Below are 111,101 nucleotides of genomic sequence, written 5' to 3' on the forward strand. Positions count from 1 at the left end.
GCCAGCTCGCGCTGCCAGCCGTCCAGGTTGCGGGCCAGCGCCTCGATGCGGTCCAGACCGGGAAAGGTCATGGCGGTCCCTCTCAGGTCAGGATGGAGTCGAAGACATTCTGCACGCCCTTGGTGTACGGGCCCATATCCTCGCGGTACGTGCCGTCCACCAGGTAGTTGCGGTCCTTGGTGCCGTCGGAGATGTCGTGCAGCCCGACTCCGGTGTCCATGAGGGCTCCGCCGAAGCCAGGGATGTTCACCGGGGACGCCTGGTTGATCAGGAACTTGCCCGGGAAGAGAGTCTTGAATTTCTCGAGCTGGAACGCCCTGGCCTCGGCCGACCACCCGGACTTGTTCCACATCCGGTACGCCTTCTTGGCCTTGCGGATCTCCAGCACCGCCCGGCGGTACTTCATCAGCAGCTCGGCGACCTTCTGCATCTTGGTGGCCAGCTTCGTCAGGATCTCGGCGAACCGCGCGACGATCTTGACCATCCGGCCGACCGTGGTGGCGAGCCGGGCCAGCACCCGGACGACCGTCGCCGCGAGCGAGATGCCGGCGCTGAGCGCTGCCGCCACCGCCGCGATGATCACCTCGGTGAGGAACCAGAGCAGGAACTCGAGGATCAGCTCGACCAGCAGGTTGAACGCGTCGACCGCCGCGTTGGCCGCGTCGACCAGCACCTCCTTGGTGCCGTCCAACCCGCGGGCCAACTCCTCGATCGCCTCCTCCACCGAGTCCATCGAGGCGTGGAAGCTCTCGGCGGCATCACCCGACCAGGCACCCCGCAGCCGGGCCCGGTCCTGAATCTGCTCGCCAGCGATCGCGCGGACCGCCTCGCCGGTGGTCAGGCAGAGCTGGGCGGCGTTCATCAGTTCGTCCGGCTCGCCGGCGACCAGTTCGAGCAGCTGCTCGAAGGGCCAGAGCACCGCGTTGGACAGCGGCTTGAACGGGTCGGGGGTGCCCGACACGATCTGCTCGAAGTAGGTCTTGTTGCGCTGCAACGCCTCCGTACTCACGCCTGCACCTGTCCACTCGGGCCACCGGCGCCGGGCGACCAGGGGCCGGGCGCGATGACGTCGGGAGCGGCCGGGCGGCCGGGCACGAACAGATCGGTGCTGGCCACGTCGGTGCCGGTGTATGCCTCGGCGGTGTCGCTCAGCCCTTCGGCGATGTCCGCCATCACCTCGGCGCCGTCGGCGAGCCCCTGCAGGCACGCTTCAAACTGCTCGGCGTACGTCGCAGCGAGGCTGAAGGACGCCGGCATCACCCCGAAAGCGTGCCGCGACACGTGCCCGTCGCCGAACGAGCGATGCAGCTCGCGAAAGCGGGCCGCCCGGTCGTTTGACGCCGCGGCGAATGCCGTCAAGGCCTCCGGCTGGACCTCCAGCTGATTGCTCGGGCTCGACACGGACCCTCCCCTGTGTCCTGTGCGACGAGTCAGCCGCCGCAGCCCCCACCATAGGCACTCTGTGCTGCTACCGACATCCCGGGCGGAGGCGTCCAGGTCTTGTGGGATTGACTTTGTGGTTTAAAGTAGTTTGCGTGAACCTCGACGACGACGATCCACCACCCGCCGACGCCGCGGCAGCGCTCCACCTCATCCGGGAGCAACGGGTGGCGACGGCACGCCGGCTCGAGCCGGACGCCCGAATGCTCTACTGGCCATGGGGTGTCGCCTGGTTGGTCGGTTTCGGGCTGTTCTTCCTGCGCTTCGCACCCGACGGTCGGGTGCTGGTCCGGCTACCGGACTGGCTGCCGGTGACCGCCCTCTTCGGCCTGCTGGTGGCCGCCGCGGCGGTCCAGGCGGTCGCCAGCGCGCGGGCGTACGGCCAGCTCAGCGGCGACTCCGCCCGGCGCGGGCGCTGGTACGGCTGCGCCTGGGCCCTGGGTTCCGTGAGCGTGTTCGCGGTGCTCGGCCGGGTCGTCGACCACCTGCCACACGACCAGGCGGCACTGCTCTGGTCGGCGACCGCCGTCGGGCTGACCGGTGCGCTGCACATGGCCGGCGGAGCCATCTGGCTGGACCGGGACCTGTTCCGGCTCGGCGTCTGGATCAGCGCGATCAACGTGGCCGGTACGTTCGCCGGGCCGGGCTGGCACGCGCTGGTGCTGGCGGTTGCCGGCGGTGGCGGGATCCTGGTCGTCGGCGCGATCAGCTCGCTGCGACAGCGGCGCCGGTCGTGACCGAGCTGGACCCGGTGATCCACGCGCAGGCCCGGCTGCGGGTGGTCGCCACCCTCTCCGCGCTCGGCGACGGGGACCGGATCGCCTTCCCCCGATTGCAGGAGCTGCTCACGATGACCGCCGGCAACCTCTCCGTGCACCTGCGCAAGCTCGAGGACGCCGGCTACGTCGAGGTCAGCAAGACCCACCGTGGACGTACCCCGGCCACCCTGATCCGACTCAGCAGGCGGGGCCGGCTGGCATTCGAGGAGTACACCGAGGCCGTCCGCGCCCTGCTCGACCCCACCTCGCTCGACCCCACCCCGTCGAAGGAGCAGTCATGACCCTCGCCCGCGCCGACCAGGCCAGCCGCCGGTACGGCGACGTCCTGGCCCTCGACCGCGTCGACCTGGAAGTCCGGGCCGGTGAGCTGGTCGGCCTGCTCGGCCCGAACGGCGCCGGCAAGAGCACCCTGATGAACCTGCTGGTCGGTCTACGTCGACCCAGCTCGGGTCGGGTCGAGCTGTTCGGCGGTGACCCCCGCGACCCGGCGTCCCGGCGACAGATCGGGGTCACCCCGCAGGAGACCGGCCTGCCGGGCACGCTGCGCGTCGGCGAGGTCGTCGACTTCGTCTCCGCGCACTACCCGGATCCGGTGCCCCGGGGTGAACTGCTCGACCGCTTCGGTCTGGGCGACCTCGCCCGGCGGCAGACCGGCGGCCTCTCCGGCGGGCAGCGCCGCCGGCTGGCGGTGGCGCTGGCGTTCGTGGGCCGGCCCCGGCTGGTGCTGCTCGACGAGCCGACCACCGGCCTGGACGTGGCCGCCCGGCACACCCTGTGGGACGCGATCCGGGCGTTCCACGATGACGGCGGGACGGTCCTGCTGAGCAGCCACTATCTGGAAGAGGTGGAGGCCCTGGCCCGCCGGGTGGTGGTGATCGGGCAGGGCCGGGTGCTCGCCGACGACACGGTGGACGCGGTGCGCGGCATCGTCGGCGTGCGCCGGGTCAGCCTGGTCGCCGACGAGCTGCCCGAGCTGCCCGGGGTGGTCCGCACCGAACGGATCGACGGTCGGCTGCACCTGCTCACCACCGACGCCGACCAGCTGGTCCGGGCGCTGGTCACCGCCGGGACCGCCTTCGCCGACCTGGAGGTCCGGCCCACCTCGCTGGAGGAGGCGTTCCTCGCCATCACCGCCGGGGAGCAGGTCCCCACCGGAGAGCAGCCCGCCATCGGGAAGCAGTCCGCTGCCGGGGAACCGCCCGCCACCACCGCCACCGCTGGCGGCCGACCCACCACCGCCTGAGGAGGCGTCCACCGTGCAGCTCGCCCTGGTCCACGCCCGCTACCAGCTCCTGGAGATCATCCGGATTCCGGTGGCCGTCTTCGGCAGCGCCTTCTTCCCGGCCGCCGCCATGATCTTCTTCGTGGTGCCGTTCGCCGGCGAAGACTCGGTCGGCGCCACCTTCGCCACCGCGTCGATGGTCACCTTCTCGGTGATGAGCGCCAACATCTTTCAGTACGGCGTCGGCGTCGCCGAGGACCGCGACCAGCCGTGGAATCCGTACACCCGGACCCTGCCGGCCGGGCCGGCGCCCCGGTTCGCCGGCCGGGTGCTGGCCGGCCTGGCGCTGACGTACCTGTCGCTGATCCCGGTCGTGGTGATCGGCGCGACGCTGACCGCGGCCCAGATCACCCCGGCGGCATTCCTGCTGACCGCCGGCATCGTGGCCGTCATCTCGGTGCCGTTCACGCTGATGGGGCTCGCCATCGGCTACTCGCTGCCGAGCAAGGCGGCGATCGTGGTGGCGCAGGTGGTGTTCCTGCCGCTCGCGTTCGGCGGCGGCCTGCTCTCCGCACCGGGCGAGGCACCCGGGTTCATCGAGACGATCGCGCCCTTCCTGCCCACCCGGGGCGCCGCCGAATTGATGTGGTCGGCGGTCGGCGACTATTCGGTCCAGCCGCTGGCGCTGATCATGCTCGGCGTCTGGGTGGTGCTGCTCGCCACGCTCGCCGGATGGGCGTACCGGCGGGACGAGGGTCGCCGGTTTAGCTGACGATTCGTCCGTTTCCGCCCCGGGCCGCAGCGGGACGGTGCCAGGATTCCGGCAGGGGGCCGTCGTGGCCGCCCGGGCCGAGAGGGGTCTTCACCGTGAGCACCGTCCCGCCGGGCACGCCCTGCTGGGCCGACCTGGCCACCCCGGACCTGACCGACGCCCGGCGCTTCTACCCGGAGCTGTTCGGCTGGACCGGCCGGGTGACACCGGAGCCCGAGGCGGGTGGCTACACCGTCTTCCTGCTCGACGGACAGCCGGTGGCCGGCGCCGGGCCGCCGGCGATCCCGGACCAGGTGCCGATCTGGTCGACGTACCTCGCCACCGACGACGCGGAGCTGGTCGCCGGGCGGGTCGAACGGGCCGGCGGGCAGGTCGTCGTGCCGCCGTTCGAGGTCTTCGACCGGGGCCGGATGGCGGTCTTCGCCGACCCGGCGGGCGCCACCTTCAGCGTCTGGCAACCGCAGGCCATGCCCGGTGCCGAGGTGTTCAACGTGCCCGGCGCGATGAGCTGGAACGAGCTGGTCACCCCGGACCCGGAGGGCGCGAAGGTCTTCTACGAGCTGGTGTTCGGCTGGCAGCCCGACGACCAGCCGGTCGGCGGGATGACGTACACCGGATGGCGGCTCGGGGCGCGGATCGTCGCCGGGATGATGCCGCCGTTCGCCGACGATTTCCCGGCCGACCTGCCGGCGTACTGGACGGTGTACTTCGCGGTGGCCGACGCGGACGCCGCCGCAGCCCGCGCCGCCGAGCTGGGCGGGACGATCCTGGTCCCGCCCCGCGACAATCCGGCCGGTCGGTTCGCGGCCCTGCGCGACCCCCAGGGCGCCCTCTTCTCCGTCATCGACCTTGGCCCCTGACCTGGCCACCTCCCCGGGGATTGGAGCGAGGGGGTCAGGGCATGCGGGGGCGGACGGGGACTACCAGAGGGCCGTGGGTGCCGGGGACGACGCGGACGCTGGCCCGGTAGTGGGTGGCGAGGAGGTGCTCGGTCAGTACCTCGCGGGGGGTTCCGGCGGCCACCACCCGGCCGTCGGCGAGCATCACCATCCGGTCGGCGTACTCGCCGGCCAGGGAGAGGTCATGCATCGTGGCGAGCACGGTCAGGCCGTGCTCGCGGCGCAACTGGTCGACCAGCTCCAGCACGTCCTGCTGGTGACCGATGTCCAGCGCGCTGGTCGGCTCGTCGAGCAGCAGCAGCGTCGCGCCCTGGGCCAGTGCCCGGGCGAGGAAGACCCGCTGGCGTTCGCCCCCGGAGAGGGTGGCCAACTCCCGGCGGTGGAAGCCGGTGAGGTCCAGCCGGTCGAGCACCTCGTGCACGGCGTCCACGTCGGCGGCCGATTCCCGGCCCAGCGGCGGGATGTACGGGGTGCGCCCGAGCAGCACGTAGTCCAGCACCGACATGCCAGGCGGCACCACCGGGGACTGCGTCACCGTGGCCACCACCCGGGCGCGGTCCCGGCGGCGCAGTGCGGCGCTCGCCGTACCGAACAGGGTGATCGCCCCCGGCGCGGGCAGCAGCCCGCCGACGGCGCGCAGCAGGGTCGACTTGCCGGCGCCGTTCGGGCCGATCACGGTGACCCACTCGCCGGCCGCGACCGTGAGGTCGACGCCGGTGAGGATCGGCGTGCCGTCCAGGCTGACGTGCAGCCCCCGGACCTCGACAGCCGGCACGCCGGCAGCGCCGGCCGAACCAGCAGCGGCCGGGCCAGCCTGGCCGGTGGTGGCCGCGCCGGCAGGGCCAGCAGCGGCCGAGCCGGCGGTGCGCTCGGGGCTCACGTGAGCACCCGCCGGGCGGTACGTAGCACGAGCACGAAGAACGGGCCGCCGAGCAGGGCGGTGACCACCCCGATCGGGATCTCGGCCGGGGCGGCGGCGGTGCGGGCCACCACGTCGGTCAGCGCCAGGAACGCGGCGCCGAACAGCAGCGACAGCGGCAGGATCACCCGGTAGCTCGCCCCGGCGAGCAGTCGGACGGTGTGCGGCACGATGATGCCGACGAAGCCGATCAGGCCGGTCGCGGAGACCGCCGCGGCGGTGCCCAGCGAGGCGGCGGCGATCAGCAGGTAGCGGGAGCGCTGCGGGTGCAGGCCGAGGCTTTTCGCCTCGTCGTCACCGACGGCGAGGACGTCCAGCTCGCGGCGGTGCAGCAGCACCACCACGGTGGTCAGCACGGCGTACGGCAGCACCAGCAACACGTCGTGCCAGCCCGCGGTGGCCAGCCGACCGAGCAGCCAGGAGTAGACCTGCTGGATGCTGTCGGAGTGCCGTTGCAGCAGGTACGTCTGCCCGGCGGACAGGAACGCGGAAACCGCCACCCCGGCCAGGATCAGCATCGCGGGTGAGCGGCTCCGCCCGCCGGCACCACCGAGCAGGTAGGTCATCGTCACGGCGACCAGCGAGCCGGCGAAGGCCGCCAGTGGGATGGTCACCGGCAGCCCGGTGATCGAGCCCTGCCGACCGGCGCCGCCGAGGGCGATCACCGCGGTGACCGCCAGCCCGGCGCCGGCGGCAACGCCGAGCAGGTACGGGTCGGCCAGCGGGTTGCGGAAAACCCCCTGATAGCAGCCGCCCGCCAGGGCCAGGAGGCCGCCGACGAGCAGACCCAGCACCACCCGGGGCAGCCGCAGCTCGGTGACGATGGCGATTTCCCGCTCGGTCAGCCCGCTGTTCAGGTGCACCCCGGGGATCAGGTTGAGCAGCTCGGCGGCGACGCTGCCCGGCGGCAGGCTGACCGGGCCGATGGACACCCCGGCGATCAGCGCGACGAGCACCGCGAACACGCCGGCGACCAGCCAACGCTTGCGCAGCCCGGCGGGCCGGGTTCCAGACGGCAGCCCAGCGGGTCGGGCTCCGAACGGCAGCCCGGCGGGCGGGGACGGAGGCTGCGTCCCGGCCGGCTGGGTGGATGCTGCCGGTGCACCCGCCGGTGACGGCCCGGTCATCGACGGACGACGGTCACGCGGGCACCTTGGCGACCGCGTCGACGATGACCCGCAGCAGGTCCACGATCCGCGGGCCCCAGCGGGAGGCGATGTCGTCGTCCAGTGCCACCACCTGGTTGTTCTTCACCGCGGTCAGCCCGGCCCAGCCGCTGCGCGCCTTGACCGAGTCGGCGTTCTGCTGGCAGCACTTCGAGTCGGCCAGGAAGACGAAGTCCGGGTTGGCCTTGACGATGAACTCCTGGGAGAGCTGCGGGTAGCCGGCGCTCTTGCCGTCGGCGTCGGCCGGGTCGGCGATGTTGGTCAGCCCGACCTGGCTGTAGAGCGAGCCGATGAAGGTCTTGCTGGTCGCGCTGTACAACTCCGGGCCCAGCTCGTGGAAGTAGGTGAGCTTCTCGGCGCGCTGCGGCACGTCCTTGAGCAGCTTGGCGATGTCGTCCTTCATCCGGCCGGTGACGTCGGCGGCCTGGTCGACGTGCCCGGTCAGGCTGCCCAGCTCGGTGATCTGCCGGTAGGAGTCGTCCAGCGTGGTCGCCGTCGGAGTCAGGTAGACCGGAATCTTCAGCTTGCCGAGCTGCTCGACGATCTTGTTGCGGTCATCGGAGAGCACCACCAGGTCGGGGCTCTTGCCGGCGATCGCCTCGGCGTTGGGCTGGAAGCCGGACAGGTCGCTCTTGGGCGCGTCGGCCGGGTAGCTGGACTGGTCGTCGACCGCGCTCACCTGCGGGCCGGCACCGATGGCGAAGAGCATCTCGGTGGCGGTGGGCGACAACGAGACGATCTTCTCGGGGCGTTTGTCGAGGGTGAGCGAGCCGACCGTCACCGGGTAGGCGGCGGACGCCGAACTGGCGCCGGCGGCCGGCTGGTCGGCGGCCTTCTCGGCGCAGGCGCCGAGGGCGAGTGCGGCGACCGCGAGGGTCGCGGCGAAGAGCCGGGGGGTACGTCTGGACATGGGTCCTCCTGTCGGTCGAGGAGTGTGGTGCTTCGCCGACAGGACTTTCGTGCGCCCGCCCACGAGGCGCCCTTCCTCGAGAGCGCGTGTCGCGACCGATCCGCAGGCGACCTGGCTCGTCCCCGCCGTCAGGACGGGGCATCACAGTTGCGGGACAGCGCCGGGCTCACACCGGCTTCGCTGCGGACTGGTCGCTAAGACGGTAGCGCACCGCCAGGACGTGCCGGATCGATCAAGGACCGATCACCGCCGGTCGATCACCTGGGCCGCCTGATGGCGGGCTGGGGTGGTCGACCGGCGGCGATATGTCCCGGATCCGCGGGGTCGGAGCGGGTGGTGGGGCCCCGCCGGGGGCGGGACGGGGCCCCACCCGATCAGGAGGCGGTGATGGTGACGTTGTCCACAGCCGCCTCCACCAGGCTGGCGCCGGAGGCGTCCGCCGCCTCGACGAGGATGCGCACCGACTGGCCCGCGTACGGGCTGAGGTTGAGGTTGGCCACCGCCCAGCTCCCGTTGCGGTTGGCTGCCGCGCCGGCCTGGGTGAGCAGCGCCGTGGTGCCGCCGTTGTGCACCACGCTCACCCGCAGGTAGTCCGCCGAGGAGGCGTTCGAGCCGTGCGCCAGGTACCAGGCCAACGACAGGGTCAGCGTGCCGGACGACGGCAGGGTCACCGCCGGGGACCGGGCGCTGGTCACGCCGCCGTCGACGTCGTGGTCACCGGCGGCCGATCCCGCGAGCCGGCCGGTGACCAGGTCGTTGGCGCCGGCGTACGGGGTGAGCTGCTTTGCCCCGCTGGAGGTGGTCGCCTGGGCGGCGCCCCGCTCGAACATCCCGGCCGTGGCGGTGTCGGTGCCGGCCGGGTTGATCGTCCAGCCGGTGGCCGTCTCGAAGGTGTCCGACCAGACGGTGGTGCCGCCACCGCCGCCGCAGTACTGCGCCTGCTTGCCGATGGCCCGGTACGGACAGTCGGCGTACTCGCTGAGCATCAGCACGGCCTCCCGGTTGCGGGTGGTCTGCGCGGGGATCACCTCGTCCGGCGGGTAGAAGCCGCCGCCACTCGCCGAGCCCGGGTACATCTCGAAGGTGTACGCCCAGATGTTGTGGGTGGCCCACATCCAGTCGATGCTGGTGCCGTCGGCGATGTAGAGGTCGCTGGACTGCTCCGGGGTGTAGCTGTTGGTGGCCGCCATCTGCTGGCCGATGGTGGCGAAGGTGTTGTACTGGTCCGCGCTCATCCCCGCCGGATTGTTGGCGGTGGTGTAGCCGAAGGGCCAGAGCACCAGCTGCGAGTAGGTGTGGAAGTCGATGTTCGCCTTGATCTGCTGGACGCCGCCGACGACCCGGCTGTTGACGAAGTTGCGCAGCGCCTGCGTCTCCGGGGCGGAGAACGCCGAGGGGCCGCGGTAGGTCTCCGACGAGGTGCTGCCGGACGAGCCGCCGCAGCAGCCCCACTGGTGGGACCAGTTGCGGTTCAGGTCGGTGCCGACCGCGGACGAGCCGCTGTTCGGCTGCCGGTTCTTGCGCCACGACCGGTACGACCCGGTGGCGATGTCGTACTCGCTGCCGTCCGGGTTGACCGTCGGCACGATCCAGATCTCCCGGCTGTTGACGATGTTCGTGATCCGGGAGTCGGCGCCGTAGCTGTCGGTGAAGAGGTTGAGCAGGTAGATCGCCATCTCGACAGTCAGGTGCTCGCGGGCGTGCTGCTGGGCGTTGAACAGGATCTCCGGCTCACCCTCGTCGGTGCCGACGTTGTCGGAGATCTTCACCGCCATCAGGTCGCGGCCCTCGTACGACGTACCAATGCTGATCTTGCGGGCGATGGCCGGGTGGTCGGCGACGGCCTGGTTCACCACGGCGGTCAGTTCCGCGTAGTCGTGGAAGTTGGAGTCGGCGGGCGGGAACGCCAACGTGCCCACCTCGCTGGCACCTCGCTCGACGTTCGGCGGTGGGGCGAGCGGTTCCAGCCGGAAGCCGAGACGGCTGATCGCGGCGGCCTCGGTGGCGGTGGCGGAGATGTGCAGTACGCCGTGTTCGGAGTAGTCGATGGCGGCCCCGGTGCGGGCCACCGCGGTGCGATCGGCGACGGTCCGAGGGCCGAGGACCCGGTAGCCGGTGGCGGCCTGTTCGGCGGTCCGGTCCGGTGCCGGTCGGGCGGCGACCGGGGCGGCGCCGACGGTGGCGATTGCCAGCCCGGTGACGACGGCGAGCACCAGGACGCGGCGGAGAGGGGTGGGCGTGCGGAGGGCCATGGACTACCTCCTCGAAGGGCGGGAGATCCCGCTCGGTGGAGGACACTTCACCATCAGTCACATGGTCATATCAATATTGATCGCTGCCTAATGCATCCCAGGCGAATCATCGCGGCGGCAATGATTTTCCACCATCGAACATCTGGCGAAACTTCCCTCCAAGCGGAACACTGACCAGCGACGATGTCCCTCTCGACACCGCGGAGCACCCATGGCCAGATCCCGCCTGCGCACGGCCGCCCTCGCCGGCGTCACCGCGCTCACCCTGCTCGCCACCGCCGCACCCGCGGTGGCGGCCCAACCGCTCACCGGCGGCCGTCCGCACCCCATCACCCACGACGAGCAGATCACGTTCCAGGACTGGTCCGGGCCGGCGGACTGGCACCGGGGCGACCGGGCCGGCACCCGCGTGGTGCCCGGCGCCCGATCGGGCCTCACCCTGGCTCGCCCTGCCGGCACCACCGAGTACGCCGACCCGCACAGCGGCACCACCCGTAGCTGGGAGTACGGCACCTGGACCTCGCCGGTGACCCGGATCGGGTTCGACGCCACCGAGCTGATCGCCTCCTGGAACGCGGAGACCCCGGCCGGCACCTGGATCCAGGTGGAGATGCAGGGCAGCTACACCAGCGGTGACCAGACCCCGTGGTACGTCATGGGCCGCTGGGCGTCCGGCGACAACGACATCAAGCGGACCACCGTCAACCGGCAGGGCGACCCCTGGTCGACGATCTGGACCGACACCTTCAGCATCGACGACGCCACCGCCGGGGTGCTGCTGCGGTCGTACCAGTTGCGGCTGACCCTCTACCGCGCGCCCGGTCAGGCCGCCGCGCCGGTGGTCCGGATGCTCGGCGCGATGAGCTCGACCGTGCCGGACCGGTTCACCGTCACGCCGAGCGCCGGGCACATCGCCTGGGGCGTCGAGCTGCCGGTGCCGCGCTACTCGCAGAACGTGCACTCCGGGCACTACCCCGAGTACGACGGCGGTGGCGAGGCATGGTGCTCCCCGACCTCCACGGAGATGGTGGTCGAGTACTGGGGTCGGCGGCCGTCCGCGGCCGACACCTCCTGGGTGGACCCGACCTACCCCGACCCGACCGTCAACCACGCTGCGCGGATGACCTACGACTACGCGTACGACGGTGCCGGCAACTGGCCCTTCAACACCGCGTACGCGGCCAGCTTCCCCGGCCTGGAGGGTCGGGTGACCCGGATGCACTCGCTGGACGAACTGGAACGCTTCATCGCCGCCGGCATCCCGGTGGTGACCAGCCAGTCCTTCCTCGCCAGCGAGCTGGACGGGGCGAACTACGGCACCTCCGGGCACCTGTTCGTGGTGGTCGGCTTCACCGCTGACGGCGACGTGATCGTCAACGATCCCGCATCGTCCAGCAACGACGTGGTGCGCAACGTCTACAAGCGTGCCCAGTTCGAGCAGATCTGGCTGCGTACCAAGCGGACCAACGCCAGCGGCGGCGTCTCCGGCGGCTCGGGCGGCGTCGCGTACCTGATCAAGCCCACCTGGAAGGCCTGGCCGAAGGTCCCCGGCTCCACCAACTGGTGACCCACCCGGCCGAGCGCGTCTGATCAAGAGGTTTGCGTCACCGGGAGCCGTCCTGGTGACGCAAACCTCTTGATCAGCGCGAGGGCCGGTCGGTGGGAGGCTCGGGGTCGGTGGAGGGCTGGTCGTCGCCGGCCAGGGCAGAGCGGAGACGCTCCTTCTCGCTGCGGCGGCGCTCCGCCGCGTCGGCCATCTCCTCGCCCATCTCGTCCCGCCAGCCACGCAGCAGGAAGAAGGAGAGCGCGGCGGAGAAGGCAAGCGCCAGCATCAGCTTCAGGAACACGTTCATGTCGATCAGCCAGAGGCCCGCCAGCACGGCGACGAACAGCCCGATCCGGCCCAGCGTGTACTTGACCGCCGCGCTCACCTGCACCACTCCGTTCTCCGTCACCCGCCGGTGCCGGCGGAAGAATCGACCCGCCCGGCGGGCGGTCGGGATCAGCCGGTCCGGCGGGCCAGCCAGCGGACGCCCGGGAACCAGACCGCCGCGTACGCCACGGTGAACGCCGCCGCCGCCAACGCTCCGGAGAGCAGCGGCGGCAACCCGGCGCCCAGACCGGCGATCAGCAACCCGGCGAACACCCCGACTGCGGCGGCGACCAACGCCGCCACCACCCGGGCCGCGCCGAACTCCCAGGCCCGGAAGTCGTCCCAGAACAGCCAGGCCGGCAGGATCACCGCCAACCAGCCGTTGGTGTGCCCGAAGTCGCCGGCGCCCATCGAGGCGAACGCCCAGTCGAACAGCACGAGCGCCAGCGCGCCGATGACCAGGCCGGCCAGACACACCCCGAGCAGATCGCCCAGGGTACGGACGCGCCCCTCGGCGTCCCGTCGGGGGAAGCCGCCCTGCTGCTCGGACTTACGCTGCTCGGTCATCGACTGCGAGGGTACGTGGTGACTCAGGCCCAGACCTGCTGCGGCTCGGCACGGCGCTCGGCCAGCGACGGCGCCTTGTCGTACTCCCGGACCACGTTGTAGCGGGTGTCCCGCTCGACCGGCTGGAATCCGGCGTCCCAGATCAGGTGCAGCAGGTCATCGCGGTGCATGGTGTTCGGGGTGCCGTACGAGTCGGCGTCGTGGGTGATCTTGTATTCGACAACCGAGCCGTCCAGGTCGTCCACGCCGAAGTTCAGCGAGAGCTGGGCTACCGAGAGCCCGTGCATCACCCAGAAGTTCTTCACGTGCGGCACGTTGTCGAAGAGCAGCCGGGAGACGGCGAACGTCTTCAGCGACTCGGCCGGCGAGGCCATCGTGGTGCGCGCCTGGATCTTGTTACGGATCTTGCCGTCCGCCGAGTCCACGAAGTCGTGCTGGTAGCGCAGCGGGATGAAGACCGCGAAGCCGCCGGTCTCGTCCTGCAGCTCGCGCAGCCGCAGCACGTGGTCGACCCGGTGTCGGGGCTCCTCGATGTGGCCGTACAGCATCGTCGCCGGGGTCTTCATGCCCTTGCTGTGCGCCAGGGCGTGGATCCGCGACCAGTCCTCCCAGTGGCAGGCGTGGTCGACGATGTGCTGCCGGACCTCCCAGTCGAAGATCTCCGCACCGCCGCCGGTCAGCGACTCCAGACCGGCGTCCATCAGCTCGTCGAGGATCTCGTCGGCACTCAGACCGCTGATCTTCTCGAACCACTGCACCTCGGTCGCGGTGAAGCACTTGAGCTTGACGTTCGGCAGGGCCGCCTTCAGCTCGCGCAGCACCTTGGGGTAGTAACGCCAGGGCAGCGTCGGGTGCAGGCCGTTGACGATGTGCAGCTCGGTGAGCTGCTCATCCTCCATCTCCTTGGCCTTGCGGACGGCCTCGTCGATGCGCATCGTGTACGCGTCCTTCTCGCCCGGCTTGCGCTGGAACGAGCAGTACGCACAGGACGCCGAGCAGACGTTGGTCAGGTTGAGATGCCGGTTGACGTTGAACATCACCCGGTCGCCGTTGAGCTCGGTGCGCTTGTGATGAGCCAGCCGCCCCAGCCAGGTCAGGTCATCGCTGTCGTATAGGGCGACCCCGTCCTCACGGGTCAGCCGCTCACCGGCGTACACCTTCGCTTCGAGCTCACGCTTGAGTCCGGCGTCCATGGCACGTCCCTTCCACCTGCGGTCCCGGTCGAGCGTACGTCGGGACGCCGACGGCCCCGGCGGCACGGTCGCCGGCAGCGACCCACTTCACCAGACTCTCAGCCTCCCGTAACCCGGCGATGCATCGACATCACTGCCCCGTTGCGGTAAGACAGGGTGGGGCGGAACACACTGGTACCGTCCCGACGGCTGCGCCCTTGGGGCGCGGCGACGGGCTGCGGGACGGGGAGCGGAATGGTCGACAGCGAGCGCGGGCGACGGCAGCGACGACGGAGCCCGGTGATCTCGCCGGTGCTGCGCCCGAGGCTCTGGGCCGCCCTGCTCGGGGCGATCGCCGCCGCGGTGCTGGCCACCCCCGCGTACGCCGAACCCGGGCTGCCGACCACAGTGCCCGACACCGGCGCGCGCCCTGCGGTGGCCGGCGCGCTCCAACTGCCCGGCGGCGCGCCCGTCGCCGGCATCCCGGTCCCGCCGGTCGTCAACGTCGGCACAGGCCCGCTGGCCGCCCAGATCTCCGCCGGTGAAATCCAGGTCGGCACGCTCGGCGAGGCGCTGCTGCTGAGCCGGCAGAAACGCACCGACGCGCAGGCGCAGCTCCAAGCGGCCGGCAAGATGCTGGAGACCGCGCAGGACACCCTGCTCCGGGCTCAGCAGGCCGCCGACGTGGCCGCCTCGGACGCGATCAAGGCAGCCGCCGCGCTGCCGCCCGGCGACCTCGCCGACGACATCCAGGGGCTGAGCCGGCTCCAGCAGATCACCCGCGGCGAGAAGGTCGCGGGCGGCACCACCGGGGTGGCCGGGGAGCTGTCCCGGGCCCGCAACGGCGAGCAGCTCGCCTACCAGGCGCACACCGCGGCCAAGGCCCGGGTCGACGCCGCCGAGGCGGAGTTCACCGCTGGCGATCAGGCACTGCGCACGGCCGAGGCCAGCCTGCTCAAACTGCGCCGGGACAACGCCGCGCAGCTGATCCAGATCGAACGCCAGCAGGAGGCCGTCGAGCAGCAGCTCGGTGCCGGCTACGTGGCGGGTCAGAGCGTCAGTGGGATGGCCGCGCACCCGCGGGCGCTGGCTGCGGTCGCGTACGCCCTGGCCCAGCTCGGCGACCCGTACAAGTGGTCGGAGGAGGGGCCGGACCGGTTCGACTGCTCCGGTCTCATGTGGGCGGCGTACCGGTCCCCGGGCGCCGACTACTTCGACCTGCCCCGCGTCTCCCGGGACCAGTACGCGGCCACCCGGTCGCGGACCGTGCCGCAGGCCGCGCTGCTCCCCGGCGACCTGCTCTTCTTCGCCTCGGGCAGCAGCTACACCACGATCCACCACGTCGGCATGTACATCGGCAACGGCAAGATGGTGCAGGCGCCCACCACCGGCGACGTCGTCAAGATCTCAGTCGTCTCCTGGTCCCGGCTGTACGCCGCCACCCGGGTGATCGGCGCGGTGCCGGCCCCGATCGTGCCGACCCCGCCGCCCAGCACGACCCCGAAGCCGACGCCCACCACCAAGCCGACGCCGACGCCGACCGGCTCGGCCACCCCGAGGCCCACGGGCAGCGCGACGCCGACGCCGACGCCGACCGGCAGCACCTCGCCGAGCCCGTCGCCCAGCCCGACCCAGACCCCGACGACCCCGCCGCCGACGACCCCGCCGCCGCCGACCAGCGCACCGGCCACCTCGTCCCCGGCCAGCTCGTCCCCGGCCAGCGAGCCGTCGGCCAGCGAGAGCGGGGCGGCCAGCGACAGCCCGGCCGCGAGCACGGAGGGCAGCCCGAGCACCGAAAGCTGACCCGCCACGTTTGGCTCCGGCTGTCCGCTCGGGGCGATCTGTGGCACCGTGACATCCATGCACACCCGGCCCGACGTCACGGGTGCGGGTGCGGGTGCGGCACGGAGGGCGGAGATGGCCGAGCAGAGTGATCCGGCGGAGACTGTCGACCCTGTCGCCATCGACCGGGTCGATCCACCGGAGCCCGCAGACCCGGCACCCACCAGCGACGCCGAGTCGGCCGCCAGCGAGGCCTCCGCCACCGCCGACACCCCCGACAACACCGGCGCCGCCGGGGACGCTCCGGACTCGGACGCCGGGCAGCCGGCATCCGAGGAAGCTCGCCCTGACCCGGCTGCCGTCCCGGTACGAGCCCGGGCGAGTGTCGCGACCGCCGCCGCGCTGACCGGTGACCTTCCGGCCAGCGCTCCGGCCAGCGCGACCACCTACCGGGCGACCGGTTCCGCCACGCCGGCCGGTGCGCTGCCCGGGCAGCGGGATGGTTCGACGGCCCCGGCCCGGGCCAGCGCCACGGTGCCCGGCAGCAGTCGAGTCACGGCCGGAACGGCGGGCACCCCGGACCCTCGGGCAAGCGCGCCCGCCGTCTACCGGTCCGGTCCGGTGAACCCGGAGCCACCGGAGCCGGTGCAGCCACCGGAGCCCGCCCAGCCGCCCACGCCGCCGACCCCGGAGCCGGAGCCGATCCCCGCGCCACCCGGGCCAGGGCCGACTCCACCGTCGCGGCCCGAGCCGGAGCCCGGGCCGACCCCGCCGTCGCGGCCCGAGCCGGGGCCTGCGCCGACCCCGGGGCCGTACCCGCCCGGCCCGGCGCCGACGCCAGGGCCTCGGCCCACGCCACCGCCCGGCCCGGTGCCGCCCGTCCCGGGCCCGCCCACACCGCCGCCCTCGCCGTTGCCGCCCATCCCGGGCCCGCCGGCTCCGCCAGTGCCCGGTCCGCCGGTGCCGCCGCCCGGCCCGCCGGTGCCCGCGCCACCACCGCCGCCCGGGCCGATGCCGGCACCGCCGTTCCCGCCGCCACCGGCGATGCCCGGCACTCTGCCGGGCGTCCGTGCCACCGCGTCGGTCTCCGCACCACCGGCCGGTTGGCCGTCCGCGGCCGTCGCGGCGCAGCCGACCTCGGCCGGCGGCAGGGCCAAGGCACCCGTCTCCGCACCACCGGTGGTGCCCGCGCCCGCGCTGCCCAGCTGGCCGCCAACCACCACCGGCGCTCCCCAGTCGTACGCAAGCGGCGTCGGCGTGTCCCGGCCGACCGTTTCGCCGGCCCACCCGATGGCCGGGCGGCCGGCGGGGCAGGGCGCGCCCGGCGGACGGTACGACGGCGGCCCGGACCTGGCTGGCACCGTCTACGCCGGCGGGGACGGACCGGGCTTCGCCACGATCGCGCTGCCGGCCAACGCGGTGGAGAACTCCGGCTCGCTGACCGGGCACATCCTGGCCCAGGGCTGGGCGGACACGCCGGCTGAGCGCTCCAGGACCACCCGCGTGGTGATCGTCCTGGCCGCCGCGCTGGGGCTGCTGGTGGCGATCAGCGTGCTGATCGTCCTGCTCGCCAACAACGCCCTGGACGGTCTGATGGGCAGCGTGCTCAGCGGCTGAGCCGGCGACCGGAAGCGATGGTGAGTCCGCCCACTACCGTCGGTCAACCGGCTGGCGACTCCGCCAGACCGCCGTACACTGGGCGAGATCACTGACCCGGCGCGCGTGATGCGCGCCCATGGGCGATCTTGCGGGCGATCCGGCGGTACAGCCGCGGCGGGCCATCGCGAAGATGCGCCCCGCTCGAAAGGCATTTGTTGACCACCTCTGCTGACCCCAGCATCGTTTCGTCCGTTTTCAACCCCGCCCCGGTGACGGCCGACGCCTCCCCGGAGACGACCGACGCCACCTCGACGGAGGCCGGCACCGCGCCGGCGCCGACCGCCGCCGAGCAGATCGACTTCACCGCGCTCGGCCTGCCCGAGCCCCTGGTCCGCGCGCTGGCGCGCCAGGGCATCACCACCCCGTTCGAGATCCAGCGGGCCACCGTTCCGGACGCGCTCGCCGGCCGGGACGTGCTGGGCCGCGGGCAGACCGGTTCGGGCAAGACGCTCGCCTTCGGCCTGCCGCTGCTGGCCCGGGTAGCCGCCGCCAAGCCGGCCCGGCCGCTGCGGCCGCGCGCCCTGGTCCTGGTCCCGACCCGGGAGTTGGCCATGCAGGTCAACGACGCCCTGCTGCCGCTGGGCAAGGCACTCAACGTGTTCCTGAAGACCGCCGTCGGTGGGGTTCCGTACGACCGCCAGATCGACGCGCTGCGGCGCGGCGTGGAGATCATCGTGGCGACCCCGGGCCGGCTCGGCGACCTGATCGAGCGGGGCATCTGCCAGCTCGACGACGTCGAGGTCACGGTGCTGGACGAGGCCGACCAGATGGCCGACATGGGCTTCCTGCCCGAGGTGACCGACCTGCTGGCGAAGACGCCCGCGAACGGTCAGCGGCTGCTCTTCTCGGCCACCCTGGACGGTGACGTCGACGCGTTGGTCAGGCGGTTCATGACCGACCCGGTGACCCACTCCACGGCGCCGTCCACCGCCTCGGTGTCCACCATGGACCACCACATGCTGTTGATCCCGCCGCACGACAAGTTCCCGGTGGCTGCCTCGATCGCCGCCCGGGATGGCCGCACCATGGTCTTCGCCCGCACCCAGCTGGGCGTGGACCGGCTGGTCGAGCAGCTCGCCGCGGTCGGCGTACGGGCCGGTGGGCTGCACGGCGGCAAGACCCAGCGGATGCGCACCAAGACCCTGGCCGAGTTCCGTGAGGGCCGGATGAACGTCCTGGTCGCCACCGACGTGGCGGCCCGGGGCATCCACGTGGACGGGGTCACCCTGGTGCTGCACGTGGACCCGCCGAAGGACCCCAAGGACTACCTGCACCGCGCCGGGCGTACCGCCCGGGCCGGCGAGTCGGGCGCGGTCGCCACGCTGGTGCTGCCCAAGCAGCGCCGCACCACCCTGGCCATGCTGGAGAAGGCCGGCGTCGCGCCGGCCGAGACCCGGGTCAAGGCCGGCGACCCGGTGCTGGCCGAGCTGATCGGCGCCCGTGCGCCGAGCGGCGTCCCGGTTCGAATGGAGGCGGAGCCCCGTGGCTTCGGCGACCGCTCCGGCGGCTCGCGCCGCTTCGACGACCGGTCCGGGGGCCCGCGCCGCTTCGGCGACCGCCCGAGTGGTGACCGCCGGTTCGGCGACCGCTCGCAGGGTGAGCGGCGCTACGGCGACCGCCCGACCGGCGAGCGGCGCTTCGGCGACCGTCCGCAGGGTGAGCGGCGCTTCGGCGACCGACCGCAGGGCGACCGGCAGTACGGCGACCGCCCGACCGGCGAGCGCCGCTACAGCGACCGTCCGCAGGGCGACCGGGGTTACGGCGACCGACCGCAGGGTGAGCGGCGCTTCGGCGACCGGCCGCAGGGCGACCGACAGTACGGCGACCGCCCGACCGGCGAGCGCCGCTACGGCGACCGTCCGCAGGGCGACCGCCCGACCGGCGACCGGGGCTACGGGGACCGTCCGACCGGTGAGCGTCGTTACGCCGATCGGGACACTCGGGGTTACGGCGATCGGCCGCAGGGCGAGCGCCGGTTCGGGGACCGACCGCAGTTCGGCGACCGGGACGGCAGGGGCGACCGCCCGACCGGCGAGCGGCGCTACGGCGACCGTCCGCAGGGCGACCGGCAGCAGGGCGACCGGCCCGCCGGGGAGCGGCGCTTCGCGGACCGGGACTCCCGGGGCGGCTTCCGCTCCGAGGGCCGTGGTCGGGACGACCGGCCGCGCGATGACCGGCCGCGTGACGACCGGCGCGGCTTCGGTGGGCGACCGCCGGCCCGTACCCACTGATGATCTGACGCACTGATCGACCGGACGCCGTCGCGGAGCCCACGCTCCGCGGCGGCGTTCGCGCATGCCCTGCCGATGACGGCCCGGTCGCGTAACGTCCGGCTCATGGCGACCATGCCGAAGTCGATCTTCTGGTCCCGGACGGACACCGCCGGCAGCGAGCAGGTCCTGCTCGACGACGGCCACGGGTTGGCGGCCCGGGGCACCCTGCTCGCCGTGGACCCGATCCCCTGGACCGCCCGCTACCAGCTGACCACCACGCCGGACTGGATCACCACCCGGGTGGAGGTCGAGGTCGAAGGGCTGGGCTGGCTGCGCAGAGTGACGCTGGAGCGGGCCGTGGACCGGTGGCGGGTGACCACCGCCGAGCAGGGCGACCTGGACGCGGCGCTGACCGCGGCCGGTCACCCCCGGACGGGCCTGCCGGGCACCGACGACCCGGACCGGCTGGCCGACGCGCTCGACGTGGACCTGAGCGGGTCACCGCTGTTCAACGCCCTCCCGGTCCACCGGCTCGGGCTGGCCGCCGGGCCGGCCGACCGGCCGCACCGGATCACCGTGGCGTGGGTTCTGCTGCCTGGCCTGGAGGTGGTGCCGGCCGAGCAGATCTACACCGGGCTCGGGCCGGGCCGGGTGCGGTTCGCCAGCGGCACCTTCACCGCCGACATCGACCTGGATGCCGACGGCTACGTGGTGCGCTACCCCGGGCTGGCCGAACGGATCGACCCGCGCTGAACGGGCGACGCGACCCGCGAGGGGCGCCCGCGACCGGCGAACCCCGTCGGCACGGCTCAGGCGGGCCAAGCGCCGCTGGTCAGGAACCGTTCGACGATGGCCAGGTGCGGCGCGAGGTCGAGGCCCTGAGCGCTCACCCAGTCGTCGTCGTAGTACGTGTCGGCGTACCGATCGCCAGCGTCGCAGATCAGGGTGACGACCGAGCCGGCCCGGCCCTCGGCGAGCATCCCGGCGATCAGGCCGAACGCGCCCCACAGGTTGGTGCCGGTGGAGCCACCCACCCGGCGGCCGAGCACCGCCGAGCCGGCCCGCATGGCGGCCAGCGACGCGGCATCCTGCACCTGGACCATCCGGTCCACCACCGACGGCAGGAAGGACGCCTCCACGGTGGGACGGCCGATCCCCTCGATCCGGGATCCCTTCCCGGTGCGCACCGACCAGTCGGCAGCCAGCCAGGCCGGGTAGAACGCGGAGTTCTCCGGGTCCACGACGCAGAGTTTGGTGGCCAGCCGGCGATAGCGGGCGTACCGGCCGATGGTGGCGCTGGTGCCCCCGGTGCCGGCGCCCACCACGACCCAGGTGGGGATCGGATGCCGTTCCAGCTCCAACTGCGCGTAGATCGACTCGGCGATGTTGTTGTTGCCCCGCCAGTCGGTGGCCCGCTCGGCGTAGGTGAACTGGTCCATGAAGTGGCCGCCGGAGTCCTCGGCCAGCCAGCGGGCCTCGACCACCACGGTCGCGGGGTCGTCCACGAGGTGGCACCGGCCGCCCTGGAACTCGATCTGCGCGATCTTCTCCGGTGAGGTGGAGGCGGGCATCACCGCGATGAACGGCAGCCCGAGCATCCGGGCGAAGTACGCCTCGGAGACCGCCGTGGAGCCGGAGGACGCCTCGACGATCGTGGTACGCGGCCCGATCCAGCCGTTGCAGAGCCCGTACAGGAACAGCGACCGGGCCAGCCGGTGCTTCAGCGAGCCGGTCGGGTGCACCGACTCGTCTTTGAGGTAGAGGTCGATCCCCCATGCCCGAGGCAGCGGGAACGGCAGCAGGTGGGTGTCGGCCGAGCGGTTCGCGTCCGCCTCGACGGCGGCGATCGCTTCGGTCACCCAGGTCCGGCTGGCCTCGTCGCACCGGTCGAGATGAGTCACGCCGGAAACCTAGCAAGCAGCCGCCAGCTGGTCAGCTCCGGTCCGGCGGGGTGGCCCGGCGCGACTGGCGGCGCTGTCCGGCCCGGCCGACGGCCTGGACGAGTGGGGTCAGCGCCACGGCCAGCCGGGGCAGGGTGTCCAGCAGCCGGACCTGCGCTCCCCGCCAGCGCGGCAGGCTGACCACCGGGCGTGGTCGCCGGGCCAGTCGGACCGCCCGGGCGGCCACCCGCTCCGGGGTCAGCAGCGACCCGGTGAACGACGCCAGCGCCCCGGGGTCGTCCAGCCGGTCGTGCAGCATCGGGGTCCAGATGCCGTCCGGGCAGAGGCAGGAGACGTGCACCCGCCGGTAACCGGCCATCCGCAGGTCGGACAGGATGCCGAGGCTGAACGCCAACAGCGCGTGTTTGCTGGCCGCGTACACCGTCTCGCCGGGCGCGGCGACCAGCCCGGCCAGCGAGACGACGTTCAGCACGTGGCCGTGCCCCTGACCGCGCATCACCGCGAGCGCCGCGAGGGTGCCGTTCATGGCGCCGAGCGCGTTCACGTCGAGCACCCGGCGGCGGGTCGGGCCGTCGTGCTCCCAGGCGGGGCCGGTGACCAGGATGCCAGCGTTGTTGACCCAGAGGCCGAGGCCGCCACGGCTCGCCGCGGTCGCCGCGATCTCGGCGCAGGCGTCCTCGTCCCGGACGTCCAGCGCGGCGGACCAACCGCCGAGCGGCGCGGCGGCGGCCGCCACGGCGTCCGGGTCGAGGTCGGTGAGCAGCACCGACCAGCCGTCGGCGTGCAGCGCGGCGGCGACGGCGCGACCCAGGCCGCCGGCAGCCCCGGTCACAACGGCCGCTCCACGTCCCGGCAAGGTCATCGGCGCACGCTACCGCCGGCCGGGCAGGCGGCACCAGGGCCGACCGGCCACGCTGCCGGACCACCGATGCCGGATCCGGGGGTACGCCGACGGCCGGGTGGGCGGTACGCGGGGGTCAGGCCGGCGGCGAGCCGACGGGCTGGGGGCGGTTCTCCCACTTCGTGGAGAGCGCGATGGCGGTCCGGGTGGAGGCGACCCCGGGCGTCCGGTTCAGCCGCACGATCAGCTGCTCCAACTCGGCGATGGTGCCGACCCGCGCCTTGAGCAGGAACGACTCCACACCCGCCATGAAGTAGCAGGACTCGATCTCGGGCAGCACCCGGAGCGACTCGAGCATGTCGTCGCTGTCCGCGCCCGAGTCCTCGACGATGCCGATGAGCGCGGTGACACCCAGCCCGATCGCCTCCGGCGCCACGTCCGCGCGGTAGCCCCGGATCACGCCGCTGCTCTCCAGCTTGCCGACCCGTTCGTGCACGGCCGGGGCGGAGAGGCCCACCTGCCGGGCCAACTCGGCGTACGAGAGGCGGGCGTTGCCGCGCAGCAGGTCGACGAGGCTCAGGTCGATGGCGTCCACGGAGAGTGACCTTAACCGGTTGGGCGTAACGCGACGCCTTCGGCATCCGTTGCACACAGCAGTGAGTAACTGTTCACAAACAGACAGTGAAGGTAGGGGTTACGCCAGTACCATTTACTAACTTCCCACTCAGTGCGTTTTTCGCGTTTGGCGGACAGGCCAGGTCCCTGGTGCTGTAATTGCCATACGTCCCTCATGACGGCTCTGGGCTCGCACCAGCCGGGGGCAGTGTGTTCAGCCAGGGGCTTCGTCGACGCGAGGAGGGGGCTGTGGACACTGGAGATCGCCTGCTGACACCGGGTGAGGTCGCCGCGCTGTTTCGGGTGGACCCGAAGACTGTGACGAGATGGGCGGCGGCCGGCCGGATAGGAAGCATCCGGACTCCAGGCGGGCATCGCCGGTTTCGGGAATCCGAGGTGCGAGCCCTGCTTGAGGGGGAGGGCATGCTGGACGAGGTGGACGAGGTCGGAAAGTCACGCAATGTGGGACCGGCCGCCTCCACCGGGCCGGGTCCGGCCAACGCCGGCATGTACTGAACTGGTGCGGACAACGCCACGCGGACCGGGCATCAGTCCGGTCCGCGTCCCACTACGACCAGTCGTCCGGCCGCAGGACCGGTCGGGCTGAGCGGACGGCTCAGCTCCGGGCCGCGCCGAGCTGGCCGGACCACCGTCGGAACAGGGTGTGCGGGACGGCGAGCGCGTCCAGCACCTTGCCGGCCACGAAGTCGACCAACTGCTGGGCGCTGGCCGACGCGCCCGCGCCGTAGAAGCCCGGGCTGGCCGGCAGCACCACCGCGCCGGCGTCGTGCAGTGCGATCAGGTGCTCCAGGTGGCTACGGGTCACCGGCGTCTCCCGGGGGACCACCACCACCGGCCGGCGTTCCTTGAGGTTGACCTCGGCAGCACGCTGCAACAGGTCCTTGGAGAGCCCGATCGCGATGCCGGCGCAGGCAGCCGTACTGGCCGGAACCACGGCCATTCCGCGTACCCGGTAGGAGCCGCTACTCGGCCCGGCGGCCAGGTCGCCCGCCGGCCAGTGCCGCAGGTCCGCGCCGGTCAGGTCCCGGCCGAGCCAGGCGGCGAGGTCCTCGGCCCAGTGCGCGTCGCGGAACGGCCGCCCGGTCTCGTCGAGCAGGGTCAGCCGCGCCGCCCGGGACACGATCAGGTCCACCGCCTCGCCCGCGTCGAGCAGCCCGCCGATGACGGCCGCCGCGTACGGCGTGCCGGAGGCCCCGGAGACTCCGACCACCCATGGTTCCCGCATGCCTTCCAGCCTGCCTGGTCGGGCTCGTGCGTCGGCGGGCACCCCCGCGATCGCTGGTCGCCCGAGTTGTCCGGGGGGTACCTGTGCATCCCGTCGACCTGAGATGCTGCCGGTGGCGATTCGCACCGGCAGCAGATCGCACAGGAGGCATCGGTGACGACCGGCAAGGTCCTCTGGACGCTACGCGCCGAGTGCCCGATCCCGGCCCGGCTCTCGCCGCACGCCGACCGGGTGCAGGAGTGGCTGCTCGGCCTGCTGCCCGAGCTGGGCCTGCCGCTGGACGACGCCGCGCTGCACCGGCTGACCCGGGGTGCCTTCGCCCGGTACGCCGGCCGGCTCTACCCGGACGCGAGCGAGGCCGACCTGCGTGTGCTGACCGCCCTGTTCACCTGGTTCTTCCTGGTCGACGACGCCTGCGACGGGCCGGGCCGGCTCGACCCGGGCCAGATCCGGGCGCTGCGCAACGGCACGCTGGCGTTGCTGCACGACGGCCCCCGGCCACGGCACGCCGGGCTGACCGGTCCGCTCCGACGGCTACTGGTGCTGGCCTGGCGGGAGCCGCGCCGCCGGATGCCGGCCCGGTGGCGACTGCGCTTCGCCGACGCGGTGGCCCGGCATCTCGACGGCACCTGGCGGGAGGCGGTCAACAAGGAGGCCGGCCATCGGCCCGGCGTCACCGAGTACGTCGAGTTGCGTCGGGCCACCTCGGCGGCGGACGTGTCCTACCCGCTGGTGGAGTTCGTCAGCGGCCGACCGCTGCCCGACCCGGTCTACCACCACCCGCTGCTGCGCCAGCTCGCCCACACTGGCAACGACCTGCTCTCCTGGTACAACGACCTGGCCTCGCTGGACCGGGACCGGGCCACCGCGGGCGGGCACAACCTGGTCCTGGCCATGCAGGACGAGTGGGGCCTGTCGCCCGCGACGGCGGTCGACCGGGTGGCGGAGCGCTGGCGGGAGTCGATGCGCCACTTCGTCGCGCTGCGGGCCACAGTGCCGTCGTTCGGCCCGGCGCTGGACGAGGCGGTCACCGAACACCTCGACGGGGTGGCCGACGCGGTACGCGGCACCATCGAGTGGACGCTGGAGAGCGGGCGCTACCCCACAGAGCATCCCGAGCCCGCCGGCACGTCCCAGCCCTGACCGCGCCGGCCCGGGCCGCGGCGGGTCGGGGCGGAGGTCGGGCGATGCGGACCGATCAGGGCCGCAGGTCGAGCCGGATCACCAGGTCGAGCAGGGCGAAGACGAACAGCGCGATGCCGACGAAGCCGTTGGCGGTGAAGAACGCCCGGTTGACCTTGCTCAGGTCGGTCGGGGTGACCACCACGTGCTGGTAGCCGAAGGCGACCGCGGTCAGCGCCAGGCCGACCCACCAGAGCCAGCCGAACCCGATCAGCGCGCCGAACCAGACGAAGAGCCCGAAGGTCACCACGTGCGCCACGGTGGAGGCGTGCAGCGCGAAGCGCCGCCCGTACCGGGCGGGCACGCTGTGCACACCGATCTCCCGGTCCACCTCGGTGTCCTGGCAGGCGTAGATCAGGTCGAAGCCGCCGATCCACAGCCCGACCGCCGCGCCCAGCAGCCAGGCCGGCCAGGAGCCGTCCAGGGTGCCGGTGACCGCCAGCCAGGCGCCGACCGGGCCGACCGCCTGAGCCACCGCGAGGATGGCGTGCGGCCAGTTGGTGAACCGCTTGCCGTACGGGTAGACCACCAGCGGCACCACAGCGAGCGGCGCCAGCACCAGGCAGAGCGGGTTGAGCAGGGCGGCGGCGGCGAGGAAGACCACCAGTGCGACGGCCGCGCCGGTCCAGGCCGTCCGCACGCTCACCGCACCGGTGACCAGCTCACGGCCGGCGGTACGCGGGTTCCGCGCGTCGATCCGCCGGTCGAGGATCCGGTTGGCGGCCATCGCGAACGTCCGCGCCCCGACCATCGCCACGGTGATCAGCAGCAGGTCCATCCAGCGCACCCGGCCGCCGTTGACCTGCATCGCGGTCAGCGCCGACAGGTACGCGAACGGCAGTGCGAAGACCGAGTGCTCGATCGCGACGAGCTTGAGGAAGGACTTGATCCGGCCCGGACGTTCGGCCGGCGCGTCGAGGACCGCCATCAGATGCCGTACTCCTTCCAGCGCTTGTCGACCAGGGAGGTGACCTCCGGCGACATGCGCATCTCCTCCGGCCAGCCGCGGGTGTATCCCTCGGTGGGCAGCTTGCGGGTCGCGTCGACGCCCGCCTTGCCGCCCCAGAACTGCTGATACGACGCGTGGTCGAGGTGGTCGACGGGCCCCTCGGTGAGCAGCAGGTCGCGCGCGTAGTCGACGTTGCCGAAGGCGCGGAAGGCCACCTCGTTGTAGTCGTGCACGTCGCAGTCCTCGTCGACGATCACGATCAGCTTGGTCAGCGACATCATGTGCGCGCCCCAGATCGCGTTCATCACCTTCTGGGCGTGCTTCGGGTACCGCTTGCGGATCGACACGATCGCGCAGTTGTGGAAGACCCCGGCGGCAGGCAGGTCGTAGTCGACGATGTCCGGAATCAGGAAGCGCAGCAGCGGCGCGAAGATCCGCTCGGTGGCCTTGCCGAGACCGTGGTCCTCCTGGGGCGGCTGGGACGTGACGATCGAGTGGTAGACCGGGTCGCGCTGCATGGTCATCGCCTCGATGTGCATCACCGGGAACGGCTCCACCGGCGTGTAGAAGCCGGTGTGGTCGCCGAACGGGCCCTCCGGCAGCCGCTCGCCCGGCTCGATGTAGCCCTCGAGGACGATCTGCGCGTGCGCCGGCACCTGCAGCGGCACGGTCAGGCAGTCGACCATCTCGACCCGCTCGCCGCTCAGGAAACCGGCGAAGAGGTATTCGTCGATGTCGGCCGGCAGTGGCGCGCTGGCCGAGTAGGCGACCGCAGGGTCGGCACCGATGGCGATCGCCACCGGCAGCCGCTGCCCGAGCCGCTCAGCGACCGCGTGGTGCGCCGTGGAGTTCTTGTGGATCTGCCAGTGCATGCCGACGGTGTTGCGCGAGTGCTGCTGGAGCCGGTAGAGCCCGAGGTTGCGCTTGCCGGTCTCCGGGTGCTTGGTGTGGGTCAGCCCGAAGTTGTGGAAGATCCCGCCGTCACCCGGCCAGACCTGCAGCCCCGGCAACCGGTTGAGGTCGACGTCGTCGCCGCGGTAGACCACCTGCTGGCAGGGGGCCGTCTTGACCTTCTTCGGCGGCATCGACTTGAGCTGCATGACCTTGCCGAGCCCGCCCATCATGCCCGAGAAGCCCTGCGGCAGCTCCGGCTTGAGCAGCTCGCCGATCCGCGCGCCGATCTCGTCGAGGTTCTCCACCCCGAGCGCCATCGCCATCCGCTTCTCGGTGCCGAACAGGTTGACGGCGACCGGCATCTCGCCCCGGGTGGGCCGCTCGAAGAGCAGTGCCGGGCCGCCGGCGCGGACCGTCCGGGTGACCACCTCGCTGATCTCCAGCGTGGGGTCGACCGGGACGTCGACACGTCGCAGCTCCCCCGCGCGCTCCAGTGCCGCGAGGAAGTCCTTGAGATCGGTGTACGGGAAGCCACGCGCCATACCCGCCAGTCTCCCCCACTGGCGCCCCAACCCTCCCGGCCGGGTCCGGGGATGGCGGGCGTCACCCGGCCGGAGGCATCCTGACCGCCCGCCGGTGGCGGATCGCCCGTTGTGTGCCGACGGCCCCGTGGGGTTCGCCACAGCAGCCGCCGGTCCGGGCCGGATCTGTCGGCGCCGACCGGCACCATGCGTGGGCCGTCGCAACAGACCAGGGGGACACCATGCCGCACCGCACGCCGGTGACGTTGAACTTCGTCGAGCACGGTACGGGGACCCCGGTGCTGGCCCTGCACGGTTGGACACCTGACCACCGGCTGATGCTCGGTTGCCTCGAGCCGGTCTTCGCCGGGCGGACCGGCTACCGACGGCTCTACCCGGACCTGCCCGGCATGGGCGAGTCGCCGTGCCCGCCCGAGATCGCCAGCTCGGACGATGTGCTCGCCGCCGTGCAGGACTTCGTGGACGACGTCCTCGGCGACGCACCGTTCCTGCTCGTCGGCGAGTCGTACGGCGGCTATCTCGCCCGCGCCATCGCCCGGTCCCGCCCCGACCAGGTGCGCGGCCTGGCGCTGGTCTGCCCCACCGGCACTGCGGTGGAGAACGCGGATCGCACCGTGCCGCAGCGGCAGGTGCTGCGCCCCGACCCCGACCTGCTCGCCTCGACCGACGCCCGGACCGCCGCCGAGTTCACGGACATCTCCGTCGTGCAGACCCCGGAGACGCTGCGCCGGTTCCGCGAGGAGATCCTGACCGGCCTCGACGTCGCGGACACCACGGCGATGGCGCGCATCCGGCAGCGGTGGACCCTCAGCGAGGATCCCGAGGACGGCGCGCCGTTCACCCGGCCGACCCTGATCCTCACCGGGCGCCAGGACCACGTCACCGGCTACCTCGACCAGTTCGTGCTGCTGCCGCACTACCCGCGGGCGACGTTCGCGGTGCTCGACGTCGCCGGCCACAACCTCCAGATCGAGCAGCCCGGGCTGTTCGACGCGCTGCTGGGCGAGTGGCTCGACCGGGTGGCGGCCGATGGTTGACCGGCTCCGCCGCCGGCCGACCACCGGCGGCGGCCGTCAGGCGGCCGGCTCCCAGGCGTGGGCGGCCAGCGGCGGGTCGAGCGGCGCGCGGGTGAGCCGGTTGGCGAAGGTGGAGATGGTGTACGTGCCAACGCCGAGCACCACGTCCAGCGCGTGCCGGGGCTGATAGCCGGCGGTCAGGAAGTCGTCCAGCACGTCGTCGGGCACCGCACCTCGATGGTCGAGTACGGCCAGGGTGAACTGGCGCAGCGCCTCCAGCCGTGGCTCCGGCAGCGCCGTGCCGGCACGCAGCGCGGTGATCAGCTCGGTGGTCGCGCCGAGCCGGGTGAGCGTGCCGGTGTGCAGGGCGACGCAGACGTGGCACTCGTTCGTGGTGGCGACGGCGAGGACGACCACCTCCCGTTCCAGCGGTTCGAGGGCGGTCTGTTCGAAGCCCGCGTTGGCGGTGAGGAAGCCGGCGAGCAACTGCGGCGAGTCGGCCATCAGCGCCACCGGGGCGGGCAACCAGCCGAACCGGCGGCTTACCGCCTCGACGGTCGGACGGGCGGCGACGGGGGCGGTCTCGGCGGTGTGCGCGGTGAAGACGGACACGGTTACCTGCTTTCGGCAGCGGAGTCGGGAGTGCCACGTCGCCCGGAGCCCGGTAAGATAGTCAACGTGGTTGACGAAATAGTAAACGTGGTTGTCGAACATGGCAACCACTGAACCCGCCCGGCCCGGCTTCCAGCTGCCGCTGCTGCTCCTGGCCGGTTTCCGGACGCTGATCGACGACCTGCACGCCGAGCTGGCCCGGCAGGGCCATCCGGAGCTGCGACCGCTGCACGGCTTCGTGCTCCAGGCGGTCGGGGCGGACGGCACCACCGCCACCGAACTGGGCCAGCGGTTGGGCATCTCCAAGCAGGCAGCCGGCAAGACGGTCGACCGGCTGGTCGCCGTCGGCTACCTCGCCCGGGTCGACGACCCCCAGGACGCCCGCCGCCGGCTGGTCATGATGACCCCGCGCGGTGCCGACGGGTTGCGCCGCTCGGCGGAGATCTTCGACCGGTTGCGCGAGCAGTGGGCCGACACCCTCGGCCCGGAGCGGGTCGACGCCCTGGAGGACGACCTGCGGACGATGGCCGCCGCCAACTGGTTCCGGCTCGACGTGCCAGGGTGGTTCGGCGGGTGACCGCACCCGGGTTGATCGACACCATGTTGCCGACGTGGCGGTGATGGCGGCGCGAAACACCGCGACATCGCCGACCTGGAGTGGGTCAAGCCGCGCGGACAAATCTCACCGGCACTGGCGTGCCTCGCCCGCCGGCGCGCAGCCTGGAAGGCATGTCGGATGCCTACGTCGTCGGCGACCCGGACGGGTTGTCGCCCCTGCTGGTCGAGGTGCGCGACGCCGTCGCCCGGGAACTGCACGCCCAACTGGCGCTGCGCGCCGAACGGATCGAACTGGCCGACCTGCCGGAGGTGGCCTACCAGGTCACCGTGCAGGTGGACCGGACACTGCGCGGCTGGCGACCCCGGTCGCCGGGATCCGACGGGTAGGACGTCGGGCTACCCGAGGATCAGTCCAGGCCACCGTACGAGTGCAGGCCGGTGAAGAAGATGTTCACGCCGAACAGGTTCATCAGGACGGTGAGGAAGCCGAGCACGGCGATCCAGGTGGCCACGTTGCGCTTCACGCTGGGCGTGGCCCGGGCGTGCAGGTAGCCGGCGTACACGACCCAGGAGATGAAGGCCCAGGTCTCCTTCGGGTCCCAGCCCCACGGCCGCCCCCAGGCCGCCTCGGCCCAGATCGCACCGGCGATCACCGCGAAGGTGAAGATCGGGAAGGCGAAGGCGTGCAGCGTGAAGGTCAGCCGCTCCAGACCAGCGGCCGCCGGCAACCGCTTGGCGAGGGTGTACGGGAATCTCCGCTTGCCCTGCTCGTACCCGGAGCGCATCAGGTAGCCGACCGCCGGCACGGCGCCCAACAGCAGAATGCCGGACGCGAAGACGATGGTCGAGACGTGGATGACGAACCAGTACGAGTTCAGCGCCGGCACCAGCGGCACGATCGGCACGTACAGCACCAACTCGGCGGTGGCCACCAGCAACACCATCACCAGGGTGAGGAACAGCCCGAGCTTGCGCAGCGAGGGCCGCTTCCAGAGCACCACGAGCCAGGCCGCGACCCCGATGAACGTCACCGTGAGCACGAACTCGTACATGTTGCCCCAGGGCATCCGGTCGGCCGCGATGCCGCGAGTGACCAGCGCCGCGAGGTGCAGCACGGCGGCGAGCGCGGTGGCGCCCACCGCGGCCAGGCTGGCGATCCGGGCGCGCCGCGCCGAGCGGTCGGCTGCGGCCGACACCGGGACCGGCGCGGACGACGTCGGGACGACACCGCCGCCTCCGCCGACGCCAGCGCCGACCAGCTCAGGAGCCGGAGCCGCAGCGGCGACCGAGGTACGCGCGTTGCCCAGCGCGTACTCCACGGCGTGGCAGATCATCGCGACCAGGTACACCAGGATCGCGAAGGTCACCAGATTGTCGGAGAGCGCGGACATCACTCGGTCCCTTCTCGCACACCGGCCCGGCCGCTGGAGTCAGCATCCGTTGCCGCCCGCTCGGCCGCCCGTTCGTCACCGCTGACTGCGGCGACGAGCTGGGCGAACTCGTCGGCGAACCCTGGATAGTCGGTGCGCGGCAAGCCACCGGCCTCCATCAAGCTACTACCGCCCGTCGGAGATCCGTCCGCCGGGTCGGCCGGCATCACCCGGAAGAACACCCGGCGGCGCCGCCCGAACAGCGAGCCCATCAACCCGACCAGCAGGAACCCGCAGCTGATCAGCAGGATCGTCGAGCCGGGATCGTGCCGGACGGAGAGGGTGACGTACCGCTCGGTGCCGAGGAACTCGACCTTGCTGCCGTCGTCCAGCGTCCAGGTCTCGCCCTTCTTGAGCAGCTTGGTGCCGACCTCCTTGACCTTGCCGGTCCGCACCTGCCGCTGGTCGAGCTGGTAGATCGAGCCCGGGATGCCGGCGTCCAAACCGAGGTTGCCCCGGTAGGCGACCAGGTTCAGCGCCGGGTTGCGCTCGGTCGGGTACTGCGAGCTGACGAACGGTGCCTGCTGCGGCGCCGTGGGCAGGTAGATGCCGGTGAACGCCATCTGCTCATCCGGTGCGCGCTGCCCGGTGCGCGGGTCGACGTTCGCGTCCGGGAAGGCCGCCAGCCCCTCGCTGGTCAGGCCCATGTCGCCGGTGGTCAGGAACGGCTCGTCGCTGACCTGGGTGCGGCCGAACCGGTCGGTGTAGCGGATGACCGGGGCGTACCCGTGGCCGAGCAGGTAGACGTTCGCGTCGCCCAGCCGCAGTGGCGAGTTCACCGAGAAGTTGGCGCTGCGGGTCGGCTCGTCGGGGCCGTCGACAGTGACCGTGGCGTCGAAGAACTCCGGCTGGCCGGAGGCCAGGAACCGGGCCTGGAAGTCGTCCAGCCGCAGACAGAAACGGGGCAGGTCCTCGCTGTCCACCTGGGGGCCGAGCTTCGCCTCGGCGTACTGCTGCCGGGTGTTGCAGAACGCGTTGTCGGCACCCGCCACCAGCAGCCGATTGCCGCTCCAGCCGTACCACGAGCCGAGCGCGACGCCGATCAGCACGGCGATCAGCGAGGTGTGGAAGAGCAGGTTGCCGGTCTCCTTGAGGTACCCCTTCTCGGCGGAGACCTCGTCACCGCGGACCTCCACCCGCCAGCGCCGGCCGCGCAGCACCTCGGCGACCGCCGCCGCGCCGCCGGCCGGGGCGGGCAGCACCGCGTGCTGCGGCAGCCGCTGCAGCCGCTTCGGCGCGGCCGGCGGCCGGGACCGGAGCGCCCGGACGTGGTCGCGCAGCCGGGGCGTGATGCAGCCGATCAGGGAGGTGAACAGCAGCAGGTAGATCGCGGAGAACCAGACCGAGCCGAAGACCTCGAACGCGCCGATCCGGTCCAGCCGAGGGGCCAGGTCCGGGTGCTCGGTGAAGTACTCGTTGACCCTCTCCGGGCTGATCCCGCGCTGCGGCAGCACCGAGCCGGGGATGGCGGCGACGGCGAGCAGGAAGAGCAGGATCAGCGCCGTACGCATGCTGGTCAGCTGCCGCCACGAGTTGCGCAGCAGGGCCAGCAGCCGGTTGGGCCGGCGCCGGGGCGCCGGGGCCGCGGTCTCCGGCCGGTCGTCCAGGGCGGTCATCAGATGCTCACCTCGCCCACCCCGACGGTGGTCTGCAACCAGATCACGAAGCTCTGCCATCCGCCGGTGACCAGCGCGAGGCCGATCAGGATGAGTAGGGCGCCGCCGACCCGGGTGACCCAGCGGCTGTTGCGCCGGACGGCGCGGAAGACCCCGAGCAGGCGCTGGAAGCCCAGCCCGAAGACGATGAACGGTATCCCCAGCCCGAGGCAGTACGCCACGGCGAGCACGACCGCACGGTCGCTCTGGCCGCTCGCGGTGGCCATGCCCATCACCGCGCCGAGCGTGGGGCCGGTGCAGGGCACCCAGCTGAGCGCGAAGACCGCGCCGAAGACCGGGGCGCCGAGCAGCCCGGCGGAGGGCAGACGGGAGATCCGGAACTCTCGTTGCAGGGCCGGGATCAGCCCGAGATAGCCCAGCCCGAGCACGATGATCAGCGCGCCGATGGCGATCTCCAGCTGCCGCTCGTACTCGAAGAAGACCCGGCCGATGCTGGCGAACAGGATCGCGGTGGCGACGAAGACGACGGTGAAGCCGGCGATGAAGAGCAGCGTCCCGGCGAGCACCCGACCCTTGACGGCCGCGGCCGTGGCGGTCCGCTCCCGGACGGCGACACCGCCAGTGGCCTCGGCCGGCGCGGGGTCGGCCGGCGCGGGGTCGGCCGGCGCGGGGTCGGCCGCCGGACGGCGGCCCTCCAGGTCGGCGCCGGCGAGGCCGGTGACGTACGAGAGGTAGCCGGGGACCAGCGGGAGCACGCACGGGGAGAGGAAGCTGACCAGGCCGGCGAGCGCCGCCGCGCCGATGGCGAGCAGCAGCGGCCCGCTCGTGGCCAACTCCTTGAAGGTCTCGCCCATCAGCGAGACGCCGCCTGCTCGGCGGCGATCCGCTCGACGATCGGTTGCAGGCCCTCCTGCTTGACCGCTGCCCGGATCACCGTGGCGATCCGGCCCTCCCGGTCGAGCACCACGGTCGCCGGAATGCTGTTCGGTGGGATGTCCAGGGCGAGCGCCAGTTTGCTCGGCGGGTCGAACAGGCTCGGATAGGTGACCCGGCCCTCCTCGAACGCCTTGGCCTTGTCCCGCTGGTCCTGGACGTTGATGCCGAGGAAGGTCACCCCGGAGGCCTTGGTGGCCTGGTAGGTGCCCTCCAGGTCGTCCGCCTCGGCGCGACAGGGCGCGCACCAGGAACCCCAGAAGTTGAGCACCACCACCTGGCCACGGGCCTGGCTGACGTCGTAGTTGCCGCCGGTGAGCAGCTCACCGCTGATCGCGGGCGGTGCCGAGCGCTGGTCCGGTGCGCACTCGATGACACCGTCGGAGGTGGTCGTGCAGGTCTTCTCCCGGCCCTGCGAGGTGCAGCCGACCAGCGCCACCGCGGCGACGGTGGCGAGCAGACCCGCGGTCCACCTCCGGGCGTTCATCAGGCCCCCTTGGCCGTCCGGGCGGTCGCGGAGAGGGCGATCAGGTGCGCGGCCGGCTCGTTGTAGCCGATGCCGACCACCTTGGCGCCGTCGAAGTGGAACGAGGTGAGGCTGGCCAGCCCGCACTGCCGCTTGCGCGGGTCGTGCCAGAGCCGCTTGCGCTCGACGTACCGGCGCAGCGTCCAGATCGGCAACTGGTGCGAGACCAGCACCGCCTCGCGCCCCTCGGCGGCGACCCGGGCGGCGTGCACGGCGGCGAACATCCGCTCGGCGATGACCCGGTACGCCTCGCCCCAGGACGGCGTCACCGGGTCGCGCAGCACCCACCAGTTGCGCGGGTCGCGGAACGACCCGTCGCCCGGGGACACCTTCTTGCCCTCGAACCAGTTGGCGCTCTCGATCAGCCGCTCGTCCACCCCGACCGACAGCCCGAACTGGGCGGCGATCGGCTCGGCGGTCTGCTGGGCGCGCTCCAGCGGGCTGGCCACCACGTGCACGACCTCCCGCTCCGCCAGCCCCTGTGCGGCGGCCTTGGCCATCTGCACACCCAGCTCGGAGAGGCGGAAACCGGGCAGCCGGCCGTAGAGGATCTGGTCGGGGTTGTACACCTCGCCGTGCCGGAGCACGTGGACCACCGTCTTGCTCACCGCTCGTTACCCCCCGTGACCCGCCGCTGCCGCCGCGTTCGCCGCCGTCGGCAGCGCGGCGGCGATCTGCTCCAGAGCGGCGTCGTCGATCGCCGCCGACACGAACCACGACTCGAACGCGCTCGGCGGCAGGTACACGCCGGCGGCGAGCATCGCGTGGAAGAACGCCTTGAACGCCGGCACGTGCTGGGTGCGGGCGCTGTCGTAGTCGACCACGTCGGCGTCGGTGAAGAAAATCGAGAACATGCTGCCCGCGTACGACAGCCGGTGCGGGACCCCGGCGGCGGCCAACGCGTCGGCGGCGAGCTTGCCCACGACGGTGGCCGTCTCGTCGAGGCGGCGGTACAACTCGTCGTCGGCCAGCCGCAGAGTGGCCAGGCCGGCGGCGCAGGCGAGCGGGTTACCGGAGAGCGTGCCGGCCTGGTAGACCGGGCCGGCCGGGGCGAGCCGGGCCATGATCTCGGCGCGCCCGCCGAACGCGGCGGCGGGCAGCCCACCACCCATGACCTTGCCGTACGTCCACAGGTCGGCGTCGGAGGGGTCGAGGCCGTGCCAGCCGGCGCGGGAGACCCGGAAGCCGGTCATCACCTCGTCGACCACGAGCAGCGCGCCGTGCGCGTGCGCGATCCGGGCTAGCTGCTGGTTGAAGCCGTCGCGGGGGGCGACCACGCCCATGTTGCCGGCGGCGGCCTCGGTGATCACCGCGGCGATGTGCTGGCCTTCGGCGGCGAAGGCCTCCTCGACCGCCCTGACGTCGTTGTACGGCAGCACGATGGTCTCGCTGGCCGCCGCGCCGGTGACGCCGGGCGAGTCGGGCAGGCCCAGGGTGGCCACCCCGGACCCGGCGGAGGCGAGCAGGGCGTCGACGTGCCCGTGGTAGCAGCCGGCGAACTTGACGATCTTGGAGCGACCGGTGAAGCCACGGGCCAGTCGGATCGCCGACATGGTCGCCTCGGTGCCGGAGTTGACCAGCCGAACCTGCTCCACCGGGGTCCGGTCGACGATCTCGGTGGCCAACTCCACCTCACCGGGGGTGGGGGTGCCAAAGCTGGTGCCCCGGGCGGCGGCGGCCTGTACGGCGTCCACCACCTCCGGGTGGGCGTGCCCGAGGACCAGCGGACCCCAGGAGCAGACCAGGTCGACGTAGCGGCGGCCGTCGGCGTCGTGCAGCCACGGACCCTCGCCGCGAACCATGAAGCGCGGGGTGCCGCCGACCGCCTGGAAGGCGCGCACGGGGGAGTTCACCCCGCCCGGCACGATGGCGCGGGCGCGGGCGAACAGGGCCTCGGAGGCCGGCGCGTCGGCCGGGTAGCGGCCGGATCCGGCAGAGAATGTCTCGGTCACGATGCCGCCATTGTGTCAGCGCCGAACGGTCAGGCCGCAGCCACCCCGGACCGGGGTTACCCGGCTCACCCGCCTCCGGCGCCCGTCAACGGGGCCGACACGGCGGCCGGAGCGCCTCGCGGCCTCGACAGGCCGGGTCGTCCGGATCGCGCTAGGCTGACCGGGTGGATCGTGCCGAACTGTCCATCACGCTACACCGGACGGGCGACGAAGCAGTGCTGCGCCTGGCCGGTGAGATCGACATGCTCACGGCCGCGCAGCTCTCCACCGTGGTCAACGAGGTGCTGGCCGACCCGCCGCCGAAGATCGTGCTCGACCTCGGCGGCGTCACCTTCTGCGACTCACAGGGCCTGGGCACCCTGGTCGTGCTCAGCCGCAAGGCCAGCCACGCGCAGAGCCTGCTGATGCTCACTCACGTGGGTGATTTCCTGATCCGCGTCCTGGACATCACCGGCCTCCGCAGCGCCCTGATGATCCGCAACGACCAACCCACCGGCTAGGCCCAGTCGCTGGCAGGCCCGCCGGGCGGCCACCCTGCTCCGCCCGGCGAGGGCTGAGCGCCCGCCCCTCCGTCAGGAGGTGTTGCCCCAGCGGGCCTGTTCGAGCAGCTCCACCGCCCGGTCCCGAGCCTCCGGCTCGTCGGAGCGGAGCAGGGTGACCGCCTCGTCGACCGCGTCGGTGAGCCGCCGCCACTGCGTGTCGCGCTCCCGCACCAGGTCCGACTGGGCAGCCAACTGCCGGGTCTTCACCCACAGCTCGACGAAGACCGACACCTTGGCCCGCAGCACCCACGGGTCGAACGGCTTGGTCAGGTAGTCCACCGCGCCCACCTGGTACCCGCGCAGGGCGAGCTGGGCGTCCCGGTCGGCGGCGGTGAGGAAGATGATCGGCACGTGCCGGGTCCGCTCCCGGCGCTTGATGTGGCTGGCCGTCTCGAAGCCGTCCATGTCCGGCATCTGTGCGTCCAGCAGGATCACCGCGAAGTCGTCCACCAGCAGCTGCTTGAGCGCCGCCTCGCCGCTCTCCACCGCCACGGACTGGACCGGCAGGCCCTGGAGGATCGCCTCCAGTGCCATCAAATTCTCCCGCCGGTCGTCGACGAGCAGCGCCTTGGCCATCTGGGTCACGAAGTCTCCTCGGTCCGGCTGCCGCTGATCCAGGACGACATCAGTTCGATCAGGTCGTCCAGGTCGACCGGCTTGGTGATGTAGTCGCTGCCCCCGGCCGCGAGTGCGGACTCGCGGTCGCCCGGCATCGCCTTCGCGGTCAGGAAGACGACCGGTAGGTCGGCGAACCGGTGGTTGCGGCGGATCTGGCGGGTGGTCTCGTACCCGTCCTGGTCGGGCATCATGGCGTCCATCAGCACGATGTCCACCTCCGGGTGCTCGGCCAACAGGCGGACACCGTCCACGCCGTTGTCCGAGTACAGCACGGTCATCCCGTGCAACTCCAAGGCGCTGGTCAGGGCGAAGACGTTACGCACGTCATCGTCCACGATCAGCACCGTGGACCCGTCCAGCTGGCGGGTGGCCGGCGCCTCCGGCCGCTCGGGAAACAGCTCCAGCGGCGGCATCAGCAGCGACGACGGCAGACCGGCGCGCTGCGGGGACGGCGCCTGGGGCGCGACCACGGCGTCCGGGGCCAGCACCTGCGGCACGAACAGGGTGAAGGTCGACCCCTGCCCGGGCGCCGACGACACGGTGATCGTGCCCCCGATCAACCGAGCCAGGTCACGGCTGATCGACAGGCCCAGGCCGGTGCCGCCGTAGCGGCGGCTGGTGGTCCCGTCCGCCTGCTGGAACGCCTCGAAGATGATCGACAGCTTGTCGTCGGAGACGCCGATCCCGGTGTCGATCACGGTGAACGCGATCACCTGCTGGGCGTTGGTCAGCGCCGGCACGTCGAAGACCGCGTTCTCCGCCGCTGGGGCGATTCGCAGCGTCACCGCACCGTTGTCGGTGAACTTCACCGCGTTGGAGAGCAGGTTGCGCAGAATCTGCTGCAACCGCTGCGCGTCCGTGACCAGCGCCGGTGGCAGGTCCTTGCTCACCCGTACCTGGAAGTCCAGGTTCTTCTCCTCGGCCTGCGGCGCGAACGCCTGCTCGACGTAGCCGCGGATCTCCGCGAACCGGATCTCGGTCGGCTCGACGTCCATCCGACCCGCCTCGATCTTGGACAGGTCCAGGATGTCGTCGATCAGCGAGAGCAGGTCCGAGCCGGCGCTGTGGATGGTCCGGGCGAACTCGATCTGCTTCGGGTTGAGGTTCTGCTCCGAGTTCTCCGCCAGCAGCCGGGCCAGCAGCAGCAGCGAGTTCAGCGGCGTCCGCAGCTCATGGCTCATGTTGGCCAGGAACTCCGACTTGTACGCCGAGGCCCGAGTGAGCTGCTGCGCCTTCTCCTCCAGGCCGAGCCGGGCCAGCTCGATCTCCCGGTTCTTCGTCTCGATGTTGCCCTTCTGCTCAGAGAGCAGGGTGGCCTTCTCCTCCAGCTCGGCGTTGGTGCGCTGCAACTCCGCCGACTGCTCCTGGAGCTCGTGCGCCAGCCGCTGCGACTGGGCCAGCAACTCCTCGGTACGACGGTTGGCCTGGATGGTGTTGACCGCGATGCCGATGGTGAGCACCAGCCGCTCCAGGAACGCCAGGTGCAGCTCGGAGAAGGCCGCCACGCTGGCGAACTCGATCACCCCGAGCAGCTCCCCCTCGAACAGCACGGGGAGTACCACCAGGTCGGACGGGGGCGTCTCGGCCAGGCCGGAGCGCAGGGTGAGCCGGCTGTTCGGGGATGCGCTGACCCGGATCGTCCGGCGGGAGAGGGCGGTCTGCCCGACCAGCCCCTCACCCGGCCCGAAGGTGACGTCGTGCCCCCGCGCCACGTACCCGTAGGAGGAGGTCAGCTTCAGTCGCATGCTGCCGTCGGCGTCGTCGGCCAGGAAGAAGGCGCCGAGCTGGGCGTCGACCAGCGGGGTCACCTCCGTCATGATCATTCGGCAGACCTCGCCCAGATCCCGCTGGCCCTGCAACAGGCCGCCGATCCGGGCCAGGTTGGAGTCAAGCCAGCCCTGCTCGGCGTTCTTCTTGGTCGTCTCCCGGAGGGTGACGATCATCTGGTTGATGTTGTCCTTCAGCTCGGCGACCTCGCCCTGCGCCTTGACCGCGATCCGCTGGGTCAGGTCACCCCGGGTCACCGACGTGGACACCTGCGCGATGGCCCGCAGCTGGGTGGTCAGGGTCGAGGCGAGCTGGTTGACGTTTTCCGTGAGGTCACGCCAGGTGCCGGAGACGCCCTTGACCTGCGCCTGACCGCCCAACTTGCCCTCGATGCCGACCTCGCGGGCCACCCGGGTCACCTCGTCGGCGAACGACGACAACTGGTCGACCATCGTGTTCACCGTGGACTTCAGCTCCAGGATCTCGCCCTGCGCGTCCACGGTGATCTTCTGGCTCAGGTCACCCTTCGCCACGGCGGTCGTCACCGAGGCGATGTTGCGGACCTGGCCGGTCAGGTTCGACGCCATCGAGTTCACGTTGTCGGTCAGGTCCCGCCAGGTGCCCGAGACGCCCTTGACCTGCGCCTGACCACCGAGCTTGCCCTCGGTGCCCACCTCACGGGCCACCCGGGTCACCTCGTCGGCGAACGACGACAACTGGTCGACCATCGTGTTGACGGTGGACTTCAGCTCCAGGATCTCGCCCCGAGCGTCCACCGTGATCTTCTGCGACAGGTCACCCTTCGCCACCGCCGTGGAAACCTGGGCGATGTTCCGCACCTGGGCGGTGAGGTTCGACGCCATCGAGTTCACGTTGTCGGTCAGGTCCCGCCAGGTGCCGGCCACGCCGCGTACCTGGGCCTGGCCGCCGAGCTTGCCCTCGGTGCCCACCTCACGGGCCACCCGGGTCACCTCGTCGGCGAACGACGACAACTGGTCCACCATCGTGTTCACCGTCGACTTCAGCTCCAGGATCTCGCCACGAGCATCCACCGTGATCTTCTGCGACAGGTCACCCTTCGCCACCGCCGTGGTCACCGAGGCGATGTTGCGAACCTGGCTCGTCAGGTTCGACGCCATCGAGTTCACGTTGTCGGTCAGGTCCCGCCAGGTGCCCGAGACGCCGCGCACCTGCGCCTGACCACCCAGGTTGCCCTCGGTGCCCACCTCACGGGCCACCCGCGTCACCTCGTCGGCGAACGACGACAGCTGATCCACCATCGTGTTCACCGTCGACTTCAGCTCCAGGATCTCGCCCTGGGCGTCCACCGTGATCTTCTGCGACAGGTCACCCTTCGCCACCGCCGTGGAGACCTGGGAGATGTTGCGGACCTGGCTGGTCAGGTTGCCGGCCAACTGGTTGACGTTCTCGGTGAGGTCACGCCAGGTGCCGGAGACCCCACGCACCTGGGCCTGGCCGCCGAGCTTGCCCTCGATGCCCACCTCACGGGCCACCCGGGTCACCTCGTCGGCGAACGACGACAGCTGGTCCACCATCGTGTTGACGGTGTCCTTCAGCTCCAGGATCTCGCCCTGCGCCGCCACCGTGATTTTCTGCGACAGGTCACCGCGAGCCACCGCCGTGGAGACCTGGGCGATGTTGCGCACCTGGGCGGTCAGGTTCGACGCCATCGAGTTGACGCTGTCGGTCAGGTCCTTCCAGGTGCCGGCCACGTTCGGCACCTCGGCCTGGCCGCCCAGCTTGCCCTCGGTACCCACCTCGCGGGCCACCCGGGTCACCTGCTCGGCGAAGAGCCGCAGCGTGTCAGTGAGGTAGTTGATGGTGTGCGCCAGCTCGGCGACCTCACCCTTGGCCGACACGGTGATCTTCTGGGACAGGTCACCCTTGGCCACCGCCGTGGACACCTGGGAGATCGACCGCACCTGGTAGGTGAGGTTCGACGCCATGGTGTTCACCGAGTCGGTGAGGTCCTTCCAGGTGCCGGCGACGCCCCGGACGTCGGCCTGGCCACCCAGCTTGCCCTCGGTGCCCACCTCGCGCGCGACCCGGGTCACCTCGTTCGAGAACGACGAGAGCTGGTCGACCATGGTGTTCACCGTGCGCCCAATGCGCAGGTACTCACCGCGCAGCGGTCGGCCGTCGATCTCCAGCGCCATGTGCTGGGACAGATCGCCGTCCGCGACCGCCACGATGACCCGGGCGATCTCCGTGGTCGGCCGACCCAGATCGTCGATCAGCGAGTTGATCGCCCGCTGCCCCTCCGCCCAGGAGCCGTCCAGCCCCTCGTCGTCGAGTCGCTCGGTGAGCCGGCCGTCCCGACCGACGATCCGGCTGATCCGCCGCAGGTCCAGGTACTGCCGCTCCTGGAGCGAGACCACCTCGTTGAAGGCGTCCGCCACCTCGCCGCCCTTGCCCGCGCGGCGGGGTAGCCGAACCTTCAGGTCGCCGCGACGGACCCGTCGCAGCGCCTCGGTCAACTCACCGAGGAGCGCCTCGTGGTCGGGTGCGGACGGATCCGCCACCGACTGCTTCGCCGTGGTCATCATTCCTCGCTCAACTCGGGGGCGCCGGCCCGTGCGCACACGCCGGCATTCCATATTGTGCCCGGGTCCGCCGCAGTGCCAGGGTGCGCGACCCGCCGATTGGCCCCGCTGGACCACCCGATCCGCTCTATGTGGGCCGAGCGGGCGCGTCCGGTCGGACACCTCGCCCGGGTGCCGGGACCCCGGCCACGGCGGGCGGATGGTCGCAGCCGGGCGGAGAGCGGAACGGGACCGGCTGGCGACCTGGCCCACGCGATGGTCGATCGGCTTGGCACCCGGCGGGGGGACGGTGGAGGATACGGGGGTGTCAGCCGAGGCGGGGCCCGCGACGGCCGGGGCCCGGAACGGGGCGGTCCGGCGTGTCCGCCTGCCCGCTGACCGTCGTACGCCGGCCGCCGCCCGCGCGGTGGTCCGCTCGGTGCTGACCGAGGCGGCCCTGGACGAGCTGGCCAACGAGGCGCTGCTGCTCACCACGGAGCTGACCACCAACGCCGTCGAGCACGCCGGCACCGAACTGGACATCGAGGTCGTCGCGGACGAGATCGGGCTGTCCGTGACCGTCTCCGACTTCGCGCCCGGTACGGGCGACGAGCTGACCGTCGGCACCCGCAACGACGCCACCGAGATCAACGAGGTCTCCGAGCGGGGTCGGGGCCTGCTGCTGGTCGACCACTTCGCCAGCCGCTGGGGCACCACGTACCTGCCCACCGGGAAGGGCGTCTGGTTCCGGCTGAACCGCCCCGGCGCCGACCCGCCGGCCGGGGCCAGCGCGGGCGGCGAGTCGATGCCGGCCAGTTCCGGCCCGGGGGCCGCCACCGACGGCTCCGCGCCGAGCGCCGGCGCGATGAGCGAACTCATGCAGACCGCCCCCGACATCTACGCGGACGACCCGCTGCCCGACTTCGCCAACAGCCTGCTCAGCCGGGTCGCCGAGATGGTGGGCGCGGCCGGCGGCATGATCCGTCTGGACCGGGGCGACGGGCAGGGTCGCCAGGTGCTGGCCCGCTTCGGCCGACAACCCCGCGACGACAGTGAACTGCTCCGGGTGCCGCTGACGGTGCACCGCCCGTACGCCGGGGAGCTGGAGCTGGACGCCGCACCGTCGGCGTACGCCCGGCCGCTGGCGGTGCTCACCGCCGAGCGGCTGTCGCTGCACCTGGAGAACGACCGGCTACGTCGGGCCGACGTCCGCCGGCAGGCGTGGCTGACCTTCCTGGCCGAGGCGAGCGAACTGCTGGCCCAGTCGCTGGACGTCGAGCTGACCATGGCACTGATCCCGCACCTGGTAGTGCCCCGTCTCGGCCAGTGGTGCGCGGTGCACACCACCGACGAGTGGGGCCGGCTCCGGTTGGCGGCGGCCAGCCACGCCGACGAGTCGGTGCTGCCGCAGTTGCACAAGGTGCTGGCCGAGACCGGCCCGGACTCGATCCAGGCCCGGCTGCGTGAGGCGTCCCGCAGCGCGGCGCAGATTCCGCTCGGCGGGCCGATGGAGGGCTTCGCGGTCCCGTTGATCGCACGCGGGCAGCGGCTCGGCACCCTGGCCGTGGGGCGGCACCAGCGACACCGGCACGACCCGGACGAGGTGGCCGTGCTGGAGGACGTGGCCCGGCGGGCCGCTCTGGCCATCGAGAACGCCCGCATCCACGCCGAGCGTCGCCGGGTGGCACAGACGCTCCAGCAGTCCCTGCTGCCGCCGGTGCTGCCACTGGTGGACGGGATCGGCTTCGCCGCCGAGTACGTCCCCACCGGCGACGACGCCGAGGTGGGCGGCGACTTCTACGACGTGCTGCCGCTGCCCGACGGGCGCTGGCTGGTGGTGATCGGGGACGTCTCGGGCAAGGGCGTCCAGGCGGCCGCGGTCACCGGGCTGGTCCGGGACGTCATCCGGGTGCTGGTCGGTGACGGCAAGCCGCTGCCGGAGGCGCTGGCCCGGCTCAACGAGACGCTGGTCGAGCGGGGCGGCGGCCGGTACTGCACCCTGGCACTGGCGGCGGTCGCCCAGGGCGACGGCGACCAGCTGGACGTTTCGCTGCACCTTGCCGGGCATGACCGGCCGGTGCTACTGGCCGCTGCGGGTGGCGCCGGGTTCGTCGGCACCGGAGGCACCGCGCTGGGCCTGCTCGACACGATCACCTCGCCGACGGCGGAGATCACGCTCGCCCCGGGTGACTCCCTGATCTTCTACACCGACGGGGTCACCGAGCGGCGACGCGGCCGGGAGCTGTTCGGCACCGACCGGCTACGTGACGCGGCCGCGCCACTGGGCGGGTACTCGGCCGACGTGGTGGCGGCCCGGCTGCGCGCCGCCGCGATCAACTTCTCGGTCGAGCCGCCCCGGGACGACATCGCCATCCTGGTCCTCCGCAACGACGCGCGCTGACCGCCGCTCGTCGCACCGGGTCCCGGTCGGCTCGGTAGATTGACGGTCATGTCCAGTGTCGCGCAGGCCACGCCGTACTCCCGGCCAGCGGTCCGGGCGCTGATCGCCGGGCAGTTGGCGACCGTCGGAGCGTTCCTCACGGTGCTGCTGCTCTACCTGGGCCGGATGGCAGCCGCCGACGTCGGCCCGGCCGAGATGCTGACCGGCGCGTACGACCCCAAGGAGCTGATCCCGTTCGGGATGCACGGTGCGAACCCGTTCCTCTGGCTCTACGCCGTGGTGGGGATGCTCTACCTGGTGGGCGCATCGCTCGGGCTGCCGCTGGCAATCGTCGCGGTGGCCGTGGCCGCGCGGGAACGGGACGCCCTGCCCCGGATGACCCGGACGCTGCTGCTGGCCGGTGCGGCTGTCACGTTGCTGGTGCTCGCGGCCCGGTTCACCCCGCCGCTGCTGGACATGCACCGGTGGTGGCTGGACTGACCGAGCACCGGTAGCGGTGGCGGTGGCGGAGCCCCGTCACAGGCCGCCGGGGAGGCGGCCGGGGGCGAGTCGATGCTCCGGGTCGAGGTGCTCCTTGGCGGACCGCAGCCGGGCCAGGCCGGCCAGCTCACCCCAGAGGTCAACGGCCTGCCGCACCGGCGCGGGGGCGGAGACCACCACGCAGCGGCCCTGCCGGGCCAGCAGGACCCCCCGGACGGCGGCCAGGATGGATGCCACCCGGTCGGGGGGCAGTGCGCCGGGCAGCGCCGCGTGCACCACGCCCAGCCCGGCGGAACCCCGCACCGGCACCGGGGTGCCGGCCGCGTCGCGCAGCGCGTAGACAGCGGCGTGCAGGTCGCTGATCGGCACCTCCAGGCGCAGCGCCGTGTCGCCGGGTGCGAACGGGTAGCGGCGCCACCACGGCGGCGCGGAGTGCGTGACGGTGGCCTCCCCGTGCAGCATGCCGACCAGGCGCTCGGCCCGCTCCGTGACGTCGGCCGGACCGCCCTCCAGCAGCACCACCAGGCTGCCCGCCCGGGACGGGGCGCTGGCCCGCCCGGACATCGAGGGGTGGCGCTCCCGGGCGGTGGCGGCCGGGTGGCCGGACGGGTACGGCGAGCGGGGCCGGGGCGCTCCGGCCGGCAGATCGAGCTCGATGGCCGCCGGCTCCAGCCGGGCGGCGAGGATCGCCCGGACCAGGTCGTGCACCTCCAGCGGCGTCCACACCGGCCGGGACACCCAGAGCCGACTGGCCGGCACCGACTGCACCCGCATGCTCGCCGAGACCAGCACACCGAGCGCGCCCTGCGAGCCGCAGAGCAGCCGCGCCAGGTCGAGCCCGGGCGCGCCGCCGCCGGCGCTGACCAGCTCGCCGTCGGCGCCCAGGTAGCGGACGCCGAGGAGCTGGTCGCACGGGCTGCCGTGGCGGTGCCGCAGAGGGCCCGCCTCACCGGCGGCGAGCACCCCGCCCAGGGTCGCGCCCGGCGACGGGGCGTCCATGGCCAGCCGCTGCCCGGTGCGCTCCAGCGTGGCCTGCACCGCTCGCAGCGGGGTGCCGGCGCCCACCTCGGCCACCGGCGCGCCGACCGGCTCGTGACCGATGCCGGCCAGCCGACCGGTGTCGAGCATGATGTCGACCTGCACGGGGGTGGCACCCCAGTCGATCTTCGTGCCGGCACCGCGCGGGACCACCGCCAGGTCGTGCGCGGCGGCCAGCCGCAGCACCTCGGCCGCGGCGTGCGGACCACCCGGCACCGCCACCCAGCGGGCCGGCCGCCCGGCCACCTCGTCGGCCGGCCCGGCGAGCCGGGCGAACGGCGGACCGCAGATCGCCGTCAACCGCCGGGTGATCTCGAGGGCTCCGGACCGGCCGAGGGAACTCGCTGCTGCCGCCATGCCGGTCATCGTACATGTGTTCGAATGGCGTGGTGGCGACTATCGGGATGCCGCTGGTCCGGCGCGCGGAGCGGGCCGGCCGGTAACGTGGCCGCCGTGACCACCGAGACTGCCCCGCCCGCGGCGAAGCGGGTGCCCACCGAGCGCACCCACCACGGCGACACCGTCGTCGACGAGTACGCCTGGCTCGCCGCCAAGGACGACCCGGAGACGATCGCCTACCTGACCGCGGAGAACGCGTACACCGAGGAGCGCACGGCGCACCTGGCCGAGTTGCGCGCGGACCTGTTCGAGGAGACCCGCCGGCGCACCCGGGAGACCGACCTGTCCGTGCCGACCCGCAAGGGCGGGCACTGGTACTACACCCGGACGGTGGAGGGGCAGCAGTACGGGGTGCACTGCCGGCGCGCGGTCCGCGACTCCGAGACCGACCCGCCGCTCAGCGCGGACGGCGCCCCGCTGGACGGCGAGGAGGTGCTGCTCGACGGCAACCTGCTGGCCGAGGGGCACGACTTCTTCTCACTGGGCGCCTTCGACGTCAGCCCCGACGGGCGTTGGCTGGCCTACTCCACCGACTTCTCCGGCGACGAGCGGTTCACCCTGCGGGTGAAGGACCTGACCACCGGCGAGTTGCTGCCGGACGAGGTGCCGGACACCTTCTACGGCACGGCCTGGTCGGCCGACGCCTCGGTGCTGTTCTACGTGACGGTCGACGACGCCTGGCGGCCGAACCGGGTCTGGCGGCACACCGTCGGCTCGGCCGCGGCCGATGACGTGGTGGTCCACCAGGAGGACGACGAGCGGTTCTGGGTGGGCGTGGAGCTGACCCGGTCGGAAAAGTTCATCCTGATCGACATCCACAGCAAGGTCACCAGCGAGGTGCTGGTGATCACGGCCGGCAACCCGACCGGCGCGCCGGCCGTGATCGCGCCTCGCCGGCAGGGCGTCGAGTACACGGTGGAGCACCACGGCCACCGCTTCCTGATCCTGCACAACGACGGCGCGGAGGACTTCGCGCTGGCGTTCACCTCGGCCGACACGCCGGGCGACTGGGTGCCGCTGATCGAGCACCGCCCCGGCACCCGCCTGGAGGCGGTGGACGCCTTCGCGAACCACCTGGTGGTGTCGCTGCGCACCGACGGGCTCACCGGGCTGCGGGTGCTGCCGATCGGCGGCGGCGACGAGTACGACATCGACTTCCCCGAGCCGCTGTACAGCGTCGGGCTGGACGCCAACCCGGAGTACCGCACCGGGCAGGTCCGGCTGCGCTACTCCTCGCTGGTCACCCCCGACTCGGTGTACGACTACGACCTGGTCACCCGGCAGATGGTGCTGCGCAAGCAGAAGCCGGTGCTGCCCGGGCCGGACGGGCGGCCGTACGACCCGGCCGAGTACGAGCAGCACCGCGACTGGGCACTCGCCGATGACGGCACCCGGGTGCCGATCTCGCTGGTCTGCCGGGTCGGCACTCCCCGGGACGGCTCGGCCCCCTGCGAGCTGTACGGCTACGGCTCGTACGAGGCCAGCATGGACCCGTGGTTCTCGGTGGCCCGGCTGTCCCTGCTGGACCGGGGCGTGGTCTTCGCGGTGGCGCACATCCGGGGTGGCGGTGAGCTGGGCCGGCGCTGGTACGACCAGGGCAAGATGCTGGCCAAGAAGAACACCTTCACCGACTTCGTCTCCTGCGCCCGGCACCTGGTCAAGGCCGGTTGGACGGCCAGCGACCGACTGGTCGCCCGGGGCGCCTCGGCCGGTGGCCTGCTGATGGGCGCGGTGGCCAACCTCGCCCCGGACGCGTTCAGCGGGATCGTTGCGCAGGTGCCGTTCGTGGACGCGCTCACCTCGATCCTCGACCCGTCGCTGCCGCTGACCGTCACCGAGTGGGAGGAGTGGGGCAACCCGCTGGAGGACCCCGAGGTGTACGCGTACATGAAGTCCTACACGCCGTACGAGAACGTGGCGTCGGTGGACTACCCGGCGATCCTCGCCGTGACCAGCCTCAACGACACCCGGGTGCTCTACTCGGAGCCGGCGAAGTGGATCGCCCGGCTGCGGGCGGTCGCCCCGACCGGCGACTACCTGCTCAAGACGGAGATGGGCGCCGGTCACGGCGGTCCGAGCGGTCGCTACGACGCCTGGCGCGAGGAGGCGTTCATCAACGCCTGGATCCTGGACCGCTTCAACCGCGCCTGACGGTCGAGCCTCCCGGTGCCCACCGGGATGATCGCCTACAACCTGGAGCTTGTCTCATCCTGTTTGGGCTGGTGGGGTGGTGTTGACAGGACGAGTCGTGGGGTCGCGGCGCTGGTCAGGGTGTGGTGATCTTCGCTGATGATCGACTGCCCTCGGGAAGGTTCGATCTGTTCCGGTGTTGCGCGTGGCTCATAGCAGGGCCCTCGGTGAGGGTTGCAGGTCGTGACACACGACAACACGCCCACCGAGGGCCATGCTCTGGTCTACCAGGTCCATCTGCCCTTGTCGACGAAGTCGCTGACCATGATCACTCAAGCGATCCGCCGGTATCGCCGTGGTGTGCGCTCGCGGTGGCGCAAGCTGCCCGATGAGCAGGTCGCCCTCATCGTGCTGGCCGTGCTCCGCCATGATCAGCGTCCCGCCGACCTCGCCGCCGCCTACGGGGTGTCGCATCACAGCGTGCGCCGCTGGGTTCGGCAAACCATCACCACTCTCGCCGCGATGGCGCCCCGCCTGGACCGAGTCCTCACCCACACCGCCCGCACCAGCAGTGAGGACCCGCTGCTGTTCGACGGCACCTGCCTGCCCGTGCACCGCCCGAGCGGCCGCGCCGAACGACGCCTGTGGTGCGGCAAACACAAGGCTCACCACCTACGCGTACTCACCCTCACCGACCACCACGGCCGGCTGCTCTGGATCTCCGCCGCCGCCGGCGCCCGCACCCACGAAGCCACCCAAGCCAAACGCCTACGCCTACCCACCCGGCTACGCCGTCATGACCTCGCCGTCATCTGCGACCGCATCCACACCCGCCTCGACGACCAACCCGAGAACCCCACCGTCATCACCGGACGACGCGGCAACCGCCACCACCCCCTCACCCCCGCCCAACACAGCGTGAACACCCTGCTCAGCCGCGAACGCGCGGCCAATGAACACGCCCACGCTCACCTCAAGAACTGGCGCATCCTCACCCGACTACGCCACGGCTGGCGCCCACACGCCACCACCCTGCTACGCGCCCTACTCGTGCTGACCAACACCGAAATCAACCGCTAGACAGATGATCAACACCGAAGATCCACACCCGCACACCAGCACCCCAACCACACCACCACGACCTGTCAACCATCCCTGAGCAGCCCAAACAGGATGAGACAAGCTCCTGGAAGTAGTGGCCTTGGCTTCCCGTCGAGGCCACTACTTCCAGGACATTGCCCGGTCGCCGGGCAGCTCCGCGCAGCGAATGACGGTCGGCCGGGCGGCGGTGCCGCCTAGACTTCCGGAGTGATCGGGGGGCGGCGTTGACCGGCGACGACGAGGACGGCTTGACGCCCGAAGCGGCACCGACCGCGGCCCGGCGCGCATCCGCCTGGATGATCCTCGCGGTGGTGGCCGCCGCCCTGCTCGTGTGCTGCTGCTCCGCCGCCGTCGGCCTGCTGATCTCCTGGTCCGCCGGCCTCTTCCACCCCCTGACCTGACCGATCGCCGTGGGTCCCCGACCCGCCGGTCCCGCCTGAGCGGCCCAGTCAGCCGGTGCCGCCTGAGCGGCCCCAGTCAGCCGCGGCCGGCGCCGACCAGGGCGGCGGCCTCGCCGGTACGCACCATCCGCTGCCAGCGCAGCCGCTTGCCGATCAGCGCGGTGACCACCGACTGCACCACCACCAGGTACATCAGCTGCCGGTAGACCAGCTGCTGGAACGGCAGCGCCCACAGTGGCCCGTACCGCTCCCCGTCGAGGTGCAGCGCGTAGCCGGCGGTGGCCGCCTGGAGTAGCAGCAGCCCGGCCCAGGCGATGGCGAGGGTCGACCAGGGCAGGAAGAGCAGACCGTAGACGGCGAACACGTCGACCGCCGGCGCGGCCAGCGGCAGCACGATCTGGAACACCGTGAGGTACGGCAGCCCACGCCGGCCGAGCTTCCCGCCTGCACCTGACTCGCGCAGCGCGTGCCGGTGCTTCCACATCGCCTGCATGGTGCCGTAGCACCAGCGGTAGCGCTGCCGCCAGAGCTGACGCAGCGACGAGGGGGCCTCGGTCCAGGCGATGGCCGACTCCTCGTAGACCACCCGCCACCCGGCCCTGAGCACCTTCATGGTCAGGTCGGTGTCCTCGGCCAGCGTGTCCGCCGGCACCCCGCCCACCCGCAGAAGCACCTCGCGGCGGAACGCGCCGATCGCGCCGGGGATGGTTGGCATGCACTCCAGTACGTCATACATCCGCCGGTCGAGGTTGAAGCCGATCACGTACTCCAGGTGCTGCCACCGGCCGAGCAGTCGGCGTCGGTTGGCGACCTTGGTATTACCGCTGATCGCGCCGACTGACGGGTCGGCGAAGCCCTGCACCAACCGGTGCACGGTGTCCGGCTGGAACACGGTGTCCCCGTCCACCAGCACCAGCAGGTTCGCCCGAGCGGCCCGGATGCCGGTGTTCAGCGCCGCCGGCTTACCTGCGTTGGCCTGCCAGATCACGCGTACCCCGCGTAGCCGCATCCGCTCCACGATGTCGGCGGTGCCGTCGTCCGACCCGTCGTCCACCACGATCACTTCCAGCGCCGGATATGCGCTGGCCACCAGGGAACGGACCGTGGCCGCGATGTTCGCCGCCTCGTTGTACGCCGGCACGATCACCGACACCGGGGCGCGTACCTCGGGCCCGTCCCGCCGGGGCCGGCGGACCCGGCGCACGTGCCGGTGGGCACAGAACACCTGCACCGCCAGACGCACCACGCCGAGCACGAGGGCGACGGCGAGCAGCAGGTTCATCGCCCCGGCCGACCAGCGTGCGCCGGTCTGGGTCCAGCGCAGCGCGGCGCCGCTCAACCGGGTGCCAACGCCCGCCGGGACCATCGACGGCGAGGCGTCGATGCCGCTGGAGACGGTGGTGAACCGGTAGCCCTGATCGGTCAGGGCGGGCAGCAGCCGGTCCAGCGCGGCCACCGTCTGCGCCCGGTCACCGCCGCCGTCGTGCATCAGCACCACGGCGCCCCGCCCTTGCGTCGGGGTGGCCGCCTGCACGATCTTGTCGACGCCGGGGCGCTGCCAGTCCCTGGTGTCCCGGTCGGCGAGCACCGCGACGTGCCCGGCCTCGGCGGCGGCGCGCAGCGCGGCGTACTCGGGTCCGGTCAGCGCCGTCGGCACCGAGGAGAACGGTGGCCGGAGCAGGGTGACCTCTTGGCCGGTGGCCGCGGCGATCGCCTTGCGGGTCAGCGAGAGTTCGAGGTCACGCCGCCACGGCGGTACGGCGGCGAGGTCGGCGTGGGTGAAGGTGTGCGACCCGATCTCGTGGCCCTCGGCGAGGATCCGCCGGACCAGCTCCGGGTGTTCGTTGACCCGGGCCCCGACCACGAAGAAGGTGGCGTGCGCGCCATGCCGGCGCAGCACGTCGAGCACCTGCGGGGTCCAGCGCGGATCCGGTCCGTCGTCGAAGGTCAGCGCGATGGCCCGGTCCGGCAGGGCCCGGCTGACCGGCTCGGCCCGATCCAGCCGCAGCACCGGGCCGCCCGAGCCGACCTGGGCCGGTACGCCAGCGTCGGGACTGTCGGCCGCGGGGATGCCGGAGCCGCCGGCCATGCCGGTCACCAGGCCGTTGACGGTGAGCGCCGCGAGCAGCAGGAGCAGCCCGAGGAGGAGCAGGAGCCAGTGCGCCCGCGGATCGCGCCGGGCCACGTGTCGCGCCGTCATCACTGCGGCTTACCGGGTGACCTGCTCGGCTTCGCGGTGTTGCGGTGCTGGTCGCCCCGGCCCGGCTGCTCCGTGGCGGACGGCGCCACGGTGGCCGTGGTAGGCGGGCCGGAGCGCCGGGCGCCGGTGGTCGGGGCTGGGCTAGGCAGTGGCACAGACGTGCTGGTCGCCGGGGAGGACGAGGGCGACGGCGTGTCGGCCAACCGTGACTGGTTGATCCCGTCCACGCCGGCCTCCACCGGGGGCACCCGAGGGTCGTCGGACCAGCCGGGCAGCGGCACCGAGGTGTCCAGGAAGAGCCCGGCGGCGATCAGCCCGAGGCTGGTGAGCAGGCCGAGACCCATCGCGGTTCCGGCGATGACGGTCAGCCGACGACGGCGCCCCGTCGCGTCGACGAACACCGGCGGAGCACCGCCCGTTTGGTTGTGCATCTAGCGAGCTCCCGCCATCACCGCGCCGGGAACCATCCGGTCCGGCGCCGGGGACCCGATGGTCCGGGTCTCCGGTGCAGATAGCGGCACCGCCATCAACGGCGTTACACCGACTCAGGCCGTGCGCAGCTCCTCCACCGCCGTACTGACCTGCAGGAAGAGCAGGCCGACACCGACCGTCACCAGCACCGCCGCCAACGCGCCGGCACCGAGCCAGGCCAACTGCTCCAGCGGTCTGCTGATCGCCTGGTCCGCCGGCCTGTTCCACGCACCGAACTGACCGTCGGTCGTCGTTTTCCTGTCCGGTTTCATTGCGCGAGCAGCACGGATTCCAGAGAGCGGTGAATCCTCAATTGCAACCAGCATTCACTGCTGATTGCAGGACGCGGGCATTATTGCCAATGCGCATGGGCGTCGGACAGGTAGCGTCCGACGCCCGGCATCCGAGGATCGGACTATCGCGTCTGCCACGTCGCATTGAAAGCGACGTGCCCGTTGTCGCACTTGGCGAAAGACGACCAGGTCCCCACGCCCATCCAGGCGCCGTAACGGTCGTAGTCCGGGGCCCACGGCTTGTCACACCGCGTCTTTGCCCGGAACTCTCCGGTGCCGCCGCTGCAGTATGCGCCGGAGCCGTAACCGACGGCGGTCGCCGAACAACCGGTCGGTGCGGCCTGGGCGGCCCCTGACACGCCTACGAGAACCGATGCCGTGGCGACAGCCGCAAGCAAGAAAGCGCGCTTCTTCATCGCACCTTACCCCCCGTAATTGAGACCTCTATCCCGAGCGATCATGGGAATCTATCCCATCGACAGTTGTCAGTCAAGGCTGCTAATCGCGGACCAATGTCGACAAACGCGTCGAGATGCGCTCTGGCCCGGTCCCCGGGAACACCATGCCGGCCATCACACCCTGCTGGCCGCCAGAGAATGGGTCACGGGGTGGAAGGCCAGGTGGAGTTGCGGCCGGTGTGGGCCAGGAGGTGGTGCAGGTCCTGGGGGTCCTGGCTGGCCGGGGTCGGGGCCGGGTCGGCGAAGACGCCCATCTTGCGGGCGGTCGGCGCCAACTGTTCGACCAGCCCGTGCAGCTCGGCCACGGCTTCCGGAGCCGGCTGGTACGGCTGGTCGGTGGCGACGGCGAGATCCCAGCCGTGCACGGTCAGATCCAGCAGCGCCATGCCGCCGATGACGGTCTGCGGCATGCCCATGCCCGGCGACACACCCTCCAGGGTGGATGGGTCCGCCCAGGCGGCGATCAGCCGGCCGGTCTCCGTCTCGAACCGGTCCCGCCAGCCGTCGGCCAGGTGGTCGGGCTTGTCGGACCACTCCACGTCCCGTTTCTCGGCCAGGTCCTGGAAGTTGACCACCACCTCGAAGAGGTGGTTGAGCAGGTCGCGGACCGTGTAGTCGCGGCACGGTGTGGGCAGGTCGAGCTGGTCGTCGGCGATGCCGCGCACCACGTCGACGGTTCGCGGCGCGGCTGCCGCCAGCAGATCGCTAGTCTGTGTGGTCATAGGGCCAGCGTATGAGGGTGGTCTTGAAAAAATGCGACAGCGACCGCGTGGCGACAGCCGGGGAATTCTCGACCCGGGCCGGTTGCTGCGCGAGGTCCACTTCCGCCGGCACCTGCCGGCGGAGTCGCTGCGCGCCTGGGTCGAGCACTACTGGCTGATCGACTGGGCGTTGAGCGCACCGTTCGAGCAGCGGGTCGTGCCGCACCCGGCGGTGAACGTGGTCTTCCGACGCGACGGCAACGGTGCCGGGCCGGAGACCGGCGAGGTGGCCGGGGTGGGCCGCCACCTCTTCCGGACCACGCTGGTCGGCACCGGCCGGGTCTGCGGGATCCAGTTCCGCCCGGGCGGCTTCCACCCGTTCTGGCGTCGACCGGTCGCCGAGTTGACCGGCCGCCGGCTGCCGTTGCCCACCGGCCGGTTGGCGCTGCCCGACGGTCGGGTGTGCGCGGGCACCGACGACGAGCGCCGCCGCGCGCTGGACGCCCTGCTCACCACGTGGGCGCCCGAGCCGGACCCGGCGGCCGAGGAGGCCGTCCGGCTGGCCGAGGCGATCCGGACGGACCGGGCGGTCCTGCGGGTCGACGACTTCGCCGCGCGGCACGACGTCCCGGTCCGCCGGTTACAGCGGCTCTTCACGGAGTACGTGGGGGTCGGCCCGAAGTGGGTGATCCGCCGCTACCGGCTCCAGGAGGCCGTCGAGCAGGCCGCCGGCGGGCCGCTGAACTGGGCGGGCCTCGCCGCCGACCTCGGCTACAGCGACCAGGCTCACCTGGTCCGCGACTTCACCGCCGTCGCGGGCGTGTCGCCCGCCGCGTACGCCCGATCGGTCCACTGAGGCCGGGACTGGCAGGCCCGCACCGCCGCGAGCAGCTTCGGCGCCGGCTCAGCGGCGACGCAGCACGACCACGGCGACGTCGTCCTGGATCTCCGGTGGGGCCAGCTCCACCAGCAGTCGGGCGCAGAACTGGTCCAGGTCCTCGTCCACGGTGCCGGACAGCGCGGCGAGCGCGGCCAGCCCCTCGTCGATGGTGGCGTCCCGGCGCTCGATCAGCCCGTCGGTGTAGAACACCAGCGTGGCGCCGGCCGGCAGCACGAACTCCAGGTCAGCCGGGCGGGGCGCGCGGACACCGAGCAGCGGTGCCAGATGCTGCACGAACTCCACCTTGCCGTCCAGGCTGAGCACCGGCGGCAGGTGACCGGCGCTGGCCATCCGGACCCGCCCGGTCGGCGGGTGCAGCAGCAGCACGCAGAGCGTGGCGATCTCGGCCGGCAGCAAGGTTCGCATCAGCTCGTTGACCCGGTGCAGGATCTCGCCGGGCTGGTGCCCCTCGACCGCGTACGCCCGCACCGCGTGCCGCAGCTCGGCCATCACCGTCGCCGCGTGCAGCGAGTGGCCGGCGACGTCGCCGATCGCCAGCAGCAGGTGCCCGTCGAGCATGACCAGCTCGTAGAAGTCGCCGCCCACCTCGGTCTGTGCGCTGGCCGGCTCGTAGCGCACCGCGAGGTCCAGCCCGGCCACGTCGGGCAGCCGGCGCGGAAGCAGGCTGCGCTGAAGGGTGACCGCGATCCGGTGCTCCTCGTCGAACGAGCGCTGCGCCTCCACCGCCGCCGCCACCGCCTGGGCGAGCTGCACCAGCACCGGTGTCCGGGCGGTCTGGGTGGCGGTCGGAACCACCACGTACAACGGGGCTCGGTCCTCCCGCAGCCGGGCTGCGGCCACCGTCACCGAGCCCGCCGGCCACTCGATCAGCCCCCAGTTCGCCGGGTCCTCCACCCGGACCGTCGCGCCGGTCGGCACCCCGCTGTCGTCGACGACCCACGGCACCAGCGTGGCCCTGGTGCCGGGGCCAGCGGCGATCCCGGCCAGGCAGTCGCCGTCGAACGTCTCGGCGACCACCGCCACCGGGCTCTTGAAGATCTGCGCGGCGCCCTCGGCGGCGGCCTCCAGCAGCCGGGCGAAGGTCGGCGCGGCGTACACCGCCACCGTCGTGTCGGCCAGCACGAGCAGCCGCTCGGCGAGCAGCTCGGCGCGTTGCCGGGCCTGGTAGTAGCGCAGCACCGCCCGGGTGGTGGCGATCAGCTCTTCCGGCTCGATCGGCTCGGTCAGGTAGGCGTCCGCGCCCCGGGTCAGCCCCTGGGCGCGGTCGGCCACGTCCACGGCGTGGGCCGACACGTGGATCACCGGCATCGCCGGGTGCGCAGCCTTGACCCGTTCGCAGACCTCGTACCCGCTCAGGTCGGGCAGCCGGACGTCGAGCACCACCAGGTCGATCCGGTCCACCTCGACCCGGGCCAGCGCCTCTGCGCCGTTCTCCGCCTCGAGCACGGTGAACCCGGCCCGGGTCAGCCAGCTGACCAGCAGGTAGCGCTTGGTACGGCTGTCATCGACCACCAGGATGGTCGCCGGCCCGCCGTCCACCGTCACGCTCCGCCCACGGGCAGGGAGACCGTGAACGTGCTGCCACGGCCCGGCTCGCTGGTCAGCTCCAGCGTTCCACCGAGCAGCGTCACCAGCCGCCGGGCGTACGGCAGGCCGAGGCCGGTGCCGCCGACCCGGGTCGCCCCGGGCACCTGGTAGAACTCCTCGAAGATCCGTTCGTGCAGCTCGGGGGCGATGCCTGGGCCGGTGTCGCTGACCGAGATGATCCACCGGTCATCGCGTTGCACGGCCCGCAGCCGCACCTCGCCGCTCTCGGTGAACTTCAGCCCGTTGTGCAGCAGGTTGCGCAGCACCTGGCCGAGCAGCACCTCGTCGGTCCGCAACACGGCGCGCGCGGGCGGCTCCTCCACCACCAGCTCCACCTCGGGGCGGGTGGCCAGCGCGCGCAGCGTGCCGCGAAGTTGACCGAAGATCGGGCGCAGGTCCACCTCCGCCCAGTCCGGCTCGATCCGGCCGGACTCCGCCTTGGCCAGGTCCAGCAGTTCGTTGACCAGCCCGAGCAGGTCGGCCGCCGAGGACCGGATCAGATCGACCTGGCGGGCCTGCTCGGCGGTGAGCGGGTCGGAGGCGGAGTCGGAGAGCAGCCGCCCCAACCCGATGATCGCGGTGACCGGGGCGCGCAGCTCATGGCTCACGTTGGCCAGGAACCGGCTCTTGGACTCGCTTGCCGCCCGCAGTTGGGCCGACTTCTCGTCCAGCTCGGCGTAGAGGGCGACCACACCCCGGTTGGTCTCCTCCAGCTCCTCGGTGAGCTGGTTGTAGAGCGCCAGCACGCCGCGGTTGGTCTCGGCCAGCTCGTCGTTCAGCACGGCCAGGTCGTCGCGTTGGCTGCGTACCTCGTCGAGCGCCGCGATGAGCTGCCCGTTCTGGACGGTCAGCTCGTCCAGGGCGCTGGCCGGCGCGGTACGGCCGAGTTCGGCACGGAACTCGGCGAGCCGCTCCGGGGTGGGCGTCGGCGCGTTGGCCGGGACTCGTCGGGACATCCTCACGACCGTAACCCCCGCGACGGTCGAAACGCTCAGTGTGTCGACCAGTCGGGACACCGCGCCGGACTGCGGCTCGTACCGGCCGTCCGGCAGCGGGGCCATCGGGGCCAGGTCGGCGCGGAGGTGGAACCGGCCGTCGGCGCCCGCGTCGATGTGGAAGGAGACCTCCGCGCCCCCCACCGTCCGCAGCAGGTCCCGGGCCACCTCGCTGAGCGCGGTGGCGATCCGGATCTGGTCCTGGTGTTCCAGGCCGACCACTGCGGCCACCTCGCGGCCCCGCTGGCGGATCACGAAGATGTCCTGTTCGACTCGCAGCGCCATCTGCAGCAGCGGCAGCGCGGCCGGCTCCCCGGTCATGCCCAGGACCTCGCGACCAGCACGCAGGCGTCGTCGCGCCGTACTCCGGCGTCGCGCAGCAGGGTCGCCGCCATCACCAGCGGGGACCGTTCCGCGAGGCCCGGGTAGTCGGTCAACCGCCAGCGGTCGACCACTCCGTCGCTGTGCATGACGAGCCGGGCGCCCGGACCGAACGGGTAGTCGTATCCCCGGACCGTCGGCCGCTTGTGCCCGGCGATGCCGGGCAGCGACACCAGCCCTCGGCGCTTGCCGTCGCCCTCGACGACCACGCCGGCGATGTTGCCCAGCCCGGCGTAGTGCAGCACGCCGTCCTCCGGCACCAGCTCGGCGACCGCCAGCGCCGCGCCGCGGGTGTGCGACATGGTCCGGTGCAGGTGACTGACCACCGTTGCCGGTGGGCCGGCCGGGGCGTCACGGAACGCGGCCAGCGCAGCCTGGGTGGCCGCGGCGGCCAGCGGGCCGTGCCCCAGGCCGTCGCTGACCAGCACCTGGTGCCGCCCGTCCGCGATCCGGACGGCGTATCCGTCGCCGCTGACCGTCTCACCGGTCAACGGCCGGGTGAGGGCGCCGGCCCAGGACGGTCGGGCCGGCTCGGCCTGCCAGACCTGCACGGCGAGGACGGTGCCCCGGCCGGGCAGCGAGTACGCGTCGAACCAGTTGGCCTGCCGGACGATGGCGCCCAGACCGATGCCGAGCGTGCCGGTGGTGGAGTGCCCGTCCTGGGACGAGGCTGTCAGGTCGGCCATGCCGGGCCCGGAGTCGATGGCCACCAGTTCCACGCCTGCTTCCCCGGCGCGGCGTACCGGCCGCAGGAGCAGAGCGCCTTCGTCGGCGTGCTTGACCAGGTTGCTGGTCAGCTCGGCGGCGACGATGGCCAGGTCGGCGATGCGTGGCTGCCCCAGCTCCACCTGTTCACCGAGGCGCTCGGCGGCACGCCGGACGGCGCTGGCCGCGCTGCTGGCCTCCACCCGGAACCAGATGCCGCTGTCGGTGACCGGGTCCCCGTTCACCGGGACCACTTGGTGACCGCGATGCGGGTGCCGGTCTCCGCGGACGTCTCGATCTGGAATTCGTCGACAAGTCGCCGGGCGCCGCTGAGCCCGAGCCCGAGCCCGCCGCCCGTGGTGTAGCCGTCCGTGAAGGCCATGTCGAGATCGGCGATGCCGGGCCCGGAGTCGGTGAAGACGATCTGGACGCCCTGGCGCCGCCCGTTGTCCACGGTGGTCACCTCCACCGTGCCGCCGCCGCCGTACACCAGGGTGTTGCGGGCCAGCTCGCTCGCCGCGGTGACCACCTTGGTCTGGTCGACCAGGGAAAGCTTGACGGCCACCGCCACGGCACGGACCAGCTGCCGGACGCGCACCACGTCCTCGTCACTCCGGATCGACTGCGCCTGCGGGTGGCCCAGGTCGATACCCATGGTCACAGCGTGGCCGTCTCGGCGTCCGGATCGTCGGCGATCTGGTCATCGAGCTCGTCTGGACGCGCCGCCGCGATCAACTCCATGCCGCGCTCGACGTTCAGAGCGGTACGGATGCCGTTCAGCGACAGGCCCAGTTCGACCAGGGTGATGGCGACGGCGGGGCGCATCCCGACCACCACCGTCTCCGCGTCGAGCACCTTGGAGATCGACGCGATGGTGGAGAGCATCCGCCCGACGAAGGAGTCGACGATGTCCAGCGCGGTGATGTCGATGATGACGCCGTGGCAGCCGGTGGCCACGATCCGCTCGGCGAGGTCCTCCTGGAGCGCGACCGCGGTCTGGTCGGACATGTCGAGCTGGATGGAAACGAGCAGGATGTCACCGATCTTGAGGATCGGCACCCGTTCCATCAGGCGTCCCGGCGTGACTGTCGGCGGGAGTTCTCCACACCGGTCAGCCGCAGCACGTGGCGCAATGCGTCGGCGAGGCTCGCCTTGGTGGCGATGTCACCGAACTCGATGCCGAGCGCGACGATGGTCTGCGCGATCTGCGGGCGGATGCCGGAGATGATGCAGTCGGCGCCCATCAGCCGGGCGGCCACCACGGTCTTCAGGATGTGCTGGGCGACCTGGGTGTCCACCGCCGGGACGCCGGTGATGTCGATGATCGCGTACGGGGAGCTGGTGTCGACCAGGGTCTGCAGCAGCCGCTCCATCACCACCTGGGCCCGGGCCGAGTCCAGGGTGCCGACCAGCGGGACGGCGACCACGCCCTCCCAGAGCTTGACCACCGGCGTGGAGAGCTCGAGCAGCTGCTCGGCCTGGTCGGCGATCAGGCTCTCCCGGGTGCGTACGAAGCTCTCGAAGGTGAACAGGCCCAGCTCGTCGACCAGCCTGGAGAAGGCGACGTAGTCGTGCAGAGCCTTGTCGCCGCCGGCCTCCTGCACCAGGTCGGCCAGCACGTCCTTGAGCGCGAAGATGCTGATCGCGGTCTCGGTGGCGGAGAAGCCCTGCCGTGCCCGGCCACGGGACAGCTCGGAGAGCGTGGCGCGCAGTTCGGCGGCGTTCTCGGCGGACAGGTCGATGACGCCCTGCTCGCCGGTGCTGACGATGGCGTGGTGCAGGTCCTGAACCTGTCGGCGCAGCTCCGCCTGGCTCAGCCGCCCGCGCAACGAACCGGCGACGATCTCGGTCCACCGTTGCGTGACCCGTTCGGCCTGCCCACCCAGCAACGCGGCGAGTCGACCACTTTCCTCGGCGCTCAACGCCATTGCGAAACCCCCCTCGACCTGGAACGGGCCGGACTCTATCACCGGAAACCGATCAACTACTTGCCACGTAGCAACGGAATGATGACGACCACCGGATCGCGGCTCCCGATCTGTGTCCGACCCCGTCCGTGGGATACCGTTCCCCCGATAACAGGAGGTCTGCAAATGTCCTTGACGGTGCACACGGAACAGCGCGACGACGTGGTCGTCGTGTCGGTCGCGGGCGAGCTGGACATGGCGACCGCACCGCAGTTGCAGGACCAGATCACCGATCTGCTCGACAAGGGCCGCAACCGGCTGGTGTTCGACCTGGCGGATGTCTCGTTCTGCGACTCGACCGGTCTGTCGGTCTTCGTCCGCGCCAAGAACAGCTGCGACGAGGCTGGCGGCGTGGTGCGGCTGGCCGCCCCGCAGCGCGGGGTGCTGCGCATCCTCGAGGTGAGCGGCCTGGTCGAGGTGCTGCACACCTATCCGACGGTGGATCAGGCCGTCGCCGGCGACCCGACGCCGACCTCCTCCTGACCGCTGCCGCTCGTCACTCGTCCTCGACGTAGCGGGGACGGGCGATCGCCAGGCCCGCCGCCGTCTGCACGGCGAGCGCGGCCAGCAGGAACCCGATCGGCGCGGTCCAGCCGCCGGTGACCTCGTAGAGGATGCCGACCATCAGTGGGCCGAGGGCGGCGATCACGTACCCGGTGCTCTGTGCGAACGCGGAGAGCGCGACGGTCCCCTCGGCGGTGCGGGCGCGTAGACCGATGGTGGTCAGGATCATCGGGAACGCGCCCTGGCCGACGGCCAGCAGGGCCACCCAGAGCAGCGCAGCGCCCTGCGGAGCGAGTGCCAACCCCAGGTAGGCCAACGTCGACGCGGCGGTCAGCCCGAGCACCAGCGGGCGCAGGGTGGCCAGCCGGCCGGCCAGGGTGGGCATCACCAGCGCGATCGGCACGCCGAGCGCGGTCACCCCGGCGAGCAGCAGCCCGGCCGACTCCGGCTGGTAGCCGGCGTCCCGGAACAGCTGGGCCAGCCAGCCCATGATCGCGTACCCGCTGAGCGACTGGGCGCCGAAGTAGATGGCCATCGCCCAGCCCAGCCGGGTCCGCGCCGGCCGGACCCGCGTCGGTGTGACGACGGCCGCCGTCGGGGTCGCCCGCCGCGCGGCCGCCCTGGCCCGCAGCGCCAGCGGCACCCACGGGAGTACGGCCACCGCGGCCAGCCCGGCCCAGACGCCGAGCCCGGCCCGCCAGGACCCGAAGGCGTGCGCGATCGGCACCGCCGAGGCCGCGGCCACCGTCGTGCCCACGGTCAGCGCCATCGTGTACGCCCCGGTGACCAGGCCGGTGCGGTGCGGGAAGTGCTGCTTGACCAGCATCGGAAGCAGAATGTTCGCCACCGCGATGCCGGCCAGTGCCAGCGCGCTGGTGAGCAGGAAGACCCAGGTCGAGTCGGTGGTGACCCGGAGCACCTGACCGACGGCGAGGGCGAGCATGGCGATCACCAGCACCCGGGCCGGCGCCACCCGGCGGACCAGCCACGGGGTGAGCGCGCCGAGGCCGGCGAACGCGATGGTCGGCAGGGTGGTGACCAGGCCGGCGGTGGTCCCGGAGAGCCCCAACCCGTCGCGGATCTCGTCGAGCAGGGCGCCGAGGCTGGTGACCGCGGCGCGCAGGTTGAGCGCGACCAGCAGCATCCCGACCAGCACGAGCGCACCGCCGGTCGCCGGGTGGGTCCGACGGCCCGCACCGGGGTCGTGCGCCGGGCCGGGAGCGACGGGGGCGGGAGGCGCCGGAGCGGCGGTCGGTGGCGGGGTCATGACCTCTAACCTACAATCATGGGATGAATTTGGGACCGGTGATGTAACCAGTGCCACCGTTGGTCGATTCCCCCTCCGCGCCGCCGGTGCCGCCCCGCGGCCACCGCGTCCGGCAGACCATCGAGCAGCTCCGTGCCCGGATCCTGGGCGGCGAGTGGCCGGTCGGCGGGCGCATCCCCACCGAGCCACAACTGGTTTCCGCGCTGGGCGTCGGGCGCAACACGGTCCGTGAGGCGGTCCGCGCCCTGGTGCACGCCGGTGTGCTGGAGTGCCGGCAGGGCTCCGGCACGTATGTGGTGTCCACCGACGAGCTGGCGCCGGTGGTGGCCCGCCAACTCGGCGACGACCGGATGACCGAGGTCATCGAGGTGCGGCGCGCCTTCGAGGTGGAGGCCGCCCGGCTCGCCGCGCTGCGGCGTACCCCGATCGACCTGGCAGCGCTCGACGGCGCGCTCGCCGAGCGCGAGGCGGCCTGGCGCGGCGGCCGGGTGGACGCGTTCGTCGAGGCGGATGCGGCGCTGCACACCGCGGTGGTCGCCGCCGCGCACAACCCCATGCTCGCCGAGCTGTACGCCTCGGTCGGTGCCGCCCTGCGCAGCACCGTCGCGCAGGCGATGGGGGACGTGCTCACACCCGAGCGCTACGTCGACCACACCCGGCTGGTCGAGGCGATCCGGGCCGGCGACCCGGCGCTGGCGGCGATCGAAGCCGGCGCTTTTCTGGAGCCCACTCCCGGGGCATAGGTTGTCCCCGACGGAAAACCGGACACGTCGGGAGTACGGATGTTCAAGGGCTTCAAAGACTTCATCATGCGCGGCAACGTCGTCGATCTGGCGGTCGGTGTCGTCATCGGCGCCGCGTTCACAGCGGTGGTCACGTCGCTGACCAACGCGTTCCTCAAGCCGCTGATCACGCTCCTCGTGCTGCTGATCACCGGCAAGGACAATGGTCTCGCAGGAGCCGCCTGGACGATCCGTGGTGTCGAATTCGACTGGATCAGCTTCCTCAACGCGTTGATCACCTTCCTGCTCACCGCGGCCGCGCTCTACTTCCTCGTGGTGTTCCCGATGAACAAGCTGGCCGAGCGGCGCAGGCGGGGCGAGGAGCCGCCGCCGGCGGCGCCGAGCGAGGAGGTCAAGCTGCTGACCGAGATCCGGGACGCGCTGGTCTCCGCCGGCCACGCCACTCCGGGCCAGCAACGCGGAGCGTTGGACGACGTGCTGGGCCGCCGCACCGAGCCGCCGGCGCCGCGCTGACCGACGGATGCACATCGGCCCCTGCGGGATTCCCGCAGGGGCCGCACCTTCTCGTACGTGTGTTCGATAGAGTCCGCCCATGGAGCAGCGAAAGCACTGGTGGAACGGGAAATGGGGGCGGTTGGCCCGGCGGGACGTGTTCCTCCGGGTGGACGCCGACCGGTGGCACGTCGAGCAGCGGGCCGGCGGCGCCGAGGGCATCTCCCGGTTCTACGAGTACGGCAGTGCGGACGAGGCCGAGGAGACGGTCCGGGCCCTGCTCGACGGCCCGGACGCCTGGCGCGAGCTCTCCCCACGCCCGCCCGGCGGCTGGACCCTCCCGAACAGCTGAGTGGGCGGACGGTCTGGGCGGGCCGCCGGGTGTGTGCCGCTGGCGTCGCGGTCCGTCGCCCGCCACCGTTACTCCGGGCACTGAAGGCGGTATCGCTTTCGACGGTGATGCGCTGCCGCTGCAGCGCTGGCTGAGCGTGGGGCGGGTTGGCGACGGCGTTTAGCGGCGCACCGCCCCGGGAACCGCGGTGGGATGGACCAGCAGGACAAGCAGCAGGCGACCATCTCGCGGATCACCACCGGCATGCCGGTGATCGACGCCGCCGGCACCGAGGTCGGGACCGTGGACCTCGTCCAGCGAGGTGACCCGAACGCGGTGACCGTGCAGGCGCCGACCGCCGACCCAGGCAGCAGCCTGGACGAGCTGATCGAGGCGACCGCGGTCGAGGAGCCGGGTGTTCCGGCCGATCTGGCGGCGCGGCTGCTGCACAGCGGCTACCTGAAGGTCTCCACCGAGCTGACCCGCACCGGGGCGGTCTACGTACCGGCCGACCGGATCGGGTCGGTGGCCGACGGCCGGGTCCTCCTCGCCGTGGGCGTGGCCGACCTGCCACCCGAGGAGTGATCCACGGCCGTCCTGGCCCGAGTGGATCTCTCTGCGGCGGGTGGACGACGGCGGAAGAGCAGCAGCATCAGGCAGCCGGCGACCAGCCCCCAGAACGCGCCGCCCACACCGATCAGCGTCACCCCCGAGGCGGTCACCACGAAGGTGACCACGGCGGCCTCCCGAGCGCCTGGATCGGCCACCGCCGAGGCGAGCGCGGTGGCGAGCGCCCCCAGTAGCGCCAGCCCGGCGACCGCCTCGATGAGGATCGGCGGGGCGACCGCGACCAGCGCGGTGGCCACACCGGCGCCCAGCCCGAGCAGGGCCAGGCCGACGCCGGCGGTGACCGAGGCGACCCACCGGCGCTCCGGGTCCGGGTGGGCGTCGGGGCCGGCGGCCAGCGCGGCGGTGATCGCCGCGAGGTTCACGGCGTGCCCGCCAGCCGGTGCGGCCAGCAGGCTGGCCAGGCCGGTGGCCCGCAGCGCGGCACCGAACGGCGGGCGGTAACCGTAGCCGACCAGCACCGCCATCCCGGGTACGTTCTGCGCGGCCATGGTGACCAGGAACAGCGGAAGGGCGAGCCCGACCAGCGCGGACGCGTTCCAGGCCGGCGCGGTCAGGGTGACCGACGGGGTCAGCGCGGCACCGGTCAGACCGGCCGGCGGTGCGGTCAGCGCGATCGCCGCCACCGCCACCAGCAGCGCTCCGGGCACCGCCCAGCGGCGGGCGAACCGGTGCAGCAGCAGCCAGCCGACCACCACCGGGCCGGCCACCGTGGGCAGCTCGACCAGCGCGCGGACCGGCGCGGTGCACAGCGGTAGCAGCACCCCGGCGAGCATCGCGCCGGCCACCGGCTTCGGGATGGCGGCCACCGCCCGGCCGAGCGGCGGGAACAACCCGGCCGCCACGATCAGCAGCCCGGAGACAACAAACGCGCCCACCGCGACCGGCCACCCGCCCGGCGGCGGGCCCGTCGCCACCAGCAGCGCCGCGCCCGGCGTGGACCAGGCAACGCTCATCGGCACCCGGTGCCGCCAGCCCAGCCAGGCGGCGGCCAGGCCGCACGCCACGCAGAGCGCCAACAGCCCGGAGGCGGCCTGCGCGTCGGACGCGCCGGCCGCCCGGAGCCCGGCCAGCACGACGGTGAACGAGCTGGCGAAGCCGACCAGCGCGGTCACCGCGCCGGCCAGCACCGGTTGCACCCGTCCGGCCATCCGATCCCCCCGACTGTTCCGTTTACGGAACGACAGCGTGTAGCACGATAGCCGGATGCCGCACCCACCACCAACCCGCCGTCCCGGCCTCGACGTGGATCCCGCCGTCGTGGGCCGCCGGGTCCGCGCCCTGCGCGAGGAGCGGGGGATATCGCTGTCCACACTGGCCCGGCTCGCCGGCATCGGTAAGGCCACGCTCTCCGGCTTGGAGCACGGCACCCGCAACCCGACCCTGGAGACGCTCTGGGCGGTCACCGCGCAGCTCGGCGTACCGCTGACCGCCGTACTGGCCGAGCCGACCGCCGCGCCCACCATGCACGGCAGCGCCGTCAGCGCCACCCTGCTGGAGGTGTTCACCGAGGCCGACGCGACCTACGAGCTGTACCGGATGAGAGTCGCGCCCGGGCCGGGGCAGCTCTCCCCCGCCCACCACCCCGGGGTCACCGAGCACGTCACCGTCTTCGCCGGAGTGCTGCGCGCCGGCCCGGCCGACGCGCCGCTGACCGCCCCGGCCGGCGGTCACCTTCGTTGGGTCTCCGACGTGCCGCACAGCTACGCGGCGGTGGGCGACGAGGAGGTCGCCGCCAGCCTGCTACTGCGCTACCCACGCCGCTGACCCGCGTCCCCCAGGGGCCGCCATGGCCCCGCCGAGGGTGACTCAGCGGTCCACCGGGGCCGGCCCCGGCAGCCGGTGCCGGACCGCCCAGAGCGCCACCTCGGTCCGCGACGCCGAGCCGGTCTTGCGCAGCAGGTTGGACACGTGCACGGTCACCGTCCGCACCGAGATGCCGAGCGCCTTCGCGATCTGCTTGTTGGACATCCCGGCGACCAGGCAGCCGAGCACATCGACCTCCCGACCGGTCAGCTCCGGGTCGACCGGTGGGACGACCTCCGACACCGGAGCGGCCGGTGCCGCCGGTGAACGTGGTCCGGGCAACCGCCGGAACAACACTTCCGGGCCTTCCCCGCCGTGCGCGGCCAACAACTCAGTCAGGGCGTACGGGTTGCCGCCGGTACACCGCCAGACCAAGGCGACCAGCCGACCGGACGGGTTGCTGCCGGCGTACACCTGGGTCAGCACCTCGGCGACCTCGGCCGGGCGCAGCGGGCCGAGGTGCTGGCGGACGGCACCGCGGACCCCGCAGAGCCGGGCCAGCGCGCGGCTCGTGAGCTCCGGTGCCACCGCGTCGGCCGGCGGCCTACTGGCCACCACCAGCAGGGCTGGCAGGTCGGCAACGGTGGCCAGCTCGCCGATCAGGTTGACGCTGGCCGGGTCGAGCGCGTGCAGGTCCTCCACCACCAGCACGGCCGGGCCGGCACCGATCAGCAACTGGACGGTCCGCACGGCGAGGCGGAGCAGGGTGCCCGGCGCGTACCGCTCGCGGGGCGCGGTGGGCTGCTGGGCCAACCAGGCCAGCGCGTCCGGCGGCAGGGCGAGCCGGCTGGTGTCCCGACCGGTCAGCACAGCGGCCAGCCAGTCGTACGGGGCGGGACCGTGCACCCGGGCGGCGCCGGAGAGAACCACCGCGGGACGCGGCGTGAAGGCGTCCACAGCGGCAGTGACCAGCAGACTCTTACCCACCCCCGCTGCGCCGGTGATCACCGCGACGGCCGCCGACGGCCGGCCGACGGTCGCCACGGCGGACCAGGCCCGGTCGAGCTCGGCGAGCTCGCCGGCGCGTCCGACCATGGACACCGGCATCATTTCTCAACCCTACGTAGTAGTGCGTAGAGACGGCGGTGGGGTGTTCTTGGCAAACTTGACCCCATGACGCTCATCCTCCGCTCGGTCATCCTCAACGACATCGGACTGATCCGGACCAACAACGAGGACTCCGCCCTCGCCGGTGACCGCCTGATCGCCGTCGCGGACGGCATGGGCGGGCTGCCCGCGGGTGAGGTGGCGAGCGAGATCGTGATCCGGATCCTGGACGAGTTGGCCCCGCCGACCGAACCCGACGCAGCCGCCGACGCCCTACGCGCCGTGGTCAGCACCGCCAACCAGCGCATCCATGCCGCCATCGCCGTCGACCCGGCCCGCGAGGGGATGGGCACCACGCTCACCGCGGCGCTGCTGGCCGCGGAGACGCTGGTGCTGGCCCAGGTCGGCGACTCCCGCTGCTACCTGCTGCGCGACGGGGAGCTCACCCAGCTCACCAGGGATGACACGTTCGTCCAGGCGCTCGTCGACCAGGGCACGCTCTCTCCCGAGCAGGCCCGGCACCACCCGCAGCGGTCCCTGGTGACCCGGGCCGTGCAGGGCGCCGACACCCCACCGGCGGTCGGCGTGCTCACCGTCGTGCCCGGCGACCGGCTGCTGCTGTGCAGCGACGGCCTTTCCGACTACGTCGAGGACGAGGCCATCGCGGCGACGCTGGGCATGTACGCCGACCGCCAGCAGTGCGGCGAGCAGTTGGTGAAGCTCGCCCACCACGCTGGCGCGCCGGACAACGTCACCGTCGTCGTCTCCGACGTCATGGCCCGCTGACGGGTTCGCGCAATCCGGTTGCGGCCGGTGGTGGCGCCGGTTGGGATGGGCTGATGACCATGCGCCGGGTGACCGCCGATGAACGCCTGACCACCAGCTTCCCGCTGGCCGCGTACGCCTTCGAGTCATCGCCGCTCGGCGCGGCCCGCACCGAGGAGTTCCGCGACTACCTGCCCTATCAGTCGGGCAACCGGACGCTGATCGTCGAGGAGGGCGGCAGCACGCTGGCCGCCGCCTCGGCCATCCCGATGCGGCAGAACCTGCGCGGGGTGGTGCTGCCGATGGCCGGCGTGGCCGGGGTGGCCACCCATCCGCTGGCCCGCCGGCAGGGACACGTCCGGACGCTGCTGCACCAACTCCTGGACGAGATGCGCGACGAGGGGCACCCGCTCAGCGCGCTCTACCCGTTCCGGCCCAGCTTCTACGCCCGGTTCGGCTACGTCGGGCTGCCCAAGCCGCGCACGGTCACCTTCAATCCCGCCGACCTGGGGCCACTGGTCCGCGCCGAACTGCCCGGCGAGGTGACCTGGGAGCGGATCCGCGCCGGTTACCCCGCGTGGCACGCGTTCACCGAGCTCTGCCTCCACCAACGCCACGGCTTCTCGGTCTTCCCCGACTACCGGGCCGTCGGGTTGCGCGACCGGGACGAGTACTGGCTGCTCACCGCCCGGGTGGACGGCGAGGTCACCGGCGCGGTCACGTACCGGATCGACGACCACGGCGGCGCGCTGATCGGCAACGAGCTGCTGTACGCCGACCCGCTCGCCCGTGCCCTGCTGCTGCAGTTCTTCGCTCGGCACGTCGACCAGGTCGAGCGGATCTCCGTCCAGGTCCCGCCGGACGAGCTGCCGGAGCTGTGGCTCACCGACCTGGCCGTGCACGTCGAGGCGCGGGCGGCCCGACCGGGCTCGTCCGCCCCGATGGCCCGGCTACTGTCGCTGGACGCGCTGAGCGGGCTGCCCGCCGGGCCGGGCCGGGTCCGCATCGAGCTGACCGGTGACCGGTGGCTGGCCGGCAGCCACCTGCTGGACGGCACGACCGGGTCGCTGGAGCTGGTCGGTGGCGCGGGCGGCTCGGCGCCGACCGCCACGCTGACCGCCGCCGGCCTCTCCGCCCTGGCGTACGGGGTGCTGGATCCCGCCGAGCTGCCGTTGCGCGGGCTGGGCGAGGTGCCGGTGGACGCCGCCGCGGAGCTGCGCGGCATCTTCCCCCGCCGGGTGCCGTACCTCTTCGCCGACTTTTAGCAGCTGGTTAAGCCGGCATGGCGAATTCGCCGGACGCCGTCCCGGCTCCTAGCATCACGGGGTGCGCATGACGTCGCTTGCCGCCCTGCTCGTCCTCGGTGTCGCCACCGCGACCCTGCCCGCCTGCGCACCCAACGACCCGGCACCAGTCTCGCCGCCCGACTCGTCGGCCCAGCCGGCGGCGCTGTCGACCGGTGAGCAGGGCGTCGCGCCGGCGGGCCGGGACGGCCTCGGCGGCCCCGGGGCCAGCGCGAGCCCCAAGCCGGCCACCAAGGCGCTCGCGGCCGGCAACCCGAACGGCAACGCCACCGTGCCGGCCGAGGGGCGGGCGGTCGACACCTCGAAGCCGACCCGGACCATCGGCACCGGCACCCCGGCGAGCTGCACCTCCGCGGCGGTGGTGAAGGCCGTCGCCGCCGGCGGCGTCATCACCTTCGACTGTGGACCGGCCCCGGTGACGATCAAGATGGCTGCCACCGCGAAGGTCCGCAACGCCAACGGGCCGAAGGTGGTGCTGGACGGCGGCGGCAAGGTCACGCTCAGCGGGCAGGGGAAGCGCCGCATCCTCTACATGAACACCTGCGACAGCGCCCAGGGCTGGACCACCTCGCACTGCCAGAACCAGGACCACCCGCAGCTCACCGTGCAGAACCTGACCTTCGCCGACGGCAACTCCACCGGGGACAAGGTCGAGGGCGGCGGCGGTGGGGCGATCTTCGTACGCGGCGGGCGGTTCAAGGTGGTCAACTCGCGCTTCGTCCGCAACCGCTGCGACCGTACCGGCCCGGACCTGGGTGGCGCGGCCATCCGGGTGCTCAGCCAATATGAGAACAAGCCGGTGTACGTGGTGAGCAGCACCTTCGGCGGTGCCGCCGGCCAGGGCGGCTCCTGCTCCAACGGCGGCGCGCTGAGCAGCATCGGTGTCTCCTGGGTGGTGCTGAACAGCGTGCTCAGCCACAACGAGGCGATCGGCAGCGGCGCCAACCCCGCCAAGTCCGGTACGCCCGGCGGCGGCAGCGGCGGCGCGATCTACTGCGACGGCAACGGGTTCACCGTGCGGATCGCCGGCACCATCATCGAGAACAACAAGGCCAACGAGGGTGGCGGCGCGATCTTCTTCGTCAGCAACAACCGCACCGGCACCATGGCGATCGAGAAGTCCACCCTGCGCCGCAACCCGAGCGGCAAGTTCGAGACCCGCGGCTTCCCCGGCATCTTCTTCCTCGGCGCCCGCAACCCCACCGTCAGCGGCTCCAAACTGAGCTGACCCCGGCGTACCTCAGTAGGGGTTGCCCTGGCCGGCCGGCCGGGCGCGGAGCAGACCGGCCGGGCGACCGGGAAGGTCCGACGCACCGGACATCGGCGGGCTGCCGGTGTGGCCACCGTCGGCCATCCCGGCGAACAGTTCCTTGAGCGCGGTCAGCGCGTCAATCTTGGGCTGCCAGCCCAGCTCGGCCTCCGCCCGCTCGCTGGACATCAGCGGCGCGTTCAGGCCCAGCTCCACCCAGCCCGCGTCGACCGGCTGCAGCCGCGCCCGCCAGGTCAGCGCCGCCGCCGCACGCAGCACCGGCGCGGCGACCGGCACCGTCCAGCCGTGGAAGTGCCGAGCCACCAGCTCCGGAGTCAGCACCGGGTCCGCGGCGACGTTGAAGGCACCGCGTGCGTCACCCAACACCGCCCGGGTGTACGCATCAGCCACGTCGTCGGCGTGCACCGCCTGCATCCGCAGCCGGCGGTTGGTGGGCACCAGCGGGATCCGGCCGAAGCGCAGCAGCCGCACCGGTGCCAGCGGGCCGAGGAAGTAGCGGGTGATCTCCACGCCGGCGTCCCGCTGGAAGATCAGCCCGGGTCGTAGCCGCACCACCCGGAGCGTCGGATGGTCCTGCTCGATCCCGTCCAGCAACGCCTCCACCTCCGCCTTGTGCTCGCTGTACGACGAGCCGGGCACCCCGGTGGCCGGCCAACGCTCGCTGACCGGGTGGTCCTTCGGGCCGGGCGCGTAGGCGCCGACCGATGATGCGTACACCAGCGCCGGCACGCCGGCCCGGACCAGCGCGTCGAACACCGCCCGGCTGCCGTCGACGTTGGTCCGGCGCAGCACCCGCGGGTCGTGGCTGGGCTGGATCTGCCAGGCCAGGTGCACCACCGCGTCCGCACCGGCGAACACCTCGGCGAGTTTTCCGGCTGCGCTCGGCGCGCCGATGTCGCAGGAGTGCCACTCCACTTGGTCGTACGGCTCGCCGGCCCCCGGCACGGGCAGCCGCCGGGCCACCCCGACCAACTCCACGCCCTGCTCCTTGCCCAACCGGCGCAGCAGCGCAGTACCGACGTTGCCGCTCGCCCCCACCACCACGATCCGCATGTCCGACCCCGTACCCACCCAGCCGCCCGCCAACCACCCACCCCGGCGCGGCCCGGCGCGGCTTGATCCACTCCACATCCCCGACAAAGGGCCATCCAGCGCGTCGGACACCGCCGGGTCGCCGATCTGGTGATGATCAGGTGCGGCAAGCATCGGCCAGCCGTAGGCATCGACGGCCGGCCGGAAGCCAAGAGTCGTTGGCGCTCACCGTCGGGTAACCTGAGCGCGCGGGCCGCTAGCTCAATGGCAGAGCTGTGGACTTTTAATCCATAGGTTCAGGGTTCGAGTCCCTGGCGGCCCACCAATGACCCCTTCTGAGCTGCAAGAACGCTGACCGGAGATCATCCGGCACAACAGGGGCACAACTCAGGTCGGATCTTGGTCGGTGGAAGCCTTCCGCCGCTTGCCGCCTGCCTTCCGCAGGAGGTCGCCGACCAGGCCGCGCGGGCGATCCTTCTTCGGCAACCAGTGGACGTAGGTCTCCAACGTGATCCGCAGGTTGGCGTGCCTCAGCGCCTTCTGCACCTCTTGAGGCTCGACGCCGTTACTCATCAACGTCGTCGCGAAGAAGTGGCGCAGGGAGTGGAAGGTGCCTTCCTTCGGCCATCCGGCCGCCTCGCGCCAGTCCGCCCACAATTCCGACCAGTAGGTGTCTGTCAGCAGCTTGCCCCGGGACGAGGTGAACAGGACCGCCACCGAACGAGTCCGCCGCTCCCCCGCTGTGATGTCGGGAAGCGCGAACTCGACAGATCCGACCTCACTGACGTGAGCCGCCAGTTCCTCAGCGACCACGGCATCCAGGTCCACCGTCCCAGTGGAACCGCTCTTGGGCGTCGATAGGTAGAAGCCGCCGAAGTGCTCCGGCGAGTGCCGCAACTGCTGGACAACATGCAGCTCTCCCGAGTCGTAATCCACGCAGCGCGACCCATCCTCCAGGCCCAGGACCTCTCCGAGACGAAGCCCTTCCCCTGCTCCCAGCCAGATAGCCGCCCGGAAACGACGCGGCACCACCTCGACGAGCTTGAGCACCTGGTCGCCGGTCGGGACCCACTTCGGTGCCCGCGAAAGACCGCGCAGAATCTGAGCGAGCTTGACTCCGTCGCAGGGGTTGTCCGGAATCGCCTTGTCGATAACGGCCGCGTTCATGATGGTCTTGAACAACCCGAAATACAGGCTTACCGACGACTTCGGGGTGCCGTTGTCGAGTAACCGGCTCAGCCACGCCAGCACGTCAGTCAGATTGATCGAGCGGATGGGCCGGTCACCAAAGACAGGTAGGAGGTGCTTCCGCAGATTCTGCGGGATACGCCGCCGCGTTTCCGTGGCCCAGCCCGACTCGCGCGATTCCCTCCACCGCTGCGCGTAGTCAGCGAAGGTCAGCCGCACCTCTTCCCGCCCTACATGCACCTCTGGCGCTGCCCCTGATCGGCACTGTAAGTCGAAGACGTCCGCGTCGCGCTTGAGGTGGAACAGCTTCTCGCGGTCTTGGTTGTCTGCGTCGCTGTAGCGCACCCTCCAACGCCGCCCCCGACCGTGCCGCTTCGACGGGATCGGTTTCTTCGTCTCCGAGTCGCGTTCCTTGAGGAACCACAGGTCATCGATAGGCATGTCAGGCCGCCCGGTCTTGCAGCCAGGCACGGACGTCCGCCGGGTCATAGCGCAGGTGGCGGCCGACTTTGAAGGCACGTGGTCCTATGCGGCGGTGTCGCCACTGGTAGAGCGTGCCGACGGGTACGCGGAGGAATGCAGCCGTCTCAATCACCGACCACAGCTCCGGCGATGCGATCAAGACAGGTTGAGTCACGGAATCCCCCTCCTGATGGCTGTCGTCGGATTGCAGCTGTCGCCGGTCGGTACCGGATCGCGGGTTGCGCATCGGGTTGGCCTCCTGGATCTATGCGGCGGGCGTAAGTGAGGACTGGGCAGCGAGTTCGTGGGCGATTTCTTCGCGGCCGGTGGCGTGTCGGGCGCGTGCCATCGCGGCGGCGGTGTTGGCGAGGAGGGCGTCTCCGGTGGTGTGCCAGCCAACGCCGGCGAAGGTGAGGGTGCCGACGATGAGCGGGGTGGTGTCGTCGAGGTGGTCGACGGCCCGGAGGGTGTTGGGTTGCTCGTCGGCCTGGTACTCGTGCTCGTGGCGTCGGAAGCTCATGCGGGTGTTGCGCAGGAGTTGGAAGGTGACGGAGTAGCGGCGGGCTTTGGTGAGGAAGTGGCCGCCGTAGCCGAGCATGTGTGCCCATCGGCGCAGCCGGGCGTATGAATTGGTCGTCGCCGGTTTCGCGGGTTTGGCGTCAAGGCTGGCTTGACGGTCAGCGACGCAGGTGGGGCAGGCGGCGTAGCGGGTGGGGGTGCCGCAGTCAGCGCAGGTCCAGCGGTCGACGAAGCCAGGTGTAGGCCGTGGGTCGCGGGGCCGCTCGGACAGCGGGACGGGTGTGCTGGTAGGTCGGCCGATGCGCCAGCAGGCGTCGATGAGGCGGGCGGTGTGGTCGCCGTCGGGGTCGGCGTAGTCGCCGATGGACTCGGCGTCGAGCCTGACGGAGCGGTGCCCGGTTACCTCGGTGCTTTTGGTGGCGTACTTGGCAAGGTAGCCGGCGACGAGGCTGTCGGTGACCTCTCCCGCGCCGCTGGTGGTGATGGGCTCCAGGTCGAGCTGCGCGCCCCAGGTGATCGACCAGCCGCCGGCCCGGTCCGGGTGCGGCGGGGTGGTGAAGGCGATCTGCGTGGCGGCGTGCCGCAGCGCGTCGGCCAGGTCGTCGACGGTGAAGCAGGACGGCGGCGGGACGATCGCGTCCGGGTCGGCGGGGTTGACGCCGTCGAGGCGGGCGATGGCGTGGAAGTGGACCGCCGCGCGGGCTTGAAGCTCGGCGACCTTCCCGGGTGAGAGCCGGACCGGGGCGACTTTTCGGGTGTTACCGGAGGCGGTAACCACTTCAACGGAGGGGATGCCGCGCTGCCGGGCGAGGTGGGCCAGGTGGCGTTCCGCGGCTTGCTTGGTGCGATGCCACAGCTTGCCGGAGAACAGGTTCCACACGACCTGGTGGTCGTGGTCGTAGCAGTCCAGGCACAACGGCCGCCCGATCACCATGTCGCCGGACTCGTGACGTGCCCAGCAGACGGCGGGCCGGCCGTGGACGCAGATGCCAGCGGTGGGGCCGGTGGTGCGGCGAGCGTGACACGGTTCGGCGCGGCAGTCGCAGCGTTTGCGGTTGACGCAGGTGTGCCGCTTGACCACGCGGACGTGCACAGCGCCGAAGGACGGGGCGGTGAAGGTGGCGAACACCGCCGGATGTGCGGCGACCGTCTCTGGGATGCCTTTGCCACCGACGAGGCCGGCGCGCAGGAGCTGGTAGGCGTCGCGTTGGTAGGTCTGGGCGCAGGCAGGACAGACAGCCGCCCGTCGGTTGCCGCACGCCTTGTAGATCGCGGCGTCGGGCATGTGGTCGGTGTGTCGGGAGTCGAGGAGTCGGCCGGTGGCGGGTTCGACGGTGAGGAGCTGCCCGGCCAGCCGGATTGGGCGGGTGCAGCCGGCGGCGGCGCGGACGTGTTCCAGCCAGCCGAAGTAGTTGGGTTGTTGGGAGCGCAGGAAGGCGGAGCCGGCGGCGGTGTAACCGACGAACGGGATGGTGTCGGCGTTCGAGCCCACACCCCGGGCCGTAGCGCGGGGTGTGAGGTCCAGCGTCGAAGCCATCAGCCGACAACCTCGTGGTGTCGGTTCGTGATGGTGTGTTGGGTGACGATGATGCGGCAGGCGCCGCACTGGCGGTCGGCCGGTTCGTGCCGGTGGCACGCGATGGTGGCGGTGATTTCGCCGCAGCGGATGGTGACCGGGGTGCGGCAGGGTCCGCCGGGGATGACGTCGATGACGGTGCGTCGGGTGTCGTAGGGGTGCGGCTCGGCGAAGGCCGGGCAGGTGTGGAAGGTGTAGTCGATGTCAACGACGTGGATGGTCATCGGGCACCACCGACGGGGGTGCCGTTCACTGTGGCCGGGGTGTGGCCGTTGATGGAATGCAGCAGTTCCCGGGCGATGCCAGGAGTGACCGAGAGCAGGGCGGCGAGTTCGTCGGCGGTGATGGGTTGGCCGTGGCTCTGCTCGTGCTGGCGGATGGCGAAGCGGGCGGTGGGCATCAGGTGCGCCGGAACCTCAGGCCGAGTGACCGGAATCGGGGTGAAAGCGGGTGCCTCGATGGCGGCCGGGATCGGTGCCGGCGGGGTGTCGACGATCGGCGCGGTGGCCGGGGGGAATTCGACGGCCGGCGGAGGCGGGGTGTCGTCGGCGTTGGTGTGGACGGGTTCGCCAGCCGGATTGGTGTCCTCGGCGTCGGTCTTGACGGGGGCGAGGACGAGTTTGACCAGGGCCATGAAGGCCAGGGCGGGGACGGCGGATAGGAGCCAGCCTGAGGGTCCGACGTGGCCGACGGCGACGCCGAGTTGCGCGGCGAGGGAGAAGCCGGCGAAGACGATGAGCAGGGTCATCGGGTAGCCGATGCTTGCGCCGGTGCGCTTGCGACGTCGGATGGTCAGCAGGGAGGCGACGGGGACGAGTTCGGAGATGACGGCGTTGGCCCAGCCGAACCAGCCGGGGGTGTTGTCGGGGCTGTTGGCCATGGTCCAGTCGTGGACGTGGGTGAAGGACGCGGCTCCGGCGGCGAGGCCGACCAGGACCACGATGGCGACCAGGGCGTGGCCCTCCCAGCGGGCGGCCCGAGTAGCGGGCGCGTTAGTGGTGGCCATGGGGAGTCACCTCCCGGCTGGTGTCGCGGTCGACGAGGTCGACGACGCCAGAGCAACCCCGGCAGAACAGCGGGGCCAGGCCGATCACGGCCATGTTGTTGAGGAAGCAGGGGATGCAGGTGAAGTCGGCGGGGAACAGCCCCTCGCCCTCGCACCGGGGGCAGACCGGCAGGCAGGCGGGGCAGGGCTTGAAGACGGGGCCGAGGATGTCGTGGATGCCGGCAGGGGTGTTCTGCTCGATGCACCACAGGCAGGAGTCAGCAAGGTTGAAGCTCACGACGGGTTCCCTTCGTGGCAGTCGAGGCATTCGCCGTAGCGGCGGGGGATGTAGTAGGGCTTGATCTGCTGGCAGACGCGGCAGGTCCGGCGGGCGCGAAGCGCTTTGGCGATGGCTTCCCGCTGGGCGGGTGTGGCGGTGCGCTTGGGTGCGGCCAGGTCGAGGCGGTAGAGGTAGGCAACCCGGCGGTTCTTGCGGTGACGCCAATAGATCTGGGCGACCGGGGTTTGCCCTGCGGGGCGCAGGCCGGCGGCGCGGAGCTGCCGCACGGTGGCCAGGCCGTCAGGGGCGCAGTGGTAGGGGAAGGTGGGGAACCCGTAGCGGGTGCCGAGCGGGTCGTAGAACTCGACCCGAATGCCGGTGCGATCGGCCAGGTTGTCCAGGTCGACGCTGCGAAGGTCGGTCACGGCCGCTCACCGCCCCAGCGCTGCTGGGCGGCTTGCTTGGAGATGCCCAGTCGGGTACCGATCTCCGACCAGGAGTAGCCGAACGCGCGAAGGCCGATCACGGCCTCTCCGATGGCGTCATCGATGACGGATGAGAGGGCGACCAGGTCGCGGAGTGCTTCGACGTCGCCGGTGGCGACGCGGCGACCGTGAGCGCGGATGATCCGGCGGCCGAACGCGGCGAACTCGTCGTTCTCGACCACGGTGCGGCGCTTCTGCCGAGGCACGCTCGTCAAGGGCTTCTTGACGGTGCTCATCGGTTCTCGCCTTCCTCGCTGTTGAGGGAGTCCCACTCGTCGGCAGCCGCCGTGAGGGCGGTGATGACCTGCTCGGCGGTGCGGGCCGGGTCGTCGTTCCAGGAGTAGGGGGAGGTGTGCTCGTCGGTCAGGTAGCCGTCGGTGTCGACGAGGAAGACCGGCGCGGTGGTGTCGAGGTAGTCGACGAACACCCCGAGGGTGGCGAGGTAGTCGGCCAGAGAGTCGGGGTCGAGCTGTGAGAAGTGCTCGACGCGGTAACCGGCGCAGGCGATGCCGATGGCTCCGGCGGCGCAGGCCGGCGGGGTGAGGTAGTCGGCGGGTTCGTAGATGTCGTAGTAGCTGCCCTGGGTCCAGCCGTGCCGGCGCAGGTAGAGGGCAGCCATTCGCAGCAGGTCAGCGGGTGTGACCAGTGCTGCGGTGGGTGGATTTTGGGTAGCCTTCATGGCAGCCACGTCCTTTCATAAGGGCTTGGTGGGAGGTCGGCAGGACCGGCAGTTGCTGCCAGGCGAAGTCCCGGTCCTGTCGGCCGTTTCAGGTGGTGCGCAGCCGCAGGTAGCGGCGGTGGCGGTTGTCATCACCGCCCATGCGGGTCGGCGGGGACGCGTAGACGAGTCGGCCGCTGGCCGAGGCGACGCGGATCATGGCGGCGATGTCCTCAGGACGGCCGATGACCCACAGTTCGGTGTATTGCGCGGCCCGCTGGTTGTTCGCGCGGGCGTAGGTGCGCTCTCGGGTGGTCATGCCGCCATCTCCCACTCGGTCGGGTTGACCGTCGGGGTGCCGCTGGTGGGGCGGCGGGTCCAGGCGGCGTAGTCGGCGATGTTGTAGATGTCGGTGTCGGTGAGGTAGGCGGCCTTGATGCGGCGGGGAACGCCGCCTTCGGCCAGGAGGTAGGCCGCGCCCTGGTTGGTGGGCGAGATGTCGGAGGCGGTGTAGCCCTGCTCGGCCCAGCCTTGACCGAGGATGATGTTCGAGCTGTTCAGCGAGGTGCACCGGAACGCGGCCCGGTAGCCGAACAGGTCCCGCAGACTGGCGGGGATGATGTCCCACGACGGGCGCTGAGTCGCGGCGACGACGGGCATCCCGCAGGCCCGGCCGAGGGAGACGAGCCCTCGCAGGAGGGTGGAGAACTCTTCCTGTTGCTGCTTGGTGCCGAGCACCGTGGAGAACATGGCGAGTTCGTCGATGATGGTGACGATGACGGACATGCCGTCGCCGTCGGCGAGCTTGCGGCGCCGGTTGGCCAGGAGCCAGGCGTAGCGGTTGGTGGCCACGACCAGGAGGCGACGCAGGACGTCGATGCCCTGGTCGATGTCGGGGCCGATGAACGCGTCGGCGAGGTCACGCCAGGGGCCGAGTTCGACGAGTTTGGCGTCGAACAACACGAGGCGGGTGTTGTCGCACAGGGCGGCGTGGCCGCAGATGTTGTTGATCAGGCCGGATTTGCCGCCGCCGGGTTCGCCTGCGGTGAGCAGGTTGCGGTAGATGACGTCCAGGTAGACGGGTTGGCCGAACTCGTCGATCCCGATGAAGATCGGGTCGAACATCGACAGGCCAGGACCCACCGGCACCGCCTCAGCGGTGGTGGGAATCGTGGTGGTCATGAGGTGCCCTCCTGGGCGTTGTGGGCGCGAGGAGCCACACGAACGAGCCGCAATGGCTCCTCGCGTCCCGGGATGGGTGTGGGTCAGATCCAGTCGGACGTGTCGTCGTCCGGCACGGACGACGCAGACGAAGCCGCGGGCTTGCTGCCGTTGGCCGTAGTAGCCGGGGCCGGCTTCTTGCCGGCGGGCTTGCCCTGGGTCGGGAGGGTGATCGTCGGAGCGTCGACGTCCGGCAGGTCCAGGGCGGTGGGAACCGTCAGCGGCGATGCCGAGACGGGAGCGGCCGGGTCGATCACGTCGACCAGCGGGGAACCGACGTGGGCGGTCAGCACCTCACGGCGTTTGATGTCGAACCGCAGGTAGGCGGCGTTGTTCTCCGAAGCGCGCTCGATGAGCACGGTGGAGGCGTGGCAGGTGACCGCGATCTTGTCGAGGCGGCCTTCCAGGTCCTTGGCGGACAGGCCAGGCCGGAGGTAGACCCAGACCCGCTCGCCGACCGGGGTGGGGCGTGCCCACAGGATCAGTGGCAGGCTGCCGGACTGGTTGGCGATGATGAACTGCGCGAAGCACACACGCAGCCGATGCCTCACCACGAGACACCAACCCCAGGCGATGACCTGCCGGCGGACCGGGCGGATGGCGGCGGGAACGCCGACGACCAGGGCGACCACGAGCAGGGTCACCACGGTCGGGGTGTGGTTGGCGAGCTGCACCCACGCGGTGAGCAGCAGAACACCGAGGATGGTTTCCGGGGTCCACCACCACAGCAGCCGGATCACCGGCCAGATCCGGACGAGCACCCAGACAAGCCCACCGGTCGGTACGCCGATGAGCGCGCCGACGAAGACGGCGAGGATCGGGTGGATGTAGGAAGCGGCCACCACGGCCGAGAGAAGGCCGACGATGACCGCCGTGAGGATGAACGCCATCTTGGCGTTGCGGGCCGAGGAACGGTGGACCTTGGCCTCGATGACCGTCACCGTTCCGGTTGACCTGCCGCCGAAGCGGCGGGGGCTAGACTTGGACACGACGAGTCCTCCCAAGCACATTGGGTCGGATGAGTTGGAAGGCACGGGGTCGGGTGATGTAGGAGTCAGACCGACCCCGCGCCAGCTCTTACGGGGATGCCACCACCACAGGTGATGACCAGGCCGGGAATGTAGGAGTCAGAAGCACTCCCGGACCCATGTTGTGGATTGGTTCAGCGGACCATCAGGCCGCTTCGCGAGCCACGGACACCAGCGGCTCACACAGCACAGCGGTGCGAGGGACCTACTTGGCCGGAGAACCAGTCTTCGGCTTCAGCGAGACCGCCCGGAACGCGACGCCGTTACGCCCGTTGGTCGCCCACGGAATGGCCTCCAGCTGCTCGACGGCCAGGAAGTCGCCCACCTTCACGCTCGGCTTCTCTCCCGCCGTGGTGATGGTGATGACCTCCCCGCCGTTCTCGTCGAGCACGAAGACCTGGGTAGACCACATGAGCCGGCCCGTGTTCTTCTCGGACTTCTGATTGCCGTTCTGGTCGTTCTTCGGCTCCGGGTCCTTCGACGCCGTCACCTGCTTGCTCGTGGTGTCCACGTACAGCTTCAAGGCTGTCTCCTTCTGCTGGGGCACCGTTCGTCGGTGCACTCCGTCGTCATCATGTCTTCATGAAGACGTGTAGACAACGTACGACGGTGAATGTCTCGCGTCAAGACTTCATGAAGACCTAAACTCGGTGGTGACGCGAAGGAGTGTTGAGCCGTGGCTAAATGGGAGCGAATCGCCGCAGACTGGCGGGAAAAGATCCATTCCGGCGAGCTGGCACCGGAATTCAAGCTGCCGAACGAACAGACGTTGAAGGCCGATTACGAGGTCAGCCTTCCGGTTGTGCGGCAAGCCCTGGACGCCCTAGAGGCCGAAGGGCTGGTAGATCGTCGCCACGGACGAGGCACGTTCGTTCGGGCACCGCGCCAGCGTGTGCGGCGATCGCCGGAGCGGTACCAATGGGAGAAGGACCGAGCGCGGCTACCCGAGTCCCAGAGACGTCGCACGGGCGCGACGGAACGCGACACGGGACTGACCATGCAGGACCTTGAGTTCTCGGCGGAGTACCGGACCGTTCCTGCGACCGTCGAGCTTGGCCGACTGTTCAGTGTCCCGGTGGGTGCCAAGATGCTTGAGCGCGTCTATCGAACAGGTTCACGACGAGAGAACGCGCCATTGAGCCTCAACACCTCTTACATGGTGTACGACGTCGTCGCCGAGAATCCAGCGCTGCTTGATGCTCACAACGAGCCATGGCCGGGCGGAACGCAGAACCAGCTCTTCAGCATCGGGATCGAGCTAGATCGGATCGTGGACGAGATCACTGCGCGGCCTCCGGGGCCGGAGGAAGCCGAGGCGTTGAAGCTGCCGCCGGGCGTCTCAGTGCTGATCCTCCGGAAGATATCTATCGACACAAGCGACTGTGTGGTCGAGGTGTCGAACGTCGTTTTACCAGGTGACCGAACTGAGTTTGTTTACACAACGAAGCTGGCGAGGTGGTCGGAGTGAGAAAACTGATCTCTGTAGTCACCCCGGTCCACGGGCCGAGCATCCCCTATCTTGCGGACTCCTACGAGTCACTGCGGGCGCAGGAGATGCCCGACGGTTGGAGCTGGGAATGGCTGGTGCAGGAGGATGGCCGTACCGGAGATGTCGAGGCCGCTCTACCCCAAGACTCGCGCGTCCTGGGCGCGACCGGCAAAGCGGGTGGCCCTGGAGTCGCCCGCAACATGGCGATGGCGCGGAGCCGGGGCTCACTACTGCGGGTCCTAGATGCCGATGATCAGCTCACACCTGGCGCCCTCGCACGCGAGATCGAGGTTCTTAGCTCTCGCCCTGACATTGGGTGGACAACCTCAAGCGTTCTTGACCTGATGCCTGACGGGTCAACGGTCAGTTGGCAGCATGCCGACCCGGCGGGAGGCAGACTCGACCGGGCCGAGGTGCTTTCCTACTTTCACGACAACGGCTATCGGCTACCCGTGCACCCAGCAACGCTCTGCATCCGACGGGACCTCTCGCTTGCGCTCGGTGGCTGGATGGCCCTACCCGGCGGCGAAGACACCGGCCTACTGCTCGCAGCCTCAGTAGTTGCCGACGGGTACTTCATCGACGAACCGGGGTTGCTGTACCGGAAGCACCCGGGCCAGATCACCGCCCAGGCGGACTGGACGGCAACCGCGGAGTGGCAACTCCGCATGCAGCTCATCGAGTCTCGGGCGATCGCGCTGCGATCCCTCCTCCTGCCCAGCGCCGCCTGACTTGCGCAGCGCCTGGCGGTCGCTCGCACGAAGGGCAGCCGGACTGCCGGCGTGTGGCCCGACAACTGACGTGCGACACATCTCCGCAACGTGATGCGCGACAGCGCGATGAATCTAGGGGCACATCGGTGCGCCTCGGGACGCGCGGATCTGCCGAAATGAGGATGTTCGCCGGCGGGTGCTCGGGCACTATGACGGCATGTCATCGGAACATAGTGCGTACGTTCCCAACGAGTTGTTGGGTCGGCTCGTCGGGTTCCGTCTCTTCTCGGTCCAGTTCGTCATGGACTATGTTCAACTGCGCTTCGATGGTCCGACGAAGGACATGCCGGTCCTCAACTGCGATGTGTTGCCGGTTGTGGAGATGCAGACGGGCCTGATCGCTCCCGGCCAGGTGGGCTACGCCGACGCCCTGCGAGCGTTCATTCCGGGCCATGTTGTTGCGACCCTGGAGCAGACAGGCCGTGGCCTCAGGATCGAGTTCGACAAAGGGGCGATCGTGTTGCATCCCGACATCGAAGATGTTCTCCCCGGACCGGAGATCGCCTTGTTGGACGGCTTCGAAGACAGGCGTTGGATGTGCTGGCGCCCCGGAGAGGTGTCATTCGAAGACGTTGTCTGACGCACCCTCATGCCGCGATCCGCGCGCATGTCGCAGATCAGTTGGCTGACGTGTGTCGCGCATCAGTCGACGGAGGACAGCCGGACTGCCGGCGATGTTGTGCAAAGTTTCTGTACGTCTTCAAGGCGGCCCGAGACGGGCCGCACGCGCCGCCGCCTGGGCGCGCGTCCGTCGCTCCGCTGGCGCTCCGACTCCGGCCACGCAACATGCCCGCGGCTGGCGCGAAAGCGGGAGCCCAAGGGGCCGCCGCAGAACGACAGACCGTTGACCGGCGGGGTGGTGGGCCGGCAGCCGGCCGGGCCGCGCGGCCACGAGCCCGCGCGGCGTGGGGAGCGCACGCACGGCCGCGTCGGCGAGCTGGCGGCGGTCGCGGGGTTGCGGTTAGTGCGCCTCCGGCGGGGGCGCTTCGGCTCCAGGATGGCCGGGGGCTCCGTCGGCGGGTCACGGTCCGCGGGTGGTTGCGGTAGCCATCCCGCCTGCCGTCGCCCCGGGCAAGCCGAGCAGACCACCGCCCGACCCGCCAGCGCCCGTACGAGCCGTCAAGGTCCGCTTGACATGGCGGGCCGGGCGGTAGCCCGCTCCCCAGAAGGGCGGGTCGATGGCAGACGGGATGGCAGGACGCTAACTAATCGTCATCCTCTAGCTCGCCAGTCGAGTCGAACATTGAGCCCTGCTGGTACTGCTGGCGTCTAGGAAGTTGGACTAGCTCCAAAGCCGACGGCTCGTATAGCCAGTACATCTGGCCTTCCCTGGACTGACGGCCGGATACTCGTATCGCCTTGCCCTCAATATGTGCCTGAATTGCCACATCGTAGGCGTCGTGGGGAATGCGAACTCGGATCTTATTGGCGGGTGACCCCTCAATGACGTTCAGTCGGATCACACCGACCGATCCCGGACTCGGCCTGTCGAGGAGCGTGACCGTGCCTAGTACGGTCACGTCGGACGGGGGCTCTGTTTGTGCGTATAACGTCGATGCTCGCGTCAAGGCCGGGATATCAGGCGGCTCGAAGGTAACCGAAACCGGCTGCCTGAGCTCCGAGTCGCCCTGCATGGCATGCCACGATACAGACACCTCTGCACCATTGGAGCGTTCTACAAGACCAGTCAAGGATCGAGAAAGCTCGTACGACGCGCCATATTCGATTGCGTCCGTGAAGATTGCCACCGAACTGTGACGCCGGAAGTGGTCGACGGCATCGCGTGTTGCGCTTAAGGCCGTTACTAACGTCTCAGCGACAGCCCTACCATTAAGTGGGGTGGTCAGGCCGGGTATTTCGAGGGTTGATCCGGTAATATCCTCAGTAGGCGTTAAGGCTGTGACAACATAGCTACCAAGCTCAGTTTGACCCATCCGCACGGCTTCGAGATAGGCTTTAGCCGACGTTCTGTGACGTGCCCCGAAGTAGGCTAGGCGTTGCCGCTCCGCCTTCGCGGCGGCTTCTAACGCGCGTCCTGCGGCCTGCACCAGGGATTGACCAGAGGGCCACGGTATGGACCCGTGGGGGGTCGGCACATCCTTACGAAAACGCACCTTGTCGCCGACAACTGCGACATCGAGCTCCGTCAGAAGTTGGACCTCGCCAAGTCCAAGACGGGCCGCCGTTCCTCCTACAGCAACACGAAGGAGGTCCTCGTAGTCCTCCATTGCTGAGTTTAGAGGCACTATAACACTGTTGGTGCTATCGCTTGCCACCTCAGCCAGCCTGGTATACAAGCCTTCACGGCCACCAACGCGACTCCAGCCACGCTGCTCTAGATAAGTCAGGAGGCTTGCCGCGCTTATCCACGAACCCTTGAGTTCAAATACGTCCGAAGGTGCAGTCACGGCTTTCCTCCCTTCCCAATCCGCTCCATCATCCCACATAGTGAAAGATCGTCAAAGACTTGGTTGGTCGGAATGCGTACCGAAGTTTTTTCTACCCCCGTGACTGGATGATTTTCAAGATTGACCCAGTAGGCACAGTGGCGAATCGTGAAGTCGCTAGGCGAAGCCTTCACCCAACTGGCGAGCTCACGTGGCAGAATCATCACCACTAGAATGCTCGGGATTGTGACGGGAGATCTCGCCAACTTTTTCAGGTGAGCATTTTCTAAGACGAAAGGAAAAGTATCACCAAGCTCCGAATGGGAAATTTGATAGGTGCTCTTAAGCTGAATCCGCAGCAATGCCTGAAAATCGTCCGTATGACTTTCGCTCGCGTGGTGAACCATCCAATCGATACCCGGATCGGGATCGGGCTTGCTTAATGAGCAGCGGGCAGCGGCAGCTATCGCACGTAGAACGCCGTCTTGTAGCTTCTCCATGCATTGCTTTACGTCGAGGTTGCCGCGTAAGGGAAGCGCATTGGCCGGATAGGTTGTCAACCTGCCCCCTTACTGATTGGAGTTGGTTCGTTTCGCACTGTACCTACCGGGCCTTTGATCCGAAAGACCTAGCGGTGAGGGGTCCTGTCCCGGGGCCGCCGCTGGGCCGTCTGGGCCGTGCCAGGCCGGCAGATGCCGACCACCGTTGACCGACGACGACCAGCAGGGTCCCCTGAAACAGCAGGCCGAGCGCTTGTGCTAACGCCTGGACTGGTGGGCGACCGGCGAGTCGCCTGTACGCCGGATTCGGCGGCTCCAGCGGATCGGGTAGCTGACAGAAGACCTAGAAGCATGGCCTGGCGGGGATACGTTGCCTCGATGATCCCTCAAGGCTATGAGTTGTGGCTGTCCCAGCCAGCCGAGGAAGGCTCTGAGCGCGAGGTCGGCAGGGTAATCGGTTGGGAGCCCGACGGCCGCGAGTACGTACCGGTCGTCGCCGTCACCCTGCCTGACGGCTCGCTGCTGGGGGTTCAGAAGGCGCGGTCGGACCCTGACGGCTGCGTGCTGGGCGGCAATCGCGAGGAAGTCACCGAGGCGTAGCGTCACAAGATCCGGAACATGCGCGGAATGATCAGGCGTGCCCTTGGGCGGCCGGAGGATGTTCATCCTGGTAGGACGCAGGGTGCTCGTGCCAGCGCTAATCCCTTCCTAAACCGTGTGAGCCAGCGGCAGCCGAGGGAGAGCGCCAGCGAACTACTGGATCGAAACGCCTGGCACCGCGACCCCTTTGGCTGATGCGCGTGGACGAGGACGCTCAATACGGTCCGAAGCATGGGTTGGATCAAGGACGCCAAGGCCGCAGCCATTGCCAAGGAAGCGGCGCGTGCGATCGAGGAAGGCCGCAAAGTCTTCGTCGCGCGAGTCAACGTCGGCATGACTCATCATCTGATGTCTGGCAGTGTGCCTGGCTTCGCCGAGCAGATTGAGGCGGTCGAGGACGCTGGCTGGCGGCTGGACCAGATGAGCTTCTGCCAAGACGCGAAGGACAAACCCGAAGGTTACTTCCTCTTTCGGCGTGCGTAGCCACTCGACGGGCACAGATGGCCGTCCGCGCGGCGCGGGGCGGCAACCCCGGCCTCGGGAGGCAGCGAGGAGGCAGCAAGAGCCTTGATCCAGGTCGGTACCGAACGTCGAACGACGGCGGTGCGCACCTGCTCGACGGCCTAATCCGCTAGGAGCCGGCAGCAGTCGGCAACTTCGGTCCGCATCCCACAGACGGGGCTCGGGTGCGGCCGGTCTGTCGGGCAATCGACAGCGCCAGCAAGCGATGGGAGCGGCAAGATGGCGCGGTGAGGCTTGATCGCAAGACTGCGAAGCAGGTGATCGGCGCCAGCCTTCTGTTTGTGACGGCTGTACTGTGCTGCATCGCCGCTTGGGCCGTAGGAAACGCTCCAAGAAGCGGACCCGAGCGTCCCAAGGTCACGGACTGGATGCAAGCATGGGGCAGCATCGCCGGCGTGTTCGCTGGCTTGGCCGCCGCCGGAGCGGCCGGCGCACTCCTGATCCACGAGCGTCAGCAGGCACGTGAGGCGCGAGAGCAGCTGGCCGAGGATAGGCGGTCTGCGGACGAAAGTCGGGCGCGGCAGGTCATCACCGCAGGTCTGCGGTTCGACACAGTGGACGGGCACCTCACCTGCGCCTACATGGACATCTACAACTTCGGCAAGGAACCCATTCACAGCGTAGTTGCTACGGTGCTCCTTCCCAGGCATCGTGAGGTAGCCGCCGGAGGTGTGGAATTCGTTCCGCCCGGCGAGCGGATAACCGTGACCATCCCCTTCAATCCACCCCAGCCGTGCCTAGGACCATTCCCCGAGATGGAGCAGCAACTTTCTAAGGCGCTCATCTCATTCATAGACTCATCGGGGTGGTACTGGGAGCGCATCAACAACGAACGGCCCAAGCGCTCCCGTATCGAAAGCGGTGGCTTTGGCAACAGGCAGCGGCGTGCCGGGGGGATGGACTAACAAGATCATCGGGCACAAGCCGGGCACAACTGACGCCGACAAGGGCTGTCAACCGCTGCAAGGCAACATGAAACCGCACCCAGGTCGGGACGCCGATCCGCCCGATCTGAGATGATCCAGAGACCGCCCGAGGGGTTCAGGGTTCGAGTCCCTGGCGGCCCACTTCTTCGCAGGTCAGCGGCCCCGACCGGGGTCGCTTTCGCCGCGATCAGGGCCTGTTCCTGGGCTTGGCCGGCAACCAGCCAGCTCATGTTGAAACGATCCTCCACGCTCTCGACCTCTCCGTGGACGTGATCGGCGCGTCGCACGGTTGGGGCGTGGCGAAGCCGTCACCGGCCTTTTTCGAGCGGGTCATTCGCGAAGGGGCGATGCGTCTTCGATGCTGTACGTCGGCGATCGGCCCGACAACGATGCACGCCCGGCCAAGGAGGCCGGTATGAAGACGTGCCCGATTCGGCGCTCTCCGTGGGGTCACATCCTCGACATGCCAGCCGTGTCTGAGCAGTGCCTGTTCCGCATCGATTCGCTGGACGAACTCCAGAGCCTGGTTGCGAAGCACAACGCGGCAGGCAGCTAGCTCGCCGATAGTGCGGGGGGAGAGTGATCCGGCGCCGGCTGACCCGGCGGATGGTCACGGGCGAGGCGAGGCGGTCCCCTGTATTACCGAGGATCGCAACAGCCATCCGTACAGCCAAGCCCACCGGCATAGACAGCCCGAGGCCGACGGGAGGCGACACGGCGAGCAGGTCACCGGCACTCACAGAAGTTGGTCGGCAGCAGTCTCGATCTTTGCAAGGCAGGGGTTAGGGGTTCGAGTCCCATCCGCAGCCTGGCGCTGAAGTGAGGCAGTTGCTCTACTGATGCGATGAGCCCTCGTCCCCTTCTCTGCACCGCTTTGCTTGCTGCGGGCGCGATGACGGCAGGGACCGGACTCCTGGTCGCCTTGAGATACGTCGAGCAGCCGGGGCCCTTCAACGCGGTGGTGCTGGGCGTCATCGGCGGAGGGCTAGCCTCGGCTGGTTTCCGCCGATGGAGGAAGTACCGCTCCTTGAGCTTGGGGCACACAGGGGGCACAAGGCAGCGTGAAACGTCGGCAACCAGCCACCAATGACGTGAGCCCAAGCCCGGTCCGGACCAGCATGCCCAGCAGGCCAGCGCAGATCACGGGAGGATCCGTCTAAGTTCCGCTTCAACGTCTGAGTGCAGCCGGAGGCGGCGGCTACATCCAGATGTACTCCTCAGCGATGGCGCCGTCGCGCCATTTCGCTACCGTCACCATGCGGCTGCCGTCTTCCAGTTCGCCCACCACACAGGTCCACTCTCCCGACCCGAAGCCGATGGGGTGCGACTTGATCTGGACCGGCTTGCCGCCGGTCTTCTGGGCGAACGCCTTCATGGCGTCGATGTGCTCCCGGATGCCGTGGGTCTGCGGTTGCCCCTTCATGTCCACGAGCACGTCATCGGTGTGGTGGTGGGCGAACACTCCGTCCCAGTCCGCCGGGTTCCACCCCTTGAAGTCGAGGTCGTCCATGCCCTTCACGTTGCGGGTGACCTGGTCGTCGGCCATGACACAATCCCCTTCCACGGCCCGTCGCGACTCGTCTCTGAGTAAGCCTACGGAGACTTACGGGACCTATCAGGCGAATGGCGAGCCGGGAAGTGGTACCCACTCCGACGTTCCGCGCGGCGTCATCAAGGCCGAGATCGTCTCTAGGGACGACCGGGTTGCGGCCGGCAGTATGGCGGCGACCAAGCGGCGGGCAAGGTTCGCCTCGAGGACGGGGCAGCGCGTCGTTAACTGTCCGCCGAAGAACGGTGTCACCCGTACCACGGGTGGCTTCGACAGCAACGCTGACAGCAACCAGCCGAGATGGAGACGACCGCCGGCTACCCGACATGGACAGCCGCCTGAGGTCGCGGATGCAGACGGACACCGCCAGGCCAAGCGCACAGAACTTGTAAGCGAGGCGTCCTAACTCGGCGAATGCACCGGGGCCTATCGGGGAAGCGGGTTGGCGACGTAGACGCCTTTGCCCTGCCGCCCGTCGATCAAGCCCTCGGCTTTGAGCAGAAGCATGGAGGCGCGGACGATTGCCGTCGGCCTGCCGGACGAGCTGCCCCTACCACCCCGCGCGGTCGGTCTTTCTTAGGCACCCAGAGTGTAGGCAGCCGACCCGCCGCCGTGGTGCGGTGTGCACGTCCGGGCAGACACCCGTCGCTGAGCGCTACCCGCCCGGCAGCTAGTGCCTCGTCTTTGAACGTTGATCGTGTAATCCGTCGGTTCTGAGGACGTGTCGGGCAGGCTGTCTCCCAACGATTCTTGGGAGGTGGTGGCCAGTGGGTAGACGCCCGGAGGTGTTCGTCCGGCAGGTTTCGATGGCCGAGGGGCAGCGGTTGCAGCGCATCGGTCGGACGGCGAAGGATCCGGTGAAGCTGCGACGGGCGATCGTGGTGCTGATGTCCGCCCAGGGGCAGCCGGCGCCGGACATCGCCCACCTGCTCAAGGTGACCGAGGACTACGTGCGGGACGTGATCCACGCGTTCAACGAGCGGGGGTTCGACGCGCTGGACCCAAAATGGAGCGGGGGCGCACCGAGACGGATCGATGAGCAGACCCGGGACTGGATCTGCGTCATCGCCCGGTGCGACCCCCGCTTCCTCGGCCGGCCGTTCTCCTGCTGGTCACTTGCCAAGCTGCGCGACTACCTGATCGACACCGGCCGCGTGAGCACGATCAGCGTGGAGACCGTCCGGCGGATCCTGCACGAGCGCGGGGTGTCCTGGCAGGCCACGAAGACGTGGAAGGCCAGCACCGACCCCGACTTCACTACGAAGATGCGCCGCGTGTTGGACCTCTACGACCATCCACCTGCCGACGGGCGCGTGATCTGCGTCGACGAGTTCGGGCCGTTGAACCTGCAACCCCGCCCCGGCCGGGCCTGGCGACCGCAGGGCGAGCCGGTGCGGCTGCGGGCCACCTACACCCGCGACCAAGGGGTCCGGCACATGATCGCCGCCCTGGACCTGGCCACCGGCCGGCTGCATTACCGCATCCGCGACCGCAAACGGTGGCGCGAGTTCCTCAGCTTCCTCAAGACCCTGCGCCGCCGCTGGCCCGACCAGACGCTGCACGTCATCCTGGACAACTTCTCCCCGCACAAGCACCCCGAGGTCCGCGCCTGGTGCGAAGCCAACCAGGTCGAGCTGGTGTTCCTGCCGACCTACGCGTCCTGGCTGAACTGGATCGAAGCCGAGTTCGCCGCCGTGCGGTACTTCGCGCTCAACGGCACCGACCACCGGACCCACGCCGAGCAGGACGCCGCCATCGGCGACTACATCCGATGGCGCAACCAGCACGCCCGACCAAAAACCGGATATGCCACCAACTCCAAGATCCGCCACCCGGATTACCCGTTCAAGGCTGCATGACGAGGCACTAGGTCGGTTTCAGGTCGCGCCTCCCGGGAACGACGCTGCCATGTCCGAGCCCATGGAGGAGCGTGCGAAAAATGCGGTGCGCGACGTCCATCGGGCCGCCACCCGGCATCGGGACGACAGTCTGCACCAGGCGGCGGTGGAGATCAGCCGCATGGCTCGTGAACTGGGGCACGATCCGGGCTCGATCGAGGATTGGCGGGCCTGCCCGGTGTGCGGTGCAGAGCCGGGGGCGAGCTGCATCCGGGTGCCGGCCGGGGCACGACATGGTCGGCGGTATGCATCCGGAGCGCACCAGGGAGTAGAACGCGGAGAAGTAGCTGGCCACCATCCGGCCGACCATCGAGCGGGCAGTGGGTTCGGCCGGGAAGTCGTACGAGACTTCCTGCCCCGTCAGCGCCCCAGTACGGCGTGGAAGACTTCATCCCGTGGTGAGGGATAACGCCTACCCGCCGCTCGCGTCCGCGTTCACGGTCTTCTCCGCCCAGGACTCGGGATGCCTGTCGTACGGCGTCGAGGATGCCGGGCGCCGCTGGTTCGTCAAGAAGGCCGCCACCGTGCAGGCCCGCCTGTCGCTGATCCGGGCCACGCAGTTTCACGCCGCGGTCCAGCACCCAGCGATCATCCGCCCCGAGCAGGTTCTCGATGGCCCGGACGGGCCAGTGCTGGTCTACCCATGGCACGACGGCACAGTTCTCAACCACGCCACCATGCACGGCTCGGACCGGGCCGCACTGGCCCGGTTCCAGCAGTTGCCCCTCCCGGACGTCGAGGCGGCTGTCACCACGATCCTCGACGCGCACGTGGCCGTCACGGCGGCCGGCCACGTCGCGGTCGATCTGTACGACGGCTGTTTCCTCTACGACTTCGACAGTCGGCAGATGTGGCTGATCGACCTGGACGAGTACCGGCCCGGCCCCTTTGTCCTCGACGCCGACCGCCTCCCCGGATCCCGCCGCTACATGGCACCGGAAGAGTTCGTCCGTGGTGCCGTCATCGACCAGCGGACCACGGTGTACACCCTTGGCCGCACCATCCAGCACCTGCTCGACTCCCCACATGGCTGGCGAGGCTCTCCAGCCCAAGGTCGGCTCGCGACCCACGCCACCCGACCGACACCCGGAGACCGACATTCCGACGTGGTGGAGCTGGTCACCGCGTGGAGAGCCACGCTCACGACGTGAGACGGGCACTGGTCGGCCTGGGCAAATGGCGTTGCGCAGCCCTCCGGTCGGCCGGTTAGGCTGCTGCCGTGACCAGCTCGCAGGCAATTCCGACGGCGTCCTCCGACGTCCTGTTCGGCGCGCTGCGACGCCGGCGGTCCCACGAACGCCTGCGCTGAGTCTTCCTCTCCTGCGACCGGCGGATCGAGCCGCCGGTCATCCTCGATCGTCCTCGGTCCGCCCGCACCCTCATCCGGTGATCCGCGCGGCGGATCCGAGCGAGATCGGCGTACCCATGGATCTGGAAAAACTGCTGACCGACCGGCTGGCGCCGGCGTTCGCGACGGTGGCCGGCGCGTCGGTGGACCCGGTCGTGCGGCGCTCCCAGCACGCGGACTTCCAGTCCGACGCGGCGCTGGCACTGGCCCGGCGGCTCGGCCGGCCGCCGCGCGCCATCGCCGCCGACGTGCTGGCCCGCGCGGACCTGACCGACCTGTGCAGCACGGCGGAGGTCTCCGGGCCAGGCTTCCTCAACCTGACCATCGCCAACAAGGCCTTGGCCGGACTGGTCTCCGCGCTGACCACCGACCCGCAGCTCGGGGTGCCGGTGGTCGCCGAGTCGGAGACTGTGGTGGTCGACTACTCGGCACCGAACGTGGCGAAGGAGATGCACGTCGGGCACCTGCGGTCGACGGTGATCGGCGACGCGGCGGCCCGGCTACTGGAGTGGCTGGGGCACCAGGTGCTGCGGGCCAACCACCTCGGCGACTGGGGCACGCCGTTCGGCATGCTGATCGAGCACCTGGTCGACCTGGGCGAGGCCGAAGCCACGCAGGAACTCGCCATGGGCGACCTGGACTCGTTCTACAAGGCGGCCCGGGTCAAGTTCGACGCCGACGAGGCGTTCCGCGAGCGGTCCCGGCTGCGGGTGGTGGCCTTGCAGGGCGGCGATGAGGCGACGCTGCGGCTGTGGCGGCTTCTGGTGGAGCAGTCCGAGCGGTACTTCCTGACGGTGTACGACCTGCTCGACGTCACCCTCACCGAGCGGGACTTCCACGGCGAGAGCAGCTACAACGACCTGCTCGGTCCGGTGGTCGAGGAGTTGGACCGGCTCGGTCTGCTGCGGGAGAGCGACGGCGCGGCCTGCGTCTTTCCGCCCGGCTCGGTCGGCCGGGACGGCGAGCCGCTGCCGCTGATCGTGCGCAAGTCCGACGGCGGGTACGGCTACCCGGCGACCGACCTGGCGGCGATCCGGCACCGGACCGCCACGCTGGGCGCGACCCGGCTGCTCTACGTGGTCGGGCTGCCGCAGCGGCGGCACTTCGAGATGGTGTACGTCGCCGCCGCGCAGGCCGGCTGGCTGGCTCCGCCGGCCCGGGCCGAGCACGTCGGGTTCGGGTCGATCCTCGGGCCGGACGGGCGGATGCTGCGCAGCCGGGCTGGCGGGTCGGTGAAGCTGGTCGGGCTGCTGGAGGAGGCGATCGCCCGGGCCACCGCGCTGGCCCGGGAGCGGAACCCAGACCTGGGCGAGGCGGAGGCGGCCGAGGTGGGTCGGGCGGTAGGCATCGGCGCGATCAAGTACGCCGACCTGTCCAGCGACCGGCACAAGGACTACGTGCTCGACTGGGAACGAATGCTCTCGCTGGACGGCAACACCTCGCCCTACCTGCAGTACGCGTACTCCCGGATCCGGTCGATCTTCCGGCGGGCCGGCGTGGCGGCCCGGCCGGAGGTGGGGATTTCGCTGGCCGAGCCGGCCGAGCGGGCGCTCGCCTTCGAGCTGGTCGGCTTCGGCAGGGTGGTCGGCGAGGTGGCGGAGAACCTGGAGTTCCACCACCTGGCCGGGTACCTGTACCGGCTGGCCGCTGCGTTCAGCGCGTTCTACGAGCGGTGCCCGGTGCTGCGGGCCGACGGGCCGGTCCGGGAAAGCCGGCTGGTGCTCTGCGACCTGACCGCGCGGGTGCTCCGGCAGGGGCTGTATCTGCTCGGCATCCGGACTCCCGAACGGATGTGATCGGAATCGGGTGGCCGCTACCGCTGCCTGATGAGGTAGAGGCCTTGGCAGGTGGTGGCGAAATGCCCGTCCGCGGGGTGCAGTGTCGAAGAGTGGTACGTGCCGGGCTGGCGGAGGTCGGGGCGCCAGAGGGCCATGTCGAGGAGGTACCGGGCCGTGCGCCTGTACGCGACTGCGTTGCCGGCCAGGAACAGCGTGTGGCTGTGGAGGCGTTGGTGGAACCCATCGCTGCGGGAGGAACGCTGACGCCCTTGGCGGTTTATCTCGTGCACCTCGTCCCACGTGGGGACGTCGTTCGGATTCCAGGAGATGGTGTGCGGTGCCCCGACTCCCAGTCGGTGGCGTAGACGCTTCCACTGATGCGGAGCGAATTGCAGGTCGTGGTGGCTCAGTACGAGGTCGAGCTCACCGGTGACGGTGGGGAGAGATGGCTCCGCAGGCGTGTTGCTCCGTAGCGGTAGATGGATGAGCGTGTGGCGTGATCGGGCTGCCAGCATCCACAGGCCCGTGATGGTGAACGCGGCGTCGGCGTTGAGCTCCAGAACGAACCAGGGGTTGTTGTCGCTCAGCACCGCGCCGGTCACCGAGGTAGCTGGGCGGATGACGCGGTACGGTTCGGCACCGAGCAGCGCCTGATATGTGCGGATCTTTAGGTTCATCCGTTGGTGAGCTGTACGCGGGCGTGCATCAGCGCGAACCCGAGGAGGTTGCGGCCACGCCATTGGGCGGGATCGTGCGCGCGTGGGTCCGTGGCGGCCAGGCCGATGCCCCAGACGCGATCCACCGGGCTGGCTTCCACCAGTACCCGGTTGCTCGTACGCGACAGATACTGCCCGAGGTCGGGGTGCTGGCTGAACTTCGCCACGTTGGCGGCGACGACCAGGTCGAAGCAGTGCATGTCCCAGATGGCCTGGTCGAAGTCCCGGACCTGCCGACCCAGGGCCTTGACCGCGCCCGGGTGCGGCACCGCCAACATCTGCGCGGCGATCGCCTCATCGCCGAACAGGTGGGCCTTCCCGACCATCATGTAGTGCTCAGCCGTGGCGTACCGGATCCCGTCCACGATGAATGGGGCCGGCCACCATTGGCTCAGGCACCCCGGTCCGATGCTGCCGTCCGGCTGGGGGTGGTGCCCCCAGAAGAACAGGTACTTGACCAGCCCGCCCTCGGCAATGAGCGCCCGCAGCTCGGACAGGCTGCGCGGCGGGGAGGCGGTCTCGGGCACGTCCAGCAGGGTGCCAGACCCGCGTAGTCACGCACCATCGGGTTTGTCCACCGTGCGCAGCTACGATCGCGGTCAGTTTGCCACGCAGCCCAGGTCACCGACCTGGATTCGGTGTCAGTGCGGGTACTTCCCGAAAGCGCTGCTCAAGGCGACCTCGGCGGTGCAGCTCATCTCGCCCGGGGCTAGCTGGGTGTGCGAAGGCCGCCAAAGCTCCGCTCCCTTCGAGGTGACGCGGGCCAGGATGCAGTCGTACTGCGAGGCTCGCAAGGCGACGCCAACCGTGCCGTCCCGCGCGGCGACGTCCTGGCGAATCGCCGGGTCGAGCTGCAGGCCGACGATCGCCGCGCGGACGGCGGCTTCGTTCGAGCCGGCGGACTGGAGGGCGTGCTTCAGGCGGTCGTCGACGCCGTCGAGCGACGGGTCCTTGGTGACCGGTACCGCAGCTTCCGTCGGGCAGGCGATGTCGTCGTCGCGGGTGTCGTCCTCCGGGCCGAGCTGGATACGAAAGCAGATCTGCTCGTCGCGTTCTTTGATCACTGAGCCGTCCGCGCCGATCTCCACACCATGACCGACCACCTGGAGCACCAGGCTCACGCCGGTCTGCCAGTGCGTCTCGCCGCTGACCGCGAGGACCTTGACGTCGGGGTGCTGGCCTGCGGAGTGCACGTACTTGTCAGCCTGGTAGAGGTGGTCGTACTCGAACCGGAAAAGGACTCTGTCGACCTTCTCCGCAGCATCGGCCACCGCGCTCTTGTGGACCGAGCTCTCCCGAAGGTCAACGGAATTGCCGATTTTGTCCGCGAGCCGGCCCCCCAGTTTGTTGAGGAACGCCCACGACGCGCCGCCCACCAGCGCCACAACCAGGAGCACCACCACGCCGGACGCTATCTGCTGTTTCCTGCGATCCACGAGCGTGAGTATGCCCGCGCCGGACAAGCCGCGCCGCCCACAAGGCCCGCGACAGAAATGTCTCGGAAGGGAGCCGACGGCAACAGCACCCCGGCATGTTTCTCATTCTGCCCGCAGAAGAGGACACATCCTGGCCGCTTCCGCGGTGAGGGTTGTCGAGCGTCAGACATCCACCCGAACGCGCAAGGAGCTCATCATGTCCGTCACGACCACGACCCACCTGAACTTCCGGGGTGACGCCCGCGCGGCGCTGGAGTTCTACCAGTCCGTGTTCGACGGCCACCTCGTCCTCGTCACCTACAAGGACGCCGGCAACGTCCAGGAGGAGTCCGAGGCCGACCAGGTCATGTGGGGCCAGGTGCTCGCCGGGAACGGTTTTCACGTCATGGCGTACGACGTGCCCTCCAAAATGGCCTACGACCAGGGAGAGAACTCCTTCTTCGTCTCCCTGCGGGGCAAGACGGTCGAGGAGGTCACCGGCTACTGGGAGAAGCTCTCCGCCGGGGCGAGCGTGGTGATTCCCCTGGGCCCGGCGGGCTGGGCGCCCGCCTACGGGATGCTGCGGGACCGCTTCGGTGTCGTCTGGGTCGTCGACGTCGTCAGCGAATAAAGCGCGTAGCAGCACCCACCCTGGATGGGCGGGAGGGAACCACCCCGCCCATCCAGGGCCTTCGGCCAACGACCAGACCGGGCCTATCAGCACTGCCGCATGGTACGAATGCCTCGACACGTGCAAAAGCCATAGAACGGGCGAGTCGATGACGGCGAGTAGGGCGGGCAAGCTGCTTCGGAAGCCCGGGGATCCGCAACGGGCAACGTTCCTGGAGCTGTTCTTCGACCTGGCGTTCGTCTACGTGCTCACCCAGCTCTCGCAGGTGCTCAGCCGGGATCTCACGTGGCGCGGCGCCTTCCACACGATGGTGTTGCTGCTGGCGGTGTGGTGGGTGTGGTGCAGCACGGCGACAGTCCCCGACCGGTTCGACCCGCAGCGGCCGGCGATACAGGCGCTGGTCATCGCGACCCTGGTCGGCAGCCTGGTGATGGCTGTCGCACTACCCGAGGTGTTCGACGCGCAGGGCCTCGTCTTCGCGGGCGCGTACGTCGCCATTCAGGTTGGTCGCAGCCTCGGCCTTCTGATCGCCCTGCGGGGCCACGAACTGCAGCGCGGCGCCGTACGGACGCTTGTCTGGTTCGGCGTGTCTGCCGTGCCGTGGATCGCGGGGGCGCTCGTGCACGGCGCCGCGCGCGAGGCACTGTGGACGCTGGCGGTGGCCCTTGACTACCTGGCTGGCAAACTCCGCTACCCCATACCCGGCCTGGGCCACTCGCCGACCTCCGAGTTGCCGAGCGCGGCCGAGCACCTGGCCGAGCGTCACCGGCAGTTCTTCATCATCGCGCTCGGCGAGTTGATCCTGGTCTCCGCTTCGACCCTCGGCGGCGAGGGCTTCGCGCCCGACCGGACCACGGCATTCCTGGTGTCGATCGCCACCACCGTGCTGCTCTGGCGCATCTACATCTACCGCGCCGGGGAAGTGTCGGCCGCGGCCATCGCCGGATCTTCCGACCCGGCCCGCCTCGGCCTGTCGGCGTTCTACGCCCACCTGGTCATGGTGGCCGGCGTCGTCGTGACCGCTGTCGGCGCCGAACTCGTCATCGCCCATCCGACCGGGCACCCTCAACCGGCCTGGATCGCGGTCATCCTCGGCGGGCCCGCGCTGTTCCTGGCCGGGCGTGCCCGCTTCGAGTACGCAGTCTTCGCCCGGGTGTCCTGGGATCGACCGATCGGGCTGCTCGCGTTGGCCGCCCTGGCACCGGTCATGCTCCTCGTACCATCGCTCGTGGCCACCCTCGCCGCCACCGCGGTCCTGGCCGGGGTTGCCATCTCCGATGCCGCCCACGCGAGAGGGCGCCCACCCGAGCCGCCCTCACCGCCCGGCTAACCGGAACCATCCGACGACAACAGGAGCAGCATGGACCAGCCGAGCCGCCGCCGCGCCCGCGACCTCGGGGTCGTCGTCGGGCCGCTGCCGACCGGCCCGCACAACGCGATCACCGACGTCGCCGGAATCCTGGTCGGCCACACCACCATCGACGACGGCGCCGACCTGCACACCGGCGTCACAGCCGTCGTACCGAGCCAACTCGGCCCGGGACGATGGACCCTGCCGGCCGCCGTGTACTCCGGCAACGGCCACGGGAAGCTCGTCGGCTCGACACAGGTGGACGAACTCGGCGTACTCGAGTCACCGATCGTCCTGACCGCCACGCTGTCCGTCTTCCGGGCGGCGGACGCGCTGCTGAGTCACCTGATGGACCGACGCCCCGAGGGCCTGTCGTTCAACCCCCTGGTCGGCGAGACCAACGACGGCCACCTTTCGGACATCCGCCGCCGCCCGATCAACGAGGGACACGTGCTCGCCGCGATCACGGGGGCGTCCGGCGAACCGCCGGCGGAGGGCTGCGTCGGGGCGGGCACCGGTACCACGACGCTGGGCTTCAAGGGCGGCATCGGCACCTCGTCGAGGACGGTACGGGTGGCCGACCGTCCGGCGATGGTCGGTGCCCTCGTCCAGTCCAACTTCGGTGGAGAGCTGACCGTCCTCGGCATCCCGATGCCGGTCGATGAGCTGATCCAGGACGCCGACCGGAGCGAACCGCCCGGCAACTCCTGCATGATCGTGGTGGCCACTGACGTACCCCTGGACGCCCGGCAGCTCGGACGGCTCGCCCGGCGGGCGGTCTTCGCGATGGGCCGGGTCGGGGCGTCCTACAGCAACGGCAGCGGCGACTACGCGATCGCGTTCAGCACCGCACCACCGGACCGGCAACCCATCCCCGACGGGGAGATCAACCCGGTCTTCGCCGCCGTCCTGGACTCGGTCGAGGAAGCGCTGCTCAACTCCCTCTTCACGGCAACCACCACCACCGGTGTGGCCGGTCGTACCAGTCACGCCGTTCCGCACGAGGCGATGATCCGGCGATTGTCGGCGGCGGGCCGGCTGGCGGCGCCAGCCTGATCGGGCGTGGGATGCCGGGAGCAGGGCAGCACCAGACTCCGGCCGTCAGCGGGGTCGGGTGCGGCGGAAGGTGAAGATGTCGGCCTGGTCCAGGACTGCCACCACGATCAGCACCCCGGTGGCGACCGCGCTGACCGCCACCAGTGGAAGTCGCAGGGCGACCGCCGCGAGGACAAGGGCGAACAGGCCGACCACCCTCGCCCAGGAGAGTCGCCGGTGGACCGCGACGGAGAACAGGATCCGCCGCTGGCGGCGAAAGCGGGTCAGTGGCGGATGCCGACTCCGGCATAGCCGTGCGAATCCACGGCCTCCCGTTCGCCGTCCGGCCGCCACCGGGTGGTTTCGACCAGGCCGGGCTCCACCAGGTCGTACCCGGTGAAGAAGCGCAGCGTCTCGGCGTGCGTGCGGGGCACCAGCGGGGCGCTGCTGTTGCGATAAACGGCCTGCCCGCGCTCGGCCAGCTCCGGCGGGATGCCGTCCAGCGTCAGGTGGGACAGCACCAGGTGGCTGCCGGGCGCAGTGGCGTCGCGCAGCCGGGCGATCGCCGCCCACGGGTCGTCGTCGTCCGACACGAAGTGCAGCACCGCGAGGAGCAGCACCGCCACCGGGCGGTCCAGGTCGAGGGTGCCCCGCACGTCCGGGTGGGCGAGCAGCTCGTCCGGCCGGCGCAGGTCGCCCTGGACGACCGCGGTCCCGGGCGCGCCGGTCAGCAACTGCCGGGCGTACGCGACGGCCACCTCGTCGTAGTCGACGTAGACCACCCGAGCGTCGGCGCCACCGTCTGCACCACCTCGTGCACGGTGCCCTGCGTGGGCAACCCGGCGCCGATGTCGAGGAACTGGCGGACGCCCTGCTCGGCGGCGTACCGGACGGCCCGGCGCAGGAAGTGCCGGTTGGTCTGGGCGGCGACCCCGGTCTCCGGGAAGAGTTCGAGCACCCGTTCGGCGGCGGCCCGGTCAGCGGCGAAGTTGTGGCTACCGCCCAGGAAGTAGTCATACATCCGGGCGACGTTGGGTCGGGCGCTGACGTCGGTCGGGTCGGGTGCCGGCTGGTCGGTCACGAGGGGGTTCCCTTCGACGGCGAGGTCGGATCTCGATGTCTAGCAGCCGGGACGACGACCCGCTGACCCCTCGTGTCGTTGATCCGGCTGCGCCCCTGGTCACGGCCGACCACGGTGGGGGCACCGACTCATCGAGGAGCGACGCCGATGACCAGTCAGCGGGAAACCGTGCGGGTCGACCACGACCTGTTCCGCGCCGTGTACGACTCGCCCGCGTCGCTGCCCGGCCGGCATCGGTGGACCACCCCGGAATCGGACGTCCGGCGGCTGGAGAAGCTGCTCGGCATGCCGGCGCGCAGCATCGGCGCCCCGCTCTGGGTCAGCGGCGACGAGCCGGACTGCCCGAAATGCAGCCGGCGGATCACCTGGTACGACATCGTCTCGTCGGCGCTCTCCGGCCTGCACGACAAGGCCATGATCGCCACCGTCATCCTCGGCGAGCACAAGTACATCAACACCGAGGTGCCGGATGCCATCCCCGGCGTCCGCTGCGCCGACTGCCGCACCGCGATCGAGGGCCTGCGCAGCTTCAAGTGCCACAACTGGGCGTACGCCTTCGAGGAGCTGGAGGCCGTCCGCGAGCGGATGGCCGGCGGTCCCGCGCCGACCTGAACGGACCCTGGCGGGTCAGCCGGCCGAGCGATGGGCGGGGCGGCGACCGGGCGGTGACTGCCGCTCGGTCCCGGGGTCGGGCAGCGGCGGCATCGACCGGGTGACCGGCGTGGTGCCGGTGACCCGCAACTGCTCACCGCGGCTGCGCACTCGTACGCGGCTGACGTGGCTGCCCGGTATCCCGCACGGCACACCCTCATCGACGTCCCTGATCAGACAAGCAGAGTCGACTGTGTGATCACTGGACGAAGGTCGGGAGGCGGTCCCGACCTTCGACTCCTGCGATACCCAGTGCCGCTTTCTACGCTTTCTCCCAGGTGAACGGGGTATGAACATTTGGTGAGGTGATTCATGGTGGAAACCGGCAACGTGGACGTTCCGGAGATCAGCGCCGATTGGTACCGCGACATGGTCGACGTCGCCGCCGACAGCCCGCAACCGGTGCAGTGGTTCGTCGGGCACGCCACCGAGGGGGTGATCCTGCTGCTCGGCGCGCTGCTGCTGATGGCCGCGCTGAGCCGCCTGTCCGGCGGCCCGCGCGACCGGGCGCTCGCCCTGGTCGCGCCGGTGCCGACCCTCCTGGCGTACGCGGGCAGCGAGTGGATCAAGACGGTGGTGGACGAAGATCGCCCGTGCCGGACGATTGGCTCGGCGATCATCGCGGGTGCCTGCCCACCCCCGGGCGACTGGTCGTTCCCCAGCAATCACGCCACTCTGGCGGGAGCGCTGGCGGTCACCACGCTGCTGCTGTCCCGCCGGTTCGGACTGGTCGCGCTGCCGCTGGCCGCGCTGGCCGCCTTCTCCCGGGTCTTCGTGGGCGTGCACTACCCGCACGACGTGGCTGCGGGCGTACTGCTCGGTGCCCTGGTCGCTGCGCTGACCACCCCGCTGCTGGCCCGCCTGGCAGCCGAGGCACTACGCCGCCGGGCCGACCGCACCCGTCACCCGGTCCCCGACCTGGCCCGTCCACCCCGCTCCTGACCCCACCCGGCTCAGGCCGGGCCTGCCGTCCCAAGATCGCGCTCGATCCTGGTTGTAGTGGCCTCGACCGCGAACGAGACCACTACATCCTGGATCGAACACGATCTTGCAGAAGGCCGCGGGCAGCGGGCGGCGGGCCGGGCGCGCGGCGAGATCGCGGGCGGCGAGATCGCGCTCGATCCTGGTTGTAGTGGCCTCGGCCACGAACGAGACCACTACATCCTGGAGCTTGTCTCATCCTGTTTGGGCTGCTCAGGGATGGTTGACAGGTCGTGGTGGTGTGGTTGGGGTGCTGGTGTGCGGGTGTGGATCTTCGGTGTTGATCATCTGTCTAGCGGTTGATTTCGGTGTTGGTCAGCACGAGTAGGGCGCGTAGCAGGGTGGTGGCGTGTGGGCGCCAGCCGTGGCGTAGTCGGGTGAGGATGCGCCAGTTCTTGAGGTGAGCGTGGGCGTGTTCATTGGCCGCGCGTTCGCGGCTGAGCAGGGTGTTCACGCTGTGTTGGGCGGGGGTGAGGGGTGGTGGCGGTTGCCGCGTCGTCCGGTGATGACGGTGGGGTTCTCGGGTTGGTCGTCGAGGCGGGTGTGGATGCGGTCGCAGATGACGGCGAGGTCATGACGGCGTAGCCGGGTGGGTAGGCGTAGGCGTTTGGCTTGGGTGGCTTCGTGGGTGCGGGCGCCGGCGGCGGCGGAGATCCAGAGCAGCCGGCCGTGGTGGTCGGTGAGGGTGAGTACGCGTAGGTGGTGAGCCTTGTGTTTGCCGCACCACAGGCGTCGTTCGGCGCGGCCGCTCGGGCGGTGCACGGGCAGGCAGGTGCCGTCGAACAGCAGCGGGTCCTCACTGCTGGTGCGGGCGGTGTGGGTGAGGACTCGGTCCAGGCGGGGCGCCATCGCGGCGAGAGTGGTGATGGTTTGCCGAACCCAGCGGCGCACGCTGTGATGCGACACCCCGTAGGCGGCGGCGAGGTCGGCGGGACGCTGATCATGGCGGAGCACGGCCAGCACGATGAGGGCGACCTGCTCATCGGGCAGCTTGCGCCACCGCGAGCGCACACCACGGCGATACCGGCGGATCGCTTGAGTGATCATGGTCAGCGACTTCGTCGACAAGGGCAGATGGACCTGGTAGACCAGAGCATGGCCCTCGGTGGGCGTGTTGTCGTGTGTCACGACCTGCAACCCTCACCGAGGGCCCTGCTATGAGCCACGCGCAACACCGGAACAGATCGAACCTTCCCGAGGGCAGTCGATCATCAGCGAAGATCACCACACCCTGACCAGCGCCGCGACCCCACGACTCGTCCTGTCAACACCACCCCACCAGCCCAAACAGGATGAGACAAGCTCCAGGATCGAGCGCGATCTTGCAGCGGGCGGCGGGCGGCTGGGCGGCGGGCCGGGCTGGCGGCGAGCGGTCGGGTGGCCCGGGCGACTGCGGGCGGGCGGGGAGGTCTGGGAGGCGGGTGGTCAGTTGGCTGTCAGGAGGGCGCCGACGGTGCCGAGCAGCAGGAACGGGCCGAACGGCAGGTGGCTGCTCCATCGGGCGCGCCGGGCGGCCAGCAGCCCCAGGCTGACCAGCGCGGACAGCCCGAACGCGAACAACAGCCCGAACATCAGGACCGGCCAGCCGTACCAGCCGAGCAGCGCGCCCACGCTGAGCGCCAGCTTGGCGTCGCCCAGCCCGAAGCCACGGCGGCCGAGCAGCAACGTGCTGCCGGCGAAGAGCAGCGCCAGCCCTGCGCCGGCGGTGACGGCGCGCAGCCAGTCCCCTGTTTCGGCATCGCCGAGTGCGGCAGCACCGAGCAGCAGCCAGGTCCCGGCTGCCGCCGGCAGGGTAAGCCGGTCCGGCAACCGATGCACGGCCAGATCGACGAAGACCGCCGGGACCGTCCAGCCGAGCCACCACGCCAGCGCCGGCAGCACCCCGACCGGCGGGCCGACCAGCACCAGCAGGACCACTGCGGCGAGCGTGGCCAACTCGACCATGCCGGGCCGCGGGCCGAGCCGGGATCGGCAGCGACCGCACCGGCCGGTCGGTCCCAGCGCGGGCCAGGGCCGGGTCAGGCGGACCGGCTCGCCGCAGGCGTCGCAGCCGGTCCGGCTGGCGGTGCTCGGGGGTACGGCGTAGCGCAGGGCGGCCAACCGCAGCACCGGGCTGGCCGCCATGATCGCCAGCAGGCCCGAGATCGAGATGCGCGGGGTGGCCGCCACGATCCCCGCCGATCGCCGGAGACCCGGGGTATCCGGCGGCGCGGCATTCGCCGGCTGGGAGGCCGCTCGTCCGGCGGGTGCCGTCGGTGTGGTCTCGGTCAGCTCGGCGTTCCCGGCCCTCGTCCGAGGGTCGAACCTGACACCACCGCCACCGGACGACTGGGGCGCAGGGCTCCGATCGGGTGGGTCTTCCTGACCGGGGGTGGCCGCCGAGGGGCCGGTCAGCGCCATGTCGACCCCACCGCGCGCCAGGCGCCACCCGTGAAGGCGAACACGGATCGTGACTGAACGATCGCTTTGGTGTAGCGGATGGCGCAGAAAGCGACCTGCGCGATCGGCCGCCCGGCGGCCTCCCGGGCCGGGTGCGTGCCGGCCACCGCGCCGATCGGCGACGTTTGTCGACCGGCCCGCAACTCCGACCGGATGCCGGGATGACGCCGCGATGTCCCACTCCCGGGACCGGCGGAGGGGTCAGGTCGGGGTCGTCCGGCCCGGCGGCGTCCACCCATCGGCAGCCCCTCGGTCGGCAATCGCCCGGAGCGCGGCACGGACACCCGCCACCACCACCCTTCATCACGGAGAGTGTTCACTTGAATTGCCTCTGTTGCATCGGCGAGCGTCAGCCTATGCTCGCCCCTTGGGTGCGACGCAAGCCTCACCACAACAACTGGACTACACAGGACATTGCATTTGTAGAAGATCCGTAACGGTGAATGTAGAAGCGCAATGAACGGCTCCGGATGTGCTGATCCGGGCGCGCTTCCGCATGCCCGGCGGCGGTGATCCGTCGCCGCACCGGGCGACCACGAGGAGGCTCGACGGTGCGCGGACGGCAGCTCAGGCGAGCGGCAATCTGCCTGCTGACGGTCGTGGCGGCGGTGCCAGTCACCGGCTGCGGCAGCGGACGGGAGGCCGTCGAAAGGCCGGCGGCGGTCCGGGGCGATGAGCAACGGGCGGATCCGGAGGTCGAACGGCGGGCCGCGGAAAAGGCGGCACTCGACGCGTACTCCGGTTATCTCGCGGCCTCGCGCACGGCGAGCCGCCGCAGTGATCCGCGTGCGCCGGAACTGACCCGGTTCCTCGCCGATCCGCTGCTCACTCGGATCCGATGGTCCATTCGCGAGGCCAAGGAGCACGGCGCGATGCGTACCGGAACGCTGAAGTCCGACCCGACCGTGACCGCCGTCAGCCTGGACTCGAACCCGGCCACCGTGGAGATCCAGGACTGCCTGGATACGACCGGCTATCGGCTGGTCTACGCCAAGGACCAGCGGGTGGTCCCGGGCACTGGGGGCGGCCGGCACTTCGCCACCGCCACGGCAGCCCGCTATCGCGACGGCCGGTGGCTGATCAACTCCAGCGCGGCGCACCGGGACCAGCCGTGCTGACCTGGGGAGGAAGGGGCGCCCCGGCCCGTACCGCCCGGGCCGGGACGCCCCGCCGGGCGCTCGCCGGGCTCGGCCTGGCGCTGCTGCTGGCGGTCGGCGGAACCCTGCCGGCGGTCGCCGCCCAGCGCGCCGACCCCGGCGGCGAGTGCCCGCCCGACCAGCCGGACTGCAGCGTCTGGGACGACGAGCCCGGGACGCCGGGAGGTCCCGGCGGTGGCGGGGACAACGGCGGCGGGGACTCCGGCGGCGGCGGTGGGGGCGGTGTCTGCCAGTGGGGCGGGAAGACCATCCCCTGTTACGACGACCTGTTCGGTTGGTTCAACAACAGCGACGGGTGCTACTACAAGCTGACCGAGGGGCCGGTCGAGCCGCCCGAGGGACAGCAGTGGTATTTGCAAACCTGCAACGGCGGCGACGTGGGTGCCCAGGACGTGGTGCTGCTGGATGAGCCACCGCCCGGCTTCGGGGCGCCGCCCGATCCCGAGGAGCTGGCCCGCCGCGCCCTGGCGTCGATCAAACTGCTGCCGGCCCGGCTCAAGGTGGCACCCCGCAAGAGCGTCGGCCCCGGCCTGGTCGGCCTGCCGGTCTGGATGTGGGCGACGCCGAGCGCCAGCTACTTCGGCCCACTGACCGCCTCCGCCACCGACCGCGGGCTGACCGTCTCCATCGAGGCGAAGGTCAGCCGGATCGTCTGGGACATGGGCAACAACGACACGGTGACCTGCACCGGCCCCGGCACCGCGTACAACGCGAAGGGCAGTCATGCCGGCAAGCCCTCCCCGGACTGCGGCTACGACAGCGGCTACCCGAAGGCCGGCACCTACCGGGTGGGCGCCACCACGCACTGGACGGTGACCTGGAGCGGCGGTGGCGAGAGCGGCGAGATCCCGCAGACCCGGACCAGCGGCACCGTGCCGATCCAGATCAACGAACTCCAGGTGATGACGCGATGAACGCGAGGAACGAGCGGCTCTGGACGGCGGTGGCCCGGTGAGTCTCGCGACGCGCAACGGGACCGGGTCGGTGGACGCGCCGGCCAGCCCGCCCAAGGTGGTCCGCCAGCGCCGGGTCCGCCCGGGCCTGCTCGGCCTGGCCGTACTCCTGATCGCCCTGGGTGGGCTGGGCGCGGCGTTCGCGGTCACCTCGGTCCGGGCCACCGGCAGCTACCTCGCGGTGGCCCGGCCGGTGGAGGTGGGCCGGGAGATCAGCGCCGCCGACCTGGTCGCCGTGCAGGTCGCCGGTGGTCAAGGGCTGCGCCCGGTGCCCGCCGGCAGGCTGGACGAGGTGGTCGGCAAGCGGGCCGCCGTGGCGCTGGTCCCGGGCACCCTTCTCACGCTGGGGCAGGTCACCGACGACCCGCTGCTCGGCCCCGGCCAGCAGCAGATCGCGCTCGGTTTGAAGACTGCGCAGGTGCCGGCGCGCGAGTTGCACCCCGGGGACAAGGTCCTCCTGGTCAGCACCCCGGACGACGATGCCGACGGAGAAGCCGCCGCTGCGGGCACCCGGTTCTCGGCCATCGTGATCGACACGGACAGCCCGGCGAACGACGACAAGGTGCTGTACCTGGCGCTCGCCGTCCGGGACGTACCCGCGGTGGTGGCGCTGGCCGCGGAGGAGCGGATCGCCGTCGTGCTGACCGAGGCGGCCTGAGCATGGCCATCATCGCGCTGGTGTCCGCGAAGGGCTCACCCGGTGTCACCACCTCGGCGTTGGCCTGCGCGCTGGCCTGGCACCGCCGGCTGGTGCTCGCCGAGTGCGACCCGGCCGGCGGGTCGATCCTCGCCGGTTACCTGGGTGGTCAGCTGGACGGGCCGCGCGGTATTGGCGAGTTGGCCGTCGGGGAGTTGCGCGACGGCAACCTGGAGACCGCGTTCTGGTCCCAACTGGTCGACCTGGACGCGCCCCGTCGGGAACGACTGCTGCTGCCCGGGCTGGTCGACCCGACGCAGGCCGGCAGCGTCACCCCCCTGTGGCAGCGCTTCGCCGATCACTTCAACGCCCTGGACCGGGGCACTCCCGGTTACGACGTGCTGGTCGACTGCGGTCGGCTGCACGTCACCGGTCCGCCGTGGCCGCTCCTGCGGGCCGCCTCGGTGGTGCTGCTGGTGACCCGGGCACAACTGCCGGATCTCTCCGGCACCCGGGCGGTGGTCACCGCGATCGAACGGGACTTCGCCGAGCACCGGGTGCCACCGGGCACCCTGCGGCTGCTGCTGGTCGGCGACGGGCACGGGCGTGCCGAGATCAGCCGCGCGCTGAAGCTGCCGGTGATCGCCCGGCTGCCGCACGACCCGCGTACCGCCGGGGTGCTCGGCCTGGGTGGGACGGTGCGGGCCGGACGGCCGCTGCTGCGCGCGGCGGCCGCCCTGGAGGTGCCGGTCGGCGCGCTGCTGGAGCGGCGGCGGGCCCGGCTGGCCTGGCCGGTGCAGCAGGGGGTGCCGGATGCGGTTTGAACCGGTCTCCGCAGACCCGCGCCAGCAACCGCCGGGCGCCACCTCCATCGCGCCGCCGCTACCCCCGGCAAACGGCCGGCACCCCCAGTCGGCGCCGATGCCGGCGCCAACGCCCGCGGCCAGCGCGCCGCCGGAGCCGCCGCCCCGCCCCCGAATGGACTTCCAGGTGGTCCGGGAGCTGCGCCGGGAACTGACCGAACGGCTCACCCTGTGGCAGCGCGGCCGGGAGTTCACCGTCGACGAGGAGGACACCGAGCGGGCGCGGCTGGCCGTCGCGGTGGTCGCCGAGTACGCGGACGCGGTCCGCCGGGCCGGCACCCCGATGGCCTCTGGGGAGGAACGCCTGCTGCTCGACCAGGTGACCGCCGAGCTGGTCGGGCTCGGCCGACTGCAGACCCTCCTGGTCGACAACACCATCGAGGAGGTGCACATCCTCGGCTGCGACCAGGTTCGGATCACCCGGCACGGCGGTGGGGTGGATTGGGCCGAGCCGATCGCCGACAGCGACGGCGAGCTGGTGGAGATCCTCCAGGCGGCGGCTCGCCGGGCCGGCGCGACCGAGCGGTCCCTGTCGACCGTGAAGCCCACCCTCGACCTGCAACTGCCCGACGGCAGCCGGCTGGCCGCGGTGTTCCTGGTCAGCCACCGCCCGTACGCGGTGATCCGCAAGCACAACACCCTGGACGTGAGCCTGGACGACCTGGCCGGCGCCCGGGGTGACCTGGACGAGATGATCGACCCGCTGCTGCGCGACTTCCTCCGGGCCGCGATGCGCGCCGGGCTGAACATCATGGTCGCCGGGCTGGCCGGCGCCGGCAAGACCACGATCATCCGGGCGCTGATGAACGAGATCCCGCCCGACGAGCCGTACGTGCTGCTGGAGGAGAGCCGGGAGCTGCTGCCGGCCCGCCGCCGGGAGCGGCACCGGGCGGTGATGAGCTTCGAGGCACGGGAGGGGCACGGTGAGCGCGGCTTCGACGGCCGGCCGGCCGGCGAGGTGACCATCGCTGACCTGATCCCGCTCTCACTGCGGATGGGCGTGCTGCGGATCATCGTGGGTGAGGTGCGGTCCCGGGAGATCGTGCCGATGCTCCAGGCGATGACGACCAGCCGGGGCTCGATGTGCACCATCCACGCCCGCACGTCCGCCGGGGTGGGTGAACGGATCGTCGAGCTGGCGCTGGCGCACGGCCGCGAGATGACCGTGGACCAGGCCCGCCGGATGGCCGGCAACGCCCTCGACCTGATCGTCTACGTCACCGTCGAGGACGAGACCGCGATCGGCGGGCGCAAGCACCGGTTCGTCTCGCATGTGGAGGAGGTGATCGGGGCTGGCGAAGCCGGCCGGATCACCACGACCACCGTCTTCGGGCCTGGTCCGGACGGCCGCGCGGTCCCCCGGCACCTGCCGGAACGGGTCCGCGACCAACTGCTGCGGGTGGGCTACGACGCCCGGCTGCTGACCCGGTGGATCGAGGCCGGCACCGGCGCCTGGCGGCGGCCCCGGCAGACCCGACTGGCGCGGCGGTGACCTGACCCGATGACGAACAGCCTTGAGTTGATCGCGGTGGTCTCCGGGGCCGCCTGTGTCGCCGGGCTGCTGCTGGCCGTGGTCGCGCTGATCGGCACTCGCCGACCCGCCGGGCCGGGCCCGGGCGCCGGGCCGGGTCTGAGCCGGCTGTGGCGCGGCTCCGGCACCACCCCCGGCGAACAGCGGGCCTACCAGGTGCTGCTGCTCGCCGCGCTGGTCGCCGGCGCGTTGGCCTTCCTGCTGACCGGGCTGCCGGTGGTGGGTCTGCTGGTGGCCGCGGCGGTGCCCGGCACCCCGTGGCTGTTCGGGGTGGGCAAGGCCGAGCAGCGCGCGATCGCCCGGGTCGAGGCGGTCGGCGAGTGGACCCGCCGACTCAAGGACGTCTCCGGCACCGGGCAGGGCCTCCAACAGTCGATCATCGGCACGCTCGGCAGCGTGCCGCCCGGGATCGAGGACGAGGTCCGGCTGCTCGCCGCCCGGTTGCAGGCCGGCTGGCTGGCCCGCTCCGCGCTGCTGGCGTTCGCCGACGAGATCGGTGACCCGGTCTGCGACCAGGTGGTGGCGGCGCTGATCCTGCACCTCACCGACCGGGGCGAGCGGCTGGGTGACGTACTCGGCTCGATCGCCGGCGCAGCGGCCGCGGAGGTGGCCACCCGACGGGAGATCGAGGCCAAACGCACGCAGCCGCGGTTCGCGGTCCGCTTCCTCACCGGTATGACCCTGGCGACCCTGGCGTACGGGCTGATCAACACCGAGTACATCGAGCCGTACGGCACGCCGGTGGGTCAGATCGTGATGGCCGCCCTCGGCGCCGCCTTCATCGGCCTGCTGGCCTGGGTGCGGTCGATGAGCCAGCCGCAGCGGCCGGCCCGGTTCCTGCCGGCGCCGGACCCGCAGGAGGTGATCGCGTGAGCGCGATCATGAACGTGCACCTGGCCATCGCGGTGTGTGGCGGGGCCGCGATCGGGCTGGGCCTCTTCCTGGTGGTCCGCGAGCTGGTGCCGGCGACTCCGGCGCTCGGGCCCGCACTGCGCCGGTTGCACCAACCTGCGGGTACCGGCCGGGTCGCCGCTCCCACCTCCCGGCAGCTGGACTGGCTGGCCGGGCTTTCCCGGTGGCTGCGACCGCCGCACCGGCAGCTCGCCCTGATCGGTCAGACCCCCGAGCAGTACGCGCTGTCGGTGCTGCTCTCCGCGCTGATCGGGCTGGCCACGCCGACCCTGCTCGGGGTGGCGCTCTACGTGCTCGGCATCTCGCTGCCGTTGGTCGTACCGGTGCTGGGCAGCCTTGGTCTGGCGTTGATCGGTGGGTTGCTGGCGCACCGGGCGGTGCTGACCAAGGCCGACACCGCCCGGGACGAGTTCCGCCAGGCGGTCTGCACCTACCTGGACCTGGTGGCGTTGCAGCTTTCCGCCGCGCACGGGCCGGTGCAGTCGTTGGAGCGCGCGGCTGCGGTCTGCGACGGCTGGGTGTTCGACCGGATCCAGGAGTCGCTGCGGATCGCCCAGATGCAGATGCACTCGCCCTGGGACGAGCTGCGCGACCTCGCCGACAAGATCGGCATCCCGGAGCTGGGCGACGTCGGCGCGATCATGCGCTCCTCCGGCAGCGAGGGAGCGCAGGTGCACGAGACCCTGCGCAGCCGGGCCGACTCGCTACGCGACCAGATCCGCACCGACAACCTCGCCCGCGCCGAGGGGGTGACCAGCCGACTCGACATCCCGGGCGCACTGCTCGTCTTCGTGCTGCTCGGCTTCGTCGTCTATCCGTTCATCTCCCGCATCTGACCCCACCCCGAGAAGGAGTACGCCATGTCCATCCT

Annotated in this window: 117 protein-coding genes, 1 tRNA gene, 2 pseudogenes and 1 riboswitch (2 of these 121 running past the window's edge); of the genes and pseudogenes, 55 read left to right on the forward strand and 65 right to left on the reverse strand. The window is 71.0% G+C overall.

Translation table 11 applies throughout. The features are described from left to right. The 3 genes in view from OG990_RS27720 to OG990_RS27730 are tightly spaced (at most 11 nt apart) and all read right to left on the reverse strand, a layout consistent with a single transcriptional unit that may run on beyond the window. Positions 1–71: the beginning of a YbaB/EbfC family nucleoid-associated protein gene (locus OG990_RS27720; protein ID WP_328422583.1), read on the reverse strand. 268 nt of this gene lie to the left of the window's left edge; 71 of the gene's 339 nt are visible here — the first part of the coding sequence; it begins with the start codon at positions 69–71; its stop codon lies beyond the left edge, outside the window. A gap of 11 nt (positions 72–82) precedes the next feature. Next, on the reverse strand, positions 83–1,009 hold the full coding sequence (locus OG990_RS27725; protein WP_328422581.1) for a WXG100 family type VII secretion target: 927 nt from the start codon (positions 1,007–1,009) through the stop codon (positions 83–85). Continuing rightward, positions 1,006–1,401, reverse strand: a complete 396-nt coding sequence (locus OG990_RS27730) for a type VII secretion target (protein ID WP_355600681.1) — start codon at positions 1,399–1,401, stop codon at positions 1,006–1,008. Before OG990_RS27730 ends, OG990_RS27725 begins: the two co-directional genes overlap by 4 nt. Positions 1,402–1,535: 134 nt before the next feature. Between OG990_RS27730 and OG990_RS27735 the strand changes: the two genes are divergently transcribed. The 5 genes from OG990_RS27735 (at position 1,536) to OG990_RS27755 (ending at position 5,073) form a co-directional block, all read left to right on the forward strand. Continuing rightward, the gene (locus tag OG990_RS27735) at positions 1,536–2,177 is read left to right on the forward strand and encodes a transporter (RefSeq protein WP_406077640.1); all 642 of its coding nucleotides are present in this window, start codon (positions 1,536–1,538) and stop codon (positions 2,175–2,177) included. Then, positions 2,174–2,500, forward strand: coding sequence for a transcriptional regulator (locus OG990_RS27740; protein ID WP_386985755.1), 327 nt, complete (start codon positions 2,174–2,176; stop codon positions 2,498–2,500). Before OG990_RS27735 ends, OG990_RS27740 begins: the two co-directional genes overlap by 4 nt. Further along, the gene (locus OG990_RS27745; protein WP_386985757.1) at positions 2,497–3,462 is read left to right on the forward strand and encodes an ABC transporter ATP-binding protein; all 966 of its coding nucleotides are present in this window, start codon (positions 2,497–2,499) and stop codon (positions 3,460–3,462) included. The genes OG990_RS27740 and OG990_RS27745 overlap by 4 nt, the downstream gene beginning before the upstream one ends. A gap of 13 nt (positions 3,463–3,475) precedes the next feature. Next, positions 3,476–4,213 carry an ABC transporter permease gene (locus tag OG990_RS27750; protein WP_355600689.1) on the forward strand — a complete coding sequence of 246 codons (738 nt, stop codon included), beginning with the start codon at positions 3,476–3,478 and terminating at the stop codon, positions 4,211–4,213. Positions 4,214–4,308: 95 nt separating this feature from the next. Further along, positions 4,309–5,073: a VOC family protein gene (locus tag OG990_RS27755; RefSeq protein ID WP_328422569.1), complete on the forward strand. Its 765-nt coding sequence runs from the start codon at positions 4,309–4,311 to the stop codon at positions 5,071–5,073. 34 nt (positions 5,074–5,107) lie between these two features. On the opposite strand, the gene OG990_RS27760 is transcribed toward OG990_RS27755, so the two are convergent. From OG990_RS27760 to OG990_RS27775, 4 genes are all read right to left on the reverse strand, one after another. Beyond that, complete coding sequence (locus OG990_RS27760; protein WP_386986733.1) at positions 5,108–5,887, reverse strand: ABC transporter ATP-binding protein; 780 nt, start codon at positions 5,885–5,887, stop codon at positions 5,108–5,110. A 101-nt stretch (positions 5,888–5,988) separates the two neighbouring features. Then, positions 5,989–7,158, reverse strand: a complete 1,170-nt coding sequence (locus OG990_RS27765; RefSeq protein ID WP_406077641.1) for a FecCD family ABC transporter permease — start codon at positions 7,156–7,158, stop codon at positions 5,989–5,991. 13 nt (positions 7,159–7,171) lie between these two features. After that, on the reverse strand, positions 7,172–8,107 hold the full coding sequence (locus OG990_RS27770; protein WP_406077642.1) for an ABC transporter substrate-binding protein: 936 nt from the start codon (positions 8,105–8,107) through the stop codon (positions 7,172–7,174). 110 nt (positions 8,108–8,217) lie between these two features. Further along, positions 8,218–8,283: riboswitch (cobalamin riboswitch) on the reverse strand. A 198-nt stretch (positions 8,284–8,481) separates the two neighbouring features. Next, entirely contained in the window at positions 8,482–10,359 is a 1,878-nt protein-coding gene (locus tag OG990_RS27775) for a M14 family zinc carboxypeptidase (protein WP_406077643.1), read from the reverse strand. Positions 10,360–10,570: 211 nt separating this feature from the next. Here OG990_RS27775 and OG990_RS27780 point away from each other — a divergent pair, with 211 nt between their 5' ends. Beyond that, on the forward strand, positions 10,571–11,926 hold the full coding sequence (locus OG990_RS27780) for a C39 family peptidase (protein ID WP_386985765.1): 1,356 nt from the start codon (positions 10,571–10,573) through the stop codon (positions 11,924–11,926). Positions 11,927–11,999: 73 nt separating this feature from the next. On the opposite strand, the gene OG990_RS27785 is transcribed toward OG990_RS27780, so the two are convergent. The 3 genes from OG990_RS27785 to mqnE form a co-directional block, all read right to left on the reverse strand. Further along, positions 12,000–12,290 (reverse strand): DUF4229 domain-containing protein, encoded by a 291-nt coding sequence (locus OG990_RS27785; RefSeq protein ID WP_328426232.1) that lies wholly within the window; start codon positions 12,288–12,290, stop codon positions 12,000–12,002. A gap of 71 nt (positions 12,291–12,361) precedes the next feature. Next, positions 12,362–12,799, reverse strand: a complete 438-nt coding sequence (locus OG990_RS27790; protein WP_355600700.1) for a hypothetical protein — start codon at positions 12,797–12,799, stop codon at positions 12,362–12,364. A 23-nt stretch (positions 12,800–12,822) separates the two neighbouring features. Next, positions 12,823–13,992, reverse strand: coding sequence for an aminofutalosine synthase MqnE (gene mqnE, locus OG990_RS27795; protein ID WP_328422557.1), 1,170 nt, complete (start codon positions 13,990–13,992; stop codon positions 12,823–12,825). A gap of 234 nt (positions 13,993–14,226) precedes the next feature. On the opposite strand from mqnE, the gene OG990_RS27800 reads away from it, so the two are divergent. From OG990_RS27800 to OG990_RS27815, 4 genes are all read left to right on the forward strand, one after another. After that, positions 14,227–15,774, forward strand: a complete 1,548-nt coding sequence (locus OG990_RS27800; RefSeq protein ID WP_406077644.1) for an NlpC/P60 family protein — start codon at positions 14,227–14,229, stop codon at positions 15,772–15,774. A gap of 114 nt (positions 15,775–15,888) precedes the next feature. Beyond that, entirely contained in the window at positions 15,889–17,370 is a 1,482-nt protein-coding gene (locus tag OG990_RS27805) for a hypothetical protein (RefSeq protein ID WP_406077645.1), read from the forward strand. Between the two features lie 251 nt (positions 17,371–17,621). Then, the gene (locus OG990_RS27810) at positions 17,622–19,643 is read left to right on the forward strand and encodes a DEAD/DEAH box helicase (RefSeq protein WP_406077646.1); all 2,022 of its coding nucleotides are present in this window, start codon (positions 17,622–17,624) and stop codon (positions 19,641–19,643) included. 114 nt (positions 19,644–19,757) lie between these two features. After that, on the forward strand, positions 19,758–20,378 hold the full coding sequence (locus tag OG990_RS27815; RefSeq protein ID WP_406081907.1) for a putative glycolipid-binding domain-containing protein: 621 nt from the start codon (positions 19,758–19,760) through the stop codon (positions 20,376–20,378). A gap of 56 nt (positions 20,379–20,434) precedes the next feature. Here OG990_RS27815 and OG990_RS27820 read toward each other — a convergent pair whose 3' ends face one another. The 3 genes from OG990_RS27820 to OG990_RS27830 form a co-directional block, all read right to left on the reverse strand. Next, the gene (locus tag OG990_RS27820; RefSeq protein WP_328422549.1) at positions 20,435–21,526 is read right to left on the reverse strand and encodes a PLP-dependent cysteine synthase family protein; all 1,092 of its coding nucleotides are present in this window, start codon (positions 21,524–21,526) and stop codon (positions 20,435–20,437) included. A 31-nt stretch (positions 21,527–21,557) separates the two neighbouring features. After that, a complete protein-coding gene (locus tag OG990_RS27825) occupies positions 21,558–22,388 on the reverse strand; it encodes an SDR family NAD(P)-dependent oxidoreductase (RefSeq protein ID WP_386985773.1) in 831 nt (276 codons plus the stop codon). A gap of 115 nt (positions 22,389–22,503) precedes the next feature. Continuing rightward, positions 22,504–22,962: an Lrp/AsnC family transcriptional regulator gene (locus OG990_RS27830; protein WP_328422547.1), complete on the reverse strand. Its 459-nt coding sequence runs from the start codon at positions 22,960–22,962 to the stop codon at positions 22,504–22,506. Between the two features lie 269 nt (positions 22,963–23,231). On the opposite strand from OG990_RS27830, the gene OG990_RS27835 reads away from it, so the two are divergent. Beyond that, complete coding sequence (locus tag OG990_RS27835) at positions 23,232–23,498, forward strand: BldC family transcriptional regulator (protein ID WP_328422546.1); 267 nt, start codon at positions 23,232–23,234, stop codon at positions 23,496–23,498. Between the two features lie 100 nt (positions 23,499–23,598). On the opposite strand, the gene OG990_RS27840 is transcribed toward OG990_RS27835, so the two are convergent. Continuing rightward, a complete protein-coding gene (locus OG990_RS27840) occupies positions 23,599–24,228 on the reverse strand; it encodes a UbiX family flavin prenyltransferase (RefSeq protein WP_355600714.1) in 630 nt (209 codons plus the stop codon). Between the two features lie 153 nt (positions 24,229–24,381). Between OG990_RS27840 and OG990_RS27845 the strand changes: the two genes are divergently transcribed. Next, positions 24,382–25,371, forward strand: coding sequence for a terpene synthase family protein (locus OG990_RS27845; protein ID WP_406077647.1), 990 nt, complete (start codon positions 24,382–24,384; stop codon positions 25,369–25,371). Positions 25,372–25,426: 55 nt separating this feature from the next. Here the strand turns inward: OG990_RS27845 and mqnP are convergent, their stop codons facing one another. After that, positions 25,427–26,338 carry a menaquinone biosynthesis prenyltransferase MqnP gene (gene mqnP / locus OG990_RS27850; RefSeq protein ID WP_328422541.1) on the reverse strand — a complete coding sequence of 304 codons (912 nt, stop codon included), beginning with the start codon at positions 26,336–26,338 and terminating at the stop codon, positions 25,427–25,429. Then, entirely contained in the window at positions 26,338–27,795 is a 1,458-nt protein-coding gene (locus tag OG990_RS27855; protein ID WP_406077648.1) for a menaquinone biosynthesis decarboxylase, read from the reverse strand. The genes mqnP and OG990_RS27855 overlap by 1 nt, the downstream gene beginning before the upstream one ends. Before the next feature lie 221 nt (positions 27,796–28,016). Here OG990_RS27855 and OG990_RS27860 point away from each other — a divergent pair, with 221 nt between their 5' ends. After that, entirely contained in the window at positions 28,017–28,832 is an 816-nt protein-coding gene (locus OG990_RS27860) for an alpha/beta fold hydrolase (RefSeq protein ID WP_406077649.1), read from the forward strand. A gap of 36 nt (positions 28,833–28,868) precedes the next feature. Here the strand turns inward: OG990_RS27860 and OG990_RS27865 are convergent, their stop codons facing one another. Beyond that, positions 28,869–29,423, reverse strand: a complete 555-nt coding sequence (locus OG990_RS27865) for a carboxymuconolactone decarboxylase family protein (protein WP_406077650.1) — start codon at positions 29,421–29,423, stop codon at positions 28,869–28,871. A 100-nt stretch (positions 29,424–29,523) separates the two neighbouring features. Here OG990_RS27865 and OG990_RS27870 point away from each other — a divergent pair, with 100 nt between their 5' ends. After that, positions 29,524–30,000, forward strand: coding sequence for a MarR family winged helix-turn-helix transcriptional regulator (locus OG990_RS27870; RefSeq protein WP_406077651.1), 477 nt, complete (start codon positions 29,524–29,526; stop codon positions 29,998–30,000). A 152-nt stretch (positions 30,001–30,152) separates the two neighbouring features. Beyond that, entirely contained in the window at positions 30,153–30,368 is a 216-nt protein-coding gene (locus OG990_RS27875; protein WP_386985788.1) for a hypothetical protein, read from the forward strand. A gap of 20 nt (positions 30,369–30,388) precedes the next feature. Here OG990_RS27875 and ccsB read toward each other — a convergent pair whose 3' ends face one another. From ccsB to hemL, 6 genes are read right to left on the reverse strand one after another with little or no spacing between them, the layout of a single operon-like run. Beyond that, positions 30,389–31,372 carry a c-type cytochrome biogenesis protein CcsB gene (gene ccsB / locus OG990_RS27880; protein ID WP_406077652.1) on the reverse strand — a complete coding sequence of 328 codons (984 nt, stop codon included), beginning with the start codon at positions 31,370–31,372 and terminating at the stop codon, positions 30,389–30,391. Further along, positions 31,372–33,027 carry a cytochrome c biogenesis protein ResB gene (locus tag OG990_RS27885; protein ID WP_406077653.1) on the reverse strand — a complete coding sequence of 552 codons (1,656 nt, stop codon included), beginning with the start codon at positions 33,025–33,027 and terminating at the stop codon, positions 31,372–31,374. The genes ccsB and OG990_RS27885 overlap by 1 nt, the downstream gene beginning before the upstream one ends. Next, positions 33,027–33,881, reverse strand: a complete 855-nt coding sequence (locus OG990_RS27890; protein WP_406077654.1) for a cytochrome c biogenesis CcdA family protein — start codon at positions 33,879–33,881, stop codon at positions 33,027–33,029. The genes OG990_RS27885 and OG990_RS27890 overlap by 1 nt, the downstream gene beginning before the upstream one ends. Beyond that, the gene (locus OG990_RS27895; RefSeq protein ID WP_355600734.1) at positions 33,881–34,447 is read right to left on the reverse strand and encodes a TlpA disulfide reductase family protein; all 567 of its coding nucleotides are present in this window, start codon (positions 34,445–34,447) and stop codon (positions 33,881–33,883) included. The genes OG990_RS27890 and OG990_RS27895 overlap by 1 nt, the downstream gene beginning before the upstream one ends. After that, a complete protein-coding gene (locus tag OG990_RS27900; RefSeq protein ID WP_328422521.1) occupies positions 34,447–35,094 on the reverse strand; it encodes a histidine phosphatase family protein in 648 nt (215 codons plus the stop codon). The genes OG990_RS27895 and OG990_RS27900 overlap by 1 nt, the downstream gene beginning before the upstream one ends. A gap of 6 nt (positions 35,095–35,100) precedes the next feature. Further along, a complete protein-coding gene (gene hemL, locus OG990_RS27905; protein WP_406077655.1) occupies positions 35,101–36,438 on the reverse strand; it encodes a glutamate-1-semialdehyde 2,1-aminomutase in 1,338 nt (445 codons plus the stop codon). Positions 36,439–36,602: 164 nt separating this feature from the next. On the opposite strand from hemL, the gene OG990_RS27910 reads away from it, so the two are divergent. Then, positions 36,603–36,938 carry an STAS domain-containing protein gene (locus OG990_RS27910; protein WP_088951070.1) on the forward strand — a complete coding sequence of 112 codons (336 nt, stop codon included), beginning with the start codon at positions 36,603–36,605 and terminating at the stop codon, positions 36,936–36,938. A 72-nt stretch (positions 36,939–37,010) separates the two neighbouring features. Here OG990_RS27910 and OG990_RS27915 read toward each other — a convergent pair whose 3' ends face one another. Both OG990_RS27915 and OG990_RS27920 read right to left on the reverse strand, forming a co-directional pair. After that, on the reverse strand, positions 37,011–37,565 hold the full coding sequence (locus tag OG990_RS27915) for a response regulator (protein WP_355600738.1): 555 nt from the start codon (positions 37,563–37,565) through the stop codon (positions 37,011–37,013). After that, the gene (locus tag OG990_RS27920) at positions 37,562–41,929 is read right to left on the reverse strand and encodes a HAMP domain-containing protein (RefSeq protein WP_406081908.1); all 4,368 of its coding nucleotides are present in this window, start codon (positions 41,927–41,929) and stop codon (positions 37,562–37,564) included. Before OG990_RS27920 ends, OG990_RS27915 begins: the two co-directional genes overlap by 4 nt. A 304-nt stretch (positions 41,930–42,233) precedes the next feature. On the opposite strand from OG990_RS27920, the gene OG990_RS27925 reads away from it, so the two are divergent. Both OG990_RS27925 and OG990_RS27930 read left to right on the forward strand, forming a co-directional pair. Further along, positions 42,234–44,309: a SpoIIE family protein phosphatase gene (locus OG990_RS27925; RefSeq protein WP_328422514.1), complete on the forward strand. Its 2,076-nt coding sequence runs from the start codon at positions 42,234–42,236 to the stop codon at positions 44,307–44,309. A gap of 48 nt (positions 44,310–44,357) precedes the next feature. Continuing rightward, positions 44,358–44,789, forward strand: coding sequence for a hypothetical protein (locus OG990_RS27930; RefSeq protein WP_406077656.1), 432 nt, complete (start codon positions 44,358–44,360; stop codon positions 44,787–44,789). Between the two features lie 36 nt (positions 44,790–44,825). On the opposite strand, the gene OG990_RS27935 is transcribed toward OG990_RS27930, so the two are convergent. Further along, positions 44,826–46,184 (reverse strand): FAD-binding oxidoreductase, encoded by a 1,359-nt coding sequence (locus tag OG990_RS27935; RefSeq protein ID WP_328422511.1) that lies wholly within the window; start codon positions 46,182–46,184, stop codon positions 44,826–44,828. 96 nt (positions 46,185–46,280) lie between these two features. Between OG990_RS27935 and OG990_RS27940 the strand changes: the two genes are divergently transcribed. The 3 genes from OG990_RS27940 to OG990_RS27950 all read left to right on the forward strand — a co-directional run bounded on the left by OG990_RS27940 (position 46,281) and on the right by OG990_RS27950 (position 49,858). Next, positions 46,281–48,377 carry a S9 family peptidase gene (locus tag OG990_RS27940; protein ID WP_406077657.1) on the forward strand — a complete coding sequence of 699 codons (2,097 nt, stop codon included), beginning with the start codon at positions 46,281–46,283 and terminating at the stop codon, positions 48,375–48,377. 222 nt (positions 48,378–48,599) lie between these two features. Further along, positions 48,600–49,436: a transposase family protein gene (locus tag OG990_RS27945; protein WP_406077537.1), complete on the forward strand. Its 837-nt coding sequence runs from the start codon at positions 48,600–48,602 to the stop codon at positions 49,434–49,436. Between the two features lie 269 nt (positions 49,437–49,705). After that, a complete protein-coding gene (locus OG990_RS27950; RefSeq protein WP_328422507.1) occupies positions 49,706–49,858 on the forward strand; it encodes a hypothetical protein in 153 nt (50 codons plus the stop codon). Positions 49,859–49,934: 76 nt separating this feature from the next. Here OG990_RS27950 and OG990_RS27955 read toward each other — a convergent pair whose 3' ends face one another. From OG990_RS27955 to OG990_RS27970, 4 genes are all read right to left on the reverse strand, one after another. Next, complete coding sequence (locus OG990_RS27955; RefSeq protein WP_406077658.1) at positions 49,935–52,058, reverse strand: bifunctional polysaccharide deacetylase/glycosyltransferase family 2 protein; 2,124 nt, start codon at positions 52,056–52,058, stop codon at positions 49,935–49,937. Next, entirely contained in the window at positions 52,058–52,489 is a 432-nt protein-coding gene (locus OG990_RS27960; protein WP_406077659.1) for a hypothetical protein, read from the reverse strand. Before OG990_RS27960 ends, OG990_RS27955 begins: the two co-directional genes overlap by 1 nt. A 114-nt stretch (positions 52,490–52,603) precedes the next feature. After that, positions 52,604–52,801 (reverse strand): hypothetical protein, encoded by a 198-nt coding sequence (locus tag OG990_RS27965; RefSeq protein WP_386985812.1) that lies wholly within the window; start codon positions 52,799–52,801, stop codon positions 52,604–52,606. A gap of 622 nt (positions 52,802–53,423) precedes the next feature. Next, on the reverse strand, positions 53,424–54,002 hold the full coding sequence (locus OG990_RS27970; protein WP_406077660.1) for a TIGR03086 family metal-binding protein: 579 nt from the start codon (positions 54,000–54,002) through the stop codon (positions 53,424–53,426). 31 nt (positions 54,003–54,033) lie between these two features. Here OG990_RS27970 and OG990_RS27975 point away from each other — a divergent pair, with 31 nt between their 5' ends. Continuing rightward, positions 54,034–54,837 carry a DUF6597 domain-containing transcriptional factor gene (locus OG990_RS27975; protein ID WP_406077661.1) on the forward strand — a complete coding sequence of 268 codons (804 nt, stop codon included), beginning with the start codon at positions 54,034–54,036 and terminating at the stop codon, positions 54,835–54,837. 48 nt (positions 54,838–54,885) lie between these two features. Here OG990_RS27975 and OG990_RS27980 read toward each other — a convergent pair whose 3' ends face one another. Genes OG990_RS27980 through OG990_RS28005 form a run of 6 tightly spaced genes read right to left on the reverse strand, consistent with a single transcriptional unit; the run spans position 54,886 to position 60,478 of the window. Next, a complete protein-coding gene (locus OG990_RS27980; protein ID WP_386985818.1) occupies positions 54,886–56,421 on the reverse strand; it encodes a SpoIIE family protein phosphatase in 1,536 nt (511 codons plus the stop codon). Positions 56,422–56,423: 2 nt separating this feature from the next. Then, positions 56,424–57,785: a sensor histidine kinase gene (locus OG990_RS27985; RefSeq protein ID WP_406077662.1), complete on the reverse strand. Its 1,362-nt coding sequence runs from the start codon at positions 57,783–57,785 to the stop codon at positions 56,424–56,426. Further along, complete coding sequence (locus tag OG990_RS27990) at positions 57,782–58,795, reverse strand: SpoIIE family protein phosphatase (RefSeq protein ID WP_406077663.1); 1,014 nt, start codon at positions 58,793–58,795, stop codon at positions 57,782–57,784. The genes OG990_RS27985 and OG990_RS27990 overlap by 4 nt, the downstream gene beginning before the upstream one ends. Beyond that, positions 58,792–59,211 carry an ATP-binding protein gene (locus OG990_RS27995; RefSeq protein WP_355600765.1) on the reverse strand — a complete coding sequence of 140 codons (420 nt, stop codon included), beginning with the start codon at positions 59,209–59,211 and terminating at the stop codon, positions 58,792–58,794. The genes OG990_RS27990 and OG990_RS27995 overlap by 4 nt, the downstream gene beginning before the upstream one ends. Continuing rightward, positions 59,208–59,618, reverse strand: coding sequence for an STAS domain-containing protein (locus OG990_RS28000; RefSeq protein ID WP_406077664.1), 411 nt, complete (start codon positions 59,616–59,618; stop codon positions 59,208–59,210). Before OG990_RS28000 ends, OG990_RS27995 begins: the two co-directional genes overlap by 4 nt. Next, positions 59,618–60,478, reverse strand: coding sequence for an STAS domain-containing protein (locus OG990_RS28005; protein ID WP_406077665.1), 861 nt, complete (start codon positions 60,476–60,478; stop codon positions 59,618–59,620). The genes OG990_RS28000 and OG990_RS28005 overlap by 1 nt, the downstream gene beginning before the upstream one ends. A 165-nt stretch (positions 60,479–60,643) precedes the next feature. Here OG990_RS28005 and OG990_RS28010 point away from each other — a divergent pair, with 165 nt between their 5' ends. Continuing rightward, positions 60,644–61,000: an STAS domain-containing protein gene (locus OG990_RS28010; RefSeq protein ID WP_355600771.1), complete on the forward strand. Its 357-nt coding sequence runs from the start codon at positions 60,644–60,646 to the stop codon at positions 60,998–61,000. Positions 61,001–61,013: 13 nt separating this feature from the next. Here OG990_RS28010 and OG990_RS28015 read toward each other — a convergent pair whose 3' ends face one another. Then, positions 61,014–62,288, reverse strand: a complete 1,275-nt coding sequence (locus OG990_RS28015) for an MFS transporter (protein ID WP_406077666.1) — start codon at positions 62,286–62,288, stop codon at positions 61,014–61,016. Between the two features lie 50 nt (positions 62,289–62,338). Here OG990_RS28015 and OG990_RS28020 point away from each other — a divergent pair, with 50 nt between their 5' ends. From OG990_RS28020 to OG990_RS28035, 4 genes are all read left to right on the forward strand, one after another. Beyond that, positions 62,339–63,031: a FadR/GntR family transcriptional regulator gene (locus tag OG990_RS28020; RefSeq protein WP_406077667.1), complete on the forward strand. Its 693-nt coding sequence runs from the start codon at positions 62,339–62,341 to the stop codon at positions 63,029–63,031. Between the two features lie 39 nt (positions 63,032–63,070). Then, positions 63,071–63,544: a large conductance mechanosensitive channel protein MscL gene (mscL, locus tag OG990_RS28025; RefSeq protein WP_328422475.1), complete on the forward strand. Its 474-nt coding sequence runs from the start codon at positions 63,071–63,073 to the stop codon at positions 63,542–63,544. Between the two features lie 79 nt (positions 63,545–63,623). Continuing rightward, the gene (locus tag OG990_RS28030) at positions 63,624–63,875 is read left to right on the forward strand and encodes a hypothetical protein (RefSeq protein WP_328422473.1); all 252 of its coding nucleotides are present in this window, start codon (positions 63,624–63,626) and stop codon (positions 63,873–63,875) included. 192 nt (positions 63,876–64,067) lie between these two features. Continuing rightward, positions 64,068–64,439 (forward strand): hypothetical protein, encoded by a 372-nt coding sequence (locus OG990_RS28035; RefSeq protein ID WP_386985834.1) that lies wholly within the window; start codon positions 64,068–64,070, stop codon positions 64,437–64,439. Here the strand turns inward: OG990_RS28035 and OG990_RS28040 are convergent. After that, entirely contained in the window at positions 64,352–65,632 is a 1,281-nt protein-coding gene (locus OG990_RS28040; protein WP_406077668.1) for a benzoate/H(+) symporter BenE family transporter, read from the reverse strand. The genes OG990_RS28035 and OG990_RS28040 overlap by 88 nt on opposite strands. A 55-nt stretch (positions 65,633–65,687) precedes the next feature. Between OG990_RS28040 and OG990_RS28045 the strand changes: the two genes are divergently transcribed. Further along, the gene (locus OG990_RS28045; RefSeq protein ID WP_406077669.1) at positions 65,688–66,248 is read left to right on the forward strand and encodes a helix-turn-helix domain-containing protein; all 561 of its coding nucleotides are present in this window, start codon (positions 65,688–65,690) and stop codon (positions 66,246–66,248) included. A gap of 42 nt (positions 66,249–66,290) precedes the next feature. Here OG990_RS28045 and OG990_RS28050 read toward each other — a convergent pair whose 3' ends face one another. Beyond that, positions 66,291–67,337: a LuxR C-terminal-related transcriptional regulator gene (locus tag OG990_RS28050; protein ID WP_406077670.1), complete on the reverse strand. Its 1,047-nt coding sequence runs from the start codon at positions 67,335–67,337 to the stop codon at positions 66,291–66,293. Positions 67,338–67,400: 63 nt separating this feature from the next. Between OG990_RS28050 and OG990_RS28055 the strand changes: the two genes are divergently transcribed. The 3 genes from OG990_RS28055 (at position 67,401) to OG990_RS28065 (ending at position 70,631) form a co-directional block, all read left to right on the forward strand. After that, the gene (locus OG990_RS28055) at positions 67,401–68,120 is read left to right on the forward strand and encodes a PP2C family protein-serine/threonine phosphatase (protein ID WP_386985840.1); all 720 of its coding nucleotides are present in this window, start codon (positions 67,401–67,403) and stop codon (positions 68,118–68,120) included. 53 nt (positions 68,121–68,173) lie between these two features. Then, positions 68,174–69,364, forward strand: coding sequence for a GNAT family N-acetyltransferase (gene eis, locus OG990_RS28060; protein ID WP_355600788.1), 1,191 nt, complete (start codon positions 68,174–68,176; stop codon positions 69,362–69,364). A 67-nt stretch (positions 69,365–69,431) separates the two neighbouring features. After that, entirely contained in the window at positions 69,432–70,631 is a 1,200-nt protein-coding gene (locus OG990_RS28065; protein ID WP_406081910.1) for a hypothetical protein, read from the forward strand. A 12-nt stretch (positions 70,632–70,643) separates the two neighbouring features. Here the strand turns inward: OG990_RS28065 and OG990_RS28070 are convergent, their stop codons facing one another. After that, a complete protein-coding gene (locus tag OG990_RS28070; RefSeq protein WP_406077671.1) occupies positions 70,644–71,726 on the reverse strand; it encodes an NAD-dependent epimerase/dehydratase family protein in 1,083 nt (360 codons plus the stop codon). Positions 71,727–71,955: 229 nt separating this feature from the next. Here OG990_RS28070 and OG990_RS28075 point away from each other — a divergent pair. After that, positions 71,956–72,030 (forward strand) — tRNA-Lys (locus tag OG990_RS28075). Between the two features lie 62 nt (positions 72,031–72,092). Here OG990_RS28075 and OG990_RS28080 read toward each other — a convergent pair. The 13 genes from OG990_RS28080 to OG990_RS28140 all read right to left on the reverse strand — a co-directional run bounded on the left by OG990_RS28080 (position 72,093) and on the right by OG990_RS28140 (position 80,630). Further along, positions 72,093–73,334, reverse strand: a complete 1,242-nt coding sequence (locus OG990_RS28080; protein WP_406077672.1) for a tyrosine-type recombinase/integrase — start codon at positions 73,332–73,334, stop codon at positions 72,093–72,095. A gap of 1 nt (position 73,335) precedes the next feature. Next, complete coding sequence (locus OG990_RS28085) at positions 73,336–73,515, reverse strand: helix-turn-helix transcriptional regulator (protein WP_406081911.1); 180 nt, start codon at positions 73,513–73,515, stop codon at positions 73,336–73,338. A 105-nt stretch (positions 73,516–73,620) separates the two neighbouring features. After that, a complete protein-coding gene (locus OG990_RS28090; protein WP_406077673.1) occupies positions 73,621–75,411 on the reverse strand; it encodes a replication initiator in 1,791 nt (596 codons plus the stop codon). After that, complete coding sequence (locus tag OG990_RS28095; protein ID WP_406077674.1) at positions 75,411–75,674, reverse strand: hypothetical protein; 264 nt, start codon at positions 75,672–75,674, stop codon at positions 75,411–75,413. The genes OG990_RS28090 and OG990_RS28095 overlap by 1 nt, the downstream gene beginning before the upstream one ends. Beyond that, positions 75,671–76,456, reverse strand: coding sequence for a hypothetical protein (locus OG990_RS28100; protein WP_406077675.1), 786 nt, complete (start codon positions 76,454–76,456; stop codon positions 75,671–75,673). Before OG990_RS28100 ends, OG990_RS28095 begins: the two co-directional genes overlap by 4 nt. After that, a complete protein-coding gene (locus tag OG990_RS28105; protein WP_406077676.1) occupies positions 76,443–76,733 on the reverse strand; it encodes a hypothetical protein in 291 nt (96 codons plus the stop codon). Before OG990_RS28105 ends, OG990_RS28100 begins: the two co-directional genes overlap by 14 nt. Next, entirely contained in the window at positions 76,730–77,140 is a 411-nt protein-coding gene (locus tag OG990_RS28110; RefSeq protein ID WP_406077678.1) for an RRQRL motif-containing zinc-binding protein, read from the reverse strand. Before OG990_RS28110 ends, OG990_RS28105 begins: the two co-directional genes overlap by 4 nt. Then, on the reverse strand, positions 77,137–77,436 hold the full coding sequence (locus OG990_RS28115; protein ID WP_406077679.1) for a hypothetical protein: 300 nt from the start codon (positions 77,434–77,436) through the stop codon (positions 77,137–77,139). The genes OG990_RS28110 and OG990_RS28115 overlap by 4 nt, the downstream gene beginning before the upstream one ends. After that, positions 77,433–77,879: a hypothetical protein gene (locus tag OG990_RS28120; protein WP_406077680.1), complete on the reverse strand. Its 447-nt coding sequence runs from the start codon at positions 77,877–77,879 to the stop codon at positions 77,433–77,435. The genes OG990_RS28115 and OG990_RS28120 overlap by 4 nt, the downstream gene beginning before the upstream one ends. A gap of 88 nt (positions 77,880–77,967) precedes the next feature. After that, positions 77,968–78,177 (reverse strand): hypothetical protein, encoded by a 210-nt coding sequence (locus OG990_RS28125; RefSeq protein WP_406077681.1) that lies wholly within the window; start codon positions 78,175–78,177, stop codon positions 77,968–77,970. After that, positions 78,174–79,040 (reverse strand): FtsK/SpoIIIE domain-containing protein, encoded by an 867-nt coding sequence (locus OG990_RS28130; protein ID WP_406077682.1) that lies wholly within the window; start codon positions 79,038–79,040, stop codon positions 78,174–78,176. The genes OG990_RS28125 and OG990_RS28130 overlap by 4 nt, the downstream gene beginning before the upstream one ends. Positions 79,041–79,123: 83 nt before the next feature. Next, positions 79,124–80,020, reverse strand: coding sequence for a hypothetical protein (locus tag OG990_RS28135; protein WP_406081913.1), 897 nt, complete (start codon positions 80,018–80,020; stop codon positions 79,124–79,126). Positions 80,021–80,312: 292 nt separating this feature from the next. Beyond that, positions 80,313–80,630 carry a hypothetical protein gene (locus OG990_RS28140; protein WP_088951025.1) on the reverse strand — a complete coding sequence of 106 codons (318 nt, stop codon included), beginning with the start codon at positions 80,628–80,630 and terminating at the stop codon, positions 80,313–80,315. Positions 80,631–80,783: 153 nt separating this feature from the next. Between OG990_RS28140 and OG990_RS28145 the strand changes: the two genes are divergently transcribed. The 3 genes from OG990_RS28145 (at position 80,784) to OG990_RS28155 (ending at position 82,949) form a co-directional block, all read left to right on the forward strand. Beyond that, positions 80,784–81,575 (forward strand): GntR family transcriptional regulator, encoded by a 792-nt coding sequence (locus tag OG990_RS28145; protein ID WP_406077683.1) that lies wholly within the window; start codon positions 80,784–80,786, stop codon positions 81,573–81,575. Beyond that, positions 81,572–82,327 carry a glycosyltransferase family 2 protein gene (locus OG990_RS28150; protein WP_406077684.1) on the forward strand — a complete coding sequence of 252 codons (756 nt, stop codon included), beginning with the start codon at positions 81,572–81,574 and terminating at the stop codon, positions 82,325–82,327. The genes OG990_RS28145 and OG990_RS28150 overlap by 4 nt, the downstream gene beginning before the upstream one ends. 178 nt (positions 82,328–82,505) lie before the next feature. Continuing rightward, positions 82,506–82,949: a hypothetical protein gene (locus OG990_RS28155; RefSeq protein ID WP_406077685.1), complete on the forward strand. Its 444-nt coding sequence runs from the start codon at positions 82,506–82,508 to the stop codon at positions 82,947–82,949. A gap of 625 nt (positions 82,950–83,574) precedes the next feature. Here OG990_RS28155 and OG990_RS28160 read toward each other — a convergent pair. Both OG990_RS28160 and OG990_RS28165 read right to left on the reverse strand, forming a co-directional pair. Beyond that, the gene (locus OG990_RS28160) at positions 83,575–84,777 is read right to left on the reverse strand and encodes a hypothetical protein (protein WP_406077686.1); all 1,203 of its coding nucleotides are present in this window, start codon (positions 84,775–84,777) and stop codon (positions 83,575–83,577) included. Next, complete coding sequence (locus OG990_RS28165) at positions 84,774–85,316, reverse strand: DUF4365 domain-containing protein (RefSeq protein ID WP_406077687.1); 543 nt, start codon at positions 85,314–85,316, stop codon at positions 84,774–84,776. The genes OG990_RS28160 and OG990_RS28165 overlap by 4 nt, the downstream gene beginning before the upstream one ends. A gap of 318 nt (positions 85,317–85,634) precedes the next feature. Here OG990_RS28165 and OG990_RS28170 point away from each other — a divergent pair, with 318 nt between their 5' ends. The 4 genes from OG990_RS28170 to OG990_RS28185 all read left to right on the forward strand — a co-directional run bounded on the left by OG990_RS28170 (position 85,635) and on the right by OG990_RS28185 (position 87,860). Further along, the gene (locus OG990_RS28170; RefSeq protein ID WP_406077688.1) at positions 85,635–85,856 is read left to right on the forward strand and encodes a hypothetical protein; all 222 of its coding nucleotides are present in this window, start codon (positions 85,635–85,637) and stop codon (positions 85,854–85,856) included. 231 nt (positions 85,857–86,087) lie between these two features. Then, positions 86,088–86,339: a hypothetical protein gene (locus tag OG990_RS28175; RefSeq protein ID WP_406077689.1), complete on the forward strand. Its 252-nt coding sequence runs from the start codon at positions 86,088–86,090 to the stop codon at positions 86,337–86,339. Between the two features lie 266 nt (positions 86,340–86,605). Continuing rightward, on the forward strand, positions 86,606–87,283 hold the full coding sequence (locus OG990_RS28180) for a hypothetical protein (RefSeq protein WP_406077691.1): 678 nt from the start codon (positions 86,606–86,608) through the stop codon (positions 87,281–87,283). Positions 87,284–87,662: 379 nt separating this feature from the next. Next, complete coding sequence (locus tag OG990_RS28185) at positions 87,663–87,860, forward strand: hypothetical protein (RefSeq protein WP_406077692.1); 198 nt, start codon at positions 87,663–87,665, stop codon at positions 87,858–87,860. Between the two features lie 642 nt (positions 87,861–88,502). Here OG990_RS28185 and OG990_RS28190 read toward each other — a convergent pair. Both OG990_RS28190 and OG990_RS28195 read right to left on the reverse strand, forming a co-directional pair. Beyond that, entirely contained in the window at positions 88,503–88,850 is a 348-nt protein-coding gene (locus OG990_RS28190) for a hypothetical protein (protein WP_406077694.1), read from the reverse strand. Between the two features lie 429 nt (positions 88,851–89,279). Beyond that, positions 89,280–89,375, reverse strand: a pseudogene (locus OG990_RS28195) (GntR family transcriptional regulator); the annotation flags it as partial. 245 nt (positions 89,376–89,620) lie between these two features. Between OG990_RS28195 and OG990_RS28200 the strand changes: the two are divergent. From OG990_RS28200 to argS, 3 genes are all read left to right on the forward strand, one after another. Further along, entirely contained in the window at positions 89,621–90,712 is a 1,092-nt protein-coding gene (locus OG990_RS28200; protein WP_406077147.1) for an IS630 family transposase, read from the forward strand. Between the two features lie 434 nt (positions 90,713–91,146). Further along, a complete protein-coding gene (locus tag OG990_RS28205; protein ID WP_406077695.1) occupies positions 91,147–91,902 on the forward strand; it encodes a serine/threonine protein kinase in 756 nt (251 codons plus the stop codon). Between the two features lie 274 nt (positions 91,903–92,176). Continuing rightward, positions 92,177–93,895, forward strand: a complete 1,719-nt coding sequence (gene argS / locus OG990_RS28210; RefSeq protein ID WP_406081914.1) for an arginine--tRNA ligase — start codon at positions 92,177–92,179, stop codon at positions 93,893–93,895. Between the two features lie 17 nt (positions 93,896–93,912). Here the strand turns inward: argS and OG990_RS28215 are convergent, their stop codons facing one another. The 3 genes from OG990_RS28215 to OG990_RS28225 form a co-directional block, all read right to left on the reverse strand. Next, on the reverse strand, positions 93,913–94,554 hold the full coding sequence (locus OG990_RS28215) for a hypothetical protein (RefSeq protein WP_406077696.1): 642 nt from the start codon (positions 94,552–94,554) through the stop codon (positions 93,913–93,915). After that, positions 94,551–95,120, reverse strand: coding sequence for an NADAR family protein (locus OG990_RS28220; protein WP_406077698.1), 570 nt, complete (start codon positions 95,118–95,120; stop codon positions 94,551–94,553). The genes OG990_RS28215 and OG990_RS28220 overlap by 4 nt, the downstream gene beginning before the upstream one ends. Before the next feature lie 114 nt (positions 95,121–95,234). Next, positions 95,235–96,029, reverse strand: coding sequence for a hypothetical protein (locus OG990_RS28225; RefSeq protein ID WP_406077699.1), 795 nt, complete (start codon positions 96,027–96,029; stop codon positions 95,235–95,237). Between the two features lie 196 nt (positions 96,030–96,225). Here OG990_RS28225 and OG990_RS28230 point away from each other — a divergent pair, with 196 nt between their 5' ends. The 3 genes from OG990_RS28230 (at position 96,226) to OG990_RS28240 (ending at position 99,046) form a co-directional block, all read left to right on the forward strand. Continuing rightward, positions 96,226–96,639, forward strand: coding sequence for a VOC family protein (locus OG990_RS28230; RefSeq protein ID WP_406077700.1), 414 nt, complete (start codon positions 96,226–96,228; stop codon positions 96,637–96,639). A gap of 148 nt (positions 96,640–96,787) precedes the next feature. After that, entirely contained in the window at positions 96,788–97,969 is a 1,182-nt protein-coding gene (locus OG990_RS28235) for a low temperature requirement protein A (protein WP_406077701.1), read from the forward strand. 30 nt (positions 97,970–97,999) lie between these two features. Continuing rightward, positions 98,000–99,046: a P1 family peptidase gene (locus OG990_RS28240; protein WP_406077702.1), complete on the forward strand. Its 1,047-nt coding sequence runs from the start codon at positions 98,000–98,002 to the stop codon at positions 99,044–99,046. A 45-nt stretch (positions 99,047–99,091) separates the two neighbouring features. On the opposite strand, the gene OG990_RS28245 is transcribed toward OG990_RS28240, so the two are convergent. Continuing rightward, positions 99,092–99,241, reverse strand: a complete 150-nt coding sequence (locus tag OG990_RS28245; protein ID WP_406077703.1) for a hypothetical protein — start codon at positions 99,239–99,241, stop codon at positions 99,092–99,094. A gap of 68 nt (positions 99,242–99,309) precedes the next feature. Continuing rightward, a pseudogene (locus tag OG990_RS28250) lies at positions 99,310–100,046 on the reverse strand (SAM-dependent methyltransferase). 207 nt (positions 100,047–100,253) lie between these two features. On the opposite strand from OG990_RS28250, the gene OG990_RS28255 reads away from it, so the two are divergent. Both OG990_RS28255 and OG990_RS28260 read left to right on the forward strand, forming a co-directional pair. Beyond that, on the forward strand, positions 100,254–100,718 hold the full coding sequence (locus tag OG990_RS28255; RefSeq protein ID WP_406077704.1) for a hypothetical protein: 465 nt from the start codon (positions 100,254–100,256) through the stop codon (positions 100,716–100,718). A 351-nt stretch (positions 100,719–101,069) separates the two neighbouring features. After that, complete coding sequence (locus OG990_RS28260; protein ID WP_406077705.1) at positions 101,070–101,699, forward strand: phosphatase PAP2 family protein; 630 nt, start codon at positions 101,070–101,072, stop codon at positions 101,697–101,699. Between the two features lie 331 nt (positions 101,700–102,030). Here OG990_RS28260 and OG990_RS28265 read toward each other — a convergent pair whose 3' ends face one another. From OG990_RS28265 to OG990_RS28275, 3 genes are all read right to left on the reverse strand, one after another. Then, the gene (locus tag OG990_RS28265) at positions 102,031–102,192 is read right to left on the reverse strand and encodes a hypothetical protein (protein ID WP_406076958.1); all 162 of its coding nucleotides are present in this window, start codon (positions 102,190–102,192) and stop codon (positions 102,031–102,033) included. Beyond that, positions 102,189–102,866, reverse strand: coding sequence for a hypothetical protein (locus tag OG990_RS28270; protein ID WP_406076957.1), 678 nt, complete (start codon positions 102,864–102,866; stop codon positions 102,189–102,191). Before OG990_RS28270 ends, OG990_RS28265 begins: the two co-directional genes overlap by 4 nt. 297 nt (positions 102,867–103,163) lie before the next feature. After that, positions 103,164–103,862, reverse strand: a complete 699-nt coding sequence (locus OG990_RS28275; protein ID WP_406081915.1) for a prepilin peptidase — start codon at positions 103,860–103,862, stop codon at positions 103,164–103,166. A gap of 896 nt (positions 103,863–104,758) precedes the next feature. On the opposite strand from OG990_RS28275, the gene OG990_RS28280 reads away from it, so the two are divergent. The 8 genes in view from OG990_RS28280 to OG990_RS28315 are tightly spaced (at most 37 nt apart) and all read left to right on the forward strand, a layout consistent with a single transcriptional unit that may run on beyond the window. Next, positions 104,759–105,295 (forward strand): hypothetical protein, encoded by a 537-nt coding sequence (locus OG990_RS28280; RefSeq protein ID WP_406081917.1) that lies wholly within the window; start codon positions 104,759–104,761, stop codon positions 105,293–105,295. Then, the gene (locus OG990_RS28285) at positions 105,289–106,248 is read left to right on the forward strand and encodes a hypothetical protein (RefSeq protein ID WP_406081919.1); all 960 of its coding nucleotides are present in this window, start codon (positions 105,289–105,291) and stop codon (positions 106,246–106,248) included. The genes OG990_RS28280 and OG990_RS28285 overlap by 7 nt, the downstream gene beginning before the upstream one ends. 37 nt (positions 106,249–106,285) lie before the next feature. After that, a complete protein-coding gene (locus OG990_RS28290; protein WP_406077706.1) occupies positions 106,286–106,945 on the forward strand; it encodes an SAF domain-containing protein in 660 nt (219 codons plus the stop codon). A gap of 2 nt (positions 106,946–106,947) precedes the next feature. Beyond that, the gene (locus OG990_RS28295) at positions 106,948–107,748 is read left to right on the forward strand and encodes a ParA family protein (protein WP_406077708.1); all 801 of its coding nucleotides are present in this window, start codon (positions 106,948–106,950) and stop codon (positions 107,746–107,748) included. Next, positions 107,738–109,279, forward strand: a complete 1,542-nt coding sequence (locus OG990_RS28300; RefSeq protein WP_406077709.1) for a CpaF family protein — start codon at positions 107,738–107,740, stop codon at positions 109,277–109,279. Before OG990_RS28295 ends, OG990_RS28300 begins: the two co-directional genes overlap by 11 nt. A gap of 9 nt (positions 109,280–109,288) precedes the next feature. After that, entirely contained in the window at positions 109,289–110,191 is a 903-nt protein-coding gene (locus tag OG990_RS28305; protein ID WP_406077710.1) for a type II secretion system F family protein, read from the forward strand. An 8-nt stretch (positions 110,192–110,199) separates the two neighbouring features. Further along, positions 110,200–111,066 carry a type II secretion system F family protein gene (locus tag OG990_RS28310; RefSeq protein ID WP_386986752.1) on the forward strand — a complete coding sequence of 289 codons (867 nt, stop codon included), beginning with the start codon at positions 110,200–110,202 and terminating at the stop codon, positions 111,064–111,066. Positions 111,067–111,090: 24 nt separating this feature from the next. Beyond that, on the forward strand, positions 111,091–111,101 hold the beginning of the coding sequence (locus OG990_RS28315) for a hypothetical protein (RefSeq protein WP_386985877.1). 193 nt of this gene lie beyond the right edge of the window; 11 of the gene's 204 nt are visible here — the first part of the coding sequence; the start codon lies at positions 111,091–111,093; the stop codon falls past the right edge of the window.

Source organism: Micromonospora sp. NBC_00858, from assembly GCF_045207365.1.
GTDB lineage: Bacteria > Actinomycetota > Actinomycetes > Mycobacteriales > Micromonosporaceae > Micromonospora.

What these genes read in the sequence shown, in the direction of transcription:
- OG990_RS27745 (WP_386985757.1), top strand. Translation starts at nt 2,497, where the DNA reads ATGACCCTCGCCCGCGCCGACCAGGCCAGCCGCCGGTACGGCGACGTC.
- OG990_RS27765 (WP_406077641.1), bottom strand. Translation starts at nt 7,158, where the DNA reads ATGACCGGGCCGTCACCGGCGGGTGCACCGGCAGCATCCACCCAGCCG.
- OG990_RS27770 (WP_406077642.1), bottom strand. Translation starts at nt 8,107, where the DNA reads ATGTCCAGACGTACCCCCCGGCTCTTCGCCGCGACCCTCGCGGTCGCC.
- OG990_RS27775 (WP_406077643.1), bottom strand. Translation starts at nt 10,359, where the DNA reads ATGGCCCTCCGCACGCCCACCCCTCTCCGCCGCGTCCTGGTGCTCGCC.
- OG990_RS27780 (WP_386985765.1), top strand. Translation starts at nt 10,571, where the DNA reads ATGGCCAGATCCCGCCTGCGCACGGCCGCCCTCGCCGGCGTCACCGCG.
- OG990_RS27790 (WP_355600700.1), bottom strand. Translation starts at nt 12,799, where the DNA reads ATGACCGAGCAGCGTAAGTCCGAGCAGCAGGGCGGCTTCCCCCGACGG.
- mqnE (WP_328422557.1), bottom strand. Translation starts at nt 13,992, where the DNA reads ATGGACGCCGGACTCAAGCGTGAGCTCGAAGCGAAGGTGTACGCCGGT.
- OG990_RS27800 (WP_406077644.1), top strand. Translation starts at nt 14,227, where the DNA reads ATGGTCGACAGCGAGCGCGGGCGACGGCAGCGACGACGGAGCCCGGTG.
- OG990_RS27805 (WP_406077645.1), top strand. Translation starts at nt 15,889, where the DNA reads ATGGCCGAGCAGAGTGATCCGGCGGAGACTGTCGACCCTGTCGCCATC.
- OG990_RS27815 (WP_406081907.1), top strand. Translation starts at nt 19,758, where the DNA reads ATGCCGAAGTCGATCTTCTGGTCCCGGACGGACACCGCCGGCAGCGAG.
- OG990_RS27825 (WP_386985773.1), bottom strand. Translation starts at nt 22,388, where the DNA reads ATGACCTTGCCGGGACGTGGAGCGGCCGTTGTGACCGGGGCTGCCGGC.
- OG990_RS27840 (WP_355600714.1), bottom strand. Translation starts at nt 24,228, where the DNA reads ATGCGGGAACCATGGGTGGTCGGAGTCTCCGGGGCCTCCGGCACGCCG.
- mqnP (WP_328422541.1), bottom strand. Translation starts at nt 26,338, where the DNA reads ATGGCGGTCCTCGACGCGCCGGCCGAACGTCCGGGCCGGATCAAGTCC.
- OG990_RS27855 (WP_406077648.1), bottom strand. Translation starts at nt 27,795, where the DNA reads ATGGCGCGTGGCTTCCCGTACACCGATCTCAAGGACTTCCTCGCGGCA.
- OG990_RS27860 (WP_406077649.1), top strand. Translation starts at nt 28,017, where the DNA reads ATGCCGCACCGCACGCCGGTGACGTTGAACTTCGTCGAGCACGGTACG.
- OG990_RS27870 (WP_406077651.1), top strand. Translation starts at nt 29,524, where the DNA reads ATGGCAACCACTGAACCCGCCCGGCCCGGCTTCCAGCTGCCGCTGCTG.
- OG990_RS27875 (WP_386985788.1), top strand. Translation starts at nt 30,153, where the DNA reads ATGTCGGATGCCTACGTCGTCGGCGACCCGGACGGGTTGTCGCCCCTG.
- ccsB (WP_406077652.1), bottom strand. Translation starts at nt 31,372, where the DNA reads ATGTCCGCGCTCTCCGACAATCTGGTGACCTTCGCGATCCTGGTGTAC.
- OG990_RS27885 (WP_406077653.1), bottom strand. Translation starts at nt 33,027, where the DNA reads ATGACCGCCCTGGACGACCGGCCGGAGACCGCGGCCCCGGCGCCCCGG.
- OG990_RS27890 (WP_406077654.1), bottom strand. Translation starts at nt 33,881, where the DNA reads ATGGGCGAGACCTTCAAGGAGTTGGCCACGAGCGGGCCGCTGCTGCTC.
- OG990_RS27895 (WP_355600734.1), bottom strand. Translation starts at nt 34,447, where the DNA reads ATGAACGCCCGGAGGTGGACCGCGGGTCTGCTCGCCACCGTCGCCGCG.
- OG990_RS27920 (WP_406081908.1), bottom strand. Translation starts at nt 41,929, where the DNA reads ATGACCACGGCGAAGCAGTCGGTGGCGGATCCGTCCGCACCCGACCAC.
- OG990_RS27930 (WP_406077656.1), top strand. Translation starts at nt 44,358, where the DNA reads ATGTCCAGTGTCGCGCAGGCCACGCCGTACTCCCGGCCAGCGGTCCGG.
- OG990_RS27935 (WP_328422511.1), bottom strand. Translation starts at nt 46,184, where the DNA reads ATGGCGGCAGCAGCGAGTTCCCTCGGCCGGTCCGGAGCCCTCGAGATC.
- OG990_RS27955 (WP_406077658.1), bottom strand. Translation starts at nt 52,058, where the DNA reads ATGACGGCGCGACACGTGGCCCGGCGCGATCCGCGGGCGCACTGGCTC.
- OG990_RS27960 (WP_406077659.1), bottom strand. Translation starts at nt 52,489, where the DNA reads ATGCACAACCAAACGGGCGGTGCTCCGCCGGTGTTCGTCGACGCGACG.
- OG990_RS27965 (WP_386985812.1), bottom strand. Translation starts at nt 52,801, where the DNA reads ATGAAACCGGACAGGAAAACGACGACCGACGGTCAGTTCGGTGCGTGG.
- OG990_RS27970 (WP_406077660.1), bottom strand. Translation starts at nt 54,002, where the DNA reads ATGACCACACAGACTAGCGATCTGCTGGCGGCAGCCGCGCCGCGAACC.
- OG990_RS27975 (WP_406077661.1), top strand. Translation starts at nt 54,034, where the DNA reads ATGCGACAGCGACCGCGTGGCGACAGCCGGGGAATTCTCGACCCGGGC.
- OG990_RS27985 (WP_406077662.1), bottom strand. Translation starts at nt 57,785, where the DNA reads ATGACCGGGGAGCCGGCCGCGCTGCCGCTGCTGCAGATGGCGCTGCGA.
- OG990_RS28000 (WP_406077664.1), bottom strand. Translation starts at nt 59,618, where the DNA reads ATGGAACGGGTGCCGATCCTCAAGATCGGTGACATCCTGCTCGTTTCC.
- OG990_RS28005 (WP_406077665.1), bottom strand. Translation starts at nt 60,478, where the DNA reads ATGGCGTTGAGCGCCGAGGAAAGTGGTCGACTCGCCGCGTTGCTGGGT.
- OG990_RS28010 (WP_355600771.1), top strand. Translation starts at nt 60,644, where the DNA reads ATGTCCTTGACGGTGCACACGGAACAGCGCGACGACGTGGTCGTCGTG.
- OG990_RS28015 (WP_406077666.1), bottom strand. Translation starts at nt 62,288, where the DNA reads ATGACCCCGCCACCGACCGCCGCTCCGGCGCCTCCCGCCCCCGTCGCT.
- mscL (WP_328422475.1), top strand. Translation starts at nt 63,071, where the DNA reads ATGTTCAAGGGCTTCAAAGACTTCATCATGCGCGGCAACGTCGTCGAT.
- OG990_RS28030 (WP_328422473.1), top strand. Translation starts at nt 63,624, where the DNA reads ATGGAGCAGCGAAAGCACTGGTGGAACGGGAAATGGGGGCGGTTGGCC.
- OG990_RS28035 (WP_386985834.1), top strand. Translation starts at nt 64,068, where the DNA reads ATGGACCAGCAGGACAAGCAGCAGGCGACCATCTCGCGGATCACCACC.
- OG990_RS28040 (WP_406077668.1), bottom strand. Translation starts at nt 65,632, where the DNA reads ATGGCCGGACGGGTGCAACCGGTGCTGGCCGGCGCGGTGACCGCGCTG.
- OG990_RS28045 (WP_406077669.1), top strand. Translation starts at nt 65,688, where the DNA reads ATGCCGCACCCACCACCAACCCGCCGTCCCGGCCTCGACGTGGATCCC.
- OG990_RS28050 (WP_406077670.1), bottom strand. Translation starts at nt 67,337, where the DNA reads ATGATGCCGGTGTCCATGGTCGGACGCGCCGGCGAGCTCGCCGAGCTC.
- OG990_RS28055 (WP_386985840.1), top strand. Translation starts at nt 67,401, where the DNA reads ATGACGCTCATCCTCCGCTCGGTCATCCTCAACGACATCGGACTGATC.
- eis (WP_355600788.1), top strand. Translation starts at nt 68,174, where the DNA reads ATGACCATGCGCCGGGTGACCGCCGATGAACGCCTGACCACCAGCTTC.
- OG990_RS28065 (WP_406081910.1), top strand. Translation starts at nt 69,432, where the DNA reads ATGACGTCGCTTGCCGCCCTGCTCGTCCTCGGTGTCGCCACCGCGACC.
- OG990_RS28070 (WP_406077671.1), bottom strand. Translation starts at nt 71,726, where the DNA reads ATGCGGATCGTGGTGGTGGGGGCGAGCGGCAACGTCGGTACTGCGCTG.
- OG990_RS28080 (WP_406077672.1), bottom strand. Translation starts at nt 73,334, where the DNA reads ATGCCTATCGATGACCTGTGGTTCCTCAAGGAACGCGACTCGGAGACG.
- OG990_RS28090 (WP_406077673.1), bottom strand. Translation starts at nt 75,411, where the DNA reads ATGGCTTCGACGCTGGACCTCACACCCCGCGCTACGGCCCGGGGTGTG.
- OG990_RS28095 (WP_406077674.1), bottom strand. Translation starts at nt 75,674, where the DNA reads ATGACCATCCACGTCGTTGACATCGACTACACCTTCCACACCTGCCCG.
- OG990_RS28100 (WP_406077675.1), bottom strand. Translation starts at nt 76,456, where the DNA reads ATGGCCACCACTAACGCGCCCGCTACTCGGGCCGCCCGCTGGGAGGGC.
- OG990_RS28115 (WP_406077679.1), bottom strand. Translation starts at nt 77,436, where the DNA reads ATGAGCACCGTCAAGAAGCCCTTGACGAGCGTGCCTCGGCAGAAGCGC.
- OG990_RS28120 (WP_406077680.1), bottom strand. Translation starts at nt 77,879, where the DNA reads ATGAAGGCTACCCAAAATCCACCCACCGCAGCACTGGTCACACCCGCT.
- OG990_RS28125 (WP_406077681.1), bottom strand. Translation starts at nt 78,177, where the DNA reads ATGACCACCCGAGAGCGCACCTACGCCCGCGCGAACAACCAGCGGGCC.
- OG990_RS28130 (WP_406077682.1), bottom strand. Translation starts at nt 79,040, where the DNA reads ATGACCACCACGATTCCCACCACCGCTGAGGCGGTGCCGGTGGGTCCT.
- OG990_RS28170 (WP_406077688.1), top strand. Translation starts at nt 85,635, where the DNA reads ATGATCCCTCAAGGCTATGAGTTGTGGCTGTCCCAGCCAGCCGAGGAA.
- OG990_RS28175 (WP_406077689.1), top strand. Translation starts at nt 86,088, where the DNA reads ATGGGTTGGATCAAGGACGCCAAGGCCGCAGCCATTGCCAAGGAAGCG.
- OG990_RS28185 (WP_406077692.1), top strand. Translation starts at nt 87,663, where the DNA reads ATGCTGTACGTCGGCGATCGGCCCGACAACGATGCACGCCCGGCCAAG.
- OG990_RS28190 (WP_406077694.1), bottom strand. Translation starts at nt 88,850, where the DNA reads ATGGCCGACGACCAGGTCACCCGCAACGTGAAGGGCATGGACGACCTC.
- argS (WP_406081914.1), top strand. Translation starts at nt 92,177, where the DNA reads ATGGATCTGGAAAAACTGCTGACCGACCGGCTGGCGCCGGCGTTCGCG.
- OG990_RS28215 (WP_406077696.1), bottom strand. Translation starts at nt 94,554, where the DNA reads ATGAACCTAAAGATCCGCACATATCAGGCGCTGCTCGGTGCCGAACCG.
- OG990_RS28230 (WP_406077700.1), top strand. Translation starts at nt 96,226, where the DNA reads ATGTCCGTCACGACCACGACCCACCTGAACTTCCGGGGTGACGCCCGC.
- OG990_RS28235 (WP_406077701.1), top strand. Translation starts at nt 96,788, where the DNA reads ATGACGGCGAGTAGGGCGGGCAAGCTGCTTCGGAAGCCCGGGGATCCG.
- OG990_RS28240 (WP_406077702.1), top strand. Translation starts at nt 98,000, where the DNA reads ATGGACCAGCCGAGCCGCCGCCGCGCCCGCGACCTCGGGGTCGTCGTC.
- OG990_RS28255 (WP_406077704.1), top strand. Translation starts at nt 100,254, where the DNA reads ATGACCAGTCAGCGGGAAACCGTGCGGGTCGACCACGACCTGTTCCGC.
- OG990_RS28260 (WP_406077705.1), top strand. Translation starts at nt 101,070, where the DNA reads ATGGTGGAAACCGGCAACGTGGACGTTCCGGAGATCAGCGCCGATTGG.
- OG990_RS28275 (WP_406081915.1), bottom strand. Translation starts at nt 103,862, where the DNA reads ATGGCGGCCAGCCCGGTGCTGCGGTTGGCCGCCCTGCGCTACGCCGTA.
- OG990_RS28295 (WP_406077708.1), top strand. Translation starts at nt 106,948, where the DNA reads ATGGCCATCATCGCGCTGGTGTCCGCGAAGGGCTCACCCGGTGTCACC.
- OG990_RS28300 (WP_406077709.1), top strand. Translation starts at nt 107,738, where the DNA reads ATGCGGTTTGAACCGGTCTCCGCAGACCCGCGCCAGCAACCGCCGGGC.
- OG990_RS28305 (WP_406077710.1), top strand. Translation starts at nt 109,289, where the DNA reads ATGACGAACAGCCTTGAGTTGATCGCGGTGGTCTCCGGGGCCGCCTGT.
- OG990_RS28310 (WP_386986752.1), top strand. Translation starts at nt 110,200, where the DNA reads ATGAACGTGCACCTGGCCATCGCGGTGTGTGGCGGGGCCGCGATCGGG.